General features: G+C 51.1%; 110 protein-coding genes and 1 riboswitch (2 of these 111 running past the window's edge). Of the genes, 93 read left to right on the forward strand and 17 right to left on the reverse strand.

All coding sequences use genetic code 11. The annotated features are described in order from the left end of the window. The 3 genes in view from WFJ73_RS05020 to WFJ73_RS05030 are tightly spaced (at most 1 nt apart) and all read left to right on the forward strand, a layout consistent with a single transcriptional unit that may run on beyond the window. Nucleotides 1-807 carry the 3' portion of an NAD(P)/FAD-dependent oxidoreductase gene (locus WFJ73_RS05020; protein ID WP_336771976.1) on the forward strand. It extends 381 nt beyond the left edge of the window, so the window shows 807 of its 1,188 coding nt (coding positions 382-1,188); its start codon lies off the left edge, out of view; it ends in the stop codon at nt 805-807. Next, nucleotides 780-1,268, forward strand: coding sequence for an SRPBCC family protein (locus WFJ73_RS05025; protein WP_336771977.1), 489 nt, complete (start codon nt 780-782; stop codon nt 1,266-1,268). The genes WFJ73_RS05020 and WFJ73_RS05025 overlap by 28 nt, the downstream gene beginning before the upstream one ends. Before the next feature lies 1 nt (nt 1,269). Next, nucleotides 1,270-2,502, forward strand: a complete 1,233-nt coding sequence (locus WFJ73_RS05030; protein ID WP_336771978.1) for a beta-ketoacyl-[acyl-carrier-protein] synthase family protein — start codon at nt 1,270-1,272, stop codon at nt 2,500-2,502. Between the two features lie 46 nt (nt 2,503-2,548). Here the strand turns inward: WFJ73_RS05030 and WFJ73_RS05035 are convergent, their stop codons facing one another. After that, nucleotides 2,549-2,920, reverse strand: coding sequence for a VOC family protein (locus tag WFJ73_RS05035; RefSeq protein WP_336771979.1), 372 nt, complete (start codon nt 2,918-2,920; stop codon nt 2,549-2,551). Nucleotides 2,921-3,094: 174 nt separating this feature from the next. On the opposite strand from WFJ73_RS05035, the gene icmF reads away from it, so the two are divergent. Both icmF and WFJ73_RS05045 read left to right on the forward strand, forming a co-directional pair. After that, nucleotides 3,095-6,325, forward strand: a complete 3,231-nt coding sequence (gene icmF / locus WFJ73_RS05040; RefSeq protein ID WP_336771980.1) for a fused isobutyryl-CoA mutase/GTPase IcmF — start codon at nt 3,095-3,097, stop codon at nt 6,323-6,325. A gap of 83 nt (nt 6,326-6,408) precedes the next feature. Further along, nucleotides 6,409-6,567: a hypothetical protein gene (locus WFJ73_RS05045; RefSeq protein WP_336771981.1), complete on the forward strand. Its 159-nt coding sequence runs from the start codon at nt 6,409-6,411 to the stop codon at nt 6,565-6,567. A 72-nt stretch (nt 6,568-6,639) separates the two neighbouring features. Here WFJ73_RS05045 and WFJ73_RS05050 read toward each other — a convergent pair whose 3' ends face one another. Together WFJ73_RS05050 and WFJ73_RS05055 are read right to left on the reverse strand one after the other, a co-directional pair. After that, nucleotides 6,640-6,924 carry a YxcD family protein gene (locus tag WFJ73_RS05050; protein ID WP_336771982.1) on the reverse strand — a complete coding sequence of 95 codons (285 nt, stop codon included), beginning with the start codon at nt 6,922-6,924 and terminating at the stop codon, nt 6,640-6,642. Next, nucleotides 6,925-7,353 carry a hypothetical protein gene (locus WFJ73_RS05055; RefSeq protein ID WP_336771983.1) on the reverse strand — a complete coding sequence of 143 codons (429 nt, stop codon included), beginning with the start codon at nt 7,351-7,353 and terminating at the stop codon, nt 6,925-6,927. 137 nt (nt 7,354-7,490) lie between these two features. On the opposite strand from WFJ73_RS05055, the gene WFJ73_RS05060 reads away from it, so the two are divergent. Further along, nucleotides 7,491-8,024 carry a DUF309 domain-containing protein gene (locus WFJ73_RS05060; RefSeq protein WP_336771984.1) on the forward strand — a complete coding sequence of 178 codons (534 nt, stop codon included), beginning with the start codon at nt 7,491-7,493 and terminating at the stop codon, nt 8,022-8,024. Nucleotides 8,025-8,054: 30 nt separating this feature from the next. Here the strand turns inward: WFJ73_RS05060 and WFJ73_RS05065 are convergent, their stop codons facing one another. Beyond that, nucleotides 8,055-8,618: a beta-class carbonic anhydrase gene (locus WFJ73_RS05065; protein WP_132304960.1), complete on the reverse strand. Its 564-nt coding sequence runs from the start codon at nt 8,616-8,618 to the stop codon at nt 8,055-8,057. Between the two features lie 32 nt (nt 8,619-8,650). After that, entirely contained in the window at nt 8,651-8,971 is a 321-nt protein-coding gene (locus WFJ73_RS05070; protein ID WP_336771985.1) for an iron-sulfur cluster biosynthesis family protein, read from the reverse strand. A gap of 136 nt (nt 8,972-9,107) precedes the next feature. On the opposite strand from WFJ73_RS05070, the gene WFJ73_RS05075 reads away from it, so the two are divergent. The 7 genes from WFJ73_RS05075 (at nt 9,108) to WFJ73_RS05105 (ending at nt 16,597) form a co-directional block, all read left to right on the forward strand. Continuing rightward, entirely contained in the window at nt 9,108-10,619 is a 1,512-nt protein-coding gene (locus tag WFJ73_RS05075) for a carboxypeptidase M32 (RefSeq protein WP_336771986.1), read from the forward strand. A gap of 260 nt (nt 10,620-10,879) precedes the next feature. Next, nucleotides 10,880-11,890: an ABC transporter substrate-binding protein gene (locus tag WFJ73_RS05080; protein WP_336771987.1), complete on the forward strand. Its 1,011-nt coding sequence runs from the start codon at nt 10,880-10,882 to the stop codon at nt 11,888-11,890. A 17-nt stretch (nt 11,891-11,907) separates the two neighbouring features. After that, nucleotides 11,908-12,702 (forward strand): ABC transporter ATP-binding protein, encoded by a 795-nt coding sequence (locus WFJ73_RS05085; protein ID WP_336771988.1) that lies wholly within the window; start codon nt 11,908-11,910, stop codon nt 12,700-12,702. After that, nucleotides 12,695-13,561, forward strand: a complete 867-nt coding sequence (locus tag WFJ73_RS05090) for an ABC transporter permease (protein WP_336771989.1) — start codon at nt 12,695-12,697, stop codon at nt 13,559-13,561. The genes WFJ73_RS05085 and WFJ73_RS05090 overlap by 8 nt, the downstream gene beginning before the upstream one ends. A gap of 38 nt (nt 13,562-13,599) precedes the next feature. Next, the gene (locus WFJ73_RS05095; RefSeq protein WP_336771990.1) at nt 13,600-14,568 is read left to right on the forward strand and encodes an aromatic acid exporter family protein; all 969 of its coding nucleotides are present in this window, start codon (nt 13,600-13,602) and stop codon (nt 14,566-14,568) included. A 106-nt stretch (nt 14,569-14,674) separates the two neighbouring features. Then, complete coding sequence (locus tag WFJ73_RS05100) at nt 14,675-15,232, forward strand: outer spore coat protein CotE (RefSeq protein WP_336771991.1); 558 nt, start codon at nt 14,675-14,677, stop codon at nt 15,230-15,232. 156 nt (nt 15,233-15,388) lie between these two features. Beyond that, the gene (locus tag WFJ73_RS05105) at nt 15,389-16,597 is read left to right on the forward strand and encodes a putative amidoligase domain-containing protein (RefSeq protein WP_336771992.1); all 1,209 of its coding nucleotides are present in this window, start codon (nt 15,389-15,391) and stop codon (nt 16,595-16,597) included. A gap of 57 nt (nt 16,598-16,654) precedes the next feature. Here the strand turns inward: WFJ73_RS05105 and WFJ73_RS05110 are convergent, their stop codons facing one another. Beyond that, on the reverse strand, nt 16,655-17,635 hold the full coding sequence (locus WFJ73_RS05110; RefSeq protein WP_336771993.1) for a CgeB family protein: 981 nt from the start codon (nt 17,633-17,635) through the stop codon (nt 16,655-16,657). Beyond that, nucleotides 17,632-18,624: a CgeB family protein gene (locus WFJ73_RS05115; RefSeq protein WP_336771994.1), complete on the reverse strand. Its 993-nt coding sequence runs from the start codon at nt 18,622-18,624 to the stop codon at nt 17,632-17,634. Before WFJ73_RS05115 ends, WFJ73_RS05110 begins: the two co-directional genes overlap by 4 nt. 255 nt (nt 18,625-18,879) lie before the next feature. Here WFJ73_RS05115 and mutS point away from each other — a divergent pair, with 255 nt between their 5' ends. The 14 genes from mutS (at nt 18,880) to glnA (ending at nt 36,154) form a co-directional block, all read left to right on the forward strand. Beyond that, on the forward strand, nt 18,880-21,582 hold the full coding sequence (gene mutS, locus WFJ73_RS05120) for a DNA mismatch repair protein MutS (protein ID WP_336771995.1): 2,703 nt from the start codon (nt 18,880-18,882) through the stop codon (nt 21,580-21,582). Between the two features lie 44 nt (nt 21,583-21,626). Further along, the gene (gene mutL / locus WFJ73_RS05125) at nt 21,627-23,669 is read left to right on the forward strand and encodes a DNA mismatch repair endonuclease MutL (RefSeq protein WP_336771996.1); all 2,043 of its coding nucleotides are present in this window, start codon (nt 21,627-21,629) and stop codon (nt 23,667-23,669) included. Further along, nucleotides 23,666-24,457 carry a class I SAM-dependent methyltransferase gene (locus WFJ73_RS05130; RefSeq protein WP_336771997.1) on the forward strand — a complete coding sequence of 264 codons (792 nt, stop codon included), beginning with the start codon at nt 23,666-23,668 and terminating at the stop codon, nt 24,455-24,457. Before mutL ends, WFJ73_RS05130 begins: the two co-directional genes overlap by 4 nt. Next, the gene (gene miaA / locus WFJ73_RS05135) at nt 24,438-25,445 is read left to right on the forward strand and encodes a tRNA (adenosine(37)-N6)-dimethylallyltransferase MiaA (protein ID WP_336771998.1); all 1,008 of its coding nucleotides are present in this window, start codon (nt 24,438-24,440) and stop codon (nt 25,443-25,445) included. Before WFJ73_RS05130 ends, miaA begins: the two co-directional genes overlap by 20 nt. Beyond that, a complete protein-coding gene (hfq, locus tag WFJ73_RS05140; RefSeq protein ID WP_015844208.1) occupies nt 25,442-25,684 on the forward strand; it encodes an RNA chaperone Hfq in 243 nt (80 codons plus the stop codon). Before miaA ends, hfq begins: the two co-directional genes overlap by 4 nt. Nucleotides 25,685-25,838: 154 nt before the next feature. Further along, the gene (locus WFJ73_RS05145; RefSeq protein WP_336771999.1) at nt 25,839-28,421 is read left to right on the forward strand and encodes a PBP1A family penicillin-binding protein; all 2,583 of its coding nucleotides are present in this window, start codon (nt 25,839-25,841) and stop codon (nt 28,419-28,421) included. A 17-nt stretch (nt 28,422-28,438) separates the two neighbouring features. Then, nucleotides 28,439-29,053, forward strand: a complete 615-nt coding sequence (locus tag WFJ73_RS05150; protein ID WP_336772000.1) for a peptidylprolyl isomerase — start codon at nt 28,439-28,441, stop codon at nt 29,051-29,053. A gap of 216 nt (nt 29,054-29,269) precedes the next feature. Next, nucleotides 29,270-29,821, forward strand: a complete 552-nt coding sequence (locus WFJ73_RS05155) for a DUF402 domain-containing protein (RefSeq protein WP_015844211.1) — start codon at nt 29,270-29,272, stop codon at nt 29,819-29,821. Further along, entirely contained in the window at nt 29,818-30,477 is a 660-nt protein-coding gene (locus WFJ73_RS05160) for a YdcF family protein (RefSeq protein ID WP_336772001.1), read from the forward strand. The genes WFJ73_RS05155 and WFJ73_RS05160 overlap by 4 nt, the downstream gene beginning before the upstream one ends. Nucleotides 30,478-30,597: 120 nt before the next feature. Beyond that, nucleotides 30,598-31,578, forward strand: coding sequence for an AAA family ATPase (locus WFJ73_RS05165; RefSeq protein ID WP_336772002.1), 981 nt, complete (start codon nt 30,598-30,600; stop codon nt 31,576-31,578). Nucleotides 31,579-31,600: 22 nt separating this feature from the next. Further along, nucleotides 31,601-32,890, forward strand: a complete 1,290-nt coding sequence (gene hflX, locus WFJ73_RS05170; protein WP_336772003.1) for a GTPase HflX — start codon at nt 31,601-31,603, stop codon at nt 32,888-32,890. Nucleotides 32,891-32,933: 43 nt separating this feature from the next. Beyond that, complete coding sequence (locus tag WFJ73_RS05175) at nt 32,934-34,226, forward strand: methionine gamma-lyase family protein (protein WP_336772004.1); 1,293 nt, start codon at nt 32,934-32,936, stop codon at nt 34,224-34,226. A gap of 77 nt (nt 34,227-34,303) precedes the next feature. Then, nucleotides 34,304-34,714, forward strand: coding sequence for a MerR family transcriptional regulator (locus WFJ73_RS05180; protein WP_015844216.1), 411 nt, complete (start codon nt 34,304-34,306; stop codon nt 34,712-34,714). Nucleotides 34,715-34,825: 111 nt separating this feature from the next. After that, the gene (glnA, locus tag WFJ73_RS05185; protein WP_336772005.1) at nt 34,826-36,154 is read left to right on the forward strand and encodes a type I glutamate--ammonia ligase; all 1,329 of its coding nucleotides are present in this window, start codon (nt 34,826-34,828) and stop codon (nt 36,152-36,154) included. Nucleotides 36,155-36,195: 41 nt separating this feature from the next. Here the strand turns inward: glnA and WFJ73_RS05190 are convergent, their stop codons facing one another. After that, nucleotides 36,196-36,432 carry a PspC domain-containing protein gene (locus WFJ73_RS05190; RefSeq protein WP_336772006.1) on the reverse strand — a complete coding sequence of 79 codons (237 nt, stop codon included), beginning with the start codon at nt 36,430-36,432 and terminating at the stop codon, nt 36,196-36,198. Between the two features lie 82 nt (nt 36,433-36,514). Then, nucleotides 36,515-37,135: a transcriptional repressor LexA gene (gene lexA / locus WFJ73_RS05195; RefSeq protein ID WP_127491293.1), complete on the reverse strand. Its 621-nt coding sequence runs from the start codon at nt 37,133-37,135 to the stop codon at nt 36,515-36,517. A 169-nt stretch (nt 37,136-37,304) separates the two neighbouring features. Between lexA and WFJ73_RS05200 the strand changes: the two genes are divergently transcribed. From WFJ73_RS05200 to WFJ73_RS05215, 4 genes are all read left to right on the forward strand, one after another. After that, nucleotides 37,305-37,667, forward strand: coding sequence for a LysM peptidoglycan-binding domain-containing protein (locus WFJ73_RS05200; RefSeq protein WP_336772007.1), 363 nt, complete (start codon nt 37,305-37,307; stop codon nt 37,665-37,667). A 151-nt stretch (nt 37,668-37,818) separates the two neighbouring features. After that, the gene (locus tag WFJ73_RS05205; RefSeq protein ID WP_336772008.1) at nt 37,819-38,007 is read left to right on the forward strand and encodes a DUF896 domain-containing protein; all 189 of its coding nucleotides are present in this window, start codon (nt 37,819-37,821) and stop codon (nt 38,005-38,007) included. 76 nt (nt 38,008-38,083) lie between these two features. Next, a complete protein-coding gene (locus WFJ73_RS05210) occupies nt 38,084-38,593 on the forward strand; it encodes a hypothetical protein (RefSeq protein ID WP_336772009.1) in 510 nt (169 codons plus the stop codon). 27 nt (nt 38,594-38,620) lie between these two features. Next, the gene (locus WFJ73_RS05215; protein ID WP_336772010.1) at nt 38,621-39,409 is read left to right on the forward strand and encodes an HAD family hydrolase; all 789 of its coding nucleotides are present in this window, start codon (nt 38,621-38,623) and stop codon (nt 39,407-39,409) included. Nucleotides 39,410-39,469: 60 nt separating this feature from the next. Here WFJ73_RS05215 and WFJ73_RS05220 read toward each other — a convergent pair whose 3' ends face one another. Continuing rightward, nucleotides 39,470-40,009, reverse strand: a complete 540-nt coding sequence (locus tag WFJ73_RS05220; protein WP_336772011.1) for an acireductone dioxygenase — start codon at nt 40,007-40,009, stop codon at nt 39,470-39,472. 146 nt (nt 40,010-40,155) lie between these two features. On the opposite strand from WFJ73_RS05220, the gene metH reads away from it, so the two are divergent. The 18 genes from metH (at nt 40,156) to WFJ73_RS05310 (ending at nt 62,792) form a co-directional block, all read left to right on the forward strand. Beyond that, nucleotides 40,156-43,602: a methionine synthase gene (metH, locus tag WFJ73_RS05225; RefSeq protein ID WP_336772012.1), complete on the forward strand. Its 3,447-nt coding sequence runs from the start codon at nt 40,156-40,158 to the stop codon at nt 43,600-43,602. A 101-nt stretch (nt 43,603-43,703) separates the two neighbouring features. Then, on the forward strand, nt 43,704-44,633 hold the full coding sequence (rnz, locus tag WFJ73_RS05230; protein ID WP_336772013.1) for a ribonuclease Z: 930 nt from the start codon (nt 43,704-43,706) through the stop codon (nt 44,631-44,633). 99 nt (nt 44,634-44,732) lie between these two features. Then, a complete protein-coding gene (locus WFJ73_RS05235; protein ID WP_336772014.1) occupies nt 44,733-45,704 on the forward strand; it encodes a metal-dependent hydrolase in 972 nt (323 codons plus the stop codon). Between the two features lie 125 nt (nt 45,705-45,829). Continuing rightward, nucleotides 45,830-48,079, forward strand: a complete 2,250-nt coding sequence (locus tag WFJ73_RS05240; protein WP_336772015.1) for a DEAD/DEAH box helicase — start codon at nt 45,830-45,832, stop codon at nt 48,077-48,079. A gap of 40 nt (nt 48,080-48,119) precedes the next feature. Beyond that, complete coding sequence (locus tag WFJ73_RS05245; protein ID WP_336772016.1) at nt 48,120-49,427, forward strand: ribonuclease H-like domain-containing protein; 1,308 nt, start codon at nt 48,120-48,122, stop codon at nt 49,425-49,427. Then, nucleotides 49,424-50,236 (forward strand): TIGR01457 family HAD-type hydrolase, encoded by an 813-nt coding sequence (locus tag WFJ73_RS05250; RefSeq protein ID WP_336772017.1) that lies wholly within the window; start codon nt 49,424-49,426, stop codon nt 50,234-50,236. The genes WFJ73_RS05245 and WFJ73_RS05250 overlap by 4 nt, the downstream gene beginning before the upstream one ends. 39 nt (nt 50,237-50,275) lie before the next feature. Further along, nucleotides 50,276-51,091, forward strand: coding sequence for a DNA-formamidopyrimidine glycosylase (gene mutM, locus WFJ73_RS05255; protein WP_336772018.1), 816 nt, complete (start codon nt 50,276-50,278; stop codon nt 51,089-51,091). Between the two features lie 4 nt (nt 51,092-51,095). Beyond that, nucleotides 51,096-51,926 carry a deoxyribonuclease IV gene (locus WFJ73_RS05260; RefSeq protein WP_336772019.1) on the forward strand — a complete coding sequence of 277 codons (831 nt, stop codon included), beginning with the start codon at nt 51,096-51,098 and terminating at the stop codon, nt 51,924-51,926. A 3-nt stretch (nt 51,927-51,929) separates the two neighbouring features. Continuing rightward, nucleotides 51,930-52,271, forward strand: a complete 342-nt coding sequence (locus WFJ73_RS05265; protein ID WP_336772020.1) for a cyclic-phosphate processing receiver domain-containing protein — start codon at nt 51,930-51,932, stop codon at nt 52,269-52,271. 38 nt (nt 52,272-52,309) lie between these two features. Further along, nucleotides 52,310-53,329, forward strand: coding sequence for an SAM-dependent methyltransferase (locus WFJ73_RS05270; protein ID WP_336772021.1), 1,020 nt, complete (start codon nt 52,310-52,312; stop codon nt 53,327-53,329). A gap of 121 nt (nt 53,330-53,450) precedes the next feature. After that, nucleotides 53,451-55,061, forward strand: coding sequence for a serine/threonine-protein kinase (locus tag WFJ73_RS05275; protein ID WP_336772022.1), 1,611 nt, complete (start codon nt 53,451-53,453; stop codon nt 55,059-55,061). A gap of 78 nt (nt 55,062-55,139) precedes the next feature. After that, on the forward strand, nt 55,140-55,838 hold the full coding sequence (locus WFJ73_RS05280) for a response regulator transcription factor (RefSeq protein WP_015844236.1): 699 nt from the start codon (nt 55,140-55,142) through the stop codon (nt 55,836-55,838). Next, entirely contained in the window at nt 55,835-57,190 is a 1,356-nt protein-coding gene (locus tag WFJ73_RS05285; protein ID WP_336772023.1) for a HAMP domain-containing sensor histidine kinase, read from the forward strand. The genes WFJ73_RS05280 and WFJ73_RS05285 overlap by 4 nt, the downstream gene beginning before the upstream one ends. Before the next feature lie 13 nt (nt 57,191-57,203). Beyond that, entirely contained in the window at nt 57,204-58,064 is an 861-nt protein-coding gene (locus WFJ73_RS05290) for a carbon-nitrogen hydrolase family protein (protein WP_336772024.1), read from the forward strand. 26 nt (nt 58,065-58,090) lie between these two features. Then, nucleotides 58,091-58,750: a GNAT family N-acetyltransferase gene (locus tag WFJ73_RS05295; RefSeq protein ID WP_336772025.1), complete on the forward strand. Its 660-nt coding sequence runs from the start codon at nt 58,091-58,093 to the stop codon at nt 58,748-58,750. Nucleotides 58,751-58,963: 213 nt separating this feature from the next. Continuing rightward, on the forward strand, nt 58,964-59,635 hold the full coding sequence (locus WFJ73_RS05300) for a GNAT family N-acetyltransferase (protein WP_336772026.1): 672 nt from the start codon (nt 58,964-58,966) through the stop codon (nt 59,633-59,635). After that, the gene (locus WFJ73_RS05305) at nt 59,632-60,414 is read left to right on the forward strand and encodes an MBL fold metallo-hydrolase (RefSeq protein WP_336772027.1); all 783 of its coding nucleotides are present in this window, start codon (nt 59,632-59,634) and stop codon (nt 60,412-60,414) included. Before WFJ73_RS05300 ends, WFJ73_RS05305 begins: the two co-directional genes overlap by 4 nt. Before the next feature lie 422 nt (nt 60,415-60,836). Continuing rightward, nucleotides 60,837-62,792, forward strand: a complete 1,956-nt coding sequence (locus tag WFJ73_RS05310; protein WP_336772028.1) for an endonuclease MutS2 — start codon at nt 60,837-60,839, stop codon at nt 62,790-62,792. A gap of 14 nt (nt 62,793-62,806) precedes the next feature. On the opposite strand, the gene WFJ73_RS05315 is transcribed toward WFJ73_RS05310, so the two are convergent. After that, nucleotides 62,807-63,448, reverse strand: coding sequence for a thiamine diphosphokinase (locus WFJ73_RS05315; protein ID WP_336772029.1), 642 nt, complete (start codon nt 63,446-63,448; stop codon nt 62,807-62,809). A 214-nt stretch (nt 63,449-63,662) separates the two neighbouring features. Between WFJ73_RS05315 and WFJ73_RS05320 the strand changes: the two genes are divergently transcribed. Beyond that, complete coding sequence (locus tag WFJ73_RS05320; protein ID WP_336772133.1) at nt 63,663-64,286, forward strand: trimeric intracellular cation channel family protein; 624 nt, start codon at nt 63,663-63,665, stop codon at nt 64,284-64,286. After that, nucleotides 64,283-64,756 (forward strand): low molecular weight protein-tyrosine-phosphatase, encoded by a 474-nt coding sequence (locus WFJ73_RS05325; RefSeq protein ID WP_336772030.1) that lies wholly within the window; start codon nt 64,283-64,285, stop codon nt 64,754-64,756. The genes WFJ73_RS05320 and WFJ73_RS05325 overlap by 4 nt, the downstream gene beginning before the upstream one ends. Before the next feature lie 64 nt (nt 64,757-64,820). Here the strand turns inward: WFJ73_RS05325 and WFJ73_RS05330 are convergent, their stop codons facing one another. Further along, nucleotides 64,821-65,558 carry an alpha/beta hydrolase gene (locus tag WFJ73_RS05330; protein ID WP_336772031.1) on the reverse strand — a complete coding sequence of 246 codons (738 nt, stop codon included), beginning with the start codon at nt 65,556-65,558 and terminating at the stop codon, nt 64,821-64,823. A gap of 292 nt (nt 65,559-65,850) precedes the next feature. Between WFJ73_RS05330 and pdhA the strand changes: the two genes are divergently transcribed. The 12 genes from pdhA to WFJ73_RS05390 all read left to right on the forward strand — a co-directional run bounded on the left by pdhA (nt 65,851) and on the right by WFJ73_RS05390 (nt 78,904). Next, nucleotides 65,851-66,930 (forward strand): pyruvate dehydrogenase (acetyl-transferring) E1 component subunit alpha, encoded by a 1,080-nt coding sequence (gene pdhA / locus WFJ73_RS05335; protein WP_336772032.1) that lies wholly within the window; start codon nt 65,851-65,853, stop codon nt 66,928-66,930. Nucleotides 66,931-66,988: 58 nt separating this feature from the next. Then, entirely contained in the window at nt 66,989-67,966 is a 978-nt protein-coding gene (locus tag WFJ73_RS05340) for an alpha-ketoacid dehydrogenase subunit beta (RefSeq protein WP_336772033.1), read from the forward strand. 192 nt (nt 67,967-68,158) lie between these two features. After that, entirely contained in the window at nt 68,159-69,457 is a 1,299-nt protein-coding gene (locus WFJ73_RS05345) for a dihydrolipoamide acetyltransferase family protein (protein ID WP_336772034.1), read from the forward strand. Nucleotides 69,458-69,462: 5 nt separating this feature from the next. Beyond that, the gene (lpdA, locus tag WFJ73_RS05350) at nt 69,463-70,878 is read left to right on the forward strand and encodes a dihydrolipoyl dehydrogenase (RefSeq protein WP_091189231.1); all 1,416 of its coding nucleotides are present in this window, start codon (nt 69,463-69,465) and stop codon (nt 70,876-70,878) included. Nucleotides 70,879-70,988: 110 nt separating this feature from the next. Continuing rightward, nucleotides 70,989-71,474 carry an acyl-CoA thioesterase gene (locus WFJ73_RS05355; protein ID WP_336772035.1) on the forward strand — a complete coding sequence of 162 codons (486 nt, stop codon included), beginning with the start codon at nt 70,989-70,991 and terminating at the stop codon, nt 71,472-71,474. Nucleotides 71,475-71,711: 237 nt separating this feature from the next. Continuing rightward, nucleotides 71,712-72,674 (forward strand): thymidylate synthase, encoded by a 963-nt coding sequence (locus WFJ73_RS05360; RefSeq protein WP_336772036.1) that lies wholly within the window; start codon nt 71,712-71,714, stop codon nt 72,672-72,674. Between the two features lie 17 nt (nt 72,675-72,691). After that, nucleotides 72,692-73,183, forward strand: a complete 492-nt coding sequence (locus tag WFJ73_RS05365; RefSeq protein WP_336772037.1) for a dihydrofolate reductase — start codon at nt 72,692-72,694, stop codon at nt 73,181-73,183. 219 nt (nt 73,184-73,402) lie between these two features. Next, nucleotides 73,403-74,893 (forward strand): glutamate synthase subunit beta, encoded by a 1,491-nt coding sequence (locus WFJ73_RS05370; RefSeq protein WP_336772038.1) that lies wholly within the window; start codon nt 73,403-73,405, stop codon nt 74,891-74,893. Between the two features lie 185 nt (nt 74,894-75,078). Next, nucleotides 75,079-75,399: a hypothetical protein gene (locus WFJ73_RS05375; protein ID WP_336772039.1), complete on the forward strand. Its 321-nt coding sequence runs from the start codon at nt 75,079-75,081 to the stop codon at nt 75,397-75,399. Between the two features lie 51 nt (nt 75,400-75,450). Next, nucleotides 75,451-76,017: a hypothetical protein gene (locus WFJ73_RS05380; RefSeq protein WP_336772040.1), complete on the forward strand. Its 567-nt coding sequence runs from the start codon at nt 75,451-75,453 to the stop codon at nt 76,015-76,017. Beyond that, nucleotides 76,008-76,568: a hypothetical protein gene (locus WFJ73_RS05385; RefSeq protein ID WP_336772041.1), complete on the forward strand. Its 561-nt coding sequence runs from the start codon at nt 76,008-76,010 to the stop codon at nt 76,566-76,568. The genes WFJ73_RS05380 and WFJ73_RS05385 overlap by 10 nt, the downstream gene beginning before the upstream one ends. Before the next feature lie 17 nt (nt 76,569-76,585). Further along, the gene (locus WFJ73_RS05390; protein WP_336772042.1) at nt 76,586-78,904 is read left to right on the forward strand and encodes a type IA DNA topoisomerase; all 2,319 of its coding nucleotides are present in this window, start codon (nt 76,586-76,588) and stop codon (nt 78,902-78,904) included. A 78-nt stretch (nt 78,905-78,982) separates the two neighbouring features. Here WFJ73_RS05390 and WFJ73_RS05395 read toward each other — a convergent pair whose 3' ends face one another. After that, nucleotides 78,983-79,726: an HAD family hydrolase gene (locus WFJ73_RS05395; protein WP_336772043.1), complete on the reverse strand. Its 744-nt coding sequence runs from the start codon at nt 79,724-79,726 to the stop codon at nt 78,983-78,985. Nucleotides 79,727-79,867: 141 nt separating this feature from the next. Here WFJ73_RS05395 and WFJ73_RS05400 point away from each other — a divergent pair, with 141 nt between their 5' ends. Further along, entirely contained in the window at nt 79,868-80,005 is a 138-nt protein-coding gene (locus tag WFJ73_RS05400; RefSeq protein WP_015844260.1) for a hypothetical protein, read from the forward strand. A gap of 76 nt (nt 80,006-80,081) precedes the next feature. Here WFJ73_RS05400 and WFJ73_RS05405 read toward each other — a convergent pair whose 3' ends face one another. Continuing rightward, nucleotides 80,082-80,306 (reverse strand): hypothetical protein, encoded by a 225-nt coding sequence (locus tag WFJ73_RS05405; RefSeq protein ID WP_336772044.1) that lies wholly within the window; start codon nt 80,304-80,306, stop codon nt 80,082-80,084. A gap of 160 nt (nt 80,307-80,466) precedes the next feature. On the opposite strand from WFJ73_RS05405, the gene WFJ73_RS05410 reads away from it, so the two are divergent. From WFJ73_RS05410 to WFJ73_RS05465, 12 genes are all read left to right on the forward strand, one after another. Continuing rightward, nucleotides 80,467-81,192, forward strand: coding sequence for a phosphonate ABC transporter ATP-binding protein (locus WFJ73_RS05410; protein WP_336772045.1), 726 nt, complete (start codon nt 80,467-80,469; stop codon nt 81,190-81,192). Next, a complete protein-coding gene (locus WFJ73_RS05415; RefSeq protein ID WP_336772046.1) occupies nt 81,189-81,695 on the forward strand; it encodes a GNAT family N-acetyltransferase in 507 nt (168 codons plus the stop codon). The genes WFJ73_RS05410 and WFJ73_RS05415 overlap by 4 nt, the downstream gene beginning before the upstream one ends. A gap of 16 nt (nt 81,696-81,711) precedes the next feature. Continuing rightward, entirely contained in the window at nt 81,712-82,323 is a 612-nt protein-coding gene (locus WFJ73_RS05420; protein ID WP_127491212.1) for a DUF3298 and DUF4163 domain-containing protein, read from the forward strand. A 50-nt stretch (nt 82,324-82,373) separates the two neighbouring features. Next, a complete protein-coding gene (locus tag WFJ73_RS05425; protein WP_336772047.1) occupies nt 82,374-82,673 on the forward strand; it encodes a hypothetical protein in 300 nt (99 codons plus the stop codon). 118 nt (nt 82,674-82,791) lie between these two features. Continuing rightward, nucleotides 82,792-84,423: an amino acid permease gene (locus tag WFJ73_RS05430; protein WP_336772048.1), complete on the forward strand. Its 1,632-nt coding sequence runs from the start codon at nt 82,792-82,794 to the stop codon at nt 84,421-84,423. 298 nt (nt 84,424-84,721) lie between these two features. Beyond that, nucleotides 84,722-85,411, forward strand: a complete 690-nt coding sequence (locus tag WFJ73_RS05435; RefSeq protein WP_336772049.1) for an MOSC domain-containing protein — start codon at nt 84,722-84,724, stop codon at nt 85,409-85,411. Beyond that, nucleotides 85,408-86,409: a phosphotransferase gene (locus WFJ73_RS05440; RefSeq protein WP_336772050.1), complete on the forward strand. Its 1,002-nt coding sequence runs from the start codon at nt 85,408-85,410 to the stop codon at nt 86,407-86,409. The genes WFJ73_RS05435 and WFJ73_RS05440 overlap by 4 nt, the downstream gene beginning before the upstream one ends. A 53-nt stretch (nt 86,410-86,462) precedes the next feature. Beyond that, nucleotides 86,463-87,383 carry a polysaccharide deacetylase family protein gene (locus WFJ73_RS05445; protein WP_336772051.1) on the forward strand — a complete coding sequence of 307 codons (921 nt, stop codon included), beginning with the start codon at nt 86,463-86,465 and terminating at the stop codon, nt 87,381-87,383. A gap of 55 nt (nt 87,384-87,438) precedes the next feature. Next, nucleotides 87,439-87,831, forward strand: a complete 393-nt coding sequence (locus tag WFJ73_RS05450) for a YcxB family protein (protein ID WP_336772052.1) — start codon at nt 87,439-87,441, stop codon at nt 87,829-87,831. Nucleotides 87,832-87,852: 21 nt separating this feature from the next. After that, a complete protein-coding gene (locus tag WFJ73_RS05455) occupies nt 87,853-88,812 on the forward strand; it encodes an AAA family ATPase (RefSeq protein ID WP_336772053.1) in 960 nt (319 codons plus the stop codon). A gap of 11 nt (nt 88,813-88,823) precedes the next feature. Next, a complete protein-coding gene (locus tag WFJ73_RS05460; protein WP_336772054.1) occupies nt 88,824-89,933 on the forward strand; it encodes a DUF58 domain-containing protein in 1,110 nt (369 codons plus the stop codon). Further along, a complete protein-coding gene (locus tag WFJ73_RS05465) occupies nt 89,930-91,261 on the forward strand; it encodes a DUF4129 domain-containing protein (protein ID WP_336772055.1) in 1,332 nt (443 codons plus the stop codon). The genes WFJ73_RS05460 and WFJ73_RS05465 overlap by 4 nt, the downstream gene beginning before the upstream one ends. Here WFJ73_RS05465 and WFJ73_RS05470 read toward each other — a convergent pair whose 3' ends face one another. Further along, nucleotides 91,262-92,239 carry a YpdA family putative bacillithiol disulfide reductase gene (locus tag WFJ73_RS05470; RefSeq protein ID WP_336772056.1) on the reverse strand — a complete coding sequence of 326 codons (978 nt, stop codon included), beginning with the start codon at nt 92,237-92,239 and terminating at the stop codon, nt 91,262-91,264. It lies immediately after the preceding gene. Nucleotides 92,240-92,419: 180 nt separating this feature from the next. Between WFJ73_RS05470 and WFJ73_RS05475 the strand changes: the two genes are divergently transcribed. The 3 genes from WFJ73_RS05475 to WFJ73_RS05485 all read left to right on the forward strand — a co-directional run bounded on the left by WFJ73_RS05475 (nt 92,420) and on the right by WFJ73_RS05485 (nt 96,836). Then, a complete protein-coding gene (locus WFJ73_RS05475) occupies nt 92,420-92,953 on the forward strand; it encodes an ADP-heptose synthase (protein ID WP_336772057.1) in 534 nt (177 codons plus the stop codon). Nucleotides 92,954-93,263: 310 nt separating this feature from the next. Beyond that, nucleotides 93,264-95,009 carry an ABC transporter ATP-binding protein gene (locus WFJ73_RS05480; RefSeq protein WP_336772058.1) on the forward strand — a complete coding sequence of 582 codons (1,746 nt, stop codon included), beginning with the start codon at nt 93,264-93,266 and terminating at the stop codon, nt 95,007-95,009. A gap of 18 nt (nt 95,010-95,027) precedes the next feature. Continuing rightward, nucleotides 95,028-96,836, forward strand: coding sequence for an ABC transporter ATP-binding protein (locus tag WFJ73_RS05485; protein ID WP_336772059.1), 1,809 nt, complete (start codon nt 95,028-95,030; stop codon nt 96,834-96,836). On the opposite strand, the gene xerS is transcribed toward WFJ73_RS05485, so the two are convergent. Beyond that, nucleotides 96,833-97,930, reverse strand: a complete 1,098-nt coding sequence (gene xerS / locus WFJ73_RS05490; protein ID WP_336772060.1) for a tyrosine recombinase XerS — start codon at nt 97,928-97,930, stop codon at nt 96,833-96,835. The two genes, WFJ73_RS05485 and xerS, sit on opposite strands and share 4 nt — an antisense overlap. A 286-nt stretch (nt 97,931-98,216) precedes the next feature. Here xerS and WFJ73_RS05495 point away from each other — a divergent pair, with 286 nt between their 5' ends. The 14 genes from WFJ73_RS05495 to WFJ73_RS05560 all read left to right on the forward strand — a co-directional run bounded on the left by WFJ73_RS05495 (nt 98,217) and on the right by WFJ73_RS05560 (nt 114,556). Continuing rightward, nucleotides 98,217-98,828: a cell wall hydrolase gene (locus WFJ73_RS05495; RefSeq protein ID WP_442955925.1), complete on the forward strand. Its 612-nt coding sequence runs from the start codon at nt 98,217-98,219 to the stop codon at nt 98,826-98,828. Between the two features lie 219 nt (nt 98,829-99,047). Further along, nucleotides 99,048-99,722, forward strand: coding sequence for a ribose-5-phosphate isomerase RpiA (gene rpiA, locus WFJ73_RS05500; protein WP_336772061.1), 675 nt, complete (start codon nt 99,048-99,050; stop codon nt 99,720-99,722). Between the two features lie 32 nt (nt 99,723-99,754). Next, on the forward strand, nt 99,755-100,507 hold the full coding sequence (locus WFJ73_RS05505) for a metallophosphoesterase family protein (RefSeq protein ID WP_336772062.1): 753 nt from the start codon (nt 99,755-99,757) through the stop codon (nt 100,505-100,507). A gap of 81 nt (nt 100,508-100,588) precedes the next feature. Next, a riboswitch (cobalamin riboswitch) is annotated at nt 100,589-100,768 on the forward strand. A 171-nt stretch (nt 100,769-100,939) separates the two neighbouring features. Next, on the forward strand, nt 100,940-105,472 hold the full coding sequence (locus WFJ73_RS05510; protein WP_336772063.1) for an S-layer homology domain-containing protein: 4,533 nt from the start codon (nt 100,940-100,942) through the stop codon (nt 105,470-105,472). Between the two features lie 69 nt (nt 105,473-105,541). After that, nucleotides 105,542-106,528: a DUF4430 domain-containing protein gene (locus tag WFJ73_RS05515; protein WP_336772064.1), complete on the forward strand. Its 987-nt coding sequence runs from the start codon at nt 105,542-105,544 to the stop codon at nt 106,526-106,528. Then, nucleotides 106,525-107,418, forward strand: coding sequence for an energy-coupling factor transporter transmembrane component T (locus WFJ73_RS05520; RefSeq protein ID WP_336772065.1), 894 nt, complete (start codon nt 106,525-106,527; stop codon nt 107,416-107,418). Before WFJ73_RS05515 ends, WFJ73_RS05520 begins: the two co-directional genes overlap by 4 nt. Beyond that, the gene (locus tag WFJ73_RS05525; RefSeq protein WP_336772066.1) at nt 107,391-109,073 is read left to right on the forward strand and encodes an ABC transporter ATP-binding protein; all 1,683 of its coding nucleotides are present in this window, start codon (nt 107,391-107,393) and stop codon (nt 109,071-109,073) included. Before WFJ73_RS05520 ends, WFJ73_RS05525 begins: the two co-directional genes overlap by 28 nt. Next, nucleotides 109,055-109,786: an ECF transporter S component gene (locus tag WFJ73_RS05530; RefSeq protein WP_336772067.1), complete on the forward strand. Its 732-nt coding sequence runs from the start codon at nt 109,055-109,057 to the stop codon at nt 109,784-109,786. Before WFJ73_RS05525 ends, WFJ73_RS05530 begins: the two co-directional genes overlap by 19 nt. Nucleotides 109,787-109,924: 138 nt before the next feature. Next, nucleotides 109,925-110,317, forward strand: a complete 393-nt coding sequence (locus tag WFJ73_RS05535) for a GNAT family N-acetyltransferase (RefSeq protein WP_336772068.1) — start codon at nt 109,925-109,927, stop codon at nt 110,315-110,317. Between the two features lie 21 nt (nt 110,318-110,338). Beyond that, nucleotides 110,339-110,953 carry a LysE family translocator gene (locus tag WFJ73_RS05540; RefSeq protein WP_336772069.1) on the forward strand — a complete coding sequence of 205 codons (615 nt, stop codon included), beginning with the start codon at nt 110,339-110,341 and terminating at the stop codon, nt 110,951-110,953. A gap of 107 nt (nt 110,954-111,060) precedes the next feature. Further along, nucleotides 111,061-111,594, forward strand: a complete 534-nt coding sequence (locus tag WFJ73_RS05545) for a YceI family protein (protein ID WP_336772070.1) — start codon at nt 111,061-111,063, stop codon at nt 111,592-111,594. 150 nt (nt 111,595-111,744) lie between these two features. Beyond that, the gene (locus WFJ73_RS05550; RefSeq protein WP_085982415.1) at nt 111,745-111,969 is read left to right on the forward strand and encodes a cold-inducible protein YdjO-related protein; all 225 of its coding nucleotides are present in this window, start codon (nt 111,745-111,747) and stop codon (nt 111,967-111,969) included. A 79-nt stretch (nt 111,970-112,048) separates the two neighbouring features. Further along, nucleotides 112,049-114,007, forward strand: coding sequence for an ATP-dependent DNA helicase (locus WFJ73_RS05555; RefSeq protein ID WP_336772071.1), 1,959 nt, complete (start codon nt 112,049-112,051; stop codon nt 114,005-114,007). Nucleotides 114,008-114,097: 90 nt separating this feature from the next. Beyond that, on the forward strand, nt 114,098-114,556 hold the full coding sequence (locus tag WFJ73_RS05560; protein ID WP_336772072.1) for a GNAT family N-acetyltransferase: 459 nt from the start codon (nt 114,098-114,100) through the stop codon (nt 114,554-114,556). 49 nt (nt 114,557-114,605) lie between these two features. Here the strand turns inward: WFJ73_RS05560 and WFJ73_RS05565 are convergent, their stop codons facing one another. Then, a protein-coding gene (locus tag WFJ73_RS05565) for a LysR family transcriptional regulator (protein ID WP_336772073.1) crosses the window boundary here: on the reverse strand, nt 114,606-115,343 show its 3' portion. Its footprint extends 141 nt past the window's final position; the window shows 738 of its 879 coding nt (coding positions 142-879); the start codon falls outside the window, past its right edge; its stop codon occupies nt 114,606-114,608.

The following is a 115,343-nucleotide window of genomic DNA, read 5'->3' on the forward strand; positions in this document are numbered from 1 at the left end:
CGTCTGATCTGGGAAGGAGAGCGGGTGGCTGGCGTAATCGCCCGCTCCCCGGAAGGCAAGCCGATGTCCATACGCGCCTCTCTTATTATTGGAAGTGACGGCCTGCGGTCGGTTGTGGCGAGAAACGCCAAGGTGAACCGGTACGGATCGCTTCGCAAAGCTGCTTTTACGGCGCGTTTGAATGGGGTGCGAGGATTAAATGGCAGGGTCGAGCTGTTTACGGCCGGCGAAGGAAAAGTCATAGGCCTCGCCCCGATTGGCGCCGGGCTGGCGAATATGACCGTTGTGCTTGGCAGCTCCAAGGCAGCTTCATTGGCGGACAAAGACCGTTCCGGCCTAGTCCTTCGTGAGGCGAGGGCTGTGCCGGAGCTGACGGAGCGGCTGCGGGATGCGGAAATCGAAGACGGCGTGCTGACATGCGGTCCTTTCGATAGGCCGGTTATTCCGCAAGACATTGCGGGAATGCTTCTGCTCGGCGATGCGGCAGGTTATTACGATCCGTTAACCGGACAAGGGATCTATCGGGCATTAAGAAGCGCGGAGCTCGCCGCTCCCGCCATCGTCAGCATGCTTCAGACGCGCAGTCACGAGCCGCTACGGCAATATAGAATGGCCCGGCAAGCCGAATTCGCAACCGGTACCAGATTGCAGCACATCATAGAACGCTTATGCAGACAGCCTTTCCTATGGCGTTCAGCCCTTAGAATGATTGGCACTTCCTCGCTGCTGACCAATAAGCTTGCCGAGATGATCGGAGATTGCCCGAAGGAGACGAATACATGTATACCCGTAATGAAATCACCATAAATTGCGATAAAAAAACGGCTTTCCGGTATGCCCGGCAAGTGGAGAACTGGCCGGCGCTGCTTCCGCATTACCGTGGAGTACAATTCGAGCAGGGCGGCAGCGAGCGGGGCGGACTAGTCATGATGAGAGCGGTAAGACCGTTTAAACCGTTTAAATGGCCGGTCTGGTGGGTTAGCGAAATGAATGTGGACGAGCAGTTATGCTCGGTGTATTACAAGCATGTTCGCGGCGTTACAACCGGAATGGAAGTTGAATGGCTGATAGAAGCACTGGATGAGAAGGATCAGGTAAAGGTGACGATCATCCATCGTTGGCTGCAGCCGCCGCTTGGCCGAAGACTGGCAGCCGATATGATCGGCGAAATATTCGTTTACGCGATTGCGGACCGGACTTTGCAGGGCTTGAAACAGCAGATCGAAGAGCACAGGAACCAGCAGGACATCCAGGAAGAGGTGGGCTAATATGAACGAGATTAGAGCGGTGGTAACCGGCATTGGCTGCGTAACCCCGATTGGCATAGGAGTCGAAGCGTTATGGGCCGGCGTGCAGCGGGGAGAAAGCGCGGTTAAACCTATAGACCGATTTGTACCTGAAGGGCTTCGCAGCCGGATTGCCGCGCAAATTCCGCATTTCGACGCGACTGCTTTTATGGACAAGAAACGGGCGCACCGAATGGACCGATATTCCCAGCTGGCGGTAGCCGGCGGAATTATGGCTCTTCGCGATTCCGGGCTGGATGCGGAGGATCTGGAGACCGAGCGGGCAGGCGTCTTTATGGGCTCGGCTCTAGGCGGCATCGCCTTTGCTGAGGAACAATGCGGGCAATATTTCCAAGGCGGCTTCCGATCGGTGTCTCCAACGCTTGGATTCTCCGTATTTGGCGGGGCAGCCTCCTGCAATCTCGCAATGGAGTTCGGATTTACCGGACCTAACGAGACAAATTCGATGTCCTGCGGCTCCGGTGCGGTTGCCATCGGCAGGGCATTGCAGGCCATCCGGCGCGGCGAAGCGGATGTCGTGCTGGCGGGCGGATCGGAAGCGCCGCTGGCTCCTTTGTCTTTTGGCGCATTCGATATGCTGCGTGCGATGTCGACCCGCAATGAAGAGCCGGCAAGCGCGAGCAGGCCTTTTGACCGGAACCGGGACGGCTTTGTCATGGGAGAAGGCTCGGCTATTCTCGTTATTGAAGCCGAGCACCACGCACGTGCCCGCGGCGCAAGGATTTACGGGGAGCTGGCTGGCTTTGGATTAACAAACGATGCTCATCATATGAGCGCGCCTCTTCCTACGGGCGCGCAAGCTGCCCGGGCGCTTAAGCTGGCGCTCTCGAGCGCGGATATGTCGCCGGATGACGTCTCGTACGTAAATGCGCATGGATCTTCAACGCTGCTTAATGACGTCACGGAATCAAAGGTAATCCGAAGCGTATTTGGCAGCCGTCCGGTTGCGGTCAGCGGAACAAAAGGCTTGTACGGTCATCCGCTTGGAGCTTCCGGCGCAATAGAAGCGGCGATTACGCTGCTTTCCTTGAACCAGGGCTGGCTTCCGCCAACGACGAATTTGAACGATCCGGATCCGGAGGCTGAGATTGATCTGGTCTCCAGACAGGCAAGAGAAGTGAAAGCAGAGGCAGCCATATCGAATTCCTACGGCTTCGGCGGAGTCAACGCGGTATTGGCATTCCGCAAAGCATAGTGAAAAGGCCGTTTCCAATGTCACATTGGAAACGGCCTTTTTTCTATTAAAGCTCTTGCACGAACATCAGACGGTTACCTTCCGAATCCTTCACCGTAACAAAAGAAATATCGGGAAAACGTTCCGGCTGGCCAACAAGCTCAACCTGCAAATCATCCAGAAAGGCAACGGTTTCCTCGATATCATCCGTTGGAAATGAAAATAGCGGTAGCTCGGAGGGCTGGAAGGAATCCGCGCGGTTAGCGTCCAGAATCAAAAAGGCATTGTCAACCTTGAGCGGAAAAACGCTGTCAAAGGACGGGTCGATTAGTTCGATGCCGAGCAAAGCCGCGTACCAATTAGCTGCTCGTTCCATGTTGCGAACATGTATGAAAATAGATCCGATCGATGCTTTAACGGGATGAGGCTTAACGGGCATTAACGATTCCTCCCACAAATAATAAATAGTAAATATTACCATAAATAGATTACCAAACACGCGTTCGATTGTAAATACAATTTGAATCAAGCATCACTTGCCCGCAAGCGAATATTTTAATAATAGGATGGATGGAGTCGAAGCGATAACCGGATCGGAAGGGCGGGAACCAGCATGGAAATACCTGTATATCGCCCGCAAAACCATGTGCGATTTATTACGGCAGCCGCTTTATTTGACGGGCATGACGCATCAATCAACATTATGAGGCGGATTCTGCAAGCGTCCGGGGTCGAGGTCATTCATCTCGGCCATAACCGGTCGGTTCAGGAAGTGACCAGCGCAGCGATGCAAGAGGATGTCCAGGGGATTGCGATAAGCTCCTACCAAGGCGGTCATATCGAATATTTAACCTACATGATGGATGTGCTGAAGCAAGCCGGAGCTGGGCATATCAAACTATTCGCAGGCGGAGGCGGCGTTATTATTCCCTCCGAGATTGAAGCGCTGGAGCGTTACGGCATCGCCAAAGTGTTCTCTCCGGAGGACGGCCGCAGGATGGGACTGCAGGGGATGATCAATGCCATGATCGAAGCCTGCGATCATCCGACGCCGAGACAGGCCGAACAGGATCTTAAGCTGGTGAAGCAGCGTAATTGGGGAGCGATTGCAAGACTGATCTCTTCAGCCGAGGATCAAGCCGCGGGGATTTCTGCAGATGACTGTACCGTAGCCGTATTGCAGCAGTTGAGGGAACAAGTCCCCGGCGTGCCTGTGTTAGGAATAACCGGAACGGGCGGAGCCGGCAAAAGCTCCTTGACGGATGAGCTTGTGCGCCGGTTCCTGGACTATTTTCCGAACCGTTCGATTGCCGTCATATCGGTAGATCCAACGAAGATGAAATCCGGCGGTGCTCTTCTTGGGGACAGGATCCGAATGAATGCCATACATGATCCGAGGGCTTACATGCGCAGCATGGCGACAAGAAATTCAAAGTCGGAGATCAGCGAAGCCACAGGTGACGCGATCTCGATCGTCAAGCAAGCGGGATACGACTTTGTTATTGTCGAGACTAGCGGGATTGGCCAAGGAGACGCCGCCATTGTAGAGCTATGCGATATCGCTATGTATGTCATGACCAGCGAATTCGGCGCACCTAGCCAGCTGGAGAAGATCGATATGATTGATTATGCCGACGTTATCGTCATTAACAAATTTGAACGTCAAGGATCAGAGGATGCCTTGAGGGATGTCCGCAAGCAGTACAAGCGAAGCAGACGGCTTGATAGGGCTTCTAACGAGCAGCTTCCCGTATTCGGAACGATGGCGAGTCAATTCAACGATCCCGGCGTAACGATGCTCTTCCGGCATGTGATGGAGCTTGCACAGGACAAAATGGGAGGCAGCTGGCCGGTTCGTCTGGAGGAGTCCGGTTTAAGAGCGACAAAGAGAAACCTGATTATCCCGCAGGACCGAATCGGATATTTGCGCGAAATCGTTAAGACGGTCCAGCAATATAAGAAGGATATCGAGGATCAGGTTGCGGTTGTCCGCACGCTTGCTCAGCTGAAGGGCACGAGACAGCTGATTTATGCCAATCAGGAACGGCTTCTGACGAGAGAGGAAACGGCTCTCTTCGCGGATAAGCTTGATGCGATGGCAGCAGAGTGGGAAGAACAGCTGCACCCGGATTGCCGGAAGCAGCTGGCCGATTGGCCGACCATTCGCAATCTTTACCGGCCGGTTGTACTCGAATCGCTTTCGGGCAGCGCGGTGCCTAGAGTCAGCCTGCCCAAATTCCATGAGTCGGGCGAGCTTCTCCGCTGGCTTCTGAAGGAGAACCTGCCCGGGTATTTTCCTTATACGGCTGGCGTATTTGCCTTCAAGCGAACCGACGAGGAGCCCAAACGCCAGTTTGCCGGAGAAGGTTCACCGGAGAGGACGAACCGCCGGTTCCATTATTTATGCCGCAATGATGAGGCCAAGCGATTATCTACTGCCTTCGATAGCGTAACCTTATACGGCCAGGATCCGAGCGACCGGCCCGATATATACGGAAGAATCGGAAATAGCGGAGTTAATGTCTGTACCCTCGAGGATATGAAGAAGCTGTACGAAGGCTTTGATCTATGCCATCCTTCCGTAAGCGTGTCGATGACGATTAACGGACCGGCGCCTATCCTTCTAGCGATGTTCATGAATACGGCGATCGATCAGCAAGTGGATAAATTCGCGGCGGAACACGGCCGTCAACCCGATGAAGCGGAATACCGGATCATTAAGGCGGGAGCGCTGCGATCCGTTCGCGGTACGGTACAGGCCGATATTTTGAAGGAGGATCAGGGCCAGAATACCTGCATTTTCAGTACGGAATTTTCACTCAAAATGATGGGGGACATCCAGCAATATTTCATCGATCACGGCGTACGACATTATTATTCCGTCAGCATAAGCGGTTACCACATCGCGGAGGCCGGCGCCAATCCGGTCACGCAGCTGGCGTTCACGCTTGCGAACGGCTTTACCTACGTCGAGTATTACTTAGCCCGAGGCATGTCTATCGATGATTTTGCTCCGAATCTATCCTTTTTCTTCAGCAACGGGCTTGATCCCGAATACAGCGTCATGGGGCGCGTGGCGCGGAGGATCTGGGCAACCGTTATGAAATATAAATACGGGGCTAACGAACGCAGCCAGAAGCTGAAGTATCATATCCAGACATCAGGCCGCTCGCTGCATGCGCAGGAAATGGATTTTAACGATATACGGACAACGCTGCAAGCTTTGATGGCTACCTACGACAACTGTAACTCTTTGCATACTAATGCGTATGACGAGGCGGTCACCACCCCTACGGAAAATTCCGTCCGCCGGGCAATGGCGATCCAGCTTATTATCAACCGGGAGTTTGGACTGGCGAAGAACGAGAATCCGCTGCAGGGCTCTTTTATCGTGGAGGAGCTTACCGACCTGATGGAGGAGGCGGTGCTTCAGGAGTTTTTGCGCATCCATGAGCGCGGCGGCGTGCTGGGCGCAATGGAAACCCAGTATCAACGGGGGAAAATCCAGGAGGAATCGTTATTTTACGAGCAGAAAAAACATGCCGGGGAGCTGCCGATTATCGGAGTGAATACGTTCCTCAACCCCAACCCCGAAGAGATACGCACGGATATCGAGCTGGCACGGTCGACGGAAGCAGAGAAGCTGGCTCAAATCCGCCAATTGCAGGCGTTTCAAATGAAGCATCAGGAGGAGTATTCGGGCGCCTTGCAGGATTTGAAGGAGGCGGCTGTAACCGGCGGCAATCTGTTCGAAGCTTTAATGGAGGTCGTAAAAAGCGCCTCGATCGGCCAAATCACGGGTGCGTTATTTGAAGTTGGCGGCCAGTACAGGAGGAATATGTAAGGGTGGGATAGAAAATATAGGAAAATGAGGCCTGTTAAAGAAAACGTAATTACAAGCTTAAACCGAATCGGAGGGAAGCGCCTTTGCTTGTGCTGACATTTATATTAACTTTGATGAACTCGATATTGCTGCTCATTATTTACCTTAATTTGCCTAAGCGGGATGTTGCGCAAGAAGCCGTTGATCAGGCATGGGCGAATGACCGGAAGAGACAAGAGGAGAAGCAGTCAGGCGACACTTAGAAGCTCTAAAGAGAACTCATGAGATCAGAAAAAGCCTCCAACCTTAAGGATTGGAGGCTTTCTAGGAACCGGCTAGTCTTCGATATCCGCCCACATTTCCTCTTCGTCCACATCCAGCTTAATGTTGGTGCGGAAGACGCGGCGGTTGTACTGCCGGTACATATATTGCTCGATAGCTTCGAGCAGATTCGCTTCAATGATATATTGGCTGCGACCGTTAACCCATACTTCTGCGGTGAAGCCGTACTCTTCGTCCCAAGCCAGCTGCACCTCCACGTCCGAAGGTTGCACGCCTCTTCGGTCTGCCATGTGCAGACAGACGGCATTAATAATTTCGTCCGTGTAAATTCGTATCATTTAGTAAGGTCTCCGCGTATCGGGATTATTTTTCTTCTTAAACATTCGGAATAGCGAAATTACGATTCTTACCAGAACAAAGATCGCAATCAGGTTAATGAGGAGGCCGAAGAATTGACCCATGCCGCCCATGTTGCCAAGCAGACCGCCGAACAGCATGCCCGCGAGACCGCCGATTAGCATGCCTTTCATAAAGCCGCCGCCGCTGAAAAAGCCTTTGTTCGTTGTTGTTGCGCCGGTTTTATTCGTTGTTGCTCCAGTCTTTGTACCGGAAGTCGACTCCTGTACGTTAGCTTGTTTCTTAGGCGTTTGCGTGAAGCTTTGTTTTGGCGATTTGAATCCTCCGCCTCGTTTTGCCGCATCCGCTTGGCCTAGACCAAATGTCAGGAACAAAGCGAAAGCCATGATGACCAGTAACCTTTTTTTCATTGTGTACGTCTCCTCCTGCTTCGATGTGTAGCTCAATAATTGCTATGATACACATATACGGCTAATATTAACGGAGGTTTCAAAATATTTTTGTACTCAATGTTCCAAATCATAAATATGCAAAGGAGAGAACCCCTATGAATTATCCATCCGCTTATGTATCGTACTTGGCGGAGTTTAACGGGACGCGGGATTTCTTCGAATGCCATGAGCTTCTGGAGGAGTATTGGAAGGAGCATCCGGGCGATCCGCGGGCATTGTTGTGGGTTGGACTCATCCAGCTTGCGGTTGGGCAATATCATGAACGGCGGGGAAATGCGAAGGGTGCGTTAAAAATGTATGAAAAGGCACTTGGGAAGCTGGATCTTACTTCGCTCGAGCAGTTAGGTCTGGACGGAACGCGGACTATCGCGGATCTTTCGCATAGATACGACTTCCTGCAGCTCGGTCAATCGCTGCCGTATCAAGACATAACGCTTATCGTAAAGGATCCCGAGCTTGAGCGGCAATGCATTCAGCTTTGCAATACCTTGCAGGTGGAATGGGGAAGCAGCAGCCGCATGGATACGGACGCGTTGATTCACCGTCATAAATTGCGAGACCGCAGTGATGTATTAGCGGAAAGAGCAGCAGCCATCGAAGCGAAAAAAAGGAACCGGACCGCGGAATAACCACGGTTTCGGTTCCTTTTTGGTTAGGTTCTACTTTTGGTAGCCGTCGACGATCAGGTCAAGAGCGCCTGTGTCCGGGTGAATCGCAAGGCCGTGTACCGGAGTGTTAGGCGGAAGAAGCGGGTGGTTGCGCACGATGCTAACGCTCTTCTCAACGCTGTCGCGAAGGTTGTCAAAGCCGGTCAGCCAGCGGTTCAAGTCTACGCCGGAATGACGGAGCGTATTAATCGTTTGCTCGGAAATGCCGCGTTCCAGCATGTGGCCGACAACAGTCTCCGGATCGATGCCGGTCATGCCGCAGCCATGGTGCGCAATAATAAACACTTCGTCTGCTTTCAGCTCGTACAGCGCGACAAGGACGCTGCGCATAATGTTGCCGAATGGCTGCGTAATAATCGCCCCGGCGTTTTTGATAATTTTGGCATCGCCGTTTTTCAGGTTCAATGCTTTAGGTAGCAGTTCAACAAGCCGGGTGTCCATGCAAGTGACAACAACGATTTTGCGGTTAGGGAACTTATCCGTAAGATATTGCTCGTATTCCTTGTTTTCGACGAAAGCTTTGTTGTGGTTCAAGATTTTTTCCAGATTGTTCATTTGAATTACCTCCTATTAATAACGATTAAATATTAGTTCTTCAGAAAACGCAGGTCAAGCGTATAGATCTGGCCGTCGCTCTTGAGGCTGTACGCATCGCGCGCGGCATCGTAATCAATACGGAGCTCCGGCTCGAAAAACACTTCATGGCGAGGCTCGAACCAGAACGGGAACGGGTCGCCTTGGGCAAGCCGGTCGTCCGGGCCGCTTTGTTCAATGAGCTGAAGAGCCGGGACGCCGCTTACGACGCAGCCGCAGCCTTCGGTATCATGCAGCAGCTTAAGCTGCTTGCGGCCATCCTCTATGTAAGGGGTCAGCGACTTAACGGCAGCAGGAGTAAAAGTTATGCGCATGTAGTATTCTCTCCTTCTCTCTACTCTATTAACGACATAAAAAGGTTAAAGTTGATTATACGTTTTGTAATCGTTAAGATCAAGATAGGCTCTGTTCAAAATGAGCAAATTTGGAATAGGGAAGGTGGATGGAATAATGACGGTACATAAGGAAACAACCGCAAAGTTTATGGAGACAATCCGTAAAATTAAAAGCTACGAAGAAGCGTTAGGCGTTCTGTATTGGGATCTTCGGACAGGGGCACCGCGAAAAGGAATGGATACCCGCTCGGAGGTTATCGGCGCTTTGTCCGGCGATATGTTCAAGCTTTCAACCTCGCCCGAGCTTGGCGAATATTTGAATGAGCTGGAGCAGCCTGCTGCCCGGGAGCAATTATCCGATATTGAACGGAAGCTCGTTAGCGAAACGCGCAAAGACTACGATCGCAGCGTCAAAATTCCACCAAAGCTCTACCAGGAATACGTTGTGCTTGCTTCGCAGGCGGAATCCAAGTGGGAGGAAGCCAAAGCAAGTAACGATTATGCCAGCTTCCAGCCGCTGCTCGAAAAGGTAATCGATTATACGCAGCAATTTATTGATCTGTGGGGGCCTAAGGCAACCCGTTATGATACCTTGCTTGACCAGTATGAACCCGGAATGACGACGGCAGAGCTGGACCGCGTATTCGGCGGCTTGCGCGAGCAGCTGGTTCCGCTTGCAGCGGCAATTGCGGCGTCCCCGCATCAGCCGGATACTTCCTTCCTCGGGCAAAAATACGATAAGCAGGCGCAAAAAGAGTTCAGCTTGTATATCTTGAACCAGATGGGCTACAACTTCGAAGCCGGCCGTCTCGACGAAAGCGTTCATCCGTTTGCAACCGGGCTTAACCCGGGCGATGTCCGCATTACGACCCGCTACCTGGAAGATGATGTGACCAGCGCGTTGTTCGGTACCATCCATGAGGGCGGACATGCGTTGTACGAGCAAAATATTATGCCCGAGCTGATCGGCACTACGCTGTGCACGGGTACCTCGATGGGCATTCACGAATCGCAGTCGCGCTTCTGGGAAAATGTCATCGGACGCAGCAAGCCGTTCTGGGAGCAGTATTTCGGCAAGCTGCAAGAGAAATTCCCCGGCCAGCTGGATGTATCGGTGGAACAGTTCTACCGCGGCATCAACGTCGTACAGCCGTCTTTGATCCGGATTGAAGCAGACGAGCTGACGTACAACCTGCACATTATTATTCGCTACGAGATCGAGAAATTGATCTTTAATGAAGGCGCAAAAGCAGCCGATCTGCCGGCGATCTGGAACGACAAGTACAAAGAGTACCTGGGGATCGTTCCTCCGTCTAATGCGGAAGGCGTTCTGCAGGACGTTCACTGGTCCGGCGGCGCATTCGGTTACTTCCCGTCGTATTCGCTCGGCAATATGTATGCCGCGCAAATCGCCGACACAATGGAGCGGGAGCTTGACGGCTTCTGGAACCTCATCGGCCGCGGCGAGCTGCTTCCGATTAAGGAGTGGCTAACCGAGCGCATCTACAAGTACGGCAAGCTGAAGTCGCCGTCGGAGCTGATCCAAAGCGTTACCGGCAAGCCGCTGGATCCACAGCATCTGGTGACTTATCTGGAGCGCAAATATAAAGATATTTATAAGCTGTAATAGAAAGTGGCCGTCCCTTGTTGGGGCGGCTCTTTTTTTTGTGTTCCGTCGTGTTCTGTAGCACGGAAAAAGCCTGCTATCTGGGGTTGTATAGCAAAATGCCGTAGGAGATGGTTAGCTTTTGTTCAAGGATCCCGACCTCGGAGTGCCCACTTGCTATACAGGGTCTCCATTGTTCGGAATGCACCGACTTTTTTGCTCCTGCATAGGCTATTGTACTTACTACTTACTTTAATTGAGTAATCACGGGAGGTTAACGGATGAGAAGGAAGCTATGGCTGTCGCTGCTCCTCATTGTGGCGCTGACGACAACAGCCGCGCTGGCCGGCTGCGGCAAGGGAAGCTCGGAGAAGGTTAAGCTGACCATCGGCGAAGTAACGAGGTCGGTCTTTTACGCTCCGGAATATGTAGCTCTGGCGAAAGGATTTTTCGCTGACGAGGGGCTGGACGTTACGCTGACAACAACGGCAGGCGGGGACAAAACGATGACCGCGCTGCTCTCCAACACGATTGACGTTGCGCTTGTTGGTTCGGAAACTTCGATTTATGTGTACCAGCAAGGCTCTGACGACCCGGTTATCAACTTTGCTCAAGTGACGCAAACCGACGGTACGTTCCTGGTTGCCCGGAAGGATACGAACTTTGACTGGAACAACCTGAAAGGCGCGACGTTCCTCGGCCAAAGAAAAGGCGGAATGCCGCAAATGGCGGGCGAATTCACGTTAAGAAAGCATAACATTGACCCGCATGCGGATCTGGAACTGATTCAAAACGTCGATTTTGCCAACATCGCGCCTGCCTTTGCTTCCGGCACGGGCGACTATGTACAGCTATTTGAACCAACGGCTTCTGTATTCGAGAAGCAAGGAACGGGCAAAGTGGTTGCCTCCTTTGGCGTAGAGAGCGGACATCTGCCTTATACCGTCTTTATGGCGAAGCAAAGCTATATCAAGAAAAATAATGCCGCGATCCAATCGTTCACCGATGCCGTACACCGCGCGCAGCTGTGGGTGCAGGAAAACGATGCCGCAACGATTGCGGACGTCGTAGCCCCATACTTTGACAACGTGGATAAAGACATCCTGGTCAGCTCCATTGACCGCTACAAACAACAAGGCTCCTACGCAACGGATCCCGTAATCGACGAAGGCGAATGGAATAACCTTCTTGACGTAATGACTCAGGCTGGAGAGCTCAAGGAACGTACCGAGTACGGCAAAATCGTGGATAACAGCTTTGCCGAGAAATCGATAGAAGACGTTAAGAAATAAAATAAGGGGGACTTTCGATGGCTGGCGAAGATAATCGGCTGGAGCTGAAGGATGTGTCCCATGTCTACGTAAACGAAAAGGGTGCTTCCTTAGCCGTCGAGAATTTGAATTTGACGGTTCGGCGCGGTGAGTTCGTCAGCCTCGTCGGTCCGAGCGGCTGCGGTAAAACAACGATTCTCAGCATGCTTGCGGGTTTATTTCCTCCAACCGGAGGGCAGGTGCTTCTCGCGGGAGCGCCTGTCCTTGGTCCGTCAAGGCTCGTTGGCTATATGCTGCAGCAGGATTTCCTGTTTCCGTGGCGGACGATCCGGGACAATGCCGCAATCGGCCTGGAGATTGCCGGCGGGAAGACGGCCGCGGCGATGAAGGAAGTTGACCGCCTGCTGTCGGAGCTGGGGCTGCCGGGTTCAGGCAGCAAGTACCCTCATGAGCTCTCGGGCGGCATGCGGCAGCGTGTTGCATTGGCGCGAATGCTCGCGACAAATCCGGAAGTGATGCTGCTGGATGAACCTTTTTCCGCGCTGGATCTGCATATCAAGCTTCAGCTTGAAGATCTGGTAGATGAAACTCTCAAGCGTCTTGGCAAAACAGCCGTTCTCGTTACTCATGACTTGGCTGAAGCCGCGGCCATGAGCGACCGGGTAATCGTGCTGGCCGCGAATCCGGGCAGAATCGTGAAGGAGCTTGTTGTGCCGGATGAGATCCGGCAGGCCACGCCGATGGAGGCCCGCAAGCTGCCAGGCTTCCAGGACGTGTTTGATCAGTTGTGGGCAGAGCTTAACCGGGCGGAAGGAGGCGGAGGGCATGCCTGAGGCAGAGAAATCGGGCAAGAACGTATTGTTATCCGGCATCGAGGAAGACCGCGAGAGCGGGATGAAACAGCTTCATACGCAATTCAAGCAAAAGGCTAGACGGGTTACCGCGGCAGTAGGTACAACACAGATTACGATCCTGCTGCTGTTCATTGCCCTATGGGAAGCGGCAGGCAGACAAAAGTGGATCGACCCTCTGCTGTTCAGCTACCCGACCAAAATCATCAACCAGCTATGGAATTCGATGGCGGACGGCTCGATCTGGCCGCATATCGGAATGACCGTGTCCGAGACGATTATCGGATTTCTGCTCGGCACTCTGGTGGGAACCGGAATCGCGGCGCTATTATGGTGGTTTCCTTTTTTATCGAGAGTGCTGGACCCTTATCTGGTCGTCTTAAACAGTTTGCCTAAGGTGGCGCTTGGTCCTCTCTTCATCGTTACGCTTGGACCGGGCTTTACTTCGATTGTAGCGGTAACCTTGTCGGTGACGGTTATTATCACAACGATTAATATATACAACCGATTTAGAGAGATTGAAGCGGGTTATATCAAGGTGGTCCGGTTGTTTGGCGCGAGCAGGGCGCAGCTGTTTCGGCTTGTCATTCTGCCTGCCTCTTTTCCGGTCATTATATCGGCTTTAAAAGTCAATGTAGGTCTCGCCTGGATTGGGGTTATCGTCGGTGAATTCCTGGTCGCCAAGCTTGGACTCGGCTATCTGATGATTTACGGCTTCCAGGTATTTAACTTCACCCTCGTCTTATCCACCCTGATTGTCATTGCCGTAGTCGCAACGATTATGTATCAACTTGTGGCGATATTGGAACGTAAGTTGACGTCAGGCTGGCGGGAGCGTTAGGATAAGCGTATTAATCTATCCGAACGTGAGGGGAATAAGTGGGTATTCGCATTATCAAAACAGCTTTAGCAGCCATTATCGCCATTTATTCGGCTGTATATTTGAACTTGGAGCCGCCGCTTGGTGCGGGTATTCTTGCTATTCTCGGTGTAGAAGTCAGCCGGATGAAAGGGCTGAAGAGCGCTATCCAGCGTTTCGTCGCTTCTTCGCTGGGACTTTTTTTTGCCTCTTTGGTCTTTACGATCTTTGGCTTTCATATTTGGGTAGTGGCGTTATTTATTTTGATGACCTTCCCGGTATTGGCACGTTTTCAACTAAAGGATGGCATCGTAACCAGCGCTGTTATCGTATTCCAGCTGTTCAATCATGGGAAAGTCACCGTTGACGTATTGGAAAACGAAGTGTTGCTCATGATCTGTGGTCTGGGCTGGGCAATCGTGATCAACTTCATCTATATGCCGAAGGATCAGCACCTGCTCGAGTCGCTCAAAGCTTCCGTCGAGAAGCTGTTTGGCGATATTTTCACCGAGATGGGCAGGACGCTCCGCGAACCTTCGCATATTTGGAATGGCAGCGAGCTGCTTGAGGTTCACCGGATTATAGATGAAGGCGCCCACCGGGCCGTGCTGAACAAGGAGAACCGGCTATTCGGGCAAGAGCATTATTGGTCCACTTACTTCGAAATGCGGCGTCTCCAGCTCGAGTCGATGCAGGGAATGCTGGAAGAGCTGGCGCTCATCTACGAGAAGCTGCCCCAGAACGAACCGCTTGCGGAGCTGCTGGAGCTCCTATCCGGGGAAGTGAAATCCGAGGTATACCGAGGGATAACGGAGAAACGCTTGTCCGAGCTGAGGCAGCTGTACAAGTCGATGGAGCTTCCGCGCACGCGGGATGAGTTCGAGCTTCGAGCCGCTATTTTGAAGATGACGATGGAGCTTGAAAGATATTTGGCAATCGCCAAACGATTAAAGAAAAGAAATGTCATGTTAGACAAAGCGGAGCCATAAAATAAAGAGGGATAAAATTCGTGGCGGCGCGGGAAAGATTCAGTCACCCTAGACGAATGACCTGCATACACTTTAAATGAATGATTGTATGGAGGAGGTTAAATCGATGACATTTGCAGATAAACAGCTACAAGGTAGAGAGATTATAACGAAAGCTGTCTGCGGGAAAGGTCGTAAGTTTTCCACTGTCTCTCATACCGTAACACCGCCTCATCACCCGACCAGCATATTGGGTGCGTGGGTAATCAACCACCAATATGAAGCGGTTCGATCGGGCGACGGAATTGAGGTAATTGGTACTTACGATCTCAACATTTGGTATTCGTATAGCAAGAATTCGCAAACGGACGTAGCAAAAGAAACCGTGCATTACGTAGAGCATGTGCCTCTTTCTTATCTGGATCCGAAGCATCGGTCTTCTACGGAAGAGGTATCCGCCGATTGCATTCAGGAGCCTAACTGCATTGAGGCCAACATCTCGTCAAGCGGTTCCAGCGTTGTCGTTCGCGTTGAGCGCGAGTATGCGGTTGAAATGATCGCCGAGACGAAAGTTTGGGTAGCCTGCTTCCCGGGCGGCTACGACGACGGCAAAGAACTTGAGTTCGGTCTCGGCGACGGGGATTACGAGGATCTGGATCCAGACTTACTGGACGACGACCTGTAAGCCGGAAGCACTTATCCGCTTCTGTACTGTAAGATATGCCGCTAAGGCGGTAAATTCGAGGGCGAAAGCCCTCTTTTTGTTGAATTCATTTAATTTGGGCATTCGCCGCATGCCCTTAAGTCGTTATCGAATCCAATAAAAAGAAGGTGGGCGGGTATGGCTGGCAACCGGCTGAACCGGCTTGAGAACGAACGTCAGGCAGTTGCTTTGACGGAAGCCGAAATGCAGGCAAGATGGCTTCGCGCAGGTCTTTATCGGGAGCAGCAGGGAGATGAACGGTTATACCGTGTTCAAGCAGCCGATCTTGCGCTGGTTGAGCTTAAGCGGATTAACGGGGCAGGCAGGCCGTTAGGCAGCGGAGAACCGCTTGCAGCTGCCGCAGCCGGGCATCCGGCAGAATGGCCGGCGGATCCCGTGCTCCGCCGGGTGATCCGTAGGGCGATTGCAGGACTTTACGCAGTAGGAATAGATATTGGTGAGGCCGTTGTTGCGCTTGGGACGGACGGCCGCGTCTCGATGCGAGCGGCAAGGAGGCGCAAAATAGTTCCGCTGCTGCTGCCTGAGGCTGAAGCGGAGCACCGGGATCCGCCGCTTCTTATCGGGGCGGATCCTGAGTTTGTGCTTATTCGGCCGGATGGCAAGGTTGCTCCGGCCTCCCGGTATTTAGGAGGCATCGGCGGCGCCGCGGGCAGCGACGCCATGCTGATCGGGCGACGGCTGATGTATCCCGTCGCCGAGCTTCGGCCCGAGCCGGCCGCTGATCCGGCAGGGCTCACGGCGGGCGTCCGGCGGCTGCTGCTCCGCGCCGCCGGGCTTGTCCGCGACCCAAGCCTCCGCTGGGCCGCGGGTGCCATGCCCGTGCCGGGGCTTGCGCTCGGCGGGCATATCCATCTCAGCGGCGTGCGGCTGACGCCGCGCCTGCTGCGCTTGCTCGACAGCTACGCCGCGTTCCCGCTGGCGCTTGTCGAGGATCCCGCCGGCCGCGGGCGGCGCCCCCGCTACGGCGTCCTGGGCGATTTCCGCCAGCAACCGCATGGCGGCTTCGAATACCGGACGCTGCCGAGCTGGCTGGTGTCTCCGGCAGCGGCCAAAGCCGCCTTCGCGCTTGCGCTTCTCTGCGCGCGCGAGGCGGATGCCTTGCAGGACATACCGGCTCTTGACGAGCGGTATGTCGCAGCCTACTACGCCGGCGACCGCGCGGAGCTCGCCGGCTGCCTCGACGGCGTCGCCGCTTCTATGGCGGCGACGGCAAGCTATGCCGCGCTGGCGCCGTACATCGAGCCTTTGCTCGATGCGGCGAGGCGCGGCGCAACCTGGGATGAGCGGGCTGACATCCGCGTCAAATGGCGCATCCCGCGCCTATAAGGGATGCGCCAATTTGTTTGCTTTGCCCGCCTATATTCAATTTTCTGCGTCAGACATTCAACGAATCACATGATGCTTTTTCAGCTGCTCAAGCATATAAGCCGCGCGATGCTTGTAATGATGCTTTTGCACGGCTTCTAGGCCTTGCATCTGGATCTTCCTGCGTTCGAGCGGATGCTTCAGGTAGTAACGGACCAGTTTTTTAGTCTCGTCGGCAGATCCCGATACGACAAGCTCCTTGCCGGGGCGGAACAATTCCCGGACGGCAGGCGTATCGTTTGTGATCAGAAAACCTCCTGATCCCAATATTTCGTAAGTTCGCTGCGTAACCTGGGTCAAGTGGTTCTGAGGGGCGATAACGATTTTGGCCGAGTTGTACACTTTATGCGCGCGTGGATAGGCGAGATGGCCGTGGAGCCATCCAACGGGGACTTTCACGCCAAGGGCGGGTTTTATATGAGTCCATTGTCTGCCCCAGATATCAATGCGGATGCCGTCTTGCACCAGCGGTTTGATGAGCTGCTGCATCGATTTGATCCGGTAATGCTGCGGATATTTTTTCATAATCTTGGGGTACCCGTTAGCTACGGCGGCAATACGGCTGCGGTACTTTGGTGAGCTTTTGCCTGCGCGGTGCACCTTGGGATGAAAGCCGAAGTCCATATGGGCGGATGGAATCCCGATACCGGCATATTCCTCTATTTTGGACTTGCATATCGTAAATACAAAGTCCGGCTGCACAGCCTGTACATAGGGGAGAGAGAACGTTTCATGATGGGTGGGGTCTTCGGTAGCCCAAAAGACAAACGGGATTCCCGTCGGCCTCACAAGGTCATGGACAAGCTGCCTTTTCTCCGGTCTATGCTGAAGCGTCCAGCCGAGGCTTATGATCAGATCCGGCTTGAATTCGTCAAGCAGCCCGAGGATAACGGCTTGGCTTAACGGGCCGGAGATTCTCACTTGATGCCCAAGATCGCGGAAGCCGTTGGGCAGTCCGTGAATCCACATGGGATGGCTTTCGAGAAATAAAATATTCATGAGATAATACCTTCTCTCTTTAAAGCATCCAGCATGATCTGAGCTCTCTTGGTATACGTGTGCTCGGCAATGGCGAGTCTTCCGTTCTGCCGGATCTGCTCGCGTTCCTTTGAATTCGCGAGATAATGCCGGACAAGCCGCAGGGTTTCCTGCGGGGAAGAAGATAGAGCGGCGCCGCGGCCAGCCTGAAGCAGCTTTCTCACTCCCTCCGTATTGCAGGTAAGCAGAAATCCTTCGGAGCCAACAATCTCGTAAGTTCGCTGGGTGGCCATATCCGTATAATTTTGCAGTCCGAGCATGATTTTAGCGGAGCTGTACACTTTGTAGGCGTCTTTATAGGCAATCGGCTTTTTGATCCAGCGGGAAGGCAATGATCGTCCGAGGTAAGGCTTCATTAAATGCCAGTTCCGTCCGTAAAAATCGATACGGTAGCCGGCTTTAAGCAGCGGCCGGATGAGGATGTTCATCGCCTTGCGGCGGTAGAGCTTGGGGTATCGCCTCAAGACGCCCGGATAGGCATTGGCTACCACGGCGATATCCGCCTTATAGGTTTTAAGCGGCTTGATTCTTCGGTGAATACGGGGATGGAAAGCAAAGTCCAAATGTTCGCTGGCGTAACCCAGCTTGCGGAATCTTTCGGCTGTTTTGGCTGAAATCGTGAATACAAACGCGGGATTTATCCTTTTTAACAAAGGCAGCGTAAATTCGTCCGTAAAATTCGGGTCTTCCGTAGACCAGTAAATAAGCGGAATATCGTTGTCCGAAGCAAATTTCCGGATAAGCGTCTGCTTTGCGGGAGTGTGATCGCGGCCCCAGCCGACGTAGACAAGCAGATCCGGCTTATTTTCGCTCAGGTGGCGGGTTAACGAACCGGAATGAACCGGACCGGACATCCGTACCTCATGCCCCAGATCCCTCAAACCTTCGGGCAGACCGCAGCTCCAAATCCCCCCGCGCTCCAAAAATAAAATGTTGATGGATTTCACCATCCCCTCCAATGGTTAGTCCGTACCGTTCTTTCTCGACTTCGAGTCTAGTTAGTGGCATTGTATTCACCGCAAGATGCGGGGTATAGGCTTCGCCCTAGCTGATCGGGCTTTTTCTTCCGGTTTCTTCAGGTTGTCAGCCCGGCTTCGGCTATGCAGGTTGGCGCGCGGCAATCGGCTTGGTATAATAGCAGAATGATGTTTTTTTAAATATTAAATATAAGAAACTTGAATGCTATGTACCTGGGAGGGGCAACAGTGGCTGGTTATACCCCGATGATTCAACAATATCTCGCAATTAAGGAGCAAGCGAAAGACGCGTTCCTTTTCTTCCGTCTCGGCGATTTCTACGAGATGTTTTTTGACGATGCTATTAATGCTTCGCGTGAGCTTGAAATTACATTAACGGGCAGAGAGGGCGGCGTGTCGGAGAAAATTCCGATGTGCGGCGTCCCTTATCATTCTGCGGAAAACTATATTGCAAGGCTTGTCGAAAAAGGCTTCAAGGTAGCGGTCTGCGAGCAGGTGGAGGACCCGAGCGCGGCCAAAGGCGTTGTGCGACGGGAGATCGTCCGCGTTATTACGCCGGGTACCGTGATGGAATCGAAGTCGCTTGCTGACAAATCCAACAACTTTATCGTTTCCGTCGGTTCGGTCTCTACGGCGGCAATCGGCATGGCAGCCTGCGACTTGTCTACAGGCGAGCTGTATGCGACATCTCTGGCTTTCAATATCGATACGCTGATCGATGAGATTAACGTCTATCAGCCTGCCGAAATCGTTGGCGACGAAAACCTGCTGGCACTGCTCAAGGAGCAGGCGGTATGGAACCGTCCCGTGCTGCTGACTAGCCGCGAGCCTATGGCCGAGGACAAGCTTCGTGAGCAGTTTGAAGCAGAGCAGCTGGAAGGACTTAACGAAACGCGTTACCGCGCCGTTAGCCTATTGACAGGTTATCTCGAGGAGACGCAGAAGCGCTCCCTTGGCCATGTCCGCACGATCCGCGCTTATGAGCCTAATCAATATATGATTCTGGACCACTACACGCGGCGGAATCTCGAGTTGACCGAGACGGTCCGCGACCGTAGCAAAAAAGGTTCTCTTCTGTGGCTGCTCGACCGAACCCAGACATCGATGGGGGCCAGGCTGCTTAGACGCTGGATCGACAAGCCGCTGCTTAACCGTTCGAAGATTGAAGAACGGTACGAAGCGGTTGATGCGCTCTACCGGAATTTGATTGCCCGTGACGATATCCGTTCGGAGCTGAACCACGTCTATGATCTTGAACGGCTTGTTGGCCGGGTCGCTTTCGGCAGCGCGAACGGCAGGGATATGAACGCGCTGAAAAGCTCCATCCGCCGCACGCCGCAGCTCGTCGAGCTGGCGCGTCAAGCCGGGTCCGAGCGGCTTCGCCAGCTTGTTGACGGGCTGGATAACTGCTCCGATCTGGCCGATCTGATCGAGACGGTTATCGTGGACGAGCCTCCCGTATCGATACGGGAAGGCGGATTAATCCGGGCCGGTTACGACGATTACCTTGATCAGCTTCGAGAAGCCAGCACGAACGGCAAGAAATGGCTTGCCGAGCTGGAGCGCCAGGAACGCGAAGCAACCGGCATCAAAACGATTAAAATCGGCTTTAACAAAGTGTTCGGCTATTATCTTGAGGTATCCAAAGGCGCCTTGGGCATGCTGCCCGAAGGCCGTTACGAACGGAAGCAGACGCTGGCGAACGCGGAGCGCTTCGTAACGCCGGAGCTGAAGGAGAAGGAACGGCTTATTCTCGAAGCAGAGGACAAAATGGTTGATCTGGAGTACGCCCGCTTTATCGAACTGCGGGATCATCTGGCTCTGCAGCTTCATCGTCTGCAGCGTCTGGCCGAGGTTGTGTCAGAGCTTGACGTCTATCAGTCGCTTGCTACGGTTAGCGCGGAGAGAAGATTTATCCGTCCGGTTATAACCGATCAATACGATCTGGTTATTGAAGAAGGAAGACATCCGGTCGTTGAGGCGGTAATGGACGGCGTACCGTTTATTAACAATGCTACTTCGCTTCGGCAAGAGGAACAATCGATGCTGCTCATTACCGGACCGAATATGGCGGGTAAGAGCACCTATATGCGGCAGGTAGCCTTGATTTGCATCATGGCCCAGATCGGCTGCTTTGTGCCGGCAAAAACGGCGGAAATTCCGATGATCGACCGCATCTTTACCCGGATTGGCGCAGCCGACGATCTTATCGGCGGTCAAAGTACCTTTATGGTAGAAATGAAGGATATTCAGCTCATGACGGAAAAGGCGACGGCAAGCAGTCTCGTTATCATTGACGAGCTTGGCCGCGGTACCTCAACAAGCGAAGGGATGTCTATCGCTCAAGCGGTTATCGAGTTTGTCCATCACCATATCGGCTGCAAGGCGCTTGTATCCACGCATTTCCATGAGCTGTCGCATCTTGAGGCTTCTCTTCCGAAGCTGGCGAACGCCTGCATGGCCGTACAGGAAAGCGGCGATCATGTGACCTTCCTGCGCAAGCTGATTCCCGGAGCGGCAAGCACAAGCTACGGGATTTATTGCGCAAGACTGGCGGGGCTTCCGAACTCCATTATTGACCGGGCTTACGTACTGCTTGAGCATTTGGAGGAAGAAGCTTCGGAGAAGGTGCCGGCAGGCGCTGCCGTTGCCACCGCGAGTGTAGCGGCTGAAGCTCCCTTAGCTCCGTCTTATGCGGTTGTTCCCGAGTCCGGGCTGGTATTCAAGGAAACGGCTGCTGCTGTCCAGCTCTCTATCTTTGACGAGCCGCCAGCGCATGCTGTTCAGCCGGTACAGGAGCAAGGGCGCCGCAAAGCCTCGCCGAAGGCCGAGCAGCTCGCCGACCAGCTCCGCAAGCTGGACTTGTTCAATATGACGCCGATGCAGGCGATGCAATGGCTGAACGAGATGAAGCAGAAGCTGAACGATTAGCTCGAAAGTCGGCATAGAAGTTTTAGAAGCAAGGAGGGGTTCGCATGGGGAAAATCCAGGTATTGGATGAGCAGCTTGCCAACCAGATTGCGGCAGGCGAGGTTGTGGAACGGCCTGCGTCCGTCATCAAGGAGCTGGTCGAGAACGCGATTGATGCCGGTAGCTCCGTTATTGATATTACGATCGAAGAAGGCGGATTGTCGTTTATTCGGGTCACTGATAACGGCTCGGGCATAGAGCCGGCGGATATGGAAACCGCGTTTCAACGGCATGCCACGAGCAAAATCTCGTCTAGCAGCGATCTGTTCAAAATCGCAAGCCTTGGCTTCCGCGGCGAGGCTCTGCCGAGTATCGCAGCCGTATCGCGGCTCGAATGCGTGTCGTCGATCGATTCGACGGGCTTGGCCCAGCGCCTATTAATAGAAGGCGGAACGGTTACGGCGAATGAGCCTGCCAACGCTCCTCAAGGCACCGATATGTCGGTGCGGGATTTATTTTACAATACGCCGGCAAGGCTGAAATACATGAAAGCGATCCAGACGGAGCTTGGACATATAACCGATTACGTTTACCGGATTGCCTTGGCGCATCCGGGAATAGCGATCACGCTGAAGCATAACGGCTCGGTGCTGCTTCGGACGCTTGGCACCGGCGATAGACTGCAAGTTATTGCGGCCGTGTATGGAACGAATACGGCTAAGGCGATGCTGAAGGTGGAAGGCGAGACTTCCGATTACGATTTGCGCGGGTTTATATCGAAGCCGGAGCTGACGCGGGCGAACCGCAACGGCATGACCGTGATCGTAAACGGCCGCTATATCCGCAGCCATGCGGTTAATCAGGCCATCCTGCAGGCGTATCATACCCTGCTTCCGATCAACCGTTTCCCGATTGTCGTATTGGAGATCGGCATGCATCCAAGCCTGCTTGACGTGAACGTGCATCCTTCCAAGATGGAAGTCCGCTTCAGTAAGGAAAACGAGCTTAGAACGTTGGTAGAGCAGGCGGTAAAAGGAGCGCTTGGACAGGTACGGCATATTCCGGGGCCGGCTGAAAAGCAGGAGCGGGAGAAGCCGCTGTTCGTACAGGATGCGATTTCCTTCCACCGGCCCGATCCTCTTTCCATGCCTTGGGGGCAGGAACGGAGCCTATCCAACCCTGGCGGCGGATCCGGAGCTCCGGGCGGCTCTTCTAATCCGCCCGGAGGCGGCTTTAACACAGGCAAGCCAGCCGAATTGTCAACGTCTGCCGCCAGCACGGGCTCATCGCATAATTCTTCCTTCCCGCAGCTTCCGAAGCGCGATTACGTGCCGAAGGATGCGATGGAACGTCTGTACAAGCCTGCCGAGCAGCGCGAAGAATCCGTGCGTGAAGCAGCGGCTCCATGGGAGCAAGCCGCCCCGGCGCTTCAGGCGGCGGAAGAAACGGCAGCACCGCCTCCGGCGCCAGAATCAGAGCCGCCTGCGGGCGAGGCGAACGAGCGGCCGGACGGTACGCCGGCATTTCCGGACCTGTACTGGATCGGACAGCTTCATGGCACGTATATTGTGGCACAGGCTGAAGAAGGATTGTATTTGATCGATCAGCATGCGGCGCATGAACGCATTAATTACGAGTATTACTTCCAGAAGTTCGGCAATCCGCAAGCGGCAAGCCAGCAGCTTCTGGTTCCGCTCACCCTGGAATTTACCTCCGGAGAAGCGGAGCAGCTGCGCGGCATGATCAACTTATTCCTGGAAGCCGGCGTTGAGCTGGAGCCCTTCGGAGCTCAGACTTTTCTTGTTCGCGCTTATCCGGAATGGTTCCCGCAAGGCGAGGAGCAGGCCATTATCGAGGAAATGGCGGAATTGCTGTTAAGCGAACGCAAGTCCATTAATATCGCGAAGCTCAGGGAAAAAGCAGCCATTATGTGCTCCTGCAAAGCTTCGATTAAAGCCAACGACCGGAAGACCCGGGAAGAGGGAGAAGCGCTGCTGGCCCGCCTTGCTGCCTGCAATCAGCCTTATACCTGTCCGCACGGCCGTCCGATTGTGGTTCATCTTTCGACCTATCAGCTAGAAAAAATGTTTAAACGGGTGATGTCATGATCGTAACAACCTCCGACAAGCCTTCTCAGCGGGCATTAGCGACCGCCAGACGGCTTGCGGGAGAGCTATCCGCTCCGTATGTTTCGCGAGGCAAACAAACGCTTCGGCAGATGGCGGAGAGGATGGAGGAAATCCGTCTGATTGTCGTGACGGAAAGGGAAGTCCGCTATTACGACGGTCAGACGGAGTCGCCGCTTTATTTTCATCCCAGCATGGCTTTTGTAAGGGTGAAAAGACTGCGGCGCGGAGAAAGCGATCCCTTGCTTGACCTGACGGGCTGCAAGCCGGGAGACCGCGTCATAGATTGCACCGCGGGGCTAGCCGCCGATTCGCTTGTATTCTCGTATGCGGCAGGCGAATCGGGATCGGTGACCGCCATTGAAAGCGAGCCTATCTTGTGCGCGGTCGTGCGCGAAGGCTTGGCCGGCTATCAATCCGGCTTGCCGGATGTGGACGCAGCCCTGCGCAGAATCAACATGATTAACGTTAATCATGCCGAATATTTGGCGGGGCTTCCGGACAATAGCGTCGACATCGTCTATTTCGATCCGATGTTCCGCCAGCCGATTCATGAATCCAGCGCCTTGGAGCCGCTGCGCAAGCTGGCTAACGACAGCGCGTTGACGGAGAAAGCCGTGCAGGAAGCAATAAGGGTCGCGCGCAAGACCGTCGTAATGAAGGAGCACCGCGAGAGCGGGGAATTCGAACGGCTTGGATTCGAACGGCGGCATGTGAATACGTCGAAAATAGCTTATGGAGTGATAGAGGTTGCAGGAAGCAGCAAATAAGGAACGCAAGCAGCCGCTGCTTGTTTTGGTAGGACCGACGGCTGTAGGCAAGACACAGCTCAGCCTCGATCTCGCCAAAGCATGGAACGCCGAGATTATATCCGGTGATTCGATGCAGGTGTACAAGGAAATGGATATCGGCACGGCCAAGCTGCCGCTCGCCGAACGGCAGGGAATTGTCCACCATCTGATCGATATTTGCGAGCCGGATGTGGCTTATTCGGTCGCCGACTTTCAGGTGCATTGCAGGGAAGCGATTGCCGATATTTCGGCTAGAGGCAAGCTTCCTTTTATCGTAGGAGGTACCGGACTCTACGTTGAATCCGTCTGTTATGGCTTTGAATTTAACGAAAACGGCTCAGATCCCGCATTTCGGGACGAGCAGCAGCGTTATGCGGAAGAGCACGGCGCGGAAGCTCTTCACGCGAGGCTTGCGGAGGTAGATCCGAAGTCTGCCGAACGGCTGCATCCGAATGACCAGCGCCGTATTATCCGCGCGCTTGAAATCTTTCATCTGTCCGGCGAGATGATGTCGGACCAGCTGGAAAGACAGAAAAAAGAATCGCCCTACGAATTGTGTATATTGGGTCTGACTATGGATAGAAAAGTGCTCTACTCGCGTATCGAACAGCGGGTTGATCAAATGCTGGAGGATGGACTCGTCGAGGAAGTAAGAGGACTGCTGGACCGCGGCGTGACGGAGGACAGCCTTGCCATGCAAGGGCTTGGCTACAAGGAAATTGTCATGTACCTGCGCGGCGAATGTTCGCTTGAGGCGACGGCAGAGCTGTTGAAAAGGGATACGAGAAGGTTCGCCAAACGCCAGCTTTCCTGGTTCAGGCACATGAAGGATATCGAATGGATCGACATGGGGGAAAATTTTCACAACAATTTACGGCGGATTCATGGTATAATAGCAGGAAAGTTTCAAGTCAATCTTGAATATACTTCTAATCAATCTTTTTTAGACGGGGGTAACGTCCAATGAACAAATCGATCAATATTCAAGATACTTTCTTGAACCAACTGCGCAAAGACAACATTCCGGTTACGGTTTTCTTAATGAACGGCTTTCAGATCAGAGGCGTTATTAAAGCGTTCGATAACTTTACGATCATCATTGACAGCGAAGGCCGTCAGCAAATGGTGTACAAGCACGCGATTTCGACGTTTACTCCGCAGCGTAACGTATCATTAATGCAAGACAACAGTGCTTCGGAAGCATAGAACGTAACGTTATTTGTGAAACCTTCTACTTGCAGGTAACGTTTAACTTGATAGCGGAAGGCAAGAACAACCCGCTCCAGCAGGGTTGTTCTTTTCATTCCGGGGTATATTTAAGGGTAGAGAAACAGATTTTGGAACAACTGGAGGGAACCTTATGGCTGAACAACCAAGACGAAGCAAACAAAAGGAGATGAAGCGCGGGACCGTCAAGAAAAAGAAAAGAATGACGCCCCGTAAATGGTTCTTCGCATTTTTCTTCACCATCGTGTTTGCGATCGTCTGCGGAATCATCGGTTATTTGTTTATTACCTTGAACGGCGAACGGATCTTGACTGAAAATGCGGATAAACTTGAGCTCGGCGAAGCGTCGATTATATATGATGCAAACGGCAATGAGGTTACGAAGCTTTACGACGCAAGCGCGAACAGGGAAATTGCCGAATACGACGAAATGCCGAAGCTGCTCCTGGATGCTTTCGTAGCAACGGAGGATCAGCGGTTCTACGAGCATGCCGGGATTGACTTTTTCTCCATCGGACGCGCCGTCGTGAAGGACGTTATCGCCAGAAGCAAAGTGGAAGGCGCAAGTACCATCACCCAGCAACTGGCGAAAAATATATTTCTGACCGCGGACAAAACCTTCTTCCGCAAAGCGACGGAGGCTTCCATTGCGGTAGCGCTTGAGAATAAATATTCCAAGCAGGAAATTTTGACGATGTACCTGAATCGGATTACTTTCGGTAAAGGGATCTACGGTATTAAAGGCGCCGCGAATTATTACTTCGATACGGATCTCAAGGATTTGAAATTGTGGCAGATTGCAACGCTTGCGGGAATGCCTAAAGCGCCAAACCGTTACAATCCGATTAATGACCCCGAATCTTCCATGACAAGGCGGGCTGTCGTTTTGAAGCTGATGTATGATCAAAAACTGATTACGCAGCAGGAAATGGAAGAAGCGAAAGCGGTCGTTTATGAGCCGCCGGCTAACATCGATCAAAAGAAAAGCGATCCATATAAAGCTTTTGTGGATTATGCGATAGAAGAGGCAATCAAAGTAATGCCTGGAATGACCGAGGATGAGCTACGTATCGGCGGCTACCGCATTTATACGTCTCTCAACACGACGGCGCAGCAAGCGGTTGAGAAAGAATTCGCGGACGACAGCAACTTCGAGAAGAGTCCGGATGATCAGAAGGCGCAGGGCGCCATGATTATCATGGATCACCGGGACGGCACGATTCAAGCGATGGCCGGGGGCCGGGATTACGTCCGCAAGGGCTTAAACCGCGTCGAAGTGAAGCGCCAGCCCGGCTCTTCGTTTAAGCCTATCGTTTCTTACGGCCCGGCTCTCGAAACCGGGGATTATTATCCTTGGACGGTCCTGAATCAGGATTCGCAAAAATGTTTCGGAGATTATTGTCCAAGGGATCCTCATGGAGCGGGGCCGGTAACTATGCAGCAGGCGATTAAGGAATCCCGCAACCTAGCTGCCGTATGGACGCTTAATCAGGTGGGTATCAGCAACGGTATTGCCTTTGCCAAGAAGCTTGGAATTGAGCTGGCTCCGGAAGATCGCAACCTTGCGATTGCTCTTGGCGGCCTGACGCAAGGGGTAACGCCGATGCAAATGGCGGAAGCCTACAGCGTATTCGCAAACGGCGGCAAATCGGTTGATCCTCACACGATCACGAAGATTGAGACTGCAGCGAACAAGAAGGTTTATACGTATCGCGCACCGGCGTCGAAGCAACTGATGAAGCCGGAGACAGCCTGGTATATGACTCAGATGATGCAGACCGTTCTTGAAAGCGGCGGTACGGGGACGGGAGCGCGAATCGACCGTCCGGTAGCCGGCAAGACGGGAACATCCCAGCACGGCATTCCTAACTTTAACTCCAGCGCGAACAGGGATGCCTGGTTCGTGGGCTACACGCCGGAATGGACCGCTGCCGTCTGGATGGGCTATGATAAAACCGATAAGCAGCATGTCATCAAGAAGAGCAGCTCGCAGGCTGCTGCAATGTTCGGCAAAGTAATGAAACAGGCGATGAAGAACGTACCGAAATCTTCGTTCAAGCAGCCTGAAGGCATCAAGCAGGAAGTGAAGGAACAAGCACCGGTTACAAACTTCAATGCAGTGTTCCTGGAAGACCAGGCGAAGGTTCAGCTGTCCTGGACTGCGCCGGAGAACAGCAAAGGCGTAACCTATCGCGTATACCGCAAAGACTCGGAACAGAAGGAATATTCCGTATTCGTGGACGTAGCCAACAATACGGTAGACGATATGACCGTCTTCCCGGGCATGAAGTATCAATACTACGTTGTTGCCTATAACTCGGAAGAAGATAAGGAAAGCAAGCCTTCGGAGACGATTACGATTGACGTGCCGGAGACCGTAGTGGATATACCGGAGCAGCCTATGGAGCCGGATCAGCCGTCTGACGGCGAGCTTCCGGGCAATGGCAATAACGGAGGAGAAGTATCGCCTCCGCCATCCACGGATCCTAATCAGCCGGTTGAATCGGAGTCGCCTGGCAACGGAGGTACGGTGTCGCCGAGTCCCGGAAATAACGGGAACGGAACAGGCAACGGAAATGGCAACGGAACTGTGGGCCCTGACCAAGGTGCGGGGGCACCGGTCGAATCGACCGATCCGGGCACCGGTAACGGAACGGTAACGGGCAAGGGAACCACTGACAAAAACGAAGCCGGAAGTGCAGGCGGCAAAGCGTAAGGAGCTGGACTTAGGGTATGGGCAAGCTGGGGAAATTTAGCTGGAGCATCATCATAATCGCAGCAGTAGCCGTATTGTTAACCAGCTGCGGCTCATCCGGCGGCTCGTCCGGACTGAAATGGGATAAGATGCCGGAGATGTCGATCAATTTAAACAAGCAATACACCGCGAAATTTTCGACCAGCAAAGGCGATTTCACCGTAAAGCTTTACGCGGAGGAATCGCCGGTAACGGTCAACAATTTTGTGTTTCTCGCGCGTAACGGTTATTACGACGGACTTACGTTTAACAGCATTATCGAATCGTTTATGATTCAAGGCGGAGACCCGAAGGGTGATGGAACAGGCAATCCCGGCTACTCGATACCGGATGAATTTGATACCAGCCTGAAATTCGAGCCGGGTATCATGGCCATGATGAACAGCGGGAAACCGAATTCGGGAGGCAGCCAGTTTTTTATCTGTACCGGTCCTGACTCTTTGAATTTGAACCAGACGCCTACGTATTCCATCTTTGGCAAGGTAGACAGCGGTATGGATACGGTTCTGGAAATTGCGAAGACACCGGTGAATGACAAGCATGTACCGAAAGAAAAGGTTACTATCGAATCGGTTACAATCGTGGAAACGTAAGGAATAGGCTAGTATCAACGGGATATAGCGGTTCGTCCGCTATGTCCCGTTTTTTGTTTTTTGCCCGGCCTGCACCTAAATCCCGTGGAAAGCTTGGTTTATTTTTCATGCGTAGTGGAGATGAGCGTTAAGTTATGGTAAGCTTTTTACAACGCTATCCATCATCATCGAAAGCCAAGTTTTACAGGCTTATCTCAACGGAAAGGTACGTTCCGTATGAAACGAAAATTTTCGGACCGGGCAAACTGGCGTCGCATTATACGCAAAAGCTACAATTGTCTGGCGCTCGACAATGATGAATTCAAAGGTCTTGTCACGTTCTACCGGATTCATGAGTTGCGTGAGCCGCTATGGAAGGAATACAACGGGCGGCGTTTGTGTCTGGCAGACCGCGGTTATTTATGGATGCAGCATTTTCCGCGCGGCGAGCATTTTGTCGTAACAACGATGTTTGACGATAAAGGCCGAGTGGTGCAATGGTACATTGATATTTGCAAAACACAAGGGCTGACGGATCAGCATGTGCCTTGGTTTGACGACCTTTATCTAGACGTGGTTGTACTGCCAAGCGGGGAAGTTTTTCTTCTCGATGAGGATGAGCTGGAGGAAGCTCTCCGTGACGGAGAGGTAACGGGGAAAGAAGCGGCGCTCGCCCGCAAAACAGCAGGAAGATTGCTTTCCAGTATCCGGAACGGCAGGTTCCGGTATTTCACGCTCAGCTTGAAGCATCGCAAAAGCTTGACGGAGAGAGAGCTAAGAGAATCATGAAAAGTATCGTTCAGACGGGGAGCAAGTCACGCAAACGGCGCGGGCTGCTCCTGTTTCGTCTCTTTGTAGGATTATGTCTGTTAGGGGTATTGTGCTGTGGGTACCTGTTATGGCTGATTAACGGTTATGACGATTCCAAGCCGGTCGAACAAGCTGATGCCGCTATCGTGCTTGGCGCTTCCTTGTGGTCGGACAAGCCAAGTCCGGCGTTGAAAGAACGACTCGATTTTGCGGACAAGCTGTACAAAGAAGGCAAGGTGAAGATGCTGATTTTGAGCGGAGGGCTTGACCGCAACGGATCCAAGCTGACCGAAGCGCAAGGGATGCGGGTCTATCTGCTTGCCAAGGGAATTCCGGAAGATAAGATGCTTCTGGATAATGCGGCGCGAAGTACATACGAGAATCTGCTGAATAGTAAAGTAATCGCCGCAGAGCATGACTTGAACAAGCTTTTGATCGTGACTCATGACTATCATGCGCCAAGAGCGATGGAGATGGCCCGTTATCTCGATTACGAGAACGTTCAGGCCGCCGCCTTTCATTCCGAAGTGCTGAGTCCGTTTAAGAACCAGTCGCGCGAAGTACTGGCGTACGCCAAGTGGAAGGTGGATGCCGTCCTGCTGCATTTCGGTTACCGTTCTCCTGACTATCCGTAATAAAATCTGTTAATATGACCGATTCCGCTAGAATACACTTGTTAGAAGCGGGATATGCCGGGCTTATCTTACCGGCATGCCAAACGCTAGTGACGGTGCGAAGGATAGGTGATGCAATAGATGAGCGGACATGTCATGTCGGGATCGAATAACGGAGCAAGGCCGTCCCGTCAAATTAATGTGGTGTTGAGAAGCCAGGAACCGGTCCAAATGACGGCTTCTGCGCCTGTAGTGGATAATGAACCTTTGCCAGCCGTCAAGCCGCTCCCGCCGGGAGACCATTTTGCCGATATTCAGAAAGAGCTTGAGCCGATGGTGGGCATGGACAATGTAAAAGCCCTTATTTATGAAGTCTATGCGCTTTTATATATAACCCGCATGCGTTCGGAGGCCGGCTTGTCCGGCGGTTCCCATGTGTATCATATGATTTTTAAGGGGAATCCCGGAACCGGCAAGACAACGGTAGCCCGAATAGTGGCGAAGCTGTTCCAGAAGATGGGAGTGCTCTCGAAAGGGCATCTGATCGAAGTGGAGCGGGCTGATCTGGTTGGCGAATATATCGGGCATACGGCTCAGAAGACGCGGGATATGGTACGGAAAGCGATTGGCGGCGTTCTGTTCGTGGACGAAGCGTACAGCCTTGCGCGGGGTGGAGAAAAGGACTTTGGCAAGGAGGCCATTGACACGCTCGTGAAGGCGATGGAGGATCACCGCAATCAGTTTGTGCTGATTCTGGCGGGATATCCGGCGGAGATTGATCATTTTTTGCTGACGAATCCCGGTCTGCCTTCGCGTTTTCCGATCCAAATCGATTTCCCGGACTATTCGATTGATCAATTAATTCAAATTTCCGAGCTTATGGCAAAGGAACGCGATTATAATTTAATGCCGCAGTCCATATTTAAGTTAAGGCAGCATTTGATTCAAGAGAAGATGAGCGACATATTTTCGTTTAGCAATGCCAGGTACGTGCGGAATATTATTGAGAAATCGATCCGTTACCAGGCTGTCAGGCTGCTGAACCAATATTCCAACAGTATTCCCCCCAAGCAGGAGCTGATGGCGATCAAGCCGGAGGACTTCAAATGGGAAACGAAATAACTCCACTCTAGAAGGAGCAAACATGCGAGAAAAAACATTTAATACGACAGCTACGATGCTGGAACGAGCAGTATTGGTCAGCCTGGTTACCCCTAATATTAAGCGCGGCATTAGCGATCCGGAGCATTCGCTCGAGGAGCTGGTTGCGCTTGCCGAGACGGCTGGAACCGAAGTGCTGACTACGATGGTGCAAAATAAAGAAGCCCCCGATACAAAATGGTTTATTGGCAAGGGCAAGGTCGAAGAATTAAGAGCGATTGCCGATGAGTTGGGAGCAACAACGGCGATTTTTGACCAAGAGCTGTCCGGTGCGCAGGTTCGGAATCTGGAGGAAACGCTGGATCTGAAAATTGTGGACCGGACGCAGCTTATTTTGGATATTTTCGCGCAACGGGCCAAGACACGCGAAGGGATCATTCAGGTTGAGCTGGCCCAGCTCAGCTATTTGCTTCCGCGGTTATCAGGCCACGGAAAGAATCTGTCGCGGCTTGGCGGCGGGATCGGAACGAGAGGTCCGGGTGAATCCAAGCTCGAGACAGACAGACGTCATATTAGAGGCCGTATTTCCGATCTGAAGGCGCAGCTCGATGAAGTGGTTCGCCACCGGAAGCTGCACCGGGAGAGAAGGAAGAAATCCGGCGTTATTCAGGTTGCGCTCGTAGGCTATACGAATGCAGGAAAATCTACGCTGCTCCGGGAACTGACAAGCGCTGACGTCTATGTGGAGAATCAGCTGTTCGCCACGCTGGACCCGACATCCCGTACATTGGAGCTGCCGAACGGCCGTGAGGTCGTGCTAACGGATACGGTTGGTTTTATTCAGAACCTTCCTCATGACCTTGTTGCGGCATTCCGCGCGACGCTGGAGGAAGTGCTGGAAGCTGATCTGGTACTCCACGTCGTTGACGGCAGCTCGCCAATGCGCGAGGAGCAGATGAGAGTCGTGGATCAAATTCTTGGCGATCTTGGAGCGGCTGGAACAGCTAGCTTAACGATCTACAATAAAAAAGACCTTTGCGAAGAAAATCATGTGGAATTGCCGACGCCGGGCACGGATACGCTTGTTATCAGCGCTTATCAAAAAGAGGACCTCGAGCTGGTGCGAAATAAAATTCAGGATAAATTGACCGGCGACACGGTTGCGTTTATCCTGCCGGCCGATCGCGGCGATCTCATTGCGCTTGCTTACCGCAGCGGGGAAGTCGTGGGCAATGAAGTGAGCGAGGATGGCGAATCCTTGCGTCTGACCGTACAGGTAAGCCGTCAGGCATACGAACAAAACGGTTATAAGCTTCAACCGTATATTGAATAATAGAATAAGGTTTACGTTAACTTAAGGGAGAGACAGGCTTAGAATGAGTTACAATGCGCAAGAAGACAACGAATCCGTATGGAATGAACTTGAGAAATTAGCGGACGAAGCGGAGGAGCTGGCTGCAAGCCAGCTTCGTTCCATTGACCGCATCGCCGAAAAAAATCAGTGGAAGGTGATCCGTGCGTTTCAGCGGCATCAGGTCAGCGATTTTCATTTTACCGGCTCAACGGGGTATGGCTACAATGACCGAGGCCGTGAAGTTCTAGATCTGGTCTACGCGGATGTATTTGGAGCAGAAGCGGCGCTTGTGCGTCCCCATTTCGTATCTGGTACGCACACCATCGGGTGCGCGTTATTTGGCGTGCTCCGGCCGGGAGATGAACTCCTGTACATTACAGGTAAGCCATATGATACGCTGCACAAGGTGATCGGCAAGCCCGGAGACGGGACAGGCTCTCTGCAGGATTGGGGCGTCCGCTATAACGAAGTGGCTCTGCGCGAGGACGGAAGTCTGGATTGGGCTGGCATTGAAGCCAGCATCAACGAGCGGACGAAGGTTATCGGCATTCAGCGTTCGAGAGGCTACAGCTGGAGAGCGTCATTTACCGTTGCCGAGATTGGCGAAATGGTTCAGCGCGTGAAGCAAATTAAGCCGGACGTGCTTGTATTTGTTGATAACTGTTATGGGGAATTTACGGAGCTTCTTGAGCCAACCCAGGTTGGGGTTGATCTCATGGCGGGCTCGCTTATTAAAAATCCCGGAGGCGGTCTTGCTTCGACCGGGGGATACATCGTTGGTACTGCCGCAGCAGTGGAGCAAGCCGCTTTCCGTCTTACGGCGCCTGGCATCGGAGGCGAAGTTGGAGCGATGCTGGACACGCTGCGAGGTATTTATCAGGGCTTGTTCCTGGCACCGCATTTGGTTGGACAAGCTGTTAAGGGAAGCGTATTTGCTTCGGCTATGTTCGAGCAGCTTGGCTTTGAAACGAAACCGCATTGGTCCGAGCCCCGTACAGATCTCATACAGGCCGTACGTTTTGGCGGTGCGGAGCAGCTGATCGCTTTTGTACAGGGCATTCAGAAGGCTGCGGCGGTGGATTCGCATGTTGTGCCTGAGCCATGGGACATGCCGGGTTATGAGCACCCGGTTATTATGGCGGCCGGGACGTTTATTCAGGGCGGAAGTCTCGAATTGTCTGCGGATGCACCTATCCGCGAGCCGTATATCGCTTATATGCAAGGCGGTTTGACGTTTGCCCATGCGAAGTTTGGTGTTCTCACAGCGTTACGTCGACTCATAAACAACGGGCTTATCATAATTAAACGTAATTAAACCTAACACAACTTGACACGTTTTTGGTAGGGCGTTATGATAGGTATATAAATGAGCGACTGGAAGGTTGATGCGACATGGGTGACGATATTCGTAGAAACATGGCCTTATTTCCGATCGGTATCGTAATGAAGCTGACGGATCTAACGGCGCGTCAAATTCGTTATTATGAGCAGCATGAATTGATCGTTCCCGCCAGAACGGCGGGCAACCAGCGACTGTTCTCTTTTAATGACGTGGAACGGTTATTGGAAATTAAGGCGTTAATCGAAAAAGGCGTTAATATCGCCGGCATTAAGCAAGTCATGAATCCGGTTTCAAAAGAATCGGACGATGCAACAATCGTAAGCGAGCAGTCCGAAGTGAAGCGCAAGGAGCTATCCGACGCGCAGCTGCACCGCCTTCTCAAGCAGCAATTGCTGGAGAAACGTCCAGGCCAGGCTTCGCTTATTCAAGGTCAGTTGTCCCGTTTCTTGAACAAGCGCTAGCATGTCCTATTAATGCTGATGCTTACGAAGTAAGAATAGCTTCGCAATTCTTTAAGCGTATGCTTCCGAAGCAAGAATTGCTTCACAATTCTTTTGAAGGAGATGAATGCTGTGAGCTACACAAAAGAGGATATTAAACGCATTGCGGAGGAACAGAACGTTCGATTTATCCGTCTTCAATTTACCGATTTACTCGGTACGATCAAAAACGTAGAGATTCCGGTAAGCCAGCTGGATAAAGCATTAGATAATAAAATGATGTTTGACGGATCTTCCATTGAAGGTTACGTTCGTATCGAAGAATCTGACATGTACTTATACCCTGATCTGGATACTTGGGTAGTATTCCCATGGGTTGCGCAAGACCGCGTTGCCCGTCTGATCTGTGATATTTATATGCCTGACGGCACTCCGTTCGCGGGCGACCCGCGCGGTATTCTGAAGCGTGCGCTGCAAGAAGCGGAAGAAATGGGCTTTACGGCAATGAACGTTGGTCCGGAACCGGAATTCTTCCTGTTCAAGACGGATGAGCGCGGAGAGCCTACAACCGAGCTGAATGACCAAGGCGGATACTTCGACCTTGCGCCAATGGACATGGGCGAGAACTGCCGCCGTGAAATCGTACTGACGCTGGAAGAGATGGGCTTCGAGATTGAAGCTTCCCACCATGAGGTTGCTCCCGGCCAACACGAAATCGACTTCAAATATGCGGACGCGATCAAAGCCGCAGACCAAATTCAAACGTTCAAGCTTGTTGTTAAGACGATTGCGAGACAGCATGGCCTCCATGCTACCTTCATGCCGAAACCGCTGTTTGGCGTAAACGGTTCCGGTATGCACTGTCACCAATCGCTCTTCCAAGGCAACACTAACGTATTCTATGAAGAGAAGGATCGTCTGGGTCTTAGCCAAACCGCACGTTACTACATGGCCGGTATTCTGGAGCATGCGCGTGCGATGGCGGCTATTACGAACCCTACGATCAACTCTTACAAACGGATGGTTCCAGGTTATGAAGCCCCTTGCTACGTAGCTTGGTCGGCGAGCAACCGTTCGCCAATGATCCGTATCCCGGCTTCCCGCGGCCTTAGCACGCGTATCGAGGTTCGCAACCCGGATCCGGCTGCTAACCCGTACCTCGCTCTTGCCGTAATGCTGAAAGCCGGCCTTGACGGCATCAAGAACAAAACTGCCCTTCCGGCACCTGTAGACCGTAATATCTACATCATGACGGAAGAAGAGCGCCTGGAATCAGGCGTGCCAAGCCTTCCTTCCGATCTGAAGGAAGCACTCGACGAAATGCTCCGCAGCGACGTTATCTGCGAAGCACTAGGCGAGCATGCTTTGGCTCACTTCTATGAGCTGAAGGAAATTGAATGGGACATGTATAAAACACAAGTCCATCAATGGGAACGCGATCAGTATCTGACGCTGTACTAGGAAGGAAATCCCTTGGCGCTCTAAGCGTCAAGGGATTTTTTCTATCTCCTATATAAAGTCGGAGGGCTGACGGGAATAATGTTCGCAAGAATGATGTAGACGATAAGATTGCAGGGGATAAAGAGAAGGAAAAGAAGTCTAACAAACAAGGATGAAAGGTTGAAGTATTCGGCGATTCCTCCGCAAACTCCGGCTATGGATTTATCGAATACGGACCTCGTTAATTTCTTCTTCACGCTTAACCACCTCGTTACCAACAAGTAATACGATAATACCATAATCAGGTAAATAAAAAGAGGCTGTTCTCCCTAACCGAATGCAAATCGGATTAGCGGGAACAGCCTCTTTTATTCGAACGGATTAGTGGAAGTCACGGAACAAGCCAACTACCTTACCAAGAATGGTGACATTGTTCAAACGGATTGGCTCCATGGTGGAGTTCTCCGGCTGAAGGCGGATATGATCCTTCTCTTTGTAGAAGGTCTTAACCGTCGCTTCGTCATCTTCCGTCATGGCTACTACAATATCGCCGTTGTTGGCGGTTTGCTGCTGGCGGACGATAACATAGTCGCCGTTATGTATACCGGCTTCAATCATGCTGTCGCCAATGACATTCAGGATAAATACCTCATCGTCGCCTACGAAGTGTGCGGATAACGGGAAGTACTCTTCAATATTCTCAGTCGCCGTAATCGGCACGCCTGCCGTTACTTTGCCGACGATTGGCACTTGAGCCACAGCGGGGAGGATAATGCCGTCAACACCGTCTTGATCCAAAATTTCGATCGCCCGAGGTTTCGTTGGATCTCGTCTGATCAGGCCTTTCTTCTCAAGCCGATCCAGATGGCCATGAACGGTGGAGCTTGACGCCAGGCCAACCGCTTCGCCGATTTCGCGAACAGAAGGCGGGTATCCTTTGTCCCGAACCTCATTCTTAATAAATTCAAGAATCGACTGCTGGCGGTTCGAAATCTTAGACACGTGAATCACTCCAATATACTATTTGAAGAAAATTATAGCATAGAACCGGAGTTCGTACAAACATAAGTTCTTAAAAACAAAAGTTCGCATTTTTTATTGACTACAAACATTTGTTCGTGTTATTCTAAGGACATAAGAAAACAGAACAAACGTTCGGGGAGCGATAATAATGATCATGAATCCATCTTTTTATAAAAGTATCCATAATGAAGAAACTGCTAAAACGTTCAAATCGCGGGGACATCACCTTCAACGTCATGCATTTAAACTTATTGTGTGTGCCGCAGTGTTCATTCTTCTCTTTACAAGTTTCCTTATGATGCGTACGAATGCATCGTCCGATCATATTCAAGAGGCTGCAGCGAATGAGCAAACGGTTATCGTAACGGCTGGAGATACGTTGTGGGGGATTGCAGATCGTTTTACTGAGGGCTCCAAGGACATCAGACAATACATATACAAGATTAAGGAACGCAACCAATTAAGCTCGGTCGAGCTACGGCCAGGACAGGTGTTAATTATTCCTAAATAGGCTATATAATCGGAAGGATAGGCAATTCGGACACAGGATGTTCGAAATTGCCTGTCCTTTTCTTATTCTTCTATCATTGCCTTGACAATTGCTCGCGTTAAAAGTCAAAATAGGTAAGAAGGATGAGTAATAAGCAAATGAGGTGAAGGCAGTGGAAGAAGTCATCGCGCGTATTAACGAATTATCCCGTAAAAATAAAACGGTAGGTTTAACCGAAGAGGAAATAGCGGAACGTGCCGTATTGCGTCAGAAATATTTGGAGAATTTCAAAAGGAATTTCCGCCAGCAGTTGGATACGATTGAGATTGTAGACGGCGATCCTAACGATGTTGCTCACTAATGGCTTTACATTTATATAGCTAGCGTTGGCGCCGTTCCATGAACGGCGCTTGCAATATACAATAGGAGGAATAAGCTTGTCACGCACATGGGAGCGCAAAGTGCGCAAAAATACGAACCAAATTAACAAAGCGCGTAAAAAGCATGGAGCATCGCAGATTGGCACTTCATCTAAACCCAAGGTAGACCGTTTTACCGGCCGCAACTACATATTCCCGATTGTGCTCATTTTGTTGATCAGTATGTATACCGTTTTCGTTACGACGGATCCATCCTTTGAGCCTACGTCTATGTTCTGGGTAACGATCGGCTGCTACATTTTCCTGGCGCTTATTTTCTTCTTGCGCCGTCCTTACATTTCAATCGGCAAAGATTATATCCAGACCCGTAAAATGACGGGGGACAAGCAGCTGCATGTAACCAACATTAAAGGGATCAGCGTTCAAAACGGAGCTGTAGTGATCATGCAGCAAAAAGGCGCAAACTGGGTATTCTCGCGGCTGCTTAACCGTTATCCAACGGATGAGATCAGCAGCAGACTGCAGGATTTCGCCAAAACACACAATTTGCCTTTTGAACAAAAATAGAAAAAGAGTAGGAGAGTTATGCGAATTATGGGGAAGCAAGCGGTTCTATTTGATCTTGACGATACGCTGTTGTGGGATGACCGCAGCGTAAAAGAAGCATTTGAAGCAACATGCCAAGCCGGTGCGGAAGCTGCCGGCGTTGACTCGGAGCAGCTTGAAGAAGCCGTACGCAAAGAAGCGCGCGCTCTTTATGAATCCTATGAGACGTTCCCGTTCACGAAGATGATCGGTATTAACCCGTTTGAAGGGCTCTGGGCGAATTTTCGCGAAGGCGAGCAGGAAGAGTTCCGCAAGCTGGAGCAGCTTGCGCCGGGTTACCGCAAGGAAGCTTGGACACTCGGCTTGCGTGCGCTTGGCGTTGATAACGAAGAGCTGGGCGCTAAGCTGGCAGAGCAGTTCCCTGCGGAACGCCGCAAACGTCCGTTTGTCTATGACGAAACGTTCCGCGTGCTGGATGCGCTTAAAGGAAAGTACAAGCTGCTTTTGCTGACAAACGGTTCTCCGGATCTGCAGCGCGAGAAGCTTGCCGGCGTTCCTGAGCTGACTCCTTACTTCGATCACATCATTATCTCGGGCGAGTATGGTGAGGGCAAGCCTGCAGCTTCCATCTTCCGCCATGCGATGGAACGACTCGGAATCGAGCCGGATCATGGCATTATGGTTGGCGACAAGCTGACTACCGATATTCTAGGTGCGAATACGGTTGGCATGACATCCGTATGGGTGAACCGTCATGGTGCGGTTCGCAATGACGAAATCATTCCTTCGCATGAGATTACTCATTTGGAAGAACTGCTGCTGCTTCTCGAGCAATAATGAACAAGACAAAGCCCCTCGCCATCGGATGATGGAACGAGGGGCTTTTTTTAAAAGATCTTATTTAACGAAAGCAGGGTCTTCGAACGGATGCGCAATCCAGCCTTCTGTTTCGATGAACAGACGTACGGCTACGATTTGGCGGTTATCCATCAACGTGAAGAAGTGAGGGATTCTTTCCGGTACGGAGATAACGTCGCCGGCTTCGAGTTCAACGTCGAAGTAACCAACTTCTTCGGTACCTTTGATAACGAAGATGCCTTTCCCGGCTGTAATCGCGCGGACTTCATCTTCTGTATGTGTATGAACGGATTCGAATTTCTTCAGCAGTTCATCAAGGTTTGGAGTTGCATCGGATAATGTAATGATGTCCCAAGTTTTGTAACCGCGGCGAGCGGCAAGATCCGTAATATCAGCATTGAAAGTGGACAGAACTTCTGCTTTCTCTTCATCGGAGAGTACGAATTTCTCTTGAAGATGAGCAGGAAGTTTAGTTGCATCCCAATGTTCATAAAGAACTTCTTGATTTTCTAAAAATTCACGAACGTTCTGTTCTCCAAAAATACGTTCATTAGTATTGCGAATGCGAATTTCAGCCATTCTCAATCCCTCTTTCCCTATAGAAATTAACTGATAAGTCCAATTATATAGCAAATGTAGTCAAATGTCGATGGACTGCCTTTTCAGAGTGCGGCTATTCTGTTACACTATTTGTTAATGATTTTCGGAGGAAGGGTGTACGAAATTTGTTGAAACCGACCATACAAGAAATGATGCAGCAGCGGATACTCATCCTGGACGGAGCGATGGGAACAATGATTCAGCAGGAGGATTTGACTGCTGATGATTTTGGCGGAGACGAGCTTGACGGCTGTAATGAAATGCTCGTATTAACGCGTCCGGATGTTATTTCGAAGATCCATGAGAAGTATCTGGAAGCCGGCGCCGATATTTTGGAAACCAATACTTTTGGCGCGACTAGCGTCGTATTGGCGGAATATGACATTCCGGAAAAAGCCCGCGAAATTAACCTTGCTGCGGCCAAGCTGGCAAGAGATGCTGCGGATAAATTCTCGACACCTGACCGCCCTCGGTATGTAGCAGGCGCTTTGGGGCCAACTACCAAAACGTTGTCCGTTACCGGCGGAGTTACCTTTGACGAACTTGTAGACAGCTATTATGAACAAACCGTTGCCTTAATTGAAGGCGACGTAGACGCTATTCTTCTGGAGACATCGCAGGATACCTTAAACGTTAAAGCGGGAAGCATCGGGATCCGCAAGGCATTTGCGGCCATGAACCGCGAGCTTCCGATTATGATTTCGGGTACGATTGAGCCGATGGGCACGACGCTTGCCGGTCAATCCATTGAATCTTTCTACATTTCCCTGGAACACTTGAAACCGATTTCGATCGGACTGAATTGCGCGACAGGCCCGGAATTCATGCGCGACCATATTCGTTCGCTGAGCGAAATAGCGAATTCGGCTATAAGCTGTTATCCAAATGCGGGCTTACCGGATGAGAACGGTCAATACCATGAGTCTCCCGAATCTCTTGCGCGAAAAATGTCGGCATTTGCCGAGCAGGGCTGGCTTAACATTGCGGGCGGCTGCTGCGGCACAACTCCGGCGCACATTAAAGCCTTGTACGATACGATGGCGAATTATGCGCCGCGTACACAGTACGGTACTCATCCGGCAGCTGTGTCCGGTATTGATACGGTATATATCGAAGATGAGAACCGTCCGATTATGATCGGCGAACGGACCAATATTTCCGGATCCCGGAAGTTCAAACGCCTGATCAAAGAAGGCAAGTTCGACGAGGCTTCGGAAATCGCGCGTTCCCAGGTTAAAGGCGGCGCTCACATTATCGATATTAACCTGCAGGATACGGACATTGACGAAGCCTATGCGGTTCATGAGTTCCTGCCGCAGGTCGTGAAGAAGATTAAAGTGCCGTTAATGCTCGATTCGACGTATGACCATATTATCGAGCTCGGTCTGAAGTATTCGCAAGGTAAAGCTATCATCAACTCGATTAACCTGGAAGACGGCGAATCTAAGTTTGAGAAGATCCTGCCGCTGATTCATCAATACGGTGCCGCGGTTGTCATGATTCTGATCGATGAACGCGGACAGGCGGTTTCCCGCGAAGCGAAGATGGAAGTGGCCGAACGTTCTTATAACCTCCTTGTAAACAAATACGGCATGAATCCGGAAGATATCATTTTCGACCCGAACATGTTCCCGGTTGGCTCCGGCGACCCGCAGTATATCGGATCCGCCGTTGAGACGATCGAAGGCATCCGGATGATTAAGGAGAAGTTCCCGAAAGCAAAGACGATTCTGGGTCTGAGCAATATCTCGTTTGGTCTGCCTGATGCCGGCCGCGAGGTACTGAACTCGGTCTATCTGTACCACTGTACGAAAGCCGGTCTTGACTACGCGATCGTAAATACGGAAAAACTTGAGCGGTATGCTTCCATTCCAGAGGAAGAGCGCAAGCTTGCGGAAGATTTGATCTACAACACGAATGACGACACGCTTGCTGCATTCGTCGCGGCATTCCGCGAGAAGAAAGTCGTGAAGAAGGAGAAGGTATCGAATCTTTCTCTGGAGGAGCGTCTTGCTTCTTACATCGTGGAAGGCACGAAGGAAGGACTTATTCCCGACCTTGACGAAGCGCTCAAGAAATACACGGCGCTCGAAGTAATCAACGGACCGTTGATGCGAGGGATGGAAGAAGTAGGGCGTCTGTTCAACAATAACGAGCTGATCGTAGCGGAGGTGCTGCAAAGCGCCGAGGTAATGAAGGCGTCGGTCGCCCATCTGGAACAGTTCATGGAAAAGAATGAATCCTCCGTGAAGGGCAAAATCATTCTGGCTACGGTAAAAGGCGATGTGCATGACATCGGCAAAAACCTTGTCGAAATTATTTTGTCGAACAACGGTTACAAAATTATTAACCTGGGCATCAAAGTACCGCCTGAACAGCTGATTGAAGCGCAGCGCAAGGAAAATGCCGACATTATCGGTCTATCCGGTCTGCTCGTCAAATCCGCTCAACAGATGGTCGTAACCGCACAGGACATGCGTAACGCGGGTATTTCCGCTCCAATCATGGTTGGCGGCGCAGCACTTACGCGTAAATTCACGAAGACAAGGATCGGCCCCGAATACGACGGCTTGACGTTGTATGCGAAGGATGCGATGGACGGCCTGGATCTCGCGAACAAGCTGATGGATAAAGAGCATCGCGGCAGAATGGAAGAGGAATTGCGGATTTACAAAGAATCCGGCGGCGATGTGGAAGAGGAGAAAAAACCTCAGCCGCAGCTAACCCGGGTTGAACGCTCGAAAATCTCCGTGGATGCGCCTGTCTATATCCCGCCGGATACGGACAGACATATTTTGCGAGACGTTCCGATTCCGCATATCATTCCTTACGTGAACATGCAGATGCTGCTTGGTCATCACCTTGGTCTGAAGGGCAACGTGGATAACCTTCTCCAGGAAGGCAACGAGAAGGCCGTGCAGCTGAAAGAAACCGTTGACGGGATTTTGCAGGAAGGCACAACAAACGGTATTATTAAGGCGCATGGCATGTACCGTTTCTTCCCGGCGCAATCGTCCGGCAATGATATCATCATCTATGATCCTCAGGATCATACGAAGGAGATCAAGCGGTTTACGTTCCCGCGCCAACAGGTAGAACCATTCCTGTGCCTGGCGGATTATCTGAAACCGGTGGATAGCGGCGTAATGGATTACGTCGGTTTCCTCGTCGTAACAGCCGGTCAAGGCGTACGCGAATTGGCAAACGAGTGGAAGGAAAAAGGCGATTATCTTCGCTCGCATGCTTTGCAATCGGTGGCCCTGGAGGTAGCCGAGGCGATGGCGGAACGCGTCCACCATATGATGCGCGATATTTGGGGGTACCCGGATCCGGCGACAATGACGATGAAGCAGCGCTTTGGCGCGCGTTATCAAGGCATTCGCGTATCCTTCGGTTATCCGGCATGTCCGAATCTGGAAGACCAGGGGCCGCTCTTCGAGCTGATGAAGCCGGAAGATATCGGGGTGGAATTGACGGAAGGGTTCATGATGGAGCCGGAAGCATCCGTATCCGCGATGGTATTCGCCCATCCGGAAGCGCAATATTTCAACGTTGAAAAAGTAGAACGATAGATGCAAGCTAAGCCTCCGTAAGCGATGACTGGTTGACCAACCAGTACCAGCAAGCGGGGGCTTTCATCCTATTCATATGGTGATCTGGAGGTGGCAGCACAATGGAAATATGGTTTCTTGGAACAGGCGCAGGCCGCCCGATGAAGCATCGGAACGTAACGTCCATCGCGCTCAGGCTGCCGGATCCGGACTGTTCGTTATGGATGTTTGACGCGGGCGAAGGGACCCAGCATCAATTGATGCATACGCCGCTGAAGCTGAACAAGCTTGAGGCGCTGTTCGTTACCCATCTGCATGGCGATCATACATACGGGATTCCTGGGCTGCTCAGCACCCGTTCCTACGTTGGCGGCAATGGTCCGCTCCAGCTGTTCGGTCCGCCGGGCATCCGCGAAATGATTGAGACAGCGCTTACGTTAAGCAGTACCCGAATTGATTACGAAATTACTTACCATGAAGTTTCCGAAGGTGTGGTCTATAAAACCGAACGTTACACGGTTGAAGCACTGCCGCTGGAGCATCGCGTTCCTTGCTTTGGCTACCGCATAACCGAATGCGAAAGCCCGGGCAAGCTGAATGTCGAGCGGCTGCAGCAGTTGGGCGTCCCGGCGGGTCCGTTGTTTGGGCGGATTAAAAAAGGGGAAGATATTACGCTGCCTGACGGAACGGTTGTCCGAGCGGCAGACGTAGCGGGAAAACCGCAATGCGGTCGAATTATTACCATTGCAGGCGATACCAAACCTTGCGACAATGCTTTAAGGCTGGCGCAAAATGCGGATTTGCTCGTGCACGAAGCCACCTTCGCGGCCGGTCAGGAAGAGAAAGCCCATCTATACGGTCATTCTACGACCGTGGAAGCGGCAACCACCGCGCGGGATGCCAATGCCAAAAGGCTGATCATGACTCATTTCAGCACAAGGTTTGTCGATGAGGATCTTGCGGGCCTTGAAGAGGAAGCCAGGACGATTTTCCCGGAATCCTATGCCGCCCACGACCTGTATCATACCGAAATTCCTCGTCCCAAAGAGTAGTAAGCCAGCTCCTTACAAAATCAACACGGTTCGAAAATAATCCCATAACGGTCCCGTATTATGCTGATCTTAAATCTGCGGCTAAGGAGATGAGGTCAGGTGGATACGGGAAGTCATTTGCTGTTTGGCGCAACACTTGGCGGTCTTGCCATGCTGGACCCGGTTATTTCGGTTCATCCGGAGATCGGGTATGCGGTTCTGGCCGGTACGGTGCTGGGCAGTCACGCGCCGGATTTCGATGTCTTTGCAAGATTGAAGGGGCAAGCCGCCTACATTAGGAATCATCGGGGGGTTACGCATTCCGTGCCGGCTCCGCTTGTATGGGCTGCCGGGATTGGTGGGGCATTCGCATGGCTGTTTGGCGTGCTGGATCATGTCCTTTTGGTCATGTTATGGACGCTTGCCGCGGTATGCTTCCATATTGCTCTAGATCTGTTCAACACGTATGGCGTTCAATGCCTCCGGCCATTTTCCCGAAAATGGTGGCATTTGGATGCCCTTTGTCTGTTTGATCCTTATTTGTTCGGAGCTCATGCGATCGGATTGCTCTGCTGGATATTTGGCGTTCTCCCGCCGGGACCAATGTTTGCATGTATATACGCCGCAACCATTCTCTATATCGCCATACGCCTGCGGCTGCGGTGGCGGATCAAAAGAAGGCTTAAGCTCCAGCTTGGCAGGGTCACAGCCATAACGCTTGTACCCAGCATGTCGGGCAGGAGCTGGCAGTTTACCGCCGACTGCGGGGATTGCTATCGCACAGGCACCGTAACCGGCAGCCGGATCCAACTGGAATCCACGGTGATCAAATATGAGCCAAGCGAGCATGTTCCGGCGGTAAAGGCCGCACTGGAGGCTGACGGGGTAAAAGCATTTCTAGGTTTTGCCGACCAGGTGCATTTGCAGGTGGAGGAAAAACAGGACGGCTACGAGGTATCCTGGAAAGACGTACGGTTCTGGCGGGCCAATCAAATGGCGTTTGGCGTTGATGTTCAACTGGACAGGAATATGAAGGTGCTTGGCCATCATGTCGGCTGGAGCAAGCGTTCCTGGGAATCGCCTCATGTATAAATGACTGCCCGCCCCTTTCTGGGGGCGGTTTTTTTATCTGTCGCCAAAATATGTCTTCCTTGAATCCTCTAGCCAATCGAACAAATATTCGCTAAACTGTTGGTATCAAGGGGTGACGAACGTTTATGTTCAAGAAGAAAACTTTGCCTGAATTAATCGAGGAATTACGCTCAAATGAAAATATAGTGAATTGGCATGAGATGGAGCCGCAGGAGGCCAAAACCACGCCTTTCGACGACAGCGTGGATCTGCGGATCCGGGAGGCGTTGCAAAAACGCGGCATTTCCGAGCTGTACACCCATCAGGGAACAGCTTTCCGGCTTGCGTCCAAAGGAGAAAATATCGTCGCGGTTACGCCAACGGCATCCGGCAAGACATTATGCTATAACCTGCCCGTTCTCCAAGCGATTGCCAAGGATGATACAAGCCGCGCATTGTATTTGTTCCCGACCAAAGCGCTGGCACAGGACCAGAAGAGCGAGCTGAACGAGATTATAAGCGAGATGGGCATCGACATCAAGAGCTATACCTATGACGGCGACACTTCGCCGACGATCCGCCAGATCGTCCGCAAGGCCGGCCATATCGTTATAACGAATCCCGATATGCTTCATTCCGCCATCCTGCCTCATCATACGAAATGGGTCAGTCTGTTCGAGAATTTAAAATATATCGTCATTGACGAGCTGCATACCTACCGCGGCGTATTTGGCAGCCATGTGGCCAATGTCATTCGCAGGCTGAAGCGTATCTGCAAGTTTTACGGGAGCAATCCAATCTTTATTTGCACATCCGCAACCATTGCGAACCCTAAGGAATTGGCGGAGCAGTTAACCGGCAGCCCGATGCGTCTCATTGACGATAATGGCGCACCGAGGGGCCGGAAGCATTTTGTTTTCTATAATCCTCCAATCGTTAATGTGCCGCTGAACATCCGGAAAAGCGCGACCGTTGAAGTGAATCATCTGGCGAGGGAATTTCTGAAGAACAAGATTCAGACGATCGTATTTGCCCGCAGCCGCGTTAGAGTGGAGATTATCCTCAGCCATATCCAAGAGCTGGTCAAAAATGAAATCGGCACGAAGTCGATCCGGGGATACCGGGGCGGTTACCTGCCGAAGCAGCGAAGGGAGATCGAGAAGGGTCTCAGGGAAGGCGAGATCCTCGGGGTCGTCAGCACCAATGCTTTGGAGCTTGGCGTGGATATCGGGCAGCTTCAGGTCTGCGTGATGACCGGATACCCGGGCAGCGTCGCGAGCACCTGGCAGCAGGCGGGACGAGCCGGAAGAAGGCATGGCGAAGCGCTTATTCTGATGGTGGCCAGCTCCACGCCAATCGATCAGTATATCGTCCAGAATCCGGAATATTTCTTCGACCGCAATCCGGAATCCGCACGGATTAATCCGGAGAATCTGATTATTCTCGTCGATCATGTCCGCTGCGCGGCATACGAGCTGCCATTCAAGAACACGGAGGAATTCGGTCCGCTTGAGATCAGCGAGATTCTCGAATATCTCCAGGAGGAACGCGTGCTGCACAGAAGCGGCGACACCTTTTATTGGGCGAACCAGGCTTTTCCTGCAAGCGAGATCAGCCTGCGTTCCGCATCTCAGGAAAATGTCGTGATCGTTGATCAGACGAGTGTTGCCGATGTCCGTATTATTGGCGAGATGGACCGGTTCAGCGCGATGACGCTTCTTCATGACGAAGCTATTTACCTGCACGAAGGAGTGCAATATCAGGTTGAGAAGCTGGACTGGGACCACAAGAAGGCCTACGTCCGCGAAGTGGATGTCGAGTACTATACGGACGCCAATCTTGCGGTGAATCTGAAGGTTCTGGAGATCGACAAGTCCAGAATCTCCGGCAGCGGCGCCGTTCATCAAGGGGATGTGGCGGTTACGATGATCCCGACGATTTTCAAGAAAATCAAGCTTACCACTTTCGAAAATATCGGATCCGGACCTATTCATCTGCCTGAGCAGGAGCTTCATACCCGAGCAACCTGGCTTGAACTGAAGGATACCGATCCGGAGCTCGGAACCAAGGTGCTTGAGCAGCTGCTGCTTGGCATCGCGAACGTCATTCAGCACATCGTGCCGGTAATGGTGATGTGCGACCGGAGCGACGTTCATGTTACTTCCCAGATTAAGGCGGCCCATACGGGTCTGCCGACGATCTTTATTTACGACCATTATCCAGGCGGAATCGGGCTTGCCGACGACGTGTACAAACGCTTTGACGATGTGAAGCAGGCCGCCGCCAATCTAATCAAAAAATGCTCATGCAAGGATGGATGTCCATCATGTATCGGAAACGAAATCGAAGGAATCAACGGGAAGCAGAAAAGCGTACAGCTTTTATCCATGTTATAAATCTGCATGTTGATCTAGTAAAAGGGAGGAAGAACGGGATATGAGCAGTCTTCGCGATAAAATGAACCGGCTTCGCGGAAGCAGCAGCCCAGCTTCTTCTTCCGAAGAAGCCACAGCGGCCGTGCAAGCGCCGGCGCCGGCGCCAGCGTTGGATACGGACCATCTGGAGACCTTATCGGAAGAATGGTCCTCCATGGGAGTGAAGCTGCTTCATAATGAAGCGGGCAGCTTTCTGATGAGAAGGCTTGTATACCCTGCCGGCCACCAGCATGGCATTCATTGCTTGGGCGAGCTGCCTTCCGCTTCTGCCGGATTGAAGGCATTCCATGAGGTCCCGATTGAAGCGGAACAGCTATTGTATCTCGACCTTGAGACGACGGGGCTTGGCGTTGGCACGGGCAACGTGCCGTTTATGGTTGGCCTTGCCTATTGGTCGGGCTCCGAGCTGATCGTGGAGCAAGCGGTGATCCGCCACCCAGCCGAGGAGCGGGCGATGCTTTTTTACCTCAACGGCAAATTAGGCGGCTACCGCTATCTGGTGAGCTATAACGGCAAAACCTTCGATTGGCCGGTTATGCAGACCCGTTTCATTTTGCACGGATATAACCGGAAGCTGTGGGAGCCGCTTCATCTTGATTTTCTGCATCCTTCCCGCAGCATATGGAAGAACACACTCGCGTCGCTGCGGTTAAGCCATGTCGAAGAGGAACGGCTCGGAATCGAGCGGATCGACGATGTACCCGGCTCGCTTGCGCCTCAGCTGTATTTTCAGTTTCTCGCCGACGGCGATCCGGAGCCGCTGCGAGGTGTCTATCAGCATAATGAGATTGATATGCTGTCGCTGGTATGCCTGTCCATCCGCTTCGGCCATCTGCTAAACGGGAACTCGGCGGATGGCGGCTACCAGCTGCCGATGCCGGCGGAATCGGAAGAGCTTATTCGCACCGGCTTATGGCTGGAGAAGATGGGACATCAAGGCCGTGCGGAGCTTATGTTCGAAGCGGCGTTAAGCTGTGAACGTACCGCAGCCGCCACGCTGAACATGCTGGCCGCAAGGGACAAGAAAGCTGGCAATTGGCAGCGAGCTGTGTTATTGTGGCAGAAGGCTGTTATACAGTCGGTCCAGCATGGATCGGCTGGCTTGAATGCGAGCATTGAGCTGGCTATGTATTACGAGCATAAGCTGAAGCAATACGATTCAGCTCTATCATATGTGACAGAAGCATTGGAATTGGCGCTTAGCGATCCTCTCGGGAGAAGGGACGCGAAGCGCCGCGCCGAAATCGAAGGCCTTCGCAAGAGGAGGGAGCGGCTTCTGCGCAAGACGGGAAGGAAGCTTGCGGAATGAACGAACAATCAGCGCCGATGAAAGGCTTGCTCCTTGATCTGGACGGTACTTTATATCACGGCACTCAGCGAATTGACGGTGCGGACCAGCTTATCCGGCAGCTTCGGGAATGGAAGCTGCCTTACCGGTTCGTAACGAATAACTCGACCGTATCCCCGGAAGCCGTTGCCGAGCGGCTGCGCAAAATGGGAATCGACGCCGAGCCGCGCGAGGTATGCACCTCCGCGCAGGCTGCGGCGCAATACATAGCAAACCAAAAGCCCGGCGCATCTGTGCTGGTCATCGGGGAAAGCGGGCTCATTGAAGCCGTTGAAGCTGCGGGCTTGCGGATTACCGAAGAGCAGCCGGATTATGTCCTGCAGGGTCTGGATCGTCAGCTGTCGTACGAACAGCTGACAAGAGCGGTAAGATCGATACTCCAAGGAGCCGAATTTGTGTTGACCAACCCCGATCTGCTGCTGCCCGGAGAAGGCGGCTTATTCCCCGGCGCTGGATCGATAGGTGCCATGCTGACGGCGGCTGGCGGCAAGGAGCCCACTCTAATCGGCAAGCCGTCCAAGATACTAATGGACTATTCCCTGCGCCAGATTGGTCTGTCAGCGGAAGAGACTTGGGTCATCGGCGATAACCTGGCAACGGATATTGCGGCGGGCCATGCCTCGGGTTGCGGAACGATACTTGTGCTAACCGGATTAACGACGAAAGATAATCTCGACTACTACGCGGAACGCGCAGGCTGCAGGCCTGACGTCGTTTGCGACGATTTGCATAAGCTGGTCTCGTATATTTCGTCCTCAATCGGGATATAAGAGAAAGCAATAGAGCGGACAGGAAGGAAGCGAGCTTGCATGCCGGAACTACCGGAAATGGAACATTACCGATTACGATTGTCGGAGCTGATTATCGGCTCGCCGATTACGGGTACGGAAGTTACCCGCGACAAATCGATTAATATTAGCGCCGAGCAATTCGAAGCGGAATTGGTTGGCCGGACGATATGGTTTGTGGAACGCAGAGGCAAGCACCTTTTATTCCACCTCGATAACGGCAAGCGTCTCGTGCTTCATCTGATGCTTGGAGGGACGCTCTTTTTCGGCAGCGACGAAGAGCGACCTGACCGCACGGTACAGGTAACGATCCGTTTCGCGACGGGTAATTTGTATTTTATCGGTCTGCGGCTCGGTTACTTGCATTTTATGTCCGTGAAGGAAGCGGATGCGAAGCTTTCCGAGCTTGGGCCGGATCCGTTCGATAAAAGATTGACGCTTGAACGTTTTAAAGCACGCTTCGATAAGAAGAGAGGCGCGCTCAAAACAGCGCTTGTGGACCAGCATGTGCTATCAGGGATCGGCAATTGCTATGCGGACGAGATTGCTTTCGCGGCAAAAATTCGCCCGGATGCAAAAATTCCTTCCTTGACAGACGAAACATGGGAACGAGTCTATGATTCGATGCATAGTGTGTTAAAGGAAGCGATTTCAAAAGGTGGCTACATGGAGCTGCCGTTAACGGCTGGGGATACGATTACCGGCGGTTTCAACGATCACTGTCAGGTGTATGACCGCGGGGGGGAACCATGCTTTGTCTGCGGCACTGCTATCGAGCAGTTCGAGATCTCTTCGCGCAAAGCTTTCGTTTGCCCGGTCTGCCAGAAGGAACAGTAGAGCGATGTACATCGGCCGTCATCTCAGCATAAAAGAAGGCTATGCCTCCGCCGCCAAAGCCGCCTATTCGGGCGGCATTAATGCTTTTCAGTATTTTCCTAAAAACCCTCGCAGCCTTGGAATCAAATCTTTCGACCGGAGAGAGGCCGAGCGTTGCGCGGAAGTGTGCAGGCAACACGATATACGGACCATCGCTCATTCCCCTTATCCGACGAACCTTGCTTCGGAGCGGGAGGATGTCCGTCAGCGTACCGTTGAATCGTTGCTTAACGATCTGGATATTGCAAACAGCTGCGGCTCGATTGGCGTTGTCGTTCATTTTGGCGTGTATAAAGGGAAAGAACCGCTTGCCGGTTACCAATCCATTATTCAATCGCTGAATGAAGTGTCAAGCCGGTGGAAAGGGAATGCCAAGCTGCTGATTGAGATTCAATCGGGCGAGCATACGTTTATGGGGACGACCATCGAGGAGCTGGCCCAAATCCGGGGATTATGCGCGGAGCCTGAAAAGTTGGCTTTTTGCCTGGATACGTGCCATATGTTTGCGAGCGGTTTATGGCATGGGGAGACGGATGCGGAGTGGCTGAAGAAAGCCGGCTTATTAGGAGTGCTGGAGCATGTCGCGGCTGTGCATTTCAATGACTCGATGTTCGCGGCTGGCGCTCGGCGAGATCGGCATGCGGCGCTTGGAAGCGGTCATATCGGCGAAGATGGAATGAAGTGGCTGATGTCCGTTCCCGCGCTTGCCAATGTTCCTTTTATACTGGAAACGCCTTCAGACGAAGACGGTACTTATGGAAGGCAATTAAACCTGATGCGCGAATGGGGGACATGAACAATGATACATGTATATCTGGATGACTACCGTCCTTGTCCGAAAGGCTTCGTGCTTGCTCGGAATGCGGAGGAATGCAAGCTTCTGATTGATTCCGAAGCCATAGATATCTTGTCGCTGGACTATGATCTCGGCTGGAACGAGCCGACGGGTTATGAGGTCGTCCGTCATATGGTGGAATCTGCCCGTTATCCGAAAATAGTCTATCTGCATACCTCCAGCACGGCAGGAAGAATGCACATGTATCATATGCTGTCGTCCCATGCGCCGATTGAGATGAAAATTATGAACGGGCCAATGCCGGACTCGCTGCTTGACGAAATTGCGGCCGGCAGCCGATTATAGATGTTTGTTTGGGTTGGTGTAACAACGGAGGTGTTGAAGTGAGCCGATGGATTGGTACGGCTAATCAGGGGTATTCTCCCTATGCAATTGAAGAGCTTCGGCGGCTGTTAGACGGCGTTAAAGTAACGCAGCTCGCCGCCGGAGAAACTTTTTTATTCGACAGCGAGCGGTCTGCGGAAGACGTTGCCGCGGCTGTTGCGACGGACAAGCCGATTTTCCTGAGGCATCTTCAGCCTGTTGATCGTACGGTGGAGATCAAAGGCAATGCGGATGATCTGCAGGAGCTGTCGGAGACGATAAGACGTTCGCGTCTGCTGTTTGAGGACAAGCAGGTGGCTATCCATGTCCGCCGCTCGAACAAGACGGCATTCCCGTATTCCGCTTCGGACACAAAGGCTGTGCTGGACGCGGTATTGGAGGAGCTGGATGCCGAACCCGTCGTACAGAATCCGGATATTATCATTGCCATTTATGCCGCGGCAGGCGAGCTGTATATCGGCTTTGGCCGGCCGGAGGAAATGCTGTCCGACTGGCCTGGCGGAGCGATACGCTTCCAGCGGGAGGAAGGGCAGATCTCGCGCGCCAAATTCAAGCTTCTTGAAGCGGAGCGGGAATTTGGGCTTGATTATTCCAAGTTCCGGAATGCGGTGGACATTGGAGCGGCTCCCGGCGGCTGGACATCCCTGCTGCTTGAACGCGGTCTGCGGGTAACGGCGATTGATCCGGGAGACATGCACCCGTCGCTGGCCGGGCATCCCGCATTGACGTACCTGAAACGGAATGCATCGGAGGTCAAGTTCAAGCCGGGTTCCTTTGACCTTCTTGTCTGCGATATGAGCTGGAGCCCCATGCAGATGTGCCGTCTGGTGCTTGATTTGGAAGAGACGCTTGCCCCACATGCTACGGCTATTATTACGATAAAGCTGATGCACAAAAAGCCGCTTCAGACCATTCGCGAGGTCAAGGAGCGCTTTTCAACCGCATTTATCATTAAACGCGCCAAGCAGTTATTCCATAACCGCGAGGAGATTACGTTATACTTGGAAAAGAAGCAGTAGCGCGATATAACGAAATACAACAGGGAAAGCATCCCGGTTTGATCAGGAGTCCAGTTGGACTTTTGTTTCAAGCCGGGATTTTTTTGCGAATATTCATGTTTATCATAAGGGGGTTGTTATCATGCAAAATGAAGGAAGGTTGAATCATCTCGAATCCGGTACGGTGATCGGAGAGCGCTACGCGCTGGTCGGCAAGCTTGGCAGCGGGGGGATGGGGGATGTGTACGCCGCCGAGGATTTGAAGCTTCAAGGGAAGCTGCGCGCAATCAAAGTGACGGATTCGGACCGTGCTTCGGAAGAAGCCAGGATGCTGATGCGCCTCAGCCATCCGAATCTGCCTCATATCATGGACAGCTTCACGTTAACGGGTTATGGAGCTGAAGCCATCGTTATGGACTATATCCATGGAGTGACTCTTGGAGATCTGTTTAACCGTAATAATCGGCAGCTCTCTTTCATGGAAGTATTAAAGCTTGCGCTGCCGATTTGCTCGGCGCTTGTATACTTGCATAACCAATTTCCGCCAATTATTCATCGCGATCTAAAGCCAGCCAATATTATGGTTGAAAACAACGGACATGTCCGGCTGATCGATTTTGGAATCGCCAAATCCAAAACCGCCCTGCAGACGAAGACGACGATGAAGCTGGGAACGCCGGGCTTCGCTGCACCGGAGCAGCACCTGGGACGGAGCGAGGCCAGGACCGACATATACGGGTTTGGAGCTTTGCTCTATTACTTGCTTAGCGAAGGGAGTTACGTAAATCATGCAGAAATGGTGCACCGGAGCAGCAGCTTTATCCGGGGATTGCGGGCGGATGTACCAAGCAGGTTCGCGGATTTGCTATGGAGAATGATTCAGCCCCGTATTGAAGACCGGTATAATACGATGGTTGAGGTGGAGAAGGAGCTGCATGCTTTTGCCGGAATTTCCGCTAATAGAGCCACTTCTGTCCGTTTTAGCGGAACGTCTATGCTTGCTCAAGGAGGCAATCCGGAAGGCTTTCGTACGATGACGATTGCCGTCGTTCCGGTCTCATCCGGAGCAGGTGCCACGTTTGTGGCGATTACTCTGGCAAAGCTGCTTGCTGCTGGCGGAATCCCTTGCGCTGCCGCGGAATTTCCTTCCGAACGGCCTGAATGGGCGGCATTGCTGCGAAGTAATATGAGTGGACGAGATCAACTGGAAGACAGGTATTATAGCTGGAACGAGCAGGGGGTAAGGTGGCATGCCCGGAAGCAACCGGTTACCCAAGATTATAGAGATGAGCTGGATAAGCTCCAGCTGCGTTTGAGAGCGAAGGAGATTGCCGTATCCGTTACCGATGTATCCGGCGGCGTGTTAAGCTGGCGCAAGGAATGGCTGCTTGAGTCGGATCTTGTGCTCGTTGTTGCCGATCCTTATCCTTCGAGATGGAAGGCGGATCAGATTCTGGAGCTGGAGCAAATTGGCAGAAAGCTTGAAGCTCGCGGAGCTTCCCTGAAATGGATCGTCAACAAGGATGCAAAATTTTCGGGAAGAAGCGAATGGATCGGAATGCTGCCCGAACATCCGATTGCCGCTGTACCGCTGCTGCCGGCAGCCGAGTGGCTGGATGCGATTTGGCGCGGAAAATGGGCCACGGATATAAAAGGAATGGGCAAGGCGCTGGATAAAGCTTATAAGCCTCTGCTTGATTTTATCTCGCAAGAATCGCAAAGGAATGAAGCTCATGTCAGGTTTGGACGCTGACCTTGCTTGCAATTGAAATAAACCTTCTTTATGATGAATACGAGTCCATAGCATATTTAGAAGCAGGTGACATTCGTAATGAATGAACGAGTTCTGGTAGTTGAAGATGAGGCGGGTATTTCCCGCATTTTACAGCTTGAATTAGAGCATGAAGGATATACGGTCGGTACAGCAGCCGACGGACGGACAGGTTATGAAATGGCCTCAACAGGCGAATGGGAGCTGGTATTGCTCGATGTGATGCTTCCCGAATTAAACGGTATCGAGGTGCTTCGCCGTTTGCGGCAGGCCGGCAACCCGGTTCCCGTTATTTTGCTGACGGCAAGAGATACGGTACCGGATAAGGTCAGCGGCTTTGAGCATGGCGCAAATGACTATATTACAAAGCCGTTTGCGATGGAGGAGCTGCTTGCCCGTGTCCGCAACATTTTGCGCATCTTCCAGCAGTATCCGAAGGAATCCGAAGGCTCCGACCTGATCAAGGTGGGAGATTTAACGATCGAGCTGCGCACCCGCAAGGTATACCGCAAGGAAATCGTTATTGAGCTTACGCCGCGCGAGTTCGAGCTTCTTGTCTATCTGGTCGAGAACAAGAACGAAGAAAAGTCGCGGGAAGACATTTTATCGGAAGTGTGGGGCTATGACTTTATCGGGGAAACCAACCTGGTAGACGTCTATATCCGGTACTTGCGTCAAAAGCTGGACAAGGGGTACCGTCATAAGCTGATTCATACCGTAAGGGGCGTCGGCTATATGATAAAGGAGCCTGACGCATGACGCTTCGCAAACGGTTCACGCTCTTTACGATTTTCTGGCTCATCTTTATTCTCATTCTCTTTAATATCTTTGTTTATTTCTACGTGATCAAGATTACGACGGAAAGCGAACAGCGCGTGATCGGGAATAAAGTGAATCTCATGCTGGAAAATCCGAAAATACAGGACGGCAAAGGGATCTATGATCCCGATCTGCTAAGCGAATATTACAATGTCAATGAAATGATACGAATTATTAGGCCGGATAACAAAATCGTCAATATCACCGGGTCGGATCCCGTTCTTCTCAACCTTCCCGCGTCTTTCCAGGGTCATCACGATACCGGGATGATCAAAAAAGGCAGCGAGCGCATTATGTACATGCGCGTGCCAATCTATGACGGGCCTAACGTGGTTGCGATGCTGGAAATCAACCGGGTGCTGAATGAACTGGACGATTACTTGCAAATTTTGGTCGCAGCCTTGTCGGTAACCAGTGCGGGAGCCATTCTGTTCGCCATCTTCGGGACATATTGGTTCACCTCGCGGCTCACTTCGCCGATGCAGCAGATGATCAATACGATGCGCGAGATCGACAGAAGCGGCAAGCTGCGTAAAATCGAGCCTTCCAGTCATGAGGAATCGGCAGAGCTGCAGCAGCTGGTCCGTGCTTTTAACCAGATGATCGACCGGCTCGACCGAACGTTCGCGCGTCAAAAGCAGTTTGTTGCCGATGCCTCCCACGAGCTGAAAACCCCTCTAACGGTTATTAGCAGCTACGCGGGCATGCTGAAGCGTTGGGGACGCGACGATGCAAGCGTTCGCGACGAGGCTATCGAAGCCATCGATAAAGAAGCGAGCAGACTGCAAACCTTGACGAAGTCGATGCTGATGCTGGCGGAAGCCGAGCAGGAAGATTGGTTGAATCAAGAGATGTTCGATGTGGTGCTAGTGGTCGAAGAGCTGTCGGTTATGCTCCAGACGACCTTCCAGCGGCCGATACGGGTGAAGGCCTTGTCGAGATCCATCCGAATGTATGGAGATAAGGACAAAATCCAGCAGCTGCTTGTCATCTTGCTGGACAATGCGATTAAATACAGTAAAGATCCGATCGATGTTTCCCTCAGCGTGGCGAAAAATATCGTGAAGATTGAAGTGAAGGACAAAGGGATCGGCATTCCGGAGAATGAAATCCCGCATATGTTTGAGCGCTTCTACCGTGTGGACGGTGCAAGAAGCCGAGCGACCGGCGGAGCCGGTCTTGGGCTGTCGATTGCCAAACGTATTGTGGATCTGCATGAAGGCAAGATTGACGTATTCAGCTTGCCTGATCTCGGGACAACGATTACGCTTCAATTCAAACAAAGAAAGTAAGGGGAGAGGTTCGTTGAAATACCGGGTTGCCTCTGTGCAATATAAGCTTGAAGATATTGGATCGTTTGAAGATTTTGCTGTGCAGGTGACGCATTACGTTCGTAATGCATCCGAATACGGAACGGAGATTATTTTGTTCCCGGAGTTTCTGACTACGCAGCTGTTATCGATTGGCGACGATACGGGCAAAGCTTTGCCGATCGACCGTCTGCCTGAATTTACGGAGCAGTATGAAAGCCTGTTTGTTTCTCTTGCTGCCGAATACAACATGTATATCGTTGGCGGTACGCATGTGGTTGATGCCGGTAACGGCAAGCGCCAGAACACGGCTCACCTGTTCCATCCAGGCGGGAAGATTGACCGGCAGGCGAAAATTCACCTCACGCCTACCGAAGTCAGCGAATGGAATATGTCGCCTGGCGACGGTCTGCAGGTATTCGAGACGCCGTTTGGCACCATCGCCATGCTGACCTGCTATGATATCGAATTTCCGGAGATCGTCCGGATGGCTCGCGCTAAAGGCGCGGACGTTATTTTCTGCCCATCCTGCACGGATGACCGTCATGGCTTCTACCGCGTCCGGTACTGCTGCCATGCAAGAGCGGTGGAGAATCAGGTGTACATCGTAACGACCGGTACGGTAGGGGCATTGCGCAAGGTTGATTTTATGCGCGCGAACTACGGTCAAGCCGCGGTGATTACGCCTAACGATATACCGTTCCCGCCTGCGGGGATTTTGAGCGAAGGCGTCATTAACGATGACATGCTAATCGTAGCGGATCTAGACCTGAAGCTGCTGGAAGATGTTCGTTCTGCCGGTTCCGTAACGACCTGGAGAGACCGTCGTACGGACCTGTATACGGACTGGGCATAAGCGCAGCAGCGGAAGGAGGGCGTGAAATGCGCAAACGATTATTTGTCATTCATGACGGAGTTCCAACGGAAGCTATTATACGTTCGTATACGAAGGTAGATTTTCAAGGCTTGATTGCGGTGCAGAGCGAATGCTTCCCGCCTCCGTATCCGGAGGAGCTGTGGTGGAGCGAAGAGCAGCTGAATGAGCATATTACCCGGTTCCCTGAAGGCGCGTTGTGCTGCGAGATCGGCGGCAAAGTGATCGGATCCATGACCGGGCTTATCGTGGATATGAATCAATATCATGAATCTCACAGCTGGGAGCAGATAACGGACAGCGGTTATATCCGCAACCACAATCCCGAAGGGGATACGTTATACGTTGCGGACATTTGCGTCATTCCCGCTTTCCGTAAAGCGGGAATCGGCAAATGGCTGCTTCAGTCCATGTACGAGACGGTTGTGCATTTGCGGCTTAAGCGCCTGCTGGGAGCCGGAAGAATGCCGGGCTACCATAAGTACGCGGCGGAAGAAAACCCGGAGCAATACCTGGACAAAGTGATGAAGGGGATCTACAAGGATCCGGTCATAACGTTCCTTCTTCGCTGCGGCCGCACGCCGGTCGGAATTGCCTCCGATTATCTGGACGACGAGGAGTCCTGCAATTACGCGGCTCTGATGGAATGGCGCAATCCTTTTCTTTAGGTTAGTGCCATTATTTTTTCGACTTCGAATTTTATAGTCCGTGCAGGCACGGAGTGAAAGCTTGGAGCTTTCGGAGCGTAGCGTCCGCCTTTGTTTTTAATTTTCAACCTAAAAGAATATACAATTCGAGAAAATTAAAAACAACAGCGGCCGAAAGCCCAAGCTTTCTCATAGTGCCAGCCCACGGCTATCCATAGTGAGAGGAGAATAATCATGCAATACCACCGCATTACATTCATCAACGATCCTTACTTCGCATCGCTTCACGCGCTGCTCAAACGCATTTTTCCGCCTGAAGAGGTATTGGCCTACGAGCTTTGGAAAGAGCCGCTTGAAGATCCAAGCATTCATGTCTATGTTGCAGTAGACAATGGCGAAGTTGTAGGATCGACCGAATACCGCTATTATCCCGAGCTTCGCGTTGCGATGACCGACTTTACGATTATCGGCGTAGCGAACAAAGGGATTGGCCGTTTCTTGATGCGGGGCCGCGAGAAGGACCTTGCGAGACTATCCCGCGAATCCGGAACAGCGCCGATCGGCATGTTTGCCGAAATCTATAACCCTTACGAAAGAGGCGAGCATGAATTCGGGGGAGTAACGCCGATGAATCCGTTTGTACGCCGCGAAGTTTTGTCGCATATCGGTTACAAGATGATTAACTTCCCTTACGTTCATCCATCCTGGGAGCATAACGGGGAAGCGGTTGAAGGACTTAATCTGTGCTTCCTGCCGTCGGACGAAGACTTAGCTGCTATTCCTGCAGCCCTAGTTGTCCAATTCCTCGAGATCTATTATTCGGCATTGCCTAACAAGCCTCAGCAATGGCTCGATATGGTGGAAGGGCTTCGCGGACGCGATCAACTCGAGCTGCTGCCGATATGATCACCATAACGTTCCGGGGAACGGGGGATGCGATGGGGGTGCCCCGCGTGTACTGCGACTGCGAGGTGTGCGGGGAGGCTCGAATTGGCGGCGTTAACCGCAGGTACCGCTCCCTTGTCCAGCTTGATTCGCCATACCTTGGTACAATGATGATCGATTGCGGCCCGGATTGGGGCAAACAAATGGAAGCTGCGGGGCTGCGTTTCGTGAACCGTATTCTTATCACGCACGCCCATTTCGACCATATTGGCGGTTTGCCGGAATGGGCAGACGCCTGCCGATGGTTGGGAGTAAAAGGGGAAGCATACGCTCCTGCCGAAGTCATCTCGGAGATTGTTCAGCGTTTTCCTTGGCTCGGGCGGAACATGGCTTTTATACCGATTGATCAGCCTTGCACCTTCGGGAATTGGGAGGTATTAGCCTGGAAAGTGAATCACGGAAAGAACGGATACGCATACGCGTTTCGGTTTGACCAGAAGGATTCGGGTATGGCATGGGCATACTGCTCCGATTCCATCGGGCTTACATACGAGCAGCAGAAGCCGCTTTATGGATTGGACCTGCAGGTGCTGGGAACAAGCTTTTACAAGGAGAACTTCCGTTACGAAACAAGATCCGTCTATGATGTGACGGAGGCGCTTGAGCTCCTTCCGACTTGGGGACCAAAGAAGACTTTGTTTACTCATATGTCGCATGGTATTGACCTGAGAAAAATATACCCTCTGCCTTCCTATGCGGAGTTTGCGTTAACCGGTATGGAAGTATCTGTAGGTAAATAGATTGACAAATGGCAATCCGTTAGCGTACATTGTGTGTATAGCTAACGGATTTAGCTATTTCATAGCTTTTTTGCTTATTCCGAAAGGGGAAATTTTAATGTTTGCTGGTGTTCTTAACTCTTAATTGGATAAATCGGTCTTGTTAGATGCGCTTGAACGGCTTGCGGATGCAAAATTTGCATCATATCGCATGCTTCTATCGCGACGTCTTTTGACAAGGACCGGTGCCATGAGTTAAGGACATGAGGATTTCCGCCTGAATGCTATTCGGCAGCGGCCAATCACCCGTGCTCTTGCAGCACGGTTTTTTTGTGCGCTGCGGAGCCTATGACGGGATAGGTGCAGCCGATACAGGGACGGAACGCTTCTGCGTTCTGTTCCTGTTTTTTTGTACCCAAAAACCTTTAAAGGAGTATCTAATCATGAACGAAGCTGTATTTCAAAGACTGGAATATGACAAATTGAAAGACAAAATGATCGGCTACACTGTATCCCCTGCAGGTCGCCTTTTGGCAGAACGGCATGTACCAAGCACCAATCCGAAGCAAATCCGGGCATGGCTGAACGAGACGGAGGAGGCTGCGGCTTTGCTGGCGAGCGGAGCAAGCGTACCGCTTTCCGCCATGGATGGAATCGATCCGTTCCTGGCCTTGCTTGGCAAAGGCAGGATCTACACGGAGACGGAGCTTGACCAGCTGCTCGCTTGGCTTGTTTCCATTGGGCAGATGAAGCGTTACATGAACAATAAACGAATGATCGCGCCAACCATAGCGGGTTATGCCGATTCGATGAATGACTGCCCGAATCTCAGGCAGGAGCTTGACCGTTGTATCCGGTACGGCCGATTGACGGATCAAGCCAGTCCCGATCTCGGGACGATCCGCCGCCATCTCATTGTTATCGAAGATCGCATTCACAAGAAGCTTGAAGCTTCGCTCTCCAAATATAAGTCAGCCCTTCAGGATCCGATAATCAGCAAGCGGAGAGGAAGATCCGTCATATCGGTCAAAAGGGAGCATCGCAAGCTGGTCCCCGGTACCGTATGGGATGAGTCGGCAAGCGGCCAGACCTTGTTTATTGAGCCGATTGACGTTGCTGAGCTGCAGCAGGAATGGCAGGAATGGTCCACGGAGGAGGAGCGGGAGCGGACGATTATTTTATCCAGATTGTCGGATGAAGCGGAGCATTATAAATATGAGCTGCTGCTGAACCGGGAAGCGATGGCGTCGTTTGACTTCATGCTGGCCAGAGGCAAGCTCTCGCTGTCCTATGACGGTCAGCCCGTGACGCTTAGCGAAGAACCGGTCATTAAGCTTGTAGAAGCCCGTCATCCGCTGCTTGGGGGTCATGCAGAACCGATTAACGTCGAGCTGGGTATCAAGTGGAAGCAGCTAATAATAACGGGACCTAACACAGGGGGCAAAACGGTAGCGCTGAAGACCATAGGCCTGCTGGCATTGCTTGTGCAATCCGGTCTGCTTGTGCCGGCTTCGCCGCAAAGCCGGTTTGGCGTCTTCCGCCATATTATGGCCGACGTAGGAGACGGACAAAGTCTGGAGCAGTCGCTCAGCACATTTTCTTCGCATATAGCCGTACTGAAGGAGATGCTTCGTTCAGCCGATGAGCGGACGATTATTCTTCTGGATGAGCTCGCTGCGGGGACGGACCCCGGCGAAGGGATCGCCTTATCCATTGCGGTGCTGGAAGAGCTTCTAAAACGCGGAGCTTTAACGGGGGCAACAACGCATTTTAACGAGATTAAGAAATTTGCTTCCAGAACGCGCGGCTGCATGAATGCCAGAATGGCATTTGATTCCGAAACGCTGCGTCCTCTGTACCGGTTGGAGATTGGGGAAGCGGGCGAGAGCCATGCTTTTGCGATTGCGAGAAGGTTCGGTCTTCCCGAGCATGTGATGCAGCGGGCCGAGAAGCTTGCGGAGGGAAGAGTAGCGATTCGATTGGATGAACCGGCCGAAGAAGAAGGTCATGACGAGGAGACAACGATTATCGAACGGCATGCTCTGCCGAAACAAGCAGAGCAGCCGGAAGAGGCAAAAAACTCGAAGGAGAAATCCCCTGCTCCAGCCTACGCCATAGGAGACGCCGTATGGATCTATCCGCTGAAGCGTGCCGGGATTGTGTTTGAGCCCGCCGACGAGCGGGGAGAAGTAATCGTTCAGGTACAGGGGAAAAAGATGTCGTTCAACCGGAAACGGATAAAACCGTATATCAGCAAAGAGAAGCTGTATCCCGGAGCAGATTATGATATGGATATCGTGTTTGATACGAAGGAAAACCGGAAGAAGCGGAAGCTGATGGGCCGCAAATATGTAGAGGGCTTAACGATCGAGACGAAGCCTGAAGTAACCGGAGAATAACATGCTTCGCCCCGTTAATCTTTACTCTGGATAACTAATAAAGTACCTGTGCGAACGGTCAAGGTGCCGGCGGGATCAGCAAGAATATTGCTAATGCCGAGGGATTGGCCGATACGCAGCGTTGCTTCATGCAGCGGATAGACAAATCCGCGCAGCGTAATCCCGGTTACCTCTTCGGACAGCGGAAGGAGCGAAATATGACTGTATTCGCTTTGATGCAGCTCGGTAGTTCCTTCCTCTGCAAGGGAAATCGTATTATGCTCATCGGTAATCGATGCCTGAATGCCTTGTTCGATTGCAAGCTTCAACAGGTGGACATTTGCAAGGGAATGGTCGAACCTGCTCCCTAGAGCCCCGAGCATTCGGATCTCGGAAGGAGATTGCTCAAGCGCATATCGGAAGGCAAGCTCCGTATCCGTGTAGTCCTTGTCTATCGGATCATATGTGACCGTTTCCCGGCTGGCGGAACGGATAAGCCCAAGCTCCTCGAGAGTTACGGAGTCGAAGTCGCCAAGTGCCAGATCCGGCGTGTATCCATGCTGTACCAGGAACAAAGCGCCGCGGTCAGCTCCTATTAACCGATCGCCTGGACGGATATAGGGACGCACCCATTCTCCTAAACGGCCGCCCGTACAGATAATAATCCGTTTGTTCATCGTTAATCTTCCCTTCTGCCTGTGTAGTGCTGAAGCCAGTATAATGCGAAGCCGGGGTATAAAACTAGGTTTTTGAGAAAAAAGAAAGAAGAAGTGGCAAAAGTAGCAATTGTCAAACCGGATATCCGCGGCTAAAATGATGAAGGACATACCGACAGGAGTGGCGGAGCATGCGCGAATGGACGGTCATCATGGAAGCGGAGGAGTTTGGGAGTTGGACATCTTTGGCGTTTTCAGTATTATCGGTACGGTTGCCTTTGCGGTCAGCGGCGCGATCGTTGCCATGGAGGAAGAATATGACATTCTGGGCGTATTCGTGCTGGGGCTTGTGACCGCGTTTGGGGGCGGGGTTATTCGAAATCTGCTCATCGGCCGGCCGATTATAACGTTATGGAACCAGGGGAGCTTGCTGGAAATTGCTGTTATTGCCCTGACGATTGCATTTCTGCTGCCTGTAACCTGGATTAACAAATGGAAAAAAAGCGAAGCGTTTTTTGATGCCATCGGCTTATCCGCATTTGCTATTCAAGGCGCATTGTACGCTACGGAAATGAACCTTCCGATCAGCGCTGTTCTAGTGGCCGCGATGCTAACCGGGATCGGGGGCGGCATTATCCGCGATGTGCTGGCAGGCAGGAAGCCGCTTGTGCTGAAGGATGAAATCTATGCGGTATGGGCGATGCTCGCAGGCCTGGCAGTAGGCGAAGGCTGGTTCCATACGACCATACAGCTATTATTCCTGTTTGTTATAGTTATCGTGTTCCGCATGCTGTCGGTTTATTATAAGTGGAGACTGCCCCGCAGATCGCTTAAACAGAAGGAGGGTGGCATTATATGAATAACGCGCGCGTATTGTTTGTTTGCCTCGGCAACATTTGCCGCTCGCCTATGGCGGAAGCCGTATTCCGCAGCCTCGTAGAGAGGAAAGGGCTGGCCGACGTCATCGAGATTGATTCCGCGGGAACGGGGGATTGGCATATCGGTAAGCCTCCCCATGAAGGGACCCGCAAGCAGCTTGATCTTCACGGCATCTCTTATTCCGGGATGAAAGCGAGACAATTCACCGCTCAGGACAAAACGTTCGATTATATCGTCTGCATGGATACGAAAAATGAAGCCGATGTACGCCGCATTATCGGAGACGCAGCCCATTCGGCGAAAATTTTCAAATTTATGGACATGATCCCCCAAGTGGCTGAGGACGATGTGCCGGATCCTTATTACACAGGCAACTTCGATTATGTGTACGAGCTTGTAACCGAAGGCTGCGAACGGCTTCTCGATCAGATCGTTAACGAACTGAAATAAGTGCAGCGGCAAATAAAAAAGGCCTTCCCTTGTCAGAAGACAATCGGGAAGGCCTTTTTTCGATTTATTCCACTTCGATAAAATGCATCAGGCCGGCAGGCAGCTCCTGCTGCCAGAAGCCCCACTGATGGCCGCCGTCTTTTTCCGCATAGGTTACCTTCGCGCCGCGCGCTTCCAGAAGAGAACGGGCCGTCCGGTTGATGGCGAGGAAATCAAAGATGCCGTGGCCGGTATCGTAAGCAGTCTCTTGGAAGCCGGCAATCATATAGATCTCCAGCCAAGATAGGTCCTTTTGAGCTTCCATAATTTCACGGGAACGGTCATAATAGGCACCGGATAGCGACAAAATGCGCGTGAACAGCTCAGGATAAGTCAAAGCGAGGTGGAAGGAAATCGTTCCGCCCAAGGAGTCGCCGGCAAGCAGGCGGTGCTCGGGAGCGGTACGTACGGGATATTTACCTTCAATAAATGGAATCAGCTCTTGCCCGAAGAACCGGACATAAGCTTCATGACGGTCGCCGTTAGGCGAGTATTCCGCTGTTCGGTACGTTTTGTCGACATCTACGCCAACAATAATAAAAGGTTCAACGCCTTCATCGAGAATGATGCGGTTTGCCGTTGTGGCAATCCGGCCGAAATTGAAAAAGTCTTCGCCGTCCTGGCAGTACACGACCGGGTAGCTCAGCACCTCGTTATAGCCGGGCGGCAAATAGACGCGCAAGCTGCGTTCGCCCTCGGGCAAATAGCTGCTTTTTATAATTTCTTTAACTACGGTACGCTTTAAATATCGTTCATCAGTCATATGTGAATCCCCCTGAATGGAATGGTTGGCATGTGGGTAAACAATAGTAAGGTAATGAGAATCTGCCCGTTCTCCTGTCATGGTCTGGTATTGAACCTTGATTGTATTATGCTGTTATACAGAAAATTCGAATCTGTTACATATACAATTCATCAGTAAAAACGGCCAGATTAGCGAAAAACAACGGTTTTTATGTTTTTTTCTTTGACCATATTCGGCAAACAGGTGTATTATGATTCTATAACAGAGAGCTCCGATTTTCAAATATTAATGATCGAGGTGAGCGTTCAAAATGAGCAAAGTGCTTAACAAACTGCCATATGAAGTTCAAACGGAACCTGTAAAACCAATATCCGTGTTGTCGCTCGATGGCGACGTGGTTAACCCGGAATATATGCCGGACCTGACTGACGAACAATTGAAAGAAATTATGTACCGTATGGTATTTACCCGTACTTGGGATGAGCGCGCTGTAAATCTTGGCCGTCAAGGCCGTCTTGGCTTCTATGCTCCGGTATCCGGTCAAGAAGCTTCAATGATTGGCAGCGAATACGCGCTTAATAAAGATGATTTCATTTGCCCAGGCTACCGCGATATTCCGCAGCTTGTATGGCATGGTCTGCCTATGTACCAAGGTTTCTTGTATTCCCGCGGTCATCAGCATGGCGGCCAAATTCCTGAAGACGTACATGTGCTTATGCCGCAAATCATCATCGGCGCGCAAGTGCTTCATGCAGCCGGCGTAGCAATGGCATTCAAGAAACGCGGCGAGAAACGCGTAGCGATCACTTACACAGGTGACGGCGGTTCTTCTGAAGGCGACTTCTACGAGTCTATGAACTTTGCTGGAGTATTCAAGCTTCCAGTTATCTATGTTGTACAAAACAACCGTTATGCCATCACAACTCCTTACGAGAAGCAAACTGCTGCTCTTTCTGTTGCTCATAAATCGGTTGCTGCCGGTATCAAAGGTGTTCAAATCGATGGCATGGACGTTCTTGCTGTTATTAAAGCGGTATCCGAAGCAGCTGAACGCGGCCGTAACGGTGAAGGCGCAACTCTGATCGAGATGTTGACTTACCGTTTCCGTCCGCATTCCCTGTCTGACGATGCGACGAAATACCGTACGAAAGAAGAAGAAGCGGAATGGGGCCTTAAGGATCCTCTTATTCGTTTCGGCAAGTTCCTAGAGAAGAAAGGCCTCTGGACGGAAGAAGATACAAACCGTGTGAAAGAGGAAGCGAAAGCGGCTGTTAACGAGAACATCAAGAAAGCGGAAGCAACTGAGAAAATGACAGTTGCCGGCTTGATTGACTCCATGTTCGAAACAACGCCTCAGCATCTGGAAGAGCAAAAGGCTGATTTTCAATAATACCCTTGCCTGACGATGGGATTTTGCACGAGCAAAAATGAAGGAGGATCTGACGATCATGGCTCAAATGAATATGTTGGAAGCAATCCGCGACGCTATGCGCGTGGAGCTTAAACGTGATGAAAACGTACTTATCTTCGGTGAGGACGTTGGTAAAGTTGGCGGTGTATTCCGCGTAACGGAAGGTTTGCAAGAAGAATTCGGCGAGGAGCGCGTATTCGATACGCCTCTTGCCGAGTCCGCAATCGGCGGTCTGGCAGTGGGTATGGGTATTCAAGGCTTCCGCCCGGTTGCCGAAATTCAGTTCGTTGGTTTCATCTATGAAGCCATGGACCAAATGTTCATTCAAGCAGCTCGTATGCGTTACCGTTCCGGCGGCCGTTATAACTCGCCAATCGTATTCCGTACGCCATTTGGCGGCGGCGTAAAGGCTGCGGAACTTCATACAGACTCCCTGGAAGGTCTTGCTGTTCAGACTCCGGGTATTAAAGTTGTTATTCCATCCAATCCTTATGATGCAAAAGGTCTTATGATTGCCGCAATCCGCGACAATGACCCCGTATTCTTCATGGAGCACCTTAACCTGTACCGTGCATTCCGCGCCGAAGTGCCGGAAGGCGAGTATACGGTTGAGATCGGTAAAGCAAACGTTGTCCGCGAAGGTTCCGACGTAACGATCATCGCTTACGGCATGATGGTTCACACAGCCGTGAAAGCAGCGGACGAGCTGGCGAAAAACGGCGTAAACGCGGAAGTTATCGACCTGCGTTCCCTGGTACCGCTCGATATCGATACAATCGTGGCTTCGATTAAAAAAACAAACCGTGCAATCGTTGTTCAAGAAGCGCAAAAAACTTCCGGCGTAGCTGCGGAAGTTATTGCTCAAATCAACGAAAAAGCGATCCTGCACCTCGAAGCTCCAGTGCTTCGCGTTGCCGGTCCGGATACGGTGTATCCTTTCGCGCAAATCGAAGATACTTGGCTGCCAACTCCGGCCCGTATCGTAGATGCGGTTAATAAAGTATTGAGCTTCTAATGCTGCTCATCCTAACGGATGATGGACATACATGCCCGCTTAACAGCGGGCAGAGCCGTCATTAGGCGGCAAACGCATTGAATGCTTACTAGGCAAGAATTACCGCAAGTAAGCGCTAATTCTTTAAGCTCATGCTTACGAGGTAAGAATTACCGCAAAGTAAGCGATAATTCTTTTAAGGAGGATACTACAGTGGCGAAATTTGAATACAAATTTCCTGAGCTTGGCGAAGGCTTGCACGAAGGCGAAATCGTAAAAGTGCACATTAAAGTCGGCGACAAAGTAACGGATGACGATATCATCATGGAAGTACAAAACGATAAGGCAGTTGTAGAAGTGCCTTGTCCGGTTAACGGTACTGTACTCGAAGTACGCATGAAAGACGGCCAGGTTTGCCATGTTGGCGAAGTTGTGGCAATCATTGATGCGGAAGGTGATATTCCAGAGCAAGATACTCCGGCAGCTGAAGCGCCAGCTCCTGCAGCAGCACCGGCTCCTGCAGCAGCACCGGCTGCGCCAGCGGCAGCGCCTGCTGCACCGGCGGAAGCTCCAAAAGCTACTGGCGGTCTGGTTCTGGCTACGCCTAGCGTTCGCAAATTTGCCCGTGAGCAAGGCGTTGATCTTACGACGGTTACCGGCACTGGCAAAAACGGCCGCATTACTCGCGAAGACGTTACAAACGGCGGCGGTGCAGCACCAGCGGCGGCAGCTCCGGCAACGGAAGCGGCGGCTCCTGCAGCAGCAGAAGCACCAGCAGCTAAACCGGCAGCAGCGGCAGTAGACGCTTACCGTCCTGAAGAACGCGTACCGTTCAAAGGCATCCGCAAAGCAATTGCTAACGCGATGGTTAAATCGGTATACACCGCTCCTCACGTAACAATCATGGACGAAGTAGACGTAACGGAACTGGTTGCTCTGCGCGCGAAATACAAGCCATACGCAGAGAAGAAAGGCTCCAAGCTGACTTACCTGCCATTCATCGTGAAGGCACTCGTTGCGGCTTGCCGTCAATTCCCGATCATGAACGCTACGCTTGATGAAGCAAGCCAAGAGATCGTCTACAAAAAGTTCTATAACATCGGTATTGCTACAGATACAGACAACGGCCTGATCGTTCCTGTTATCGAAGATGCTGACCGTAAAAATATATTCATGGTTGCCGACAAAATCCGTGACCTGGCAGCAAAAGGCCGTGAAGGCAAATTGACTGCCGCTGAGCTTAAAGGCAGCACGATTTCCATTTCCAACATCGGTTCCGCTGGCGGTATGTTCTTTACTCCGGTTATCAACTTCCCTGAAGTTGCAATCCTGGGTACTGGCCGTATCTCCGAGAAGCCGGTTGTTCGCAACGGAGAAATCGTGGCAGCTCCTGTAATGGCTCTGTCGCTGAGCTTCGACCACCGTCTGATCGACGGCGCAACGGCTCAAAACTTTATGAACTACATTAAACAACTTCTGGGTCAACCAGAATTATTCATCATGGAGGTGTAACTACAATGGTAGTAGGAGATCCGTCTTTAGATATTGATACTTTAGTCATCGGTGCAGGTCCCGGCGGTTATGTTGCAGCAATCCGTGCTGCACAGCTGGGTCAAAACGTTCTTGTTGTTGAGAAAGAGAATGTGGGCGGCGTTTGCTTGAACGTTGGTTGTATTCCTTCCAAAGCGCTTATCTCGGCATCTCATCAATACGAGTCCATTAGCCATGCATCGGCGTTCGGCATCACTGCCGGCGACGTGAAAGTGGAATGGAATAAAGTGCAAGAGTTCAAAAACGGTATCGTTAAAAAACTGACCGGCGGCGTTGCATCGCTTCTGAAAGCGAACAAAGTGCAATACTTCAACGGTGAAGTTATGTTCATCAACGAGAACGAAGCACGTGTCTTCAACGATCAAGAAGCACCGCGCTACCGTTTCAAAAACTGCATCATCGCTACAGGCTCCCGTCCAATCGAGCTGAAAGCTTTCCCGTTCAGCGGCCGTATCGTGTCGTCGACAGGCGCTTTGTCGCTGCCTGAAATTCCGAAAAGCATCATCGTAATCGGCGGCGGCTACATCGGCATCGAGCTTGGCCAAATGTACTCCAAGTTCGGTACGAAAGTAACAATCATCGAAGGCGGAGACGCAATTCTTCCAGGCTTCGATAAAGATATGGGTTCGATCGTTGCTAAGAAATTGAAAGGCACTAACGTGGATATCGTTACAGGCGCAATGGCTCAAGGCGCTGAGCAAACAGATAAAGACGTTACACTGACTTACAAAGTTGGCGACAAAGAAGAGAAAGTAACTGCAGACTACCTGCTCGTTACGGTTGGACGTCGTCCAAACACTGACGGAGACCTTGGTCTTGAACTGGCTAACGTTAAAGTTGGCGAGCGCGGTCTGGTTGAAGTTGACGCGCAATGCCGTACAAGCAATCCGCATATCTATGCAATCGGCGATATCATCGCTGGTCCTGCTCTTGCGCACAAAGCGATGTACGAAGGCCGTATTGCTGCGGAAGCAATCTCCGGTCTGCCAAGCGTTATCGATTACAAATGCGTACCAGCAGTATGCTTCTCGGATCCGGAATGCGCAGCAGTTGGTCTTTCCGAGAAAGAAGCAAAAGACAAAGGCTACAAAACAAAAGTGGGCAAGTTCCCATTCGCAATCAATGGCCGCGCAATGTCGCTTAACGCGACTGAAGGCTTCGTGAAGCTCGTTTCCGATGCTGACACTGGTCTTGTTCTGGGCGCGCAAATCATCGGTCTGGAAGCTTCCAACATGATTGCCGAGCTCGCTCTGGCAATCGAGATGGGTGCTACTCTCGAAGATATCGCCTTGACTATCCACGCGCATCCAACGCTGGGTGAGATCGTTCTGGACGCTGCTGAAGTAGCGCTGGGACATCCAATCCACACGGTTGCTAAGTAATATCCGTTTTACGTTATTTGAGATTTAGTGAGAGAGGTCCCGCGGCTTGAACAGCATGCGGGCCTCTTTTTGCATATTATAATTGTACATAACATGAGGAGCGAAAGCTTTTGGAAAAGCCGGCTAGTGCATCCAGAACGGTCATGACGCAGATCATTTTTCCGCTGGATACGAATCATCACGATACGATGTTTGGCGGCAAGGTTATGGAGTATATGGACAAGGCGGCGGCCATTGCCGCAATGCGGCATGCCCGGATGCAGGTGGTGACTGCTTCGACGGACAGCCTTGATTTTGTAGCCCCGATTAGAGTAGGTGAAGTTATTGAGGTAGAGGCTTATGTAAGCTGGACGAACAATTCCTCCATGGAAGTGTGCGTGACCGTTCAATCGGAGAACCTGTATACGGCCGAGCGAACCACAACGGTTACGGCATTCTTTACTTTTGTGGCGTTGAACGATAAAGGCAAGCCCGCTATGGTGGCCAAAGTATATCCGGAGACCGAAGAGGAAATCCGTATGTTTGCAACCGCCCCGGAGCGGCATGAACTGCGGATGAAACGAAAACGGGAGCGCCAGCAACCAGCGAAAACGTGAAGACAAACCTATGGGAAAAATGTTAAACTAGTGAGAAAACCTCTATCGAGGCAATTCGAAGATGAACACGACCGCGTTTATAGGTTGGTTTTATCGCCAAATAGTATTTTGCACCTCCCAATAGTTAGGAAATGTATAAATTCTATTGTGGTTAAATCGTTTTCGAAAAACCTTGGACCGGCGCTGCATGCGGGAGAAGGATGTTGTGCCGATCAATGTCAAGGAGTTGATATAAAAGTGACTGTTCAAACAAGTGAGACGGAATATTTGCAATTACTGCGGCATGTGCTTGAGAACGGCGTGAAGAAAGAGGATCGGACGGGCACCGGAACGATCTCGACTTTTGGTTACCAGATGCGGTTTGATCTTGCCAAGGGTTTTCCGATTCTGACGACGAAGAGAGTACCGTTCAAGCTGATTGTCAGCGAATTGCTGTGGTTTATTAAAGGCGACAGCAATATCCGGTATTTGCTGAAGCATAACAATCATATTTGGGATGAATGGGCGTTCAAGAGATGGGTGGAGAGCACCGACTACAATGGCCCGGACATGACGAACTTTGGCCTTCGCTCGCAAACGGATGAGGCTTTTAACGCTTTGTACCAGGAGCAGATGGACAAATTCGCGAATCTGGTGTTAACCGATGACGCTTTTGCCGAGAAGTACGGCGATCTTGGCAACGTCTATGGCAAGCAATGGCGTGAATGGCGTACGACGCAAGGGGAGACGATTGATCAGCTCAAGGGGATTATCGAGACGATCAAGAAAAACCCGGATTCCCGCCGGTTAATCGTATCGGCCTGGAACCCCGAGGACGTACCGTCGATGGCGCTTCCTCCTTGCCACACGATGTTCCAGTTCTATGTGATCAACGGTAAGCTGAGCTGTCAGCTGTATCAGCGGAGCGGCGATATTTTCCTCGGTATCCCGTTTAATATCGCAAGCTATGCTCTGCTTACGCATCTGATTGCGCAAGAGTGCGGGCTTGAGGTTGGCGAGTTTATTCATACGCTTGGCGATGCGCACATCTATTTGAACCACCTGGAACAAATCGATATTCAGCTGCAGCGGGACATGCGGGAGCTGCCGGTGCTTGCGATAAATCCGGATGTGAGCTCGATATTCGACGCGGATGTTGAAGATATCAAGCTTGAGAACTATCAGCCGCATCCTACTATTAAGGCTCCGGTAGCCGTATAAGAAAGCAGGAAAAAACGATGTCGATTACGATGATCGCAGCAATGGACCGTGGACGCACGATCGGGATCGGGAACAGGCTGCCATGGCGGCTTCCGGCCGAGATGGCCTACTTTACGCGCCATACGACGGGGAAAACGGTTGTTATGGGTCGCAAGACGTTCGAATCGCTGCCCAAGCCGCTGAAGGACCGGACAAATGTCGTTATAACCAGACAACAGGATTACGCCAAAGAAAGCTGTGAGGTTGTTCATTCCGTGCAGGAGGCGATTGACCGGTACGGAGACGGGGAATTAATGGTAATCGGCGGAGCGAATATTTATGCACAGTTTCTTCCATTCGCGGACAAAATCCTGCTCACGGAAGTAGATACCGATATTGAAGGCGGCGACGCTTTTTTCCCTGCGTTTACCGAAGACGAGTGGGAACGCGTGGATGCGGAGAAGGTGGATAGCGACGAGCGTAATGCGTTCTCTTTCACTTTCCAAACATTTGCCCGCCGAAAAGCATAATATAAAGAAAAATGCACAAATGACGAACGTTGTGTTAATAAGTGCAAATGATTGTGCGGATAATCCATTAACGACAGAAAATAAGAATGATAGGCTTTTTTATACGATAATCGCGTAGGCAATGAAGTTTTTTGTTGAAATATTTAAAGATTCCCGATATAGTTTTAAGAGAATAATTATACAGGCTTTTCGGGAATATTGGATGGAGGAAATTCGCACATGTCTACACCTACAGGATTTATGCAGTATCAACGTGAATTGCCGGCTGATCGGGATCCTATCGAACGGATCAAGGATTGGAATGAATTTCATAAGCATTTGTCGGATGAACAGCTGCGTACGCAAGGCGCTCGCTGTATGGATTGCGGAACTCCATATTGCCATACAGGCATGGAACTTGCAGGTTCGGCATCCGGCTGCCCGGTAAACAACTTGATTCCGGAATGGAATAACCTGATTTACCGTGGATTGTGGCGTGAAGCCCTTGACCGCCTGCACAAAACAAACAACTTCCCTGAATTTACCGGCCGCGTATGTCCGGCTCCTTGCGAGGGCTCTTGTACGGTTGGTTTGATCGGCGAACCGGTAACGATTAAGACCATTGAACATGCTATTATCGAGCGCGGCTTTGAAGAGGGATGGGTTGTTGCACAACCTCCTAAAGTACGCACCGGTAAAAAAGTAGCCGTTGTAGGCTCCGGCCCGGCTGGTCTTGCGGCAGCTGCCCAACTGAATAAAGCAGGTCATAAAGTTACGGTTTACGAACGCGCTGACCGTCTTGGCGGACTTCTCACTTACGGCATTCCTACAATGAAGCTTGAGAAGCATGTTGTAGACCGCCGCATCAACCTGATGAGAGAAGAAGGCATTGAGTTCGTAACGAATACAGAAATCGGCAAAGATATTTCGAGAGACGAGCTTTTGAAAGAATTCGACGCGGTTATTATGTGCGGCGGAGCAACAAAAGCACGCGATGTTGAAATGGAAGGCCGCGAGCTGAACGGCATCCACTTGGCGATGGATTATCTGAACGGAACAATCAAGAGCTACCTGGATTCGAACCTGGAAGACGGCAACTACATCTCCGCAAAAGATAAAGACGTTATCGTTATCGGCGGCGGCGATACAGGTACGGACTGCGTGGCAACGGCATTGCGTCATGGCTGCAAATCGGTTACGCAATTCGGTACGGTAGCGAAAGCTCCGCTGGAACGCGATATCGTAAACAACCCTTGGCCGCAATTCCCGAACGTGTACACGCTTGATTACGCTCAAGAGGAAGCAAAAGCGCTCTACGGCGAAGATCCTCGCGCATTCTCCGTACTGACGAAGAAATTCGTTGGCGACGGCAACGGCAACCTGAAAGAGCTGCACACGGTACAAATCGAGCGTACGGTTGACGAAGAAACTGGCCGTAGAATTTATAAAGACATCCCGGGCACAGAGAAAGTATGGCCGGCTGATCTGGTCTTTATCGCAGTAGGCTTTGAAGGACCGGAGAAAACGCTGATCGATTCGTTCGGCCTTGAGCAAGACCGCCGTTCGAATGTGAAAGCAACTTATGGCAAATACAAAACCAACGTTGATAAAGTATTCGCAGCAGGCGATATGCGCCGCGGACAAAGCCTTGTCGTATGGGCGATCAACGAAGGCCGCGAGGCAGCTCGCGAAGTGGATAAATATTTGATGGGATCGTCGATGCTGCCTTAAGGTTTGAGGAGCCCGAGATAACAATCGATAACAGGAAGCGCCTCCGGGCGCTTTTCTTGTCGAATGGGGATTAATGCCTATTTACCTAGGAAGTAAGCATTTCTTACCAAACATTAGCTTTGAAATAAATCTTCCATACAATGTCAGGGTGAAGCTGTTTGTAGGACTGTTTAGGAGGCAGCGGAATGATTAAATACGGATTGGACAAAGTGACAGAGCTGCGGTTCAAGTCGATTACGGCATCCATGGAGCGCAGAGACAATCAGTGGGTGGATATCGTGCTGAGGTTTGACGTGACGGAGGAGACACCCGTGCCGGATGACCTTATTGATTTCGGCGGTCTCGTAATTTGCACATTAAGCGGCGTGATTGCGCAAATCGTGCCGCAGGACGAAGATATAGACTGCGAATATCAGTTTACGGCGTTCGAGAAAGAGCAGATTAAAGCCTTTATTGAAAGCGAAGAAATTCAGCAGCGCATTGCAAATCTGTCCTCCCCAATATAAAGAAAATTGTGGTAAAATCGGTTAGAGATGACGTAAAGGGGAGAGTTCGTCATGCCGGCCGAAGAAGCTTTTGTATTAACCCCGATTGATGTACGCAAAATCAGACAGTATGTTCAACATAAGTACGATGCGATGCCGCAGGATAAGAAGGCTGAGATTGTAGCCGATGCGGTAAGCCGCATCATTCAAAAGCAGCTTCCGCCTTTTGAGGACAAGCTGAAGCGGGAAGTGACGGCAAGACTCATTCGGACAACCGTGCTTGAGAGGCAAATGCCGGTCCGCTCGGACGATATTTTCGAAGCGTGCCTTTCCCTGGACCTCGCTGATTTCAATGTCGTTACGCCGCTTCATAAATGGGTGGAGGAGCAAAGCGGTACGCAGCTGGAGTGGGATTTATTCCGAATCCAGCTGGACAAGCTGGCGAAGAACGAGTCCGGGACATCCGCCTCATGGGAGCAGTTAAAGGAATGGCTGGGATCCGAGTACCGGTTGGAAGGGAAGAAAGACGCAGCTACCGAGCTGGCCGAGGTTATTCCGTTTCATCAACTTAATCCGGCTTTGAAGCCTTATCGGCGAAAACAGACGTTGGTTTATTCGTTTTATCCATCATGCTGGTGAGCGCTTCGCTCCTGTACGGCTGGTCGCTGCTCAGGCCATCTCCTAACAAGCTGCAGCCGCCGGTTACGCTGCAGTCCTTCGAGAAAGTGATGCCGGCAGTAGCGGGCAACGAGCTTCCGGATGAGCTGCGGTATACCGATGTGGATAAGGAAAGTCTAGTTGATTATTTAAACAGCAAAGATTCCCTTCTGGCTGAACAGCCTTATTTGGATGCCATCATCGACGCAGCAAAAACATTTGATATACATCCCCTCTTTTTATTCGCGATAACCGGTCAGGAGCAAGCTTTTGTACCGAGATCGAATAAACAGGCGATGAAGATCGCCAACAATCCGTTCAATGTTTTTTATAGCTGGAAAGAATACAATACGACCATCCACGATTCGGCGAGAATTGCCTCCCAGACTGTATTGAAGTGGAGCAAAAACCGGCCGGAGGGCAAGGACCCGATCGCCTGGATCAACCGCAAATACGCGGAGGATCAGAGTTGGGCAAGTGGCGTGAGTAAAATTTTTGCATCGATGAAAAGCAAAGTAGAACGAACAAGCTAGATATGAGAGGCGATTAATTGAAGACATTAATTATTGCGGAAAAGCCCGACATGGGGCGGACGATCGCTGCGGTTGTAGAGCCAAAGGCGGCGAATAAGCGGACGTACCTGGAAGGCGACCGTTTTATCATTACTTGGGCGATTGGTCATCTGGTCACGCTGGCAGAGCCAGACCAGTATGACGCGCGCTATAAAAGATGGAACGATCAGGATTTGCCGATTATTCCGGATAAGTTCAAGCTGTGGCCAAATGCCCGGACGAAGGATCAGCTCAAGACGATCGGCGAGCTTGCGAAGCGCTGCGGCCGTCTCGTGAATGCTTGTGACGCCGGGCGCGAGGGACAGCTTATTTTTCATCTGATCCGGCAATATTTGAAGCTCCCCCAGCCTACGGACCGTCTGTGGATCTCGGATTTGACGCCTGAGACGATCCGAAAGGGCTTTGACTCCCTTCGAAGCGACGAGGACTATGCCCCGCTTACAAGGGCAGCCAGGGCGCGCAGCGAGGCGGACTGGCTGATCGGGATGAATGCTTCCCGCGCATTTACGATCCGCCATAAGGCTTTGCTCTCGGTTGGCAGGGTGCAGACGCCGGTCTTAGCGCTGCTGTATGACCGACATAAAGAGATCACGGCTTTCAAATCGGATATGTATTATGTCGTAAAGGCTTTATTCGACCAGAACGGATTTCAATATTCAGGGATATGGCAGGGGGATCGGATTACGGATAAAGCGAAGGCTGAAGCGCTGGCCGCCAAGACCCAAGGAAAGCTTGGCATCATTAAGGATTATCAGACGGCGGAGAGCAAGGAATATCCGTTCCGTCTGCATGACCTGACGCTTCTGCAGCGGGAAGCGAACGGCCGTTACGGCTATTCGGCGAAGAAGACGCTGGATATTGCGCAGGCTTTGTATGAGAAGCATAAAGCCATTACTTATCCGCGTACGAACTCCAATTATGTGACCGAAGAGAATCTGCCCGTCATGCAAAAGGTGCTGACGATGCTGCAAGGGTCCGATTCTTACCGAGAGCTGGCAAACGGCGCGGACCGTGGCCGGGTGCATAAGGGAAATAAGGCGGTATGCAATCCGTCGAAGGTCGAGGATCACCATGCCATTATGCCAACGCCTAAGCGGCCTTCCGGTTTAAGCCCGGAGGAACAAAATATTTACGATATGATCGTACGACGGTTCCTGTCGCAGTATTATCCGCCCGCGGTGTACAAGAACCATACGGTTCTGACCGAGGTGGAAAGCGAGATTTTCCGGACAAAGGCGAAGGAGCTGCTCGAGCTTGGCTGGAAGGTTGTTCTGCAGGATCAGGGACAAGCGGCCAAGAAGACCAGTAAGAAGAAAGCCAGCGATAAGGATGAGGCTGAGAGCGATGAGGAAGAGCTGCTCACCGATAAACCGTTTGCGATTGAGCCTCAGCAAGGCGTCAAATGCGTAAAATCCGAATCGCTCGAGAAAACGACCCAACCGCCAAAGCCTTATACCGAAGGCACTTTGCTGAAAGCGATGGAAAGCGCCGGCAAATCGATGGAGGATGACGAGCTGCGCGAAGCGATGAAGGATACGGGACTTGGCACGCCGGCCACCCGAGCCGCGACAATCGAACGGCTGAAGCAGGTTGGTTATGTGGATCTAACCGGCAAGAAGCTGGAAATTTCCTCTAAAGGTTGTGCGGCTATCGAGTTGATTCGCGGGGCTGGCGTAGATTTGCTGGCATCGCCGGAAATGACCGGACGTTGGGAACAGCGCTTGCACCAGATATCGCGCGGTGAAGCATCCGATGACCAGTTTATATTGAAGGTGAAGCAATTTGCCGCGATGATCGTCGATAAGGTGCGCCAGCAGAGACCTGCGGCGCCAGGAACGTTCGAGGAACGGGAGAACGGCGGCAAGCGAGGTGCAGCTGCTTCCGGTTCGAAGCGGGGTAGCCGTACTTCGAAGACTTCTGGCGGAAGCCGGACATCTTCATCCAGGTCTGCATCCTCGGCTTCGGCAATCGCAACTGCCGCACCTAAGGCATCATCCCGGCCATCTGCAAGCCCTTCCGCCCGTGAGCCGATCGCATCTTGCCCAAGATCGGGTTGCAGCGGGCATATAATTGAAGGGAAACGCGGCTTCGGCTGCAGCGCCTTCCGGGATGGCTGTACGTTTGTGATCTGGAAGGAGCAGCAGGGTAAGACGATCTCGATTCCGATGGTGCGTTCCCTGCTGGAAAAAGGAGCAACAAGCCAGCTTACCTTCAAGCGCCAGGATGGCAGCAGCACGAAGGCCAAGCTGGTGTTGACGGACCGGGATAAAGGCACGGTATCCGTTCAAGGCGTGTAATCTATTGAATAATCGATCAACAGAAAAAGGAGTAAAGCGGAAAGTGTCGCTTTACTCCTTTTGTTTATGCCATTAAGTTTAAGGCTGCTTGCGACTCACATACTCATGAATCGCCGGAGGAACTTCGAGCAGGTTATTCAGGGTGAAGAAAGCGCCTTTGGGCTGTACCTCGATATTAATGACATTGTACTGCCATTCGGATTCCGCTCTCATATGGATGGCGTGAATGCCTGCCGTCAGAGCGGGTACCACATCGGTCCGGATCGAGTTGCCGATCATCCAGGTCAAGTGGCGGTCATGACCGCCTTCAGCCAAGATCTGCTCAAGCGCTTCGCTGTTCTTATGCCGGCGAATGTATACTCTCGTGTCGAAATAACGCTCCAGCTTCATTTGCTCGATTTTGCGGCGCTGAATCGTAATTTCGCCTCCGGTATAGAGATGAAGGGTATGACCTTCTCCAGCCAGCTTATCGAGCGTTGCTTCCATATTAGGATACGGCTCGGTCTCATGCTCATACACGCTTAAGCCAAGCTTCCACAGAAGATCCTGCTCCGTCTTGGACTTTTTGCGGCCCGTCAGGTCGCAATAATAATGATATGTATCAATAAAAGACTGCGGGAAATGCTCGCTCTTGAATCCGAGCACCGCTACGCCCGCAATATCGATCTCCGTCTGTTTATTGCGCACGGCATCAGCGCTTACCCCTTCATAACCCGCAAACCACGTTGTCATCGCGTCCACAAACTGTTCGATCACAAAGTAGAAATATTTGTTGCAGTGAATGAGGGTGTCGTCTAGGTCAAAGAAAAGGTTTTGCTTCATCTAAAGCACGGCTCCTTTGGTGAAGTTCGTCGTATGAACAATCTACCTTATTCGAAGCCCTACGTCAACGAAGCCCCAAGCGATGTTTAATTCGGGCGATTTATGCTAATCATTCTCATAAAGAGCAGGGAGGTGATGAGCATGCCATTCAATAAAGCCGACAAAACGCAAAACCGTCAAAACCAATCGAGTTTTAAATCGGAAGCAATTGGCCTTAAACTGAACAAACTCGCAAACCGTCCTCCAAGCATGAATGGAATTAATAAACAGCTGCCGTAAGGCAGCGCAGGCGGAATCCAGGAGCGATATTGTTCCAGTGCCCTGTATTCCGCCTGTCTCAAAAAGTTTAGTGTCATTAAGCATATTTCTGCTGCGCAGCGATCAATTTATTCTTAATAAAGGCGATACGCCTCCGTACATAGAAGTCCATGCTGTCACCCTTCAAATCATTTGGCGAAATCACCTCCTCTGCATGATTATCAATAATCGTTAATGTTCCGTCCGTGTAAAACTTAAACGTAAGGTCCCGGCGCGGCCATCCTTTCTCTAAATAACGAAAGTTCTCGCAGCTTTTATTCATGGTGATTCAGCCTCCTTTAAAATGATTGTGGGAACAATTTAGGGAACGTTTGTTCTGTTTTTATTATAGCAAACATTTGTTCGCGTGGAAACTGTTTTTTGTTTCTCGTAAACTAGATTCATAGAATGGCGAAGCGTTTACAAAAAAGGGGCATGGACTTATGTTGAGAATATCGAATCTTAGAGTACAAATTCCCGGTGGACCAACGATCTTGAAAAATATCAGCTTTGAAGTCCAGCCTGGCCAATTTATCGCGATAAAGGGGGCCAGCGGCAGCGGCAAGTCGATGCTGCTCAAAAGCTTGGCGCTGCAGAACAAGTGGAGCGGCGGCAGCTATTTCTTTGAAGGTGAAGACATTTTCAAGCAAGGGCTGGCGGGCAGGCTGAAAATCAAGCGTGCGGTAGCTTATCTGGAGGAGAAGCCTGTTCTGTACCAGAACAAGACAGGGCTTAAAAACGTGAGCATCGGTGCGGTTGCACAGACGCCTGCTTGGCGGAGATGGACGGGCATGCTGCGAAACGACGATTACATGGGCGCAATGGATACGATTGAAAAGCTGGGACTGCTGGATAAAGCCCATCAAAAGGCAAGCACCATGAGCGGCGGCGAGCGCCAGCGTATTGCGATGGCCCGGGCATTGGTGCACGGAGCAAAGGTGATTGCCGCAGACGAGCCGGTAGCGGGACTTGATCCGCATACGGCGGACCGCGTGTTATCCGATTTGAAGCGACTGACTACGGAACAGGGCGTTACGGTCATTGCCGTGCTTGATCAAGGAGATTGGGCGGAACGGTTTGCGGACCGGATCATCGGTCTGAATAACGGAGAGCTGGTGCTCGACGTAAAAGGCAGAAGATTGACCGAGCGGGAGAAAATGATGCTGTGATCGAGCTTCGTTTAATCAAAGAAAATGAACTGGAAGAGGCGCTTCGGCTGGAGCAGCAATGCTACGTTCCGGAAGCGGCTGCATCCAGAGAAGGTTTCCGGTACCGGCTTGAGCATTACCCGGGTTATTTCTGGTCGGCCTGGTCAGGAGGCAGGCTGCTTGGCATTACGAACGGAATCCGGACTTCGGCCTGGTCATGCGGGGACGAGATGAAGGGTGAGCAGCAGGATGAGGAGGAAGGCGATAACTTCTGCATCCTGACCGTTGCCGTAGCGGAGGAGGCAAGACGACAGGGAGTTGGAGCCATGCTGCTCGAGCGCCTTGTCATAACCTGCGACAGGGCTGGACACCATGCGATTATCCTGATGTGCGAACGGCATCTGATCTCCTTTTACGAGAGAGCAGGGTTTGCATATGTTGGAGAAGCAGCATCGTCTCACGGCGGTATTGAATGGCATGAAATGAGACGTACCCCGCATATAATGGAGCATCTGACCAAATAGGTAGGTGTCTTCGAATATGGCTTTTCAGTCTCCAGTCATTGTCCAATCTGCAAGAGCGGCATTTCCGAAAGCGGAGCTTTGGATCCCTCATGTAAGCGGAGGATCAAACGAGAATGCAATCAAGCGAATCAATGAATCCATCCGGAAAGCGGCACAGCAGCTGGTAGACGAGCAGGGCTCGCTTGATGATCCGAGGGCTGAAATGAGCGGGTATTACGAGGTGAAGACGAATGAGAGGGATATTCTCAGCCTGTCGTTATTCAACTATGCCTATTCGGGGGGGAGCCACGGCCTTACGCTGCAGGTCTCGCTGACCTTTCGCGTGTCGACCGGACACGCCTACAGCCTTCCTCAGCTATTCAAGCCTGGCAGTGCATATGTTCAACGCATATCGGAAATGGTCAGCGAACAGATTAAGGAACGAGACATAAGCACGCTCGAGCCATTCGGAACGATCCGTCCGGATCAAGACTACTATATCGCAGACCGGTCGATTGTCATTTATTTTGCTTTATACGAGTTAACGCCTTATGCTTACGGGTTTCCGTATTTTCCGATCTCGGCCTATGATCTTCAGGATATCGTGAACGAGAATGGGCCACTAGGCGCTATGGTGCCGAATAATTAGGAGAGCACTGGACATGCCGGGCGGTAAAGACCAAAGGAGCTGATCCGTGGATGGACAGGAAAAAATGGCTCGGAGCGATTGCTCATCTGATGCTCGGAATTGTATTTCCTTATGTGCTGATCGGCGGGATCGTACTTGTCTACGGATTTATGGCACCATCAACAGGCTCCCAGAAGGCTTACGGGATTGTCATCGTTCTGGTCTATGCCTTGCTTATACTCGGGGTTAATCTATGGATTTTAAGGCGGCTGGATTTTCGGTCAAAATGGCGCGGGCTCGTTATTCATACGCTATGCTGGGCAACTGGGGCGATTGCATCGTTTGCGATGCTTCGGTACACGGAGTCATAAACTTTCATAAGCTGGCTGACAGCCGGCATTTTCAAAAGGCTGCCCTTCGCGGGCAGCCTTTTGGCGCTCTGACATGACCAAACGCCCTTCCTCATACATTATCGTAGGGAGGGGTTCAATGATGCTGGCGGTATGGATCGGGTTGCTTCTGTTTGGGGTTGTTTGCGGCTGCGCTTTAATGCTGACTGCGAAGGCGCAGCGCAGTGTCAGGGCTTCGAGGCATATGAGTATGACGGCTTATGGCACGTACGCCCAAGCGCGTCAAGATAAGCATGACCTGAATCTGTTCGGGCTTGCCCAGCAGCTTCGGAGGCGTCTTGGAGCGGCTGCATCATTTGGGCTGTCGTTTCAATCTCTTGGCCTGGTCGGGGCTGCTTTTCTGCTTGCGGGACCGGCTTTGCAGAAGGGGGGACCCTCCGTTGTCAGTATCGGACTGCCGGTACTCGCATTGTTCGGCATTCTGGTCAGCGCTTCGCTTGCGGAGTTATCCTCGGCCGTGCCAACGGCGGGCGGCGTCTATCACTGGGCTTCCGCGCTTGGTACCCGAAGATGGGGCTGGTACGCAGCCTGGTTTCAACTCGCCGGCCATCTCGCCATGATGGCGCTCATGAATGGCGCCTGCGCTTTTATTCTCGATAAACTATTAGCCGTATGGCTGGACTATAACTCGTCATGGTGGACGACGGGAATCGTGCTGTGTTTCGTTACCGCCGTTCAAGCTGCGGTTAATCATTGGGGAACGGGACGGACGGGAGCTTTGCAGGAAGCTGGAATCATGCTTCACGCGGTTGTTCTGGCCGCGATAATCGGCGGAATCTTTATTGCGTTCGGGCGAAGCTTATACTCGCCAGAGCTTTTATATACGTTCCAAAACGCAAGTCTGGATGGGCATGTTACGCCATGGGCGTTTATTGTTGGAGTGCTTTTGCTGCAGAAGCTGTTTCTTGGGATGGATGGAGCCGCGCAAGGATCGGAGGAAACAAGCGATCCGCGGATCCGCGTGCCTTGGGCTATCTATTTGTCATCGGTTTATACGATGATCGCGGGTTTCGTCCTGTTGATGTGTCTGACTCTTGTTCTGCCGGCTATCGTCGGAACAGCCTTGTTCAGCAGCGGAAACAGCCTGTTTGCCGCAGCGGCGCTTGACGGCTGGCAGGGGAATTCGCTCGTTTTGCTCGTCATTGCCGCAGCCATTTGGGGAAGCGGGAATAGCGAGATGCTGGTCTGCTCGCGCGCAATCTTTTGTCTGGCTAGGGATCATGCGCTTCCTTTCAACAGATTATTGTCCCATGTATCGCGCGGGCGGCAATCACCGCTTCCGGCGATCGGTACGGCTGCCCTTCTGTCGGTTATTTTTTTTGGCGCGGGCAGGCTGGCGGATGGGGGAGAGGCTGGGATTCCAAGCTTGCTTGGCTTCGCGGTGTTATGCCTGCAGCTGGCGTATATGATTCCGATCTGGATTAAGATCAGGCTGCATGGGAGACACCGGCTGCTGGACGATGCGCCATGGCATCTTGGATCCTACGGTTTAATCGTAGACCGTGCCGCATTCGTCTGGCTGTTATTGTCCGGAGCGTTGTCTGTCTTTGCGCTTGGTTTATGGGGAGCGGTTGGAACGGGAGTATGGTTGATCTTCGTGACGGTTATGGACCGGAGATACCGCAAGCAGCATCTTGCAAAGCTTCAGAGTCGCTTGAAACGGCCCAAAGGGGAAATCATTCGAATTGAGCGAAAATTCCATCTTCATTAAAAATGGGCAATTGGAGTCCGGGAAATGAGGAAATAACAACCGCTTTTATTTCCCGGGGAAGCGCATAATCTTACACAAAGAAAACGTTTTCGACACCGCGGGCTCGAATGTTACAAACGGTGTCGAAGAGTAGTCTTGGAAGACTATTCACAAACGGCTGAAAAGCCCGTATTTATACCTGTTTTCGGCTCGTTAACGCTATTAATAATAGAGAGCCAAAAGATGTTTTTGCCATCTTCTCCCTTATCGGATTATAATAGTGGAAGGATAGAAATGGACAGGAGGCCATCATAAGCAAATGTCTCGGGAAATAATAAACAGCCGCATTGTCTCTTTGAATGTAGGAACGCCGGTAGCGGCGATGCATGGAAGCAAGCCCATTCAAACAGGTATTTACAAGACAGCCTCGAGGAGCAGGCATTATTTAAGCAAGACAGGGTTAACAGGAGATGGTCAGGCGGATCTGGTTAATCATGGCGGTCCGGATAAAGCGGTGTGCGTCTACTTCGAACGTCATTTCCCGCATTGGGAAGAATGGCTGGGCAATAAGTTGAGCTACGGCGCTTTCGGCGAGAACTGGACGGTGTCCGATTGGACGGAGCATGATTTGTGCATCGGAGACGTCGTTCAGGCCGGAGAAGTGATTGTGCAGGTAAGCCAGCCAAGACAGCCGTGCTTTAAGCTTGGCATCCGCCATCAGCGCCCGGAGCTCACCGCGCAGGTGCAGCAAACCGGATATACGGGATTTTATTTCCGAGTGCTGAAGGAAGGCGGAGTTGGGGCAGGCGAGGACTTGAAGGTTCTGGAACGGCATCCGGCAGCCATCACGCTGGCTGAGGCCAATCGTGTTATGTACAAGGGCAAGACAGACTTGGAAGGAATGTCGGCACTGCTTGCGGTTGAGGAATTGTCCGATAGCTGGAAGCAGACCCTATCCGGCCGCATTGAAAGACTGCAGCAAGAAACGCAGGGAGGCCATGCGGATTGAAAGACATCGAGATCGCCGCATTGATTGAGCAGTACCGGTTCGATGGTAGATGGACGGTTGTACCGGGAGACAGCGGGATGAATAACACAACACGGATGATCAAGGCGGGCGATGATCGGTACGTTCTTCGAGTGTATAACAATCATCGGGACAGAAACATTGTAACGCTTGAGCATCAAGTGCTCTTTGCGCTTTACCGGCAGCAGCCGGGCTTCAACGTTCCCATACCCGTGGAGAATCGTTCAGGGGATACGATTACCGTTGCGTCTAGCGGTGCGCTTGCCGCATTATACCGATACATTCCTGGAGAACGGCCAACTATTCAGCATAAAGCGCATATCCGCTCTCTTGGCGAGACGGCCGCCAGGGTCTCAAAGGCGCTTCGCGGCATGACGATTTCGCTTAAACCGATCTATGATCCGTATTACTTGCTTGAAGAAACCTATTCCTCCTTGATCCATCATGATCTTTCTGCCATTATGCAGTCTTCCGAACAATTTATTGCCAAAGCGGGCAAAGCCGCGGCAATCGTAAACCAGGTAAAAGATTTGTCCGGAAGTTTACCGGCCGTAAAAAAGCTGCCCCATCAATGGATTCATGGCGATCTTAACTTTAGCAACACGGTAGCGGACGGCGAATCTATTATTGGCGTGCTGGATTTTGAGTTTTGCACCGTAGATGTCAGGGCGATGGAGCTTGTTGTAGCGCAGATCGATTTCTTCAAAGGCGAAGATTCGGAAATATGGGAACGGCTTCGGTTATTCTGCGAAGGTTACGGAAGTATTGACAAGCTTACGCCTGCTGAAGTGGAGGAACTGCCGCTTCTTATCAAGTTGAGAATGCTTGATGTGTTTCTTCATTTTGCTGGCCGCTATAAAGAAGGTCTGGATGATGCGGCGTTAGTTGCTGGCTTTATCGACCAGACGTACCAGATCTGCGAATGGGTGGACCGGAGCGAAGAGCAGCTGCTGACATTGTTTCGGCATGAGCTTTTGTAAGAGGTAAGATCCAATTCCTTAATGTTGCTAATTAGAGAGAGGATGTGCCCGAGATGAATGTTGCAGCATCGCTTGGATATGGCAGCCAGGAACGATTGTTAATTATAAATGCGGATGATTACGGACTGTGTCAGTCAACCAATAAAGGAATACAGCAGCTGCTTCAGGAACAGGCGGTAAGCTCGGCAACCCTTATGATGCCGTGCAAGTCCTCTCGCGAAGCGGCTCTTTGGAGTGCCAATCATCCGCAATTCGACGTGGGCATCCATTTTACGTTTACAAGCGAATGGGATTCTTACCGTTGGGGGCCGGTTCTCAAAGGCAGCGATACGCAGTCGCTGGTAACCGCCGAAGGGTATTTCCCGAAGGAATGCAGAAGCTTCGAGCTTCAGGCTGAATCTCAGCAGGTGAAGAAGGAAATGATTGCCCAGATCGAATCCGCGCTTCAATTGGGAATGAATCCTACGCATGCCGATAATCACATGGGAAGCTTGTATGGGCTGGAGACGGGCAAGAACTTTCTGAAGGAAGTATTCGAGGTATGCGCGTCTTACGGACTGCCGTTTCGGATGCCCCGCAAGGTGGCGGCGGTAAACGGCCAGATGGTTCCGCCCGAGCTTGAGGAGCAGGCCCGCCAGCTGGGGTTGCTGGCCCATGCTATGGGAGTTGTCGTGCTTGATTATCTGATAGGGCTTCCGTTTCCGCTAAAGGCGGGAGATACCTATGATAACGTAAAATCAGACCTGAAACAGCAGTTGAAGCAGCTGCAGCCGGGCGTAACCGAACTCATATTCCATCCGTCCCTTGTGACCGATGAGCTGCTAGCTTTCCACGGCCAGCCGGAGAAGCGCGGCATGGAATTCCAATTGTTCCGTGACCCGGACGTCCAGCAGACACTGCGGTCGGAAGGAATTCGCCTGATCCGCTGGAGAGATTTGCAGCAGCTTCAAAGCACGGTATACGGAAGGCCGTAATATAGAAGCAGGACAAACCTTACGAATTCGACTTACGTGGGTTTTTGAAATTTTATTGGTTATAACTTGTTCAGCGCTTGCCGCCGTTACGAATTCTAGGCTGCTGGCGGTCATTGCGGCGGCGGTCGTTGTATTAGCGTTATTAAACTATGTTACCCAATGTATTGTTCATCCAAGGAGAATCGTCAAAGACAGAAAGCTTAACGGGGAATTCGAGTACAGCTTCAATTCCGATAATCTTGAATTAACGGTGGCGGATGGGACATCCAAAGCGAATTGGAGTAATTTCGCGAAGGTCTGGGAGAACGTACACTATTATTTTTTATTCCATAATAAGAGGCAGTATTGGATTATCCCGAAAGAATCGTTCCGCAACGCCGAGCAGGAGCAATTATTCCGCCAGATCGTTCAAAGCCATCATCCAATCGCAACGGGAGTCATCCGATAACCGGACAAAGGAGACGCACTTATGTCATTTCAATCGATTAACCAATTAGCGGAGAGACTGAAGTCAAATATCGGCCAGGTTATTGTTGGAAAAGAAAGCGTTACCGAGTTGTTATTTATCGCCTTAATTACTTCGGGTCATGTTCTGCTCGAGGATGTGCCCGGCACGGGGAAAACGCTTCTCGCCAAATCGCTCGCGCAATCTCTGAAGCTTCAGTTCCGCCGGGTACAGTTCACGCCGGACCTGCTTCCTTCCGATCTTAGCGGTATCCAATACTACAATCAGAAAGAGGGCGGCTTCGAGTTTCGTCCGGGGCCGCTCTTTACGAATCTGCTGCTTGCCGACGAGATAAACCGCGCAACTCCGCGGACGCAATCCAGCTTGCTCGAATGCATGGAAGAGCGGCAGATTAGCGTTGACGGAGAGACGAAACGCCTGGACAAGCCGTTTATGGTCATCGCTACGCAAAATCCGGTGGAGCATCAGGGAACGTTCCCGCTGCCGGAAGCTCAGCTTGACCGATTCTTATTCAAGATCCAAATGGGCTATCCAACAATGGAAGAAGCGCTTCAAATCCTTAAACGCTTCAATAATGCCGATCCGTTATCGCAATTGGATGCGGTTGCAGCCGCTTCCGATATTGCGGAAGCCCAGCGTCATTACGCGGAAATACGCATAGAAGACGAAGTGCTGCATTATCTGCTGCAGCTAATCGAACGGACCCGCACGCGTGACGATATTCTTGTAGGCGTAAGCCCACGCGGCAGCCAGGCGCTTCTGAGAGCTTCGCAGGTCCATGCGATTCTGCGCGGCCGGGATTACGTGACGCCGGATGACGTGAAGGCGATGGCGAAGCCGGTTCTGGCGCATCGATTGTCTTTAAGGGGAATGCAGAGGTCTCATAAGCATGCGGAAGACATTATTGAAGATATTATCCGGCAAACCGCGGTGCCTGCGGAAGCTGGAATCGGCTCCCGATAGGGGGGCAGTCGATGATTATATTCTGGGTAGCGTTTGCGGCAATCATTGTCTTTTTCCTGCAGGCCAAAATCTTTCATAAGTATGCTTTGCGTCAAATCGGGTATGAACGGCAATTTCAAAAAAGGGTAAGCTATCGGGGCGAAACGATCGAGCTGGTCGAGCAGCTGACTAATGCCAAATGGCTGCCCGTTCCCTGGATGCGGGTCGAATCCCAATTGTCCTCGGATTTAAGGTTTCACAGGCAGGATAATCTGGAAGTAAGCAGCGGCAAGCTGCTGCAAAATCATAAAAGCTTTTTCACCCTTATGCCTTATACGAAAATTACGAGAAGACACCGCATTGTATGCCAGAAGCGGGGCTGGTATAAGCTGCAGTCGGTTACCATGACGGCAGGCGACTTGCTGGGCTTTCTGCATCAGACGAAGCAAATTGGGTTAAATGGCGAATTAATCGTCTACCCGACACCTGCCGAGGTACCGGTTCATGAGCTGCCTTCCCATAGCTGGCAAGGGGAGCTGTCGGTCAGACGCTGGATTGTCGAGGATCCGTTCGTTGTAATGGGGACTCGCGAATACCGCTCGGGCGATACGTACAAAATGGTCAATTGGAAAGCAACGGCCAGAACCGGAAACCTTCAGGTTCATCAATACGATTATACGGCGGACCGCAGGCTGATGGTCTACCTGAATTCGGAAGACAACGAAAGCATGTGGCGTTCCATTAACGACGAAGAGTTGATTGAGCACGGAATCGAATGGGCGGCCGGTGCGGCCCAAGCGGTTATACAAGGCGGTATGGAAGCGGGCTTCTGCACGAATATGCCGATTATCGGGGAGTTCGGAAGTACGTTCGTTGAACCGCGCAGCGGCGGAGGGCATCTGACGGATATTTTCGAGGTCATGGCAAAACTCGAGCTTGTCCGGACGGAGCCATTTGCGGATCTATTAACGCGAGAAGCGGACAGCGGCTACTCCCAGCGTGATGTGCTTGTGATCTCCAGCTTCTGGAACGATCAGCTCGAGCTTCAGGCGGACAGGCTGCGCCGTAACGGGAATGCGGTAGTTCATTGGAAGCTGACTACTCCCAATCCGATTCAAGAGCAGGCAGGTGAGGCAGGATGACCCAATTGAAAAAGCATCAGCCAATGCTGCATTTGCTTCATGGGAGCATAGAAACGTTATTCGCTTTGCCGATATGGTTCATCGCGCTTTTCTATTCGTCAACCGATGCGTTTATGGCGTTATGGCTTCTAACCGTTCCGTTCATTTATATGGCGGGGGCGGTGTGGATCGGGAAGTTGAAAAATAACAGGAGAATATACCGGCTGCTGTTCGGGATTTTGCTTGGAGCGCTTCATTCGGGCGTGATCTACGCCGTGTTAATGGCCTTTCAGTCGGATCTACCGGGAGCAACGGCTATCCTTCCGGTATTGCTTGGAGCTTTTACCGCTGTTAGAGGAATGGGAACAAGCGCAAAAGGCTGGTATGTCGCTTTTCCGAATACGCTTATGTTTATCGGCATCATTTTGTATACGATATTAACGATTGTTGCCCATCTTCAGGAAAAGCTGCAGCCCTATTTTACGTTTCTGACCTTTTGCGGCATTGTTGCTCTTATTCTGATGCTTTACATCGTTAACGAACGGTTGCTGTCCTATGAGACGCAATCCGGCGGAGCTATTCAATCCTCGACGACAAAAGTGTTCAAGCGGCAAAACCGTTTTATGCTGACGATTGTAGCCGTGCTATTGCTTATTGCCGGATTGTTCCGCCAGCTGCAGTCTTCCATTGAATCGTTTTTCCATGCGGTTATGAATAAAATTTTGGGCTGGATGGACGGTTCGGCCGAACCGGTCGAAGAACCGCCTTCCGATACGCAGCCGCCTCCAAGCGGACTGCCTCCCGTAGAGGCGCATAATCCGCCGGCTTGGCTGGAAAGATTGGAGCTGGTTGCGAAATACATTGGCATCGTGCTCCTAATCATTGGTGTCGCCGTTCTCTTGTTCTTTATTGGCCGCAAGCTATATCGGCTCTTAAACAAGGTCTTGGGCAGAATCTGGGAACGGGCAGCTGACAGCAAGGAAGGTGCCGTTGGTTACACGGATGAGGTAGAAAGTCTGGTTGACCGATCCAAATGGAGCGTAAGGCTAGGCAAATCAAGCCGGAAGAAGGAAGCTCGCTGGGAAGAGTTGTCGACGGCAGGGGAGAAAATCCGTTATCTGTACCGGAGATACGTTACGGCAGCGGTAGGTCGGGGGTATGATTATAAACCTCACTACACGGTTAGAGAAACGACATCGGATATTGGAGCCTGGAGCAGCAAATCCGCCACACAGGCAGACACCGATACGCTTGCCCGACTATATGACGAGGTTCGTTACGGCGGACAGGAGCCAAAAGAAGAACTCGTCCAATCCCTTAAAAAGAAATTGGACGAGCAGCGTAAATAATTAACGAAGCGAAACAATATGTTCGGCAATCTTGTTGCCGTGGAAGCGGCCGGATTCAATGAAGATTTCATTCGCTTCATGCTTGGAGGCAACGACACCGGCCAGATAAAGGCCTGGTACGTTTGTCTCCATTGTTGTTTCATCAAAGTACGGGAAGCCTTCTTCCTCGATGCGTACACCGGAGCTCGTCAAGAAATCACGGTCGGGATGGAATCCGGTAAGAGCCAGCACAAAATCATTGGCGACCGGGTGACGCCCTTCCGGAGATTCGACGATAACATGACGTTTATCGATTTCAACAACTCGTGACTCAAATAACATACGAATGATGCCGTTATTGACTTTGGCTTCAAACCCGGGCCGTACCCAAGGTTTTATGCTCGATGAGTAGCCAGCGCCGCGGTAAATGACCGTTACCTTTGCCCCAACCCGTTCCAGCTCCAGTGCTGCATCGATTGCCGAGTTGCTTCCGCCGATAATCGCCACTTCCATGCCGGTATAGGGATGGGCTTCGCGGAAGAAGTGAGTGACTTTATCCATCTCTTCTCCCGGGATGCCGAGATAATTCGGATGATCGAAATAGCCGGTTGCGACAACGACATAACGGGCTTCATATTGTTTTTCTTCGCCGTAGCGGTCTGCGCTGGTTAAACGGAATAATCCATTGTCCTGCCGATCAACCCGGAGAACCGTTTCGTACGCATTCACGCGCAAGTTGTTGCGCAGCGCGGCAGTCCGGTAATAATTGATCGCCTCAAGCCGTGAAGGCTTATCGTTGGGCGTCGTAAACGGGATCTCTCCGATTTCCAGCCGTTCCGGCGTACTGAAGAAATGCATGTATGTAGGATACATGGAAATGGAATGCGCGATATTGCTTTTCTCGATAATGACGGGTTGAAGTCCGATCTTCTCAAGCTCAATAGCAGCGGCAAGACCGCATGGACCGGCTCCGATAATAATAGCTTCTTCTTTGATCACTTGTAGTGGAACCTCCTTAAACGAAAAAAGAGTATGACTGATTATTCATGCTTGTAAACATTACCCCTCATTGTACAGCTACCCGCGGATTTTATGCAAATTTGGCGAATGGCTATCTTGTACAGGGGAGGTATTATTGTATAATAATGTGGAACCGTGGTTAGAGAAGGAGGGGCAACTATGCGACGGCGATTTGTTATAGAAGCGGTTATGGTGGCAACGTATGGACATCTCCTTATTCCGAGCCGTCCGATTGATTACGTCGTGCCTTATTCATCCATTCTTGAATTGTACGATATGAGAGACGGGGCAGAGCCGGTAATGGATGATCCGGAGGATGACGCGCATGTAAAGAGCAAAATCGGCGAGCTCATTTCGTTCTTTGAGGATCCGCTCAACCGGAAAAAAATCGAACGCGCCATGCAAGTGCCATGGCGGGAAAGCTCTCCGCTAATCTTAAACGACAGGATTCAGTTCACGATTGTACATGCCGTAGATAACGCGCATTATGGCGAATATTTCGATCCGATCGAGACAGAGCTGCTATTGACCAGCTCGAAGCTGCAAATTCCGCTGTTGTCCGATCAATTCGAATTTCAAGATAAGCTGCTCGAAGCAAGAGTGCCTGTCCAGATATACGATATCGAAGATTTCGAGTTTGCGGTAGAAGAAGGCATCTCCATTAAGGATGCGAGCCAGTTCGGCGATTCCTGAAAAATTAATAGCGATTCGACAAAATCAGCTATTGCATGAGAGAGAGTCCGTCTGTTACGATACGAACAGATTACACGAAATACAAATCCGAAGGGAAAGGGGTGTCCGGTATGCGGAATCAACAACAGGCAATGATTGTTCTGGTTCGTTTTTTCCATGCATGCCGTACAGGCCGCCTTCGCGATGGGATGTCAATAAGCGGGTAACTATCTGTTTAATGGCGTTTACATCTTTGCAAGGATCCCGAGCCTAATTGCGGCTTGGGGTCTTTTTTTGTTCTTTTCAGGTGAGAAGGGAGGCATACAAGAGAGTGAAAGTATTATTGCGGGTGTTAGCGTACGTTAGACCAAGCGCGAAATGGGCGGCAGCAGCCATTGTCGTCATGCTGTTCGCTACGATCTTCGACCTCGTGGCGCCGTGGATATTGCGCGAGATCTTTGACGAAGGCATCAAGAAGGAAAATGTATCGCTTATTTTGTGGCTAACCTTGCTCTTGATCGGGGTTCAGGCGTTAAAAAGCGCCGGGATGTTCGTGCAGGGCTATTCCCAGGAGCTTGTCGGGCAAAACGTTGTGTTTAAGCTAAGAGAGCAGCTTTATGCACAGCTGCAGCGGTTATCCTTCTCTTATTACGACAAGGCACAGACCGGACAGCTGATGTCCCGGATGACCGGCGATATCGAAGCCGTCAAAAACTTTGTTGGCTTTGGCGCAATGGGCTTGCTGACTGGATTATTGACCTTTGTGGGCACGATGATCTTTATGCTATGGATGAATTGGAAGGTCACCTTGATTAGTACGGTTACGATTCCGCTTATCCTGCTTATTTTATGGTGGTTCAGCAATAAGGTTGGTCCTGCCTGGTCCAGTATCCGGGAGCAGACCGGACGGCTGACGACAACCCTTCAGGAAAACATTGCGGGCATCCGAGTTGTGAAATCGTTCGCAACGGAAGAGGTCGAGCAGCAAAAGTTCGCCGAGCGGAACAAACAAAACTTTGATACCAACATGGACCGCGCAAAATTGGAAGCGAAAGCATTCCCACTGATGGGATTGTTTGGGGGGCTAACCTTTGTCCTGATGATCTGGCTGGGAGCGGTATACGTGGCTCGCGGGGAGATGACGCTCGGGACCTTTATGGCTTTCCAATGGTATACATGGGGGATTATTTGGCCGCTCAACATGCTGGGCTGGCAGATCAATATTATGCAGCAGGCGATTAAGGCGGCTCCGCGCGTATTCGAGGTTCTCGATACGCCTTGCGATATTGTAACGCCGGAGAACGGAGTCCCAACCGACCGCATGCGAGGGCAGGTCTCCTTCCGCAATGTAAGCTTCTTCTTTAATGATCAGGATCAATCGAAGGATCAACCGATTCTGAGCGACATTTCCTTCGAGGTGGAGAAGGGTGAAGTCATTGCCGTATTAGGTGCAACCGGCTCGGGAAAAAGCAGCCTAATTGCGCTTCTGTCCAGGTTCTACGATGTATCGTCCGGCACGGTAGAGATCGACGGCATTGATGTCCGTGACTACGACTTGGATGGCCTGCGCAGCAGTGTAGGTATCGTACCGCAGGAGACGTTTCTATTCTCCGCTTCTATTCGGGACAACATTGCATACGGCTACCCGGATGCGACCATGGAGCAAATCGAGCATGCGGCTCAAAAAGCGCAAATCCATGATTTTATCACGACCATGCCTCACGGTTACGATACCTTGATTGGCGAGAGGGGAGTAGGGCTTTCCGGCGGTCAAAGACAAAGGGTAGCGCTTGCAAGAGCGATTCTGATGAATCCGCCGATTCTGGTCCTCGACGAAGCAACAGCCAGCGTGGATACGGCAACGGAATCAGCTATCCATGAAGCGCTGCTTGAAGTCATGAAAGGCAGAACCACTTTTATTATTGCGCAGCGTTTGTCCTCGATTCAGCATGCCGACCGCATTCTCGTATTGGAACAAGGTCGTCTGATTGAGCAGGGTACCCATAAACAATTAAGCGAGCGGAACGGATTCTTCCGACAGCTGTTTGAACGGCAGAAGCTCGCGGCAGGACGCTAACGGACGGGAGGGGAATACATGAGTCAAGTGGAATGGGATGACGACAGCGAGATTGAGGAGAAACCCTTTAATCCCTCCTATATGAAGAGGCTTCTTGGTTATTTAAAGCCTTATCGCAAGACGCTTACTATCATTATAGGCGTTGTCCTTGTTAATATGATTTTAAGCCTGGCAGAGCCTCTGCTGCTTGGATATTTGATCGACGATGGCATTACCAAAGGAGATTTTACCGCTATTCATCTGTTCGGTATTACCTTGCTCGGTATCAAGCTGATCGGCTGGGGCTGCGGCTGGGTACATACCAAATACATTAACTTTACCGGCCAGCGCATCTTGTACGATCTTCGCCAGCAGCTGTTTAATCATCTGCAGAAGCTGTCCTTCCGCTTCTTCGACGGACGCCCGGCAGGAAAGATTATGTCCCGTATCACTAATGATACAAACGCGATTGGCGAACTGATTAACGGTGGTCTGATCACAACCGTTATGGAAGTTACGCATCTGGTCGGAATCGTGGCGATTCTGCTCTGGATGGACTGGAAGCTGGCGCTTCTGTCCTTCATTATGATGCCGCTTCTGTATTTAATCGTAAATCGGCTGCGTCCGAGAATTGAAGGGGCGTGGACCCGTTCGCGCAAGACGATGTCGGCCATTAACGGACATTTGAACGAAACGATTCAAGGAATCCGCGTTGTTCAAGCGTTCTCTCGACAACATAAGAACAGCGCTAGGTTCGAAGGAATCAACTTCCGGAACAAGCAGGCTTTCATGCGCGCTATTATGCTGGAGTCAACCGTATACCCGCTGGTCGAATTGGTGGGAATGATCGGTACTTGTATCGTCGTCTGGTTCGGAGCAAAACAAGTCATGGACGGTGCGCTTACAATCGGTTTCGTTATGGCCTTCATCAATTACCTGTGGCGCTTCTGGGGACCGCTCAGCGCATTGTCCAAGGTGTACAGCCAAGTGCTGTCGGCGATGGCTTCCGCAGAACGTATCTTTGAAATTCTGGATACCGATGCCGAGGTAACCGATGCTGCCGATGCGCGCCGCATGCCGGCGATCCGCGGCGAAGTAGCGTTCGAGAACGTATCGTTCCGCTATGAAGAATCCAAGCCGGATGTTCTTCATGACGTCAGTTTTAGGGTTCGTCCAGGCCAGCGTGTTGCGCTGGTTGGACCAACGGGAGCAGGGAAAAGTACAATCGTTAACCTGCTTATGCGGTTCTATGATGCAACCGGAGGCAAAGTTACGATTGACGGATTGGATGTCAAAGACGTTACGCTGGAATCTCTGCGCAGACAGATGGGAATCGTACTCCAGGATTCGTTTATTTTCTCGGGAACTATCGAACAGAACCTGCGGTATGGCAATGACGGGGCAACGAGGGAGCAAATGATTCAAGCCTCGGAAAGCGTGCGTCTGGACCGTGTCGTTGCGTCCATGAATGAGGGCTATGATACGGAGGTAGAGGAGCGGGGTTCAAAGCTGTCGGTTGGCCAGCGGCAATTGCTTGCGTTCGGAAGGGTGCTGCTGTCCGATCCGCGGATTCTTATTCTGGATGAAGCAACCTCAAGCGTAGATACCGAAACGGAGCAGCATATCCAGGAAGCGCTGGAGACTTTGCTGAACGGCCGCACCGCCTTTATCATCGCGCACCGTCTCTCGACGGTACGCGACGCGGATCTTATTCTTGTTGTCCAGGACGGACGAATCGCGGAGCAAGGCTCGCACAATGAATTGATGAAGACTGGCGGTCTGTATGCGAAGCTGGTAAATACGCAGCTTAACATGCAAGAGGCCGTGTTAACGCAAGTCGAAGCTTAATTCGCGGCTTCGCTTGCTTGCTTAATCCGGTCGATCGCTTCGGCCATCGTTTTATCCGTAAGATGGGCGTAGATTTGGGTCGTCTCGGGAGAGGCGTGCCCAAGCTGCTCCTGGGTCATGTAAATATCGTTACGCAGGTAATAATCGGTTGCGAACGAATGGCGGAGCTTATGTACGCTTAAGTAAGGCTTGCCGAATCGCTTCGCATATTTGATTACCATTTCCTGAATGGCGCGTTTGGTCATTCGAGAGCCTTCTTTTTTGCCGTTAGCAATGGCAAGGAAGAGGGCTTTTTCACGTTTAGGCGCTTTATAATGGGAGTCCCTCATTTGCAAATAGGCCGTTAGATCATCAACCGCTTCCTGACGGAAATAGACGGGAGTCTTGAAGGTATCGTCGTTCTTGCCTTTTCGGTAGACATAGGCGAGCTTCTTCTTCACGTCAATATCATCGGTATTGAGATTTACGATTTCGGAGACGCGAAGGCCGGAATGAAGAATGAGACTGATAATGCAGCTGTCTCTGGTTCGATTTAGCTGATAGGAATATAGAGCCTGCTTGTTCTCCGCAACGTCCTTCTCGTAATCAGCATGTATATAGGCCAGAAATTCGTGTATTTCTTCTTCCTGCAGCAGCTTGCCTTCCAGCTTTGCCGCCGTATCTTTTGGCTTATGCGTTCGCTTGATCGAGACCTTGGCCATCACGTTCCGCTTTAATAGCGGATAGAACTCGTCATCCTCGGCGATCTGGCTCAAATAATGAAAGAGCGACCTTAGAGACGACAGCTTGCGCGTAATGGTTGTTCTGGTATTGCTATGGTTCGGATTGGTCGCAAGGAACATCCGGAAGGTATCGATACTGTCCATATGCAGCCGTTCAAGCTCGATAAGCTGGACATCCTTCACTTTTTCCGCGCTTGATAATCCTTCGGCGATCAGCCATCCCATAAACGTCTCGTAGTCTCTGACATACTCCAGCAATGAAGAGGGAGAGAGGTCGGGAAGCTTATAGTTGATAAATTTCTCCACATACCAGGGCATCATCGGAACACGCCGGTCTAGCTCCTGCCGATCCTTGATTTTGATCACATTCAATGCTGTTCACCTCGCTTTAAATCTTCCTATATTGTACCAATTCAAGCGATAGGGAACAATCGAAAGGATTCGAGCGTGAGGAAAAAGTTAGATTAGCAAATAAATGTAATTAATGTATTCGGGTTACTATATTTTTTTTTGTATGTTAAACTCGTTAAAAACCTGCCGTTACACAACAAAATTTTTCCAATTAATGATTTATGCAAATATTAATAAAATGAGAGGAGTATTAATATTGATTAATAATCAAATTTATAAATATAGTATTTCCATTATTCTAGCATTTATGATGACGGTTGCCATGCCGCTTCAGGCTGCGAAAGCAGCGGCGCCAGCGACGCTCAGTTATGGCAGCTACGGTCCGGATGTGCCGGATTTGCAGTTCCGTTTGAAGACGTTAGGTTATTTCGATAATACGGCGATTACAACGTTTTACGGAAAAATGACGGAAGAGGCCGTTCGCAAATTCCAAGTGGATTACGGACTTAAGTCGGATGGTGTAGCGGAGGAGAAAACTTGGACCCAGCTGAAGAAGGTTTCCGCTAATCAGAAAGAGCTTGATCTTCTGGCACGTATCGTTTATGCAGAAGCGCGCGGAGAGTCCTTCAAGGGCCAGGTTGCCGTTGCGGCGGTTGTATTAAATCGTCTTGATGCTGACGGCTTCCCGAAAACCATTAAAGGCGTAATCGAACAATCCGGCGCATTTACGGCGGTTGATGACGGCCAATATAATTTGAAGCCGGATTCTACAGCCTACAAAGCTGCGCTAGATGCGCTTGGCGGCAACGATCCGTCGCAAGGCGCGTTGTATTATTTTAATCCGAAGACGGCTACATCGAAGTGGATCTGGTCCCGCAAGCAAATCGTTCAAATCGGCAATCATATCTTCGCGGTATAAGATCCAATACGAAGGGCTGTGTACAAAGCTTGCCCGATATCGGCACGGTTTATTTAAAGAAATAAAAGTTATAGGCACATTCCCTACTCGGATCGAGCGGGAATGTGCCTTTTATTTTATAAAGAATATAAACCTGCCCTATATTTCCTAACATTCATTGCTTTGTTATACTAATTATTAAATCCTTTGCACAAATTCTAAATAAAATAAGGTGATCTCATGGAATCGAAACGTATTGCAGCAGAAAAAGCAGTTGAACTCGTCAAGGACGGGATGAAAGTAGGACTTGGTACCGGCTCTACCGCGTACTGGGCGATTCAAGCGATTGGCCGTCGGGTGAAGGAAGAAGGGCTAACCATTCAAGCAGTCGCAACTTCGGTTCAATCCGAGCAGCTGGCGAAAGAACTTGGCATTCCGATGATGCCGTTTGCCGATGTGGACGTGCTTGATCTGACAATTGACGGGGCGGATGAAGTGGATCCTGCCCTTCACTTAATTAAGGGTGGCGGCGGAGCTCTGCTTCGCGAGAAGATTGTAGCGGCTGCAAGCAAGCAGCTGATTATTATCGTGGACGAGAGCAAGGACGTGAAGCAGCTTGGCAAGTTCCCGCTGCCTGTCGAGATTGTTCCGTTTGCTTTCGAACTGACGGTGAAGAAGCTTCGCAAGCTGGGCTGCGAGCCGAAGCTCCGCAAGAAAGGTGAAGAGCTGTATGTGACCGATAACGGCAACTATATTGCGGATTGCGAGTTTGGCGCCATTACGGATCCGGAAGCGCTTCATGATGACCTGAACCGGATTCCCGGCGTTGTGGACAACGGATTGTTTATCCATATGGCAAGTCTAGTTATTGTGGGCTCCGCAGACGGTTCGATCCGGAGTATCCCAAAGGAATAAACCAGCCTAACAAGCAGGAAGGGTGGAGAAGCATGAATAAGAGGTTTGCGTTAATAACGGATACCCATGGCAATATGCCAGCGTTAAAAGCGGCCCTTCATGAGATCGACACTTTGCACGAGATTGACTCCATCTATTGCTTGGGAGATATAATCGGAATCGGGCCGGATACGAATGAAGTGCTTCATACGCTTTTCTCCAGGGATGATGTATCCTATGTGTCCGGTAATCATGATGAAGCCGTGCTCGCGATTATCAAGGGTGAACCTTATCCGGAAAGCCATTTCCATTCGGAACGGCATCATAAGTGGATAGCGGATAGAATGGACAAGTCGTTTGTCCCGCTGCTGGAACGAATGCCTCGTATGATCCGGACTGAAGCGCACGGCAAAAGCATGCTTTTTACCCATTATCATATTGCGCGGGACAAGTTTAACGATCCGATAAGCAAAGATCCGTTTAGCCCAATTGTTGAGCCAAGCCTGTCCAATCTGGAAAAGCTGTTCGACGGTTACGAAGACGCATTGATCGGTTTTGGCCATCATCATCCGGTTCATTATTTCCGCAGCGACAGACAAGCGTTTCTTAATCCCGGTTCCCTTGGCTGCAACAATAAGTCTACTGCCAGGTACGCGATCGTTACGGTGAGCGAGCAGGGTTTTGAGGTACAGCTGCAGGAGGCGGAATATGATAATTCGGCATTCCTTGCTTCCTACGAAAGGCTGGATGTACCCGACCGGGAGTTTATTTTGCGAGTCTTTCACGGAGATCAGCTGAGAGAATAGGCCTATAGAATTGAAAAATTTAGCATGACAAAACGAAAAATATTCGTTATGATGAGCAAGCAAATTGAATACGAGATAAGTATCAGGTGCCAATGATACCTTCCGCCAGTTAGGGCGATGGTATTGGATTGGTTAAAAGGGAAGTTGGGTGAGAATCCCACGCGGTCCCGCCGCTGTAAGAGACGAGTCTATGCGCATATCCACTGGGCAACCGGGAAGGGTGCATAGGCATTGACGCTCGAGCCAGAATACCTGCCTGATTCTTTTTACACCACAATTCTACGAGCGATAGGAGGGTGTTCATTATGCATGCTTACTTTGACATGTCTACTTGACCAAGCCCTTCAACTTTTACGAGTTGGAGGGTTTTTTGCTGTGCGGATGGGTAGTTGTGCCCGAGAGAATGAAAGAGTTATAGAAAGGGAGCTTGTAATGAAAAAGAATAAATGGTTAGTATGGCTGCTTGTTGTAGCAGTAACGTTATCCGTTACTGTAACGCCAGTCCGTGTGTCTTATGCCGACCCCGCAGATACGCCGGAAGGTTACGTCACGCTGGATGTGGAGAAGTTTACGCTTGGCCAGGGCTATATTAAAGAGCCCGTAAAAGTGCCTTTTTATGAAGGGGACAATGGGGCTGCCTTGGTCGACCGTCTTCTTGGGGAAGAGAACTACAAGCATTCGGGATCGATCGATAGCGCTTTTTATTTATCCAAAGTAAAAGATAACGATTCCAGGCCGGTTGAGCTTCCAGCCTACCTAACAAAGATGATGGAAGACAATCATGCGGTGTTTGGCGGCAAAGTGGATGAGAATTGGCTTGGTGAGTTTGACTACACCAATATGTCCGGTTGGATGTATGCCGTAAATAATGCGTTCCCTCCCGTTGGCTTTTCCAATTATGAGCCGCAAAACGGCGATGTCATCCGTGTTCAATTCACCGTATACGGATACGGAACGGACCTTGGCAGCGAGTGGGGAGATATCCGGCTCGCGAACAAGGATGGATTAACGGAAGCCATTGCTGAAATCAACAGCTCACCTGACAAACAGGAATTGCTGAATGATGTGAAGATTGGTCCAGCGTACGAACATGCATATGCTACATTACAAAATATTGAAAGTACGCAAGAGGAAGTTAATTCGGCTTTGACAGAGCTGGCAGGAGCTCAGGATACGACTCCTCCTTCCATCACGGTTAACGGATTTGTTAACAATCAGGTCGTAACGGCACAACAGCTTCCGTTCTCGGTATCGGTTACGGATAACGTTCAGCAGACAATCGACCCTGAAGTGAAGCTGAACGGAAATCTGCTGCAACCATCAAACGGACAGTATACAGCTGATTTAGTATCTGGCTTGAATACGCTTGTCATCAATGCGGCAGATGGTGCCGGTAACCAGGCAACGCAGACCTATACGGTTACATACAAGGCAAATGCTGCAGGTACAATCGATCAATACGTCGACCGCAATCTGGCTTATCTATTATCAACGGTAAGCAATCCCGTCTTCGGAACGTTAAACGGCGAGTGGTCAGTCCTTACCTTGGCACGCGGCAACTACCAAGTGCCGGATGGCTACTATGATACTTATTACAACAAGGTCGTAGCGGCTGTTCAAGATAAACAAAACGTTCTAGATCCAAATAAATATACCGAGCACTCCAGAGTTATCCTGGCGCTGACGTCGATTGGCAAAGATGTAACGAATGTCGGCGGATATAATCAGCTCGAGAAGCTGGCAGATTTCAATAAAGTTATTGCCCAAGGCATTAACGGACCTACCTTTGCCTTGCTGGCACTGGACAGCCACAAATACGATATTCCTGTCGTAGCGGGCGTAGCGGTTCAATCCACAAGAGCCAATCTTATTCAATACATGGTTGATAAGGAGGTTAAGAAAGGCACCGAAAATGCAGGCGGATGGGGCTTTGGCAGCTTTGTTGATGTGGACTTGACGGCTATGACGCTTCAAGCTTTGGCTCCTTATTACAACTGCAACCCTGATGTCAAATCAGCTGCCGACCGTGCAGTCACTTGGTTGTCCAAGTCACAGAGCAGCAATGACGGCGGTTATTCTTCGAGCGAGAGCATCGCGCAGGTCATTGTTGCTCTTAGCGCATTAGGGATCGATTCCAACTCGGATCCCCGTTTTGTAAAGAACGGCCATTCCTTGATTGATGCGTTCTTACTCTATGCTTTGCCTGATGGCGGTTTCCGTCATACCAAGACGGGCGGCGTCAACGGATTGGCGACCGATCAAGGTACGTATGCACTTGTAGCTTATGACCGCTACTTGAAACAGAAGAAATCTCTTTATGATATGACGGATGTCACGCTTTCCACTGAACAACAACCGGCGAATCCCGGTGATTTGACACTTCCGTCAGGCAATACACCGCAAGTAGCGGTTCCGGATGATTCGGCAGATTACCGAATACCGGTTACGGCAGCAGACAGCGGCAAACAAATCGGCATTTCGATTCCTGCTGGCAAAGCATCGGATGTAAAGCTTAGTCTTCCGCTTACCACTGCGCTGCCGCAGATTGAAGCGGTAAAAGGAAATAATTCGATCCTGATTCCGCAAGGCACGCAAGTGACATCCGGAGACTCAGCAGGCATTCATTTGCTTACTGCCTTAAATACTTCCGATTCCGTCTTGCAAAACCAGATTAAGAACATTGTTGCAAGCGGCAAAAAAATGGATCAGGTTGCAGTTGCCTTCTCGATGGGTGGGAGCGCACGCGTGCAATTCAATCAGTTCGTTACCTTGACGCTTAAAGGGATGGGCGGCAAAAGCGTTGCTTATATCGAGGGCGGCGTTGCCACTTCGATTACGAAATACACCAGCGATGCGCTTGGCCTTGCAAGCGGCAAGAACGAATACACGTACGACAACGGCTCTGATCTGATTATCAAGACGAATCATTTTACGGATTATGTAGCTTTCGCTGAGAGCACAATTGTTGTAGATGGAGGAGGAAGCAATCCGCCGCCGACGGCTACGAAATACGTAACCTTATCCGTTGACAAATTGACGATTAATAAAGGTTATACCGTTGCAAACACAAAGATCGAACTTCGTGAGGGAGATACCGCGTGGAGTTTGCTTAAACGTGTTCTCGACAGCAAAGGTTTGACTTACGAATACGTCTTTACTCCGAAATACAACAGTGCTTATGTTCAGTCCATAGCAGGTGACGGTGAATTTGACCATGGCAGCGGAAGCGGTTGGATGTACAACGTCAATGGCGTTTACCCGAACTATGGCGCAAGCCTTTATGAACTTAAAGACGGGGATAAGCTTCAATGGCGTTACACAACCAATCTAGGTATCGACCTTGGCGTGGATCCGGATGATTGGGAAGCGCCTGGCGAGAATGGCAACAACGGAGATGATGAAGGCGAAGATACAGGAGCGGGCGGTTCTGGCAGTACAGGCACGCCCCCGGCTTCTAATGGTTTGGAAAAGCTTTATTCCGATGCTTCCCAAATCTCGTCTTGGGCAAAGCAAGCGATTGAGCAGGCATCCGAAAAAGGCTTTGTGCAAGGCAGCGGCGGTAAGTTCCATCCGCAAGATTCGGTTACAAGAGCAGAGTTTGCGAAAATGCTCGTATCTATTCTGGGTCTGCCAACGACCGCGCCTGCGGCCGGTTTTACGGATGTAACCTCGAAAGACTGGTTCGCGCCGTATGTCAATGCGGTTGCCCAAGCCGGTTATATGAACGGCTATCAGCAGCACTTTGATCCAAACGCAAGCATAACGCGCGAAGAAATGGCCGTGACGATTGTCCGGGCACTTGGCATGAAGGCGGCACAACCGCAAACCGCGATCAAAGATTTGCAGGCTGCATCGGTATGGGCACAGTCTGATATCGCAACCATTGCAGAAGCAGGCTTAATGACTGGATCGTCCGGCAAATTTGATCCGCAAGCCAAGGTTACCCGCGAGATGGCAGCCGTTGTGGCGATGCGTTCTTACGATTATAAAAAGGCAGGCAACGCTGGCAGCAGTCCGGTTGACGCAAAGCAGTTGGAAGTTCAGGGTCACATTAAGACAACGGCTGCTTTCCTGCAAAAGACCGTAACCGATCCGGTGATTGCGAGCATAGGCGGAGAATGGACGGTTCTGGGGCTGGCGCGTTCCGGCATGCCCGTACCTGATTCCTATTACGCCAACTATTTTTCCAACGTTGAGCAGGCGGTAAAAGAAAAAGGAGGCAAACTTCACTCGGTGAAGTACACGGAATACGATCGCGTCATTCTGGCTTTAACGGCCATCGGAAAAGACATTCATCATGTAGCCGGCTATGATCTGGCAAAACCTTTGGCGGACTACGAGACCGTAATTAAGCAGGGAATTAATGGACCAATCTTTGCCCTGATTGCACTGGACAGCAAAGGCTACTCGATTCCAGCAGACTCCAGTGTGAAAACACAGACTACCAAAGAGCTCCTAACAGATTTTATTCTTAACCGAGAGATTGCAGGAGGAGGCTGGGCACTTGGCGAGAAGCCGACTGAAGCGGATCCGGATATTACGGCAATGGTGCTGCAGGCCTTTGCGCCATATTATAACGCTAATCCAACCGTGAAGGCGGCCGTTGACCGCGGCATAACATGGCTTTCCAAAGCACAACAAGCCGATGGCGGTTACGTTAGCGGCGGGGCGATTAACTCGGAGAGCTCGGCACAAGTCGTTGTCGCATTGACCGCGCTTGGCATTGATCCGCAAACCGATTCCCGATTTGTGAAAAACGGCCATAGCGTACTGGACGCATTACTTGGCTACTCGGCAACGGGCGGCGGATTTTATCATGTGAAATCCGGCGGTACCGGTAATGGCGGAGCCCAGCCTGGCGAAGTGGATCTGATGGCAACGGATCAGGCATTTTATGCGCTGGTCGCTTACGACCGGTTCAAAAGCGGAGATACCCGTCTCTATGACATGACAGACGTGAAATAAGCTTGGCCTCAGCAAGGGCATTCGTATGCCCTTGCTTCGTTATTTCTTCATAAAGAGGTGGGAATTAGAGTGTACAAGAAAAAATGGCTGTCCGCGCTGCTCATCATCGGTGTATTGGCGATTGCCTACTTCTGGGGAGGGAATTACGCAAAGAATCCATCCTCGGAGAGCGCGTCGGCGACCTCGCCGGCAGCTGCGGAAGAGCTTGCACCAACACCGCCGCCTAGCAATGCGGTAAACCAAACGCAATCTGGACCGGAAGAAGATCCGTTAAAGCAGCAAACGGAACCCGATAACTCTTCTGAAAACGCGACATCATCCGAGGAGCCGGCAGCTACGGGTCTAGAGCAGTCTCCGTCGACTGAAACGCACACTGCTATGAATTCGGACAGTGGTCATGCAGCGGAGACAGTTAAGCCGGCAGGTGATTCTAAAGCTTCACCAACTCCTTCGCAATCGGCTAAACCGTCCGGCAGCGGGACGAGGTCTGGGAAGGGTGCAGAAGCGACTCCGGCAACAAAACCTCCGGCTGCTTCGCCTGAAGAGACGAAGGATAAATATCAGACGGACCCGGTTCCATCAGGGAAGCCAAAGCCGGTTGAGTGGCAGGATGCAAAGATCGACAAGAAGAAGCCGCTTACCGTTACGCTGTCGGTGTCCGCCGCAACGATATTAAACAATCTGGACAGCTTTAACGAAGATAAACTTGAAGTTTTGCCGAAGGACGGCGTTATTTATCCAAAGCAGAAAGTTACCTTTTATGAAGGCGAGTCGGTCTTTGACGTCCTTCTCCGGGAAATGAAGAAGAACAAGATTCATATGGAGTTTGAGATGACTCCGATTTATAACAGCAACTATGTCGAAGGTATTCATAATATTTACGAATTCGACTGCGGGGAGCTTAGCGGTTGGATGTATAAAGTGAACGGCTGGTTTCCTAACTATGGAGCGAGCAGATACGCCTTGAAAGACGGCGATGTTGTGGAGTGGGTATACACTTGCGATCTTGGGCGCGATGTCGGCGGCTATTCCGCGGGAGCAGGGGATAAGTCATGAACCGGAGCGGATTTGCCGGCTATCATCCCTTTATAAACTTTATTTATTTTACGGCTGTATTGCTCTTTGGCATGTTCTTCATGCATCCCGTTATGCAAGGCATCGCACTGGTTAGTGCATCTGTTTATTCCATTCTGCTGAGAGGCAAGGGAGCGGTGCGGTTCCAACTGATATTTATGCTTCCGTTGTTGCTTTTTACTGCATTTATAAACCCGGCTTTTAGTCATGCGGGCGTTACGATCCTTTTTTATTTAAGAAGCGGTAACCCGGTTACGCTCGAATCCATCCTGTACGGGATTTCATCCGCATGTATGTTTGTAACCGTCTTAATCTGGTTCTCCTGCTACAACGCGGTTATGACCTCGGATAAATTTATCTACTTATTCGGCAAGCTGATCCCGGCAATGTCCCTTATCTTATCAATGGTGTTGAGATTTGTACCAAGATATAAGGAACAGATCAAGCGGATTTCTTATGCCCAGAGAAATATAGGCAAAGACGTATCGCAAGGGAACATCATTCAACGAGCCAGGAACGGACTGAAGATCTTATCGATTATGACAACCTGGGCGCTGGAAAATGCAATTGAGACAGCTGATTCGATGAAATCGAGGGGATACGGGCTGACTGGCCGAACCAGTTATTCGCTATATAGGTTTGATAACCGGGATAAAGGATTTATGGCCGTTATGCTCAGCCTGATTGTCATGATCATGATTGGGGAAGCGAACGGGTTGTATTCGATGAGGTTTTTTCCCTCTATTAAAGCAGCGGCTATTACACCCTTAAGCTTTCTGATCTATGCGGCTTATTTGGGCTTTTGCATGCTGCCGGTTATTCAACATACGATGGAGGCAATCAAGTGGAGATCTATCACATCCAAAATGTAAGCTTTACGTTTCCGTTACAGGAAAGGGAGGCCTTGCATTCTATTCATTTAACGGTTCAAAGCGGCGAGTTTGTCACGATTGGCGGAAAATCAGGTAGCGGGAAAAGCACTTTGCTGCGTCAGCTCAAGCCAATCCTGACTCCGCATGGGAAGCGGGAGGGCAGGATTGCTTTCCGCGGTGAGCCTATTCAAGAACTGGACCAGCGTTCTCAAGCTTCCGAAATCGGATTTGTCCAACAAAATCCCGATAATGGCATCGTTACCGATAAAGTGTGGCATGAGCTGGCTTTTGGGCTCGAAAGCTTAGGTTTAGATCAACAGACCATTCGGCTTCGCGTAGCGGAGATGGCTAGTTTTTTCGGTATACAGACCTGGTTCCATAAGTCGGTTGCGGAGCTGTCCGGCGGTCAGAAGCAGCTGCTTAATCTTGCCTCTATTATGGCCATGCATCCGTCGGTATTGCTGCTAGATGAGCCAACCTCACAGCTTGACCCGATTGCCGCAGCTGATTTTGTCGAAACCTTGCGTAAAATCAATCAGGAGCTTGGCACGACCATTATAATGACCGAGCATCGGCTTGAAGAGGTGCTTCCGGTGTCGGATCGCTTCATTGTCATGGATGACGGCAGGATTATTGTAGATGAGCAACCGCGTGAAGCAGGGGAGGCCTTGCGGCAGATGAATCATCCGATGTTCACGGCTATGCCGTCGCCAATGCAGATTTACGCCGGGGTAGCAGAAGACTTCCCTTATCCGTTAACTGTGAAGGAAGGCCGTCAGTGGTTCGACAGCTACAACAAGGGAAATCCCTTCATTCAGGAAGCAGCATCACTTTCTGCTGTTCCTACTTCTTCATCAGTTGTCAAACAGTCAGCCATCCGATTCAAGGATGTATGGTTCAAATACGAGAAGAATGGCCTTGATATTATTAAAGACTTGTCTTTTGAAGTGAAGGAAGGACAGTTCTATTGTCTGGTTGGCGGTAACGGAACGGGGAAGACGACTGTTCTATCTCTGGCCGGAGGGCTCTATCAGCCCTATCGCGGCAAGGTGTATATCGGAGGGAATAATGTAGCCTCGATGAAGGCTAAAGAGCTGTATCGGAACAATCTGGCTTACCTTCCGCAAAATCCGCAGCATCTGTTCGTGAAGAAGACGGTTGAACAGGATTTATTCGACATGCTTTCCGATTCCGCAATGACGAAGGAGGAGAAAGCAAGTAAAGTTCAGGCAGTATGCAAGTTTCTTGAGCTTGAGCCTCTCCTTGCCATGCATCCGTATGACCTCAGTGGAGGGGAGCAGCAAAGAGCGGCGTTAGCCAAGGTACTGCTGCTTGAGCCCCGGATCCTTCTATTGGATGAGCCAACGAAAGGGCTCGACAGCTTTTTCAAGGCTAAGCTTGCTTCCTACTTGAAGCAGTTGAATGAAACCGGCGTTACGATTGTGATGGTTTCTCATGATATCGAATTTTGCGCCAAATATGCGGATGTATGCGCCATGTTTTTTGACGGCGGCATCACATCAAGCGGACAGGCGAAGAACTTTTTCGCCGGAAACAGCTTCTATACGACAGCCGCGAACCGAATGGCGCGTCATGTCTGGCGACATGCGGTAACGGCAGAGGATGTGATCGAGCTATGCAGAAACATGGGATAGAAAAAGAACGAAGCCGGTTCGGGAAGCGAACGCTAATATCCGCAATTCTCATTGTTATTATGATCCCGGCAACCATTCTGCTTGGAGTATTTGCCCTGGATGACCGAAAGTATTATTTTATTAGTCTGCTGATTATTCTCTATACGATGCTTCCGTTTGTTATGCTGTTCGAGCGGAGAAAGCCGCAAGCACGGGAGCTGATCGTTATTGCCGTGTTATCTGCCATTGCCGTAGCGGGCAGAGCAGCGTTTTTTATGCTCCCTCAATTTAAGCCGGTCGTGGCCATTGTCATTATTGCGGGAGTGAGCTTTGGTCCAGAGGCAGGGTTTCTAGTCGGGGCGACGTCGGGCTTTGTCTCGAACTTCTTCTTCGGGCAAGGGCCGTGGACTCCCTGGCAGATGTTTTGCTTCGGCATCATTGGTTTCATTGCGGGCCTCCTGTTCAGGAAGGGCTGGCTTAGGACGAATAAGCTTTCGTTATGTTTATTTGGCGGACTAGCGACTTTCGTCATATACGGAGGAATCATTAATATCGGCTCGATGCTGATGTTTACGCCTTCTATTTCTCGAGAAGCTTTGATCGCAACGTACGCTTCAGGATTCTGGTTTGATCTCATCCATGCTGCGGCAACTGTCATTTTTCTATTTATACTTGCTAAGCCGATGCTGGAAAAGCTGGAGAGGATAAAGGTGAAGTATGGCTTATATGAGTAATGAATCAGAAAAAACAATGCTATAATAGGAATGCTTTGGATAAAAGGGGGTATTGTCTTGCTTGCGTTTCGCAATAGCACACAAGAAGATTTTAAGAGAATTGCCGCTTTTCCTGCCAATGCCTCAGAAGCCTTTTATATGTTTCCGAAAGGAACGTTTCCGATCGATCCGGAGTTTCTATACGAGGTGTCGTTAACGAGGAGGGTACCTACAGTAATCGAATATAACGGTGTGCCGGTAGGGTACTCCAATTTATACGATATAGAAGAAGGCAACAGCGGATGGCTGGGCAATGTGATCATCAGCTCGCAATACCGTCGTATTGGGGCGGCGAGGTTTTTAATCCAAACGATGCTGAAACGGGCTAAAGAAGAGCTTGGACTAAGAGAATTGAACCTGATCTGCCACAGCACGAATACAAAAGCTCTACTTATGTACAATCAATTCGGGTTTAAACCATACGACTTAAAAGCGTTAAAGAATGAGGAAGACATCGAGATTGCAGGAATTCTAATGAGGATGACCCTGTAAAACAGGAGTGGAACAATCAGCATGAGTATGTGGAGCGGGGTCCTTGTAGGATTGTCGATTGCAGCCCCGGTGGGGCCGATTGGCGTGTTATGCATGAAAAGAACGATCAACCAAGGCCGATGGTATGGCGTCTTGTCCGGGCTAGGAGCGGCTTCCGCGGATGCCGTATACGGGCTCATTGCGGCAGTTGGATTTACGGCATTAACGAATGTTCTGGTTGACCAGCGTATGTGGATCCAATTAATTGGGGGATTATTTCTATGTTACTTAGGTTATCAATCGGTCCGGGCTTTACCGCATAGCGGGAAAGAGCTTCCGTTAAATAACGGGCTGGCGAGAGCTTATTTGACAACATTCCTTCTGACTCTAACCAACCCGATGACGATCTTATCGTTTGCGGCTATCTTTGCGGGCATCCAGCATTCCGTTCAAGCAACAACAGGGGACTCGCTCCTGCTTGTGTTAGGAATCTTTCTTGGCTCCGTCTCGTGGTGGCTTCTGCTCGCCGGTCTGGTAGGGATAATCCGGACGGCTCTGAATGCGAAGGCCATGCGATGGATTAACGTTTTATCCGGCATTGTATTGCTTGTATTCGGAGTATGGTCCTTGGTGTCGGCAATTCGCTTGGAAGGATAGGAAAGCATTGACAATAGGTTATTTTTCCGATAATATCGTTATTAGGTATATATTATTAATTTAATAAAAATTAGTAAGTTAATAATGATGACTCGGAGGGAATATTCATGGCAAATTCGAAATGGGCAGTAGACTTCACGCATAGCAGCGTAGATTTCACCATTAAGCACATGATGATCGCAAAAGTTAAAGGCACCTTCCACAAATTCGAGGCAGAGATCGATGCCGATCCTGCAGACCTGACGACGGCGGCTATCAGTTTCACGGTTGATCTGAGCAGCATTGATACGCGCAACGCGGATCGTGACAATCATTTGCGCACCGGCGACTTTTTCGATATTGCCCAGTTCCCTGAATTGACTTTTAAATCAACCAACATCGTGAAGACCGATGATGATGAATATGAGGTAACAGGTGATGTCAGCTTGCATGGCGTCACTCGTTCGGAAACCTTCTCCGTTACCTTTGAAGGAGCAGGCAAAGATCCATGGGGCAATGAGAAGGCCGGCTTCAGCGGCAAAGGCTCCATTAAACGCAGCGATTATGGTCTGACCTATAATGCGGCACTGGAAACAGGCGGCGTATTGATTGGCGACGAAGTGAAAATCTCGATTGAGATTGAAGTAGGAAAACAAGCGTAAATTCGGCTAAATATTGATGAATAATTCACCTCATCCCGGGGTGAATTTTTTCTTTTGAAAAAACGGCCTAGCCCCTTTGACTTAAGAGCTATGGAAGTGATATATTAATCGAAGTTTGTTTTTACGCGTTAAGGAAAGGATGCAAAAAAAGTGGCTACAAGCGAAGACATCACGAAACCAAAACTAATACCGACCAAAATTTTGAAGTGCAAAAATCCAGATTGCAAAGCATGGATTCGGGATGAAATGGCTGCCGAAGAACAATTGTGTCCAATGTGCAAGGGACCGATGGGACGAAGCATGAAGCACTTGCCGGCTCTTCAGAAGAAAGCAAAGCCAAAGCCGCGCAAGCCAAAGTCGGAATTTGACTTTTAGTACTTAATTTACGGGGGAATAGCCAAACGGCTGCGTCAGGGAACGCAGCCGTTTGTGCTTTGTGGAGGAAGGAATATAAGTGAGCAATCATTATCCATTTGAGTTTGATCCCAAGCTACCATTCATTCAGCAGGCAAGCGACTGGATTGCGGATGTTTTTTATGAACAGCTGCCGGAAGCGGGCTTTGAAGTTCGAGACGAACAGATCTATATGGCCTTTCAGCTTGAAAGGGCTTATGCCGAGAAGCAGACGATATTTGCGGAAGCGGGAGTCGGTACGGGGAAAACCCTTGCTTATCTGCTCTATGCTATCAGCTATGCCCGTTACACCAGAAAACCCGCTATCATTGCCTGTGCCGACGAATCCCTGATCGAGCAGCTTGTAAAGCCGGAGGGGGATATCGCAAAGCTGGCCAATTATCTGGAGTTTACGATTGATGCCAGACTCGGGAAATCGCCCGATCAGTATATTTGTTTAAACAAACTGGACGATACGAGATCGGCTTTTGATGAGGACGCGGAGGTTTTCGATGAGATTTTCCGAGAGTTGCCTTCGTTTGTCCATAAGCCGGAGACGATGCAAAGCTTCCATCCCTACGGCAACCGCAAAGACTACCCGTCATTAAACGATGGACAATGGTCCAAGCTGGGCTGGGATGTGTTCCAGGATTGTCTGGTTTGCGACCGAAGGCATCGCTGCGGTCAGACCTTATCCCGCGATCACTACCGGAAAGCTGCCGATCTGATCATATGCTCGCATGACTTCTACATGGAACATGTATGGACGTACGAGGCACGCAAGCGCGAAGGTCAGCTTCCGCTCCTGCCTGAGCATAGCTCGGTCGTCTTTGACGAAGGACATCTGCTCGAGACCGCGGCTCAGAAGGCGTTAACATATAAGCTGAACCATGCGGTATTCGAGAGCATTATTACGCGCCTTCTGCAGGATGAGATTCGGGAAACGCTTGCGCTCGCGGTAGAGGATGCGATTGTGCAAAGCGATCATTTATTCGCGCTTATCGCCCGCAACAGCAAGGCTGTACCGGCATCCAGCCGGAAGGAAGTGCTCTGGAGCCCGGAGCTGGTCCGCGAGGTGAACCGTCTGCAGGACATGCTAGCTTCCATTGAGGAAGAGCTTGTGTTCGAAAGCGGCTTGTTTACGATTGATGATTATCAGCTCAAAATTGTGGAAGAGCATATCGAAATGATTCAGTTTGCCTTGTCTCTCTTCAAGCGTGAAGAGAAGCCGATCAGTTGGGCTTCGGAGGATAAGGACGGTCTTACGCTGGTGATCATGCCAAGATGGGTCAAGGAAGTGCTTAAGGAGCAGGTGTTCTCGAAGAAAATGCCAATCGTCTTCTCTTCGGCAACCTTGTCCGTCGGAGGAGCATTTGATTATATCAAAGAAAGTTTGGGAATCGAGCAGGCGTTATCTTTCTCGGTGCCTTCTCCTTACGTATATGAGGAACAGATGCAGGCGCTTATGCCTGGCGAATCGGAGGCCAAGCTGATCTGGACGGATAAGATGAAAGCTGCCGAGAAGCTGCTGGAGCAAAAAGGCGGACGTACGTTATTCCTGTTCCCTTCCATGGAGGAGCTTGAACGATTCCGCAAGGAAGCAGAGGACATTGGTCTTACGGGCAGCTATCGTTTCTTGTTCGAAGGATCGGCTGAGATCAGCCACCTCATCGCCGAATTCCAGAAAGACGAGACAAGCGTGCTCTGCGCGGTCACTTTATGGGAAGGGCTGGACATACCGGGTCCATCCTTGTCGCAGGTTATCCTGTGGTCGCTTCCGTTCCCTCCTAATGATCCGGTCTTTGAAGCGAGGCGCAGCGATTCCGCGAATCCGTTTGCGGATGTAGACATGCCTTACATGCTCCTGCGGTTAAGGCAGGGTATAGGCCGCCTAATCCGCGCCCGCGATGACCGAGGCACGGTTGTTATTTTCGGCCGGGAGCTGAATGACGAAGCTGTACGCAAGCAGGTGCTTCATATATTGCCAGAGGGTGTTAAGGTGGAGCATCTAGTAGTCTAAATGATTGAAGCCAAGAAGAGCATGATGCTTTTCTTGGCTTTTCTATACTACAATAGAATTTATAAGTTTAAGATAGAAAGGAAAATGACAATGATTCAATTATTAAGAGTAGCTGCGGACCATGTGGATTTCCGCGAGTTGATTATGCTGCTCGATAAGGATCTTTGGAGCCGATACCCGGACACGCAGCAATTTTTTGATGCGCATAATCAAGTCAAGCTGGATGCAAATGCCGTGGTTGCTTATCTTGATGATGTACCCGTCGGTTGTGGCTGTTACAGGGAGGCCGGAGACGAACATACCATTGAAATCAAGCGTATGTTTGTCAAAGAGGAGGCAAGGGGCAGGGGAATAGCGCAGCGAATCGTTAAAGAGCTGGAGCAATGGGCATCCGAAGAAGGAAAGCAGGAAGCGGTCCTCGAGACGGGGACGGGACAGCCGGAAGCGATTTCGTTGTACAAAAAATTGGGCTATGTCCAGGTTGCTAACTACGGGCCTTATATCGGCAGCGAAGAAAGCGTATGTATGGGGAAAAAGCTGAATTTATAAATAGTGGTTACAAAAGAGCCAAGAACAATTCGTTCTTGGCTCTTTCTTATTATTTTATCTGCTCGATAAACCGCTTGGCTGCGCTGGACAGCGGCATATTCCGCATGTTCATCATTCCGATGTGGGATGGAGGAAGCGGAATGTCGAGCTGGATCTCGAACAAGGAGCCTTCCGCAAGCTCCTTCGCGACAAACTCGCGGGTAACGTATGAAATCCCGAGACCTCTTCGCGCGAACTCGATCAGCAGATCGACGCTGCCGACCTCAATTTCCGGCTTGATCATGTAACCGTAGCTCTGGAAAATCTCCGTGATCGTCATACGAGCCCGACTGTTGCGGGAGAATAGAATGATGGGATACTGAAGCAGCGTGTTTAGGGACAAGACCCTGTTTTTCAGATCGTTATAAACCGCCCCGGCCACAAAGCAATCCTGAAGCTGAAAGCTTTCCTTGACTTCAAGCTGAGGATCCACGATTGGCATGCGGACAACTCCAAGATCTATTTTGCCCTCTTTCAGAAAAGTAATCACTTCCGGCGTCGTGCCGTGGTTCAAATGCAGCTTGATGCCGGGATATTTCTTGATGAAATCCTCCAGGTAAGGGAGCAGATAATGTTTAAACAAGGAATCGCTGCCGCCTATTCGAAGCTCGCCGTTGTCCAAATTTTTAAGCGCAATCATTTTCTCTTCGGCCATGTTGATCAAGATCTGGGACTGCTCGATATAGGAGTACAAAATCGTTCCTTCCTGGGTTAGGGCAACCCCCTTGGAATTGCGGAAAAACAGCGT

Origin of the sequence: Paenibacillus sp. MMO-58 (assembly GCF_037146255.1) — a bacterium.
Lineage (GTDB): Bacteria > Bacillota > Bacilli > Paenibacillales > Paenibacillaceae > Pristimantibacillus.

Coding starts and splice junctions, on each gene's coding strand:
- WFJ73_RS05465 (WP_336772055.1), top strand. CDS start 89,930: ATGACCCAATTGAAAAAGCATCAGCCAATGCTGCATTTGCTTCATGGG.
- WFJ73_RS05425 (WP_336772047.1), top strand. CDS start 82,374: ATGGACAGGAAAAAATGGCTCGGAGCGATTGCTCATCTGATGCTCGGA.
- WFJ73_RS05295 (WP_336772025.1), top strand. CDS start 58,091: ATGCGCAAACGATTATTTGTCATTCATGACGGAGTTCCAACGGAAGCT.
- WFJ73_RS05115 (WP_336771994.1), bottom strand. CDS start 18,624: ATGGTGAAATCCATCAACATTTTATTTTTGGAGCGCGGGGGGATTTGG.
- WFJ73_RS05305 (WP_336772027.1), top strand. CDS start 59,632: ATGATCACCATAACGTTCCGGGGAACGGGGGATGCGATGGGGGTGCCC.
- WFJ73_RS05085 (WP_336771988.1), top strand. CDS start 11,908: ATGGCTGGCGAAGATAATCGGCTGGAGCTGAAGGATGTGTCCCATGTC.
- rnz (WP_336772013.1), top strand. CDS start 43,704: ATGGAAATATGGTTTCTTGGAACAGGCGCAGGCCGCCCGATGAAGCAT.
- WFJ73_RS05530 (WP_336772067.1), top strand. CDS start 109,055: ATGCAGAAACATGGGATAGAAAAAGAACGAAGCCGGTTCGGGAAGCGA.
- WFJ73_RS05250 (WP_336772017.1), top strand. CDS start 49,424: ATGAACGAACAATCAGCGCCGATGAAAGGCTTGCTCCTTGATCTGGAC.
- WFJ73_RS05075 (WP_336771986.1), top strand. CDS start 9,108: ATGACGGTACATAAGGAAACAACCGCAAAGTTTATGGAGACAATCCGT.
- mutM (WP_336772018.1), top strand. CDS start 50,276: ATGCCGGAACTACCGGAAATGGAACATTACCGATTACGATTGTCGGAG.
- hflX (WP_336772003.1), top strand. CDS start 31,601: ATGCGAGAAAAAACATTTAATACGACAGCTACGATGCTGGAACGAGCA.
- WFJ73_RS05365 (WP_336772037.1), top strand. CDS start 72,692: ATGTCGATTACGATGATCGCAGCAATGGACCGTGGACGCACGATCGGG.
- WFJ73_RS05165 (WP_336772002.1), top strand. CDS start 30,598: ATGAGCGGACATGTCATGTCGGGATCGAATAACGGAGCAAGGCCGTCC.
- lpdA (WP_091189231.1), top strand. CDS start 69,463: ATGGTAGTAGGAGATCCGTCTTTAGATATTGATACTTTAGTCATCGGT.
- WFJ73_RS05385 (WP_336772041.1), top strand. CDS start 76,008: ATGCTGGTGAGCGCTTCGCTCCTGTACGGCTGGTCGCTGCTCAGGCCA.
- WFJ73_RS05150 (WP_336772000.1), top strand. CDS start 28,439: ATGGGCAAGCTGGGGAAATTTAGCTGGAGCATCATCATAATCGCAGCA.
- WFJ73_RS05100 (WP_336771991.1), top strand. CDS start 14,675: ATGACATTTGCAGATAAACAGCTACAAGGTAGAGAGATTATAACGAAA.
- WFJ73_RS05370 (WP_336772038.1), top strand. CDS start 73,403: ATGTCTACACCTACAGGATTTATGCAGTATCAACGTGAATTGCCGGCT.
- WFJ73_RS05065 (WP_132304960.1), bottom strand. CDS start 8,618: ATGAACAATCTGGAAAAAATCTTGAACCACAACAAAGCTTTCGTCGAA.
- WFJ73_RS05315 (WP_336772029.1), bottom strand. CDS start 63,448: ATGAACAAACGGATTATTATCTGTACGGGCGGCCGTTTAGGAGAATGG.
- WFJ73_RS05180 (WP_015844216.1), top strand. CDS start 34,304: ATGGGTGACGATATTCGTAGAAACATGGCCTTATTTCCGATCGGTATC.
- WFJ73_RS05035 (WP_336771979.1), bottom strand. CDS start 2,920: ATGCCCGTTAAGCCTCATCCCGTTAAAGCATCGATCGGATCTATTTTC.
- WFJ73_RS05410 (WP_336772045.1), top strand. CDS start 80,467: ATGTTGAGAATATCGAATCTTAGAGTACAAATTCCCGGTGGACCAACG.
- WFJ73_RS05420 (WP_127491212.1), top strand. CDS start 81,712: ATGGCTTTTCAGTCTCCAGTCATTGTCCAATCTGCAAGAGCGGCATTT.
- icmF (WP_336771980.1), top strand. CDS start 3,095: ATGGAAATACCTGTATATCGCCCGCAAAACCATGTGCGATTTATTACG.
- WFJ73_RS05080 (WP_336771987.1), top strand. CDS start 10,880: ATGAGAAGGAAGCTATGGCTGTCGCTGCTCCTCATTGTGGCGCTGACG.
- WFJ73_RS05260 (WP_336772019.1), top strand. CDS start 51,096: ATGTACATCGGCCGTCATCTCAGCATAAAAGAAGGCTATGCCTCCGCC.
- WFJ73_RS05330 (WP_336772031.1), bottom strand. CDS start 65,558: ATGACTGATGAACGATATTTAAAGCGTACCGTAGTTAAAGAAATTATA.
- WFJ73_RS05505 (WP_336772062.1), top strand. CDS start 99,755: ATGAATAAGAGGTTTGCGTTAATAACGGATACCCATGGCAATATGCCA.
- WFJ73_RS05285 (WP_336772023.1), top strand. CDS start 55,835: ATGACGCTTCGCAAACGGTTCACGCTCTTTACGATTTTCTGGCTCATC.
- WFJ73_RS05455 (WP_336772053.1), top strand. CDS start 87,853: ATGTCATTTCAATCGATTAACCAATTAGCGGAGAGACTGAAGTCAAAT.
- WFJ73_RS05395 (WP_336772043.1), bottom strand. CDS start 79,726: ATGAAGCAAAACCTTTTCTTTGACCTAGACGACACCCTCATTCACTGC.
- pdhA (WP_336772032.1), top strand. CDS start 65,851: ATGAGCAAAGTGCTTAACAAACTGCCATATGAAGTTCAAACGGAACCT.
- WFJ73_RS05545 (WP_336772070.1), top strand. CDS start 111,061: ATGGCAAATTCGAAATGGGCAGTAGACTTCACGCATAGCAGCGTAGAT.
- WFJ73_RS05220 (WP_336772011.1), bottom strand. CDS start 40,009: ATGGCTGAAATTCGCATTCGCAATACTAATGAACGTATTTTTGGAGAA.
- WFJ73_RS05375 (WP_336772039.1), top strand. CDS start 75,079: ATGATTAAATACGGATTGGACAAAGTGACAGAGCTGCGGTTCAAGTCG.
- WFJ73_RS05520 (WP_336772065.1), top strand. CDS start 106,525: ATGAACCGGAGCGGATTTGCCGGCTATCATCCCTTTATAAACTTTATT.
- WFJ73_RS05215 (WP_336772010.1), top strand. CDS start 38,621: ATGGGGAAGCAAGCGGTTCTATTTGATCTTGACGATACGCTGTTGTGG.
- WFJ73_RS05130 (WP_336771997.1), top strand. CDS start 23,666: ATGATCGTAACAACCTCCGACAAGCCTTCTCAGCGGGCATTAGCGACC.
- WFJ73_RS05560 (WP_336772072.1), top strand. CDS start 114,098: ATGATTCAATTATTAAGAGTAGCTGCGGACCATGTGGATTTCCGCGAG.
- WFJ73_RS05055 (WP_336771983.1), bottom strand. CDS start 7,353: ATGAAAAAAAGGTTACTGGTCATCATGGCTTTCGCTTTGTTCCTGACA.
- mutL (WP_336771996.1), top strand. CDS start 21,627: ATGGGGAAAATCCAGGTATTGGATGAGCAGCTTGCCAACCAGATTGCG.
- WFJ73_RS05190 (WP_336772006.1), bottom strand. CDS start 36,432: ATGGTATTATCGTATTACTTGTTGGTAACGAGGTGGTTAAGCGTGAAG.
- rpiA (WP_336772061.1), top strand. CDS start 99,048: ATGGAATCGAAACGTATTGCAGCAGAAAAAGCAGTTGAACTCGTCAAG.
- WFJ73_RS05445 (WP_336772051.1), top strand. CDS start 86,463: ATGAATGTTGCAGCATCGCTTGGATATGGCAGCCAGGAACGATTGTTA.
- WFJ73_RS05310 (WP_336772028.1), top strand. CDS start 60,837: ATGAACGAAGCTGTATTTCAAAGACTGGAATATGACAAATTGAAAGAC.
- WFJ73_RS05460 (WP_336772054.1), top strand. CDS start 88,824: ATGATTATATTCTGGGTAGCGTTTGCGGCAATCATTGTCTTTTTCCTG.
- WFJ73_RS05240 (WP_336772015.1), top strand. CDS start 45,830: ATGTTCAAGAAGAAAACTTTGCCTGAATTAATCGAGGAATTACGCTCA.
- WFJ73_RS05475 (WP_336772057.1), top strand. CDS start 92,420: ATGCGACGGCGATTTGTTATAGAAGCGGTTATGGTGGCAACGTATGGA.
- WFJ73_RS05265 (WP_336772020.1), top strand. CDS start 51,930: ATGATACATGTATATCTGGATGACTACCGTCCTTGTCCGAAAGGCTTC.
- WFJ73_RS05175 (WP_336772004.1), top strand. CDS start 32,934: ATGAGTTACAATGCGCAAGAAGACAACGAATCCGTATGGAATGAACTT.
- WFJ73_RS05030 (WP_336771978.1), top strand. CDS start 1,270: ATGAACGAGATTAGAGCGGTGGTAACCGGCATTGGCTGCGTAACCCCG.
- WFJ73_RS05540 (WP_336772069.1), top strand. CDS start 110,339: ATGAGTATGTGGAGCGGGGTCCTTGTAGGATTGTCGATTGCAGCCCCG.
- WFJ73_RS05400 (WP_015844260.1), top strand. CDS start 79,868: ATGCCATTCAATAAAGCCGACAAAACGCAAAACCGTCAAAACCAATCG.
- hfq (WP_015844208.1), top strand. CDS start 25,442: ATGAACAAATCGATCAATATTCAAGATACTTTCTTGAACCAACTGCGC.
- WFJ73_RS05070 (WP_336771985.1), bottom strand. CDS start 8,971: ATGCGCATAACTTTTACTCCTGCTGCCGTTAAGTCGCTGACCCCTTAC.
- WFJ73_RS05405 (WP_336772044.1), bottom strand. CDS start 80,306: ATGAATAAAAGCTGCGAGAACTTTCGTTATTTAGAGAAAGGATGGCCG.
- WFJ73_RS05110 (WP_336771993.1), bottom strand. CDS start 17,635: ATGAATATTTTATTTCTCGAAAGCCATCCCATGTGGATTCACGGACTG.
- WFJ73_RS05380 (WP_336772040.1), top strand. CDS start 75,451: ATGCCGGCCGAAGAAGCTTTTGTATTAACCCCGATTGATGTACGCAAA.
- WFJ73_RS05435 (WP_336772049.1), top strand. CDS start 84,722: ATGTCTCGGGAAATAATAAACAGCCGCATTGTCTCTTTGAATGTAGGA.
- WFJ73_RS05485 (WP_336772059.1), top strand. CDS start 95,028: ATGAGTCAAGTGGAATGGGATGACGACAGCGAGATTGAGGAGAAACCC.
- WFJ73_RS05090 (WP_336771989.1), top strand. CDS start 12,695: ATGCCTGAGGCAGAGAAATCGGGCAAGAACGTATTGTTATCCGGCATC.
- WFJ73_RS05275 (WP_336772022.1), top strand. CDS start 53,451: ATGCAAAATGAAGGAAGGTTGAATCATCTCGAATCCGGTACGGTGATC.
- WFJ73_RS05300 (WP_336772026.1), top strand. CDS start 58,964: ATGCAATACCACCGCATTACATTCATCAACGATCCTTACTTCGCATCG.
- WFJ73_RS05105 (WP_336771992.1), top strand. CDS start 15,389: ATGGCTGGCAACCGGCTGAACCGGCTTGAGAACGAACGTCAGGCAGTT.
- WFJ73_RS05245 (WP_336772016.1), top strand. CDS start 48,120: ATGAGCAGTCTTCGCGATAAAATGAACCGGCTTCGCGGAAGCAGCAGC.
- WFJ73_RS05155 (WP_015844211.1), top strand. CDS start 29,270: ATGAAACGAAAATTTTCGGACCGGGCAAACTGGCGTCGCATTATACGC.
- WFJ73_RS05145 (WP_336771999.1), top strand. CDS start 25,839: ATGGCTGAACAACCAAGACGAAGCAAACAAAAGGAGATGAAGCGCGGG.
- WFJ73_RS05535 (WP_336772068.1), top strand. CDS start 109,925: ATGTTTCCGAAAGGAACGTTTCCGATCGATCCGGAGTTTCTATACGAG.
- WFJ73_RS05200 (WP_336772007.1), top strand. CDS start 37,305: ATGATCATGAATCCATCTTTTTATAAAAGTATCCATAATGAAGAAACT.
- WFJ73_RS05280 (WP_015844236.1), top strand. CDS start 55,140: ATGAATGAACGAGTTCTGGTAGTTGAAGATGAGGCGGGTATTTCCCGC.
- WFJ73_RS05060 (WP_336771984.1), top strand. CDS start 7,491: ATGAATTATCCATCCGCTTATGTATCGTACTTGGCGGAGTTTAACGGG.
- WFJ73_RS05340 (WP_336772033.1), top strand. CDS start 66,989: ATGGCTCAAATGAATATGTTGGAAGCAATCCGCGACGCTATGCGCGTG.
- WFJ73_RS05160 (WP_336772001.1), top strand. CDS start 29,818: ATGAAAAGTATCGTTCAGACGGGGAGCAAGTCACGCAAACGGCGCGGG.
- WFJ73_RS05050 (WP_336771982.1), bottom strand. CDS start 6,924: ATGATACGAATTTACACGGACGAAATTATTAATGCCGTCTGTCTGCAC.
- WFJ73_RS05495 (WP_442955925.1), top strand. CDS start 98,217: ATGATGACGGTTGCCATGCCGCTTCAGGCTGCGAAAGCAGCGGCGCCA.
- WFJ73_RS05325 (WP_336772030.1), top strand. CDS start 64,283: ATGAATAACGCGCGCGTATTGTTTGTTTGCCTCGGCAACATTTGCCGC.
- WFJ73_RS05510 (WP_336772063.1), top strand. CDS start 100,940: ATGAAAAAGAATAAATGGTTAGTATGGCTGCTTGTTGTAGCAGTAACG.
- WFJ73_RS05430 (WP_336772048.1), top strand. CDS start 82,792: ATGATGCTGGCGGTATGGATCGGGTTGCTTCTGTTTGGGGTTGTTTGC.
- WFJ73_RS05025 (WP_336771977.1), top strand. CDS start 780: ATGTATACCCGTAATGAAATCACCATAAATTGCGATAAAAAAACGGCT.